Origin of the sequence: Peribacillus sp. RS7, assembly GCF_041956845.1 — a bacterium.
Taxonomy (GTDB): domain Bacteria; phylum Bacillota; class Bacilli; order Bacillales; family DSM-1321; genus Peribacillus.
On the sequence record NZ_CP168135.1, the window covers coordinates 576,715 to 692,057 of the forward strand.

Here is a 115,343-nt window from a genome sequence, read left to right on the forward strand (position 1 = left end):
GTTAAAAAAACGCCAGCCGGGGGCTGACGTTAATGCGTTCATTTAATTGTTAAAGAGTGCTTCTTCCCTTTTCCGTAAATCGACCCGTTTGATTTTACCCGATGTCGTTTTGGGCAGCTCTTCTAAAAATTCGATTTTCCTTGGATATTTATATGGAGCAGTCAATTCTTTCACATGCGATTGGAGCGTCTTGATCAAGTCTTGGCTGTTCGGATCGATATCCTCCATCAAGACGACATACGCCTTGACCACATTTCCCCTTATTTCATCAGGACTTGCTATAACGGCACACTCTTTCACATATGGATGCTTAACGAGTGCATCTTCCACTTCAAACGGTCCAATGGTATATCCCGAGCTGATGATGATATCATCAGAACGACCCTCAAACCAGAAATAACCATCTTCGTCCTTTTTCGCTTGATCGCCGGTGATATAATAGTCCCCACGGAATTGCTTCGATGTCCGCTCGGGATCTTTAAAATACTCTTTAAAGAGAGCAGGTGTATCGACATGTACGGCAATATCCCCCACTACGCCAGGAGCACAGGGTTTACCAAAATCATCAATGATTTCCACATGGTTCCCCGGAGTCGGTTTGCCCATGGAGCCCAATTTAATTTCCATGCCTTTTATTACACCTACCAACAGGGTATTTTCGGTCTGTCCATATCCATCGCGCACTTCAATATGGAAATGGTTTTTAAAGACCTCGTACACTTTTTGATTTAAAGGTTCCCCCGCTGATACAGCACTATGAAGATGGGATAAATCATAGTCATCAAGATTATTCACCTTTGCCATCAATCGATACTCGGTTGGTGTGCAGCATAACGCATTCACTTTATAGTCCTGTAGCAACTGAAGATATTTTTTCGCCTCGAACTTCCCATGATAGGCAAGACCGGTCGCTCCCGTTCCCAGAACAGCCAGGAAAGGACTCCAGATCCACTTTTGCCACCCTGGGCCTGCCGTTGCCCAAACCACATCCCCTTCGCTGATGCCCAGCCAGTTTGCAGCAGACGTTTTCAAATGAGCATATGCCCATCCGTGTGTATGGACGACCCCTTTTGGATTGCCTGTCGTGCCGGAAGTATACGATAAGAACGCCATATCCTCACTCTTCGTGTCGGCCATCGGCAGCTGATCGGATTCATCATCGGCAAGCTCATTCAAATCCAGCCAATTTTCCATCCGTTTTCCGATCGAAAATTTCAGGAGGCTTTCCGCTCCCTCTATTTCATTCAATTCTCGGGTATATTCATGATAACTGATAATTCCTTTTACATCACCGTGGTTGACCCGATACTGCAGGTCCTTCGCACGAAGCATTTCAGAACAAGGTATGACAATCATGCCAATTTTCAATGCGGCTAAATACACTTGATAAGCTTCCACCAAACGAGGGATTATGATAAGGACCGTATCGCCTTTACCCAGTCCTTTTTTCTTGAAGGCATTTCCAATTTTATTTGCACTCTTTAATAAATTCTCATATGTAAGTTGTTTTTTATCTCCGGTTTCGTTCTCCCAAAGTACAGCAACTTTTTCTGGATTTTTTGCATAACGTTCCATTTCACTCACTAAGTTGTAATGTTCCGGAGCTAATAAATCTTCACGCTTCATTTTCTTCCCCTCCAATTATGAACTCTTAGTACCTACTCATTATACAAGATACTTCTCTGATATATCCATTTATTTTTACAAATAAATAAAGAGAGCGGGTGTAAGAACCCGCTCTCTGTAGCCATATTTATTAAATTATCTTTTGAATCCTCCGCCTAATTGTTGTTCAGCCATTTGAACAAGGCGTTTTGTGATTTCTCCACCAACTGATCCGTTAGCGCGAGATGTTGTGTCGGCACCAAGTTGTACGCCGAATTCAGAAGCGATTTCATATTTCATTTGCTCTAGAGCTTGTTCCACTCCAGGTACCAATAATTCGTTTGAGCTGTTGTTGTTTGCCATGTGTTTTTCACCTCCTTGTGATTATAGAGTGTGTTAAAACACATGGCTTCATTCGCACTATTTTATTGGTAATTACAGGATATTAAAATAAGTCTTCCATCGCTTCTTCCTCATCGAATGTCTGACCCGGTTTAACCGTCAATATTTCTGTTTCGGAGACCGCTTTTTCAATCAAGGATTCAAAGTCGACGAAGCTCTCATAGTAATTGACTTTTTCACGTTTGGGTTTCGTTTTTGGGCTTGCCGGCGTAAAGACCGTGCAACAATCTTCGTACGGCAGATTGGATATTTCAAAAGTATCAAGCTCTCTTGCAATTTTGATGATTTCCGTTTTATCCATGGTAATCAGCGGGCGCAGGATCGGTGTATTCGTCACCTCATTGATGGCAAACATGCTGCTCATGGTCTGGCTCGCAACCTGTCCAAGGCTTTCACCTGTTATCAGTGCCATAGCTTCTTCTTTTTCACGGATTTGATCGGCGACCCGCATCATTAAACGACGAGTTGTAGTCATTGAGTAATTTTCCGGGATCTGTTTTTGAATCAATAATTGAATTTCCGTAAATGGAACGATATGCACTTTCATGCTTCCATTTATTTCTGCAAGCTTGCCCGCCAGATCAATGACCTTTTGACGTGAACGCTCACTTGTGAAAGGTGGGCTATAAAAATGGATCGCTTCTACGTCCAATCCGCGTTTCATCGAAAGGAATCCCGCAACAGGGCTATCAATCCCGCCTGAGAGCATCAGCATTGCCTTTCCGCTTGAACCAAATGGAAGTCCGCCTGCCCCCTGGATGATTTCACCCGTCAAATACACGGCTTCGCGTCTCACTTCCACTAGCAAGTTCAAATCAGGGTTCTTTACATCCACTTTTAAATCTTCTGTATTCCGAAGCAAATGCCCGCCAAGTGCCCTGTTAATTTCATCTGTATTATATGGAAAATCCTTATCTGCGCGTTTTGTCGTGATTTTGAACGTGTTTACATCTTCCAGAGTATGATTAAGGTAATATAATGCTGCCGTTTTCATCACTTCCAGATCACGCTCTATTTTTATCGCAGGGCTTAAAGACTGGATTCCAAAAATGCCTTTCAATCGGTCAATGACAGGCTTATGGTCCACACCGTTCAGGAGAACGTACATCCGCTCCCGGTTGGCTGTAAGCACTACGCCTTCAATATCCTTTAAACTCCAGCGGATATGTGCCTTCATTTTGTCTACAAAGCCTTTACGGTTTCTTTTTTTCGTGGAGATTTCTCCATAACGGATAATTATATGATCAAATTTCATTTTGCAACCCTCATTATTTTTTCTAAATTAGCGACTATTTTCTGTATCGCCGCCAGAACTTTCTTCGCTTCTTCCATCTCATTGCCATAGGTAGTACTGATTCGGATGACACTTTCGGAGCGAGCTTGATTATGGAACATCGCATCCACCGTTTTGCTTACCGTCCTTTTTTTCGAGGAACAGGCACTAGTCGTCGAAACATATATTCCTTCCGATTCAAGTGCATGAAGCAATACCTCTGATTTAAGTCCCGGAACGGAAAAATTCACAATATGGGGTGCGCCCGCTTCAGGACTGTTAACCAGCACCCCGTCCATTTCCTTCAAACCTTTATATAAATAACTTTTGATTTGCTGCAGCTTATCATGATACAGCAATTGATTGTTCATACTAATGCGTAAAGCCTTGGAAAGAGCGACGATTCCCGCAACATTTTCGGTGCCGCTCCTAATTTTCGTTTCTTGATTGCCACCGTGAAAAAGCGGATCGACCCGAACGCCTTCACGAACATAAAGGATGCCCGTCCCCTTCAAGCCATGAACCTTGTGTCCCGAAATTGTACATAAATCCACATTGGCATCACGTAAGGATAAAGGAACTTTGCCTGCTCCCTGCACATTATCGACATGAAAGAGTACGTGTGGGTATTGCTTTAACAATTTTCCAATATCAGCAATCGGCTGTATCGAACCAACTTCATTATTTACATGCATGACGGAAACCAAAATGGTATCTTCCCTCAATGCATGCTTAAGATCAGTTAGATCAATTTGCCCAAATTCGTTAACGGGGAGATATGTGATCTCATAACCCATTTTCGTCAATGATTGGCATGCATCTTCTACAGAAGGATGTTCGATCGCTGTCGTGATTATGTGTTTGCCCCGATTTCCCTGGGAGTGGGCGGCTCCTTTAATGGCGAGATTATTCCCTTCCGTCCCCCCGGAAGTGAAATATATTTCCGAACTCTTCACCTTTAATAAATCAGCGATCTGCTTTCTTGCAGCAGAAAGCAGTTTTTCGGATTGGACCCCAAGCCCATGCAGCGAAGAGGGGTTCCCAAAATAGTCCGAAGTAACCTTCATGAACGATTCGATCACTTCGGGATATGGTTTAGTTGTTGCACTATTGTCAAAATAAATCATGGGTTCACCTTCCATGTTTTTGTATCTATATGGTCACACTTCTTAAATGTCTTTTCAAATGTTGCTGTTGCAACTTCTAATATTAACATAATTGAAATTGAAAGAGAATGTAAAACACTGGTCCAAGAATGAAAGGAGACCTGCCTCCTTTGGATTCTTGCAGAATATTCAACTTCCCACGCTATCGGAAGTAAACTAATTCAGGATCCGGTAAAAGAAAAAACCCGCCATGGCGGGTTTTCAGGATAGGACTTCTTCTATGTTCGCTCCAATTTTACTTAAACTTCCCGGGTCGACCTTTTCAATGGCCGTGGCGGCCGTTTCCAATGCAGCTTGATATTCATAGCTTCGAAATTTCGCTTCCGCTTCCCTGAGACTCTCGGCAACTATATCGTGACTGCTGCGATAACGATTTCCGAATTGGATCACTTTTTCGGCCAAATACATATGCTCGATCAATACATGGGCTTTTTCGTGGACCTTATTCACCTGTTGGACCGCTTTTTCTAAATAAATATAAACAGCGGCCATATCAAGCGGTTTTTCTTCAAGTTTCCCCTGAACGTCATCCATGCTTTCTTTGGCATCCTGAAGCACCACTTTATAGTCTTCGGGAAGACCTGGAATATTGCTTTTTGCAATTAATCGGCCAGTATCGACCATTTTGCGTTTCAATTCGGCCAGTGAATCCCTGGCATCCATTTCATCTTTTCGTAAAGCCTGTAATTTAACGGTAAAGTCTTTCTGATTTTCCTGTAATTCTTTCAACTGCACAGCCAGTCCCTGCATCTCTTCGCTGATAAGCGAGCTTGCCATCACATTATCCTCCATCTTCAAGACGAGCAATTGATGGCGTTTCGAAATCTGGGCAATCTGCTTTTCCATTTTCCGTTGTGCATCGAGCTCATTTTCCGTTAGATGATACGTATGTTGAACATGGATGGTTTCTACTTTAAGTTTATCGTTTTCATATTCTAGGTCACTTATCGTTTTCCTGAGGACTTCATCATTTTTCAAGACATACTGTTTTGAAAGCACTTCTTTCTCCAAAAGGTCATAAAGCACCTCAATGCTTTCGCGCATATCTTTAATACCTTTATCCACAGCTTCCGTTTCGGCATTTTCCAACTGTGTTTTATATAGGTCAAGTTCTTCTTCAAGCCGTGATATTTCCTGCTCGAATTGGATATGGCTCAGCATATACCCCTGACCTGACATCTCCTCATATCCATCCTTCAATTCATGAAGCTGGGAATGAAGCTCGGATTGACTGTCAACCAATAATTTTGGGAGCATTTCCATTTTAACGGACAAGACCGCCAATTTTTCCTTAATGGAAAGGACAAGCTCCCTCGCATTCAAATAATTCCCGTTCACAGTCTCTTCTTCATACTTCTGAAGGATCAGCAATACTTCATCCAAGGAATTTTCCAGCTTATCAGCCGCTTTCCCGTAATTATGCCTGTGCGCAAGCAGGGATTTCTTCAATTGTCGGTAGGATTCCTTAATATCCTCAATTTCCAATCGATTCTTTTCCTCACTGCCTACGAGTTCATTCAATTCATAAAGGATCTTTTTGATCATTTCCTCGACTTCATTCAGCTTGACTGTAATTTTGCGCTGTACCTCTTTTGATCGGCTGAAACGGTACTTATCGACGAATTCCTCGGCATCGAATAAAAGCACTTCGACTTCCGGCATATGGTCCGTAATGATAGCGTCCCATTCAATACGCCAGTTTTCGAACATTTCTTCTGTTTCACCTGTCATGTTCAATTGTTTGACTTTAGAAAGCTCTTCCAGCACGGGGCGGTGCATGATGCTTATTTTCCAGGATTCCAGTTTATCGATTTCTTTAAAATATCTCTTTTTGAAAAAATAACCCCAAATGATGAAAATCAAAATTAATACAATTACCCCAAGTATGTACTCCATGGTAAGCCCCCTGTTCTAGTCCTTACAGTCTTGCTCGTTTATATATCAATTATAAAAATGTTAAATTTAATGCTTTTATGATACCATGTTAGCAATAATTTTTGACGACAAAAATGATTTTTTTGTAGAAAATTGCTACAAATACCTGTTTTTTGGGAGGGAAGGACCATGAAAGTTGACGGTCATGTGCATACTCCGTTTTGCCCTCACGGCTCTACGGATAGATTCGATGAATATATTACGCGGGGAATCGAGCTAGGATTAAAGGAAATCACATTTACGGAACATGCTCCCTTGCCACGAGATTTTCAAGATCCTACGCCTGAAAAAGACAGCGGTATGGACGCTGCCCTGCTCCTGGATTACTTTCAGGAGCTCCGCGTACTGAAAGAACGCTATAAAGACAAAATCCTGATCAAAAGTGGTCTAGAGGTTGACTTTATAGAGGGTTATGAAAAAGAAACAAAAGAATTCCTGGACGAAATCGGAGAATTCCTTGATGATAGTATACTTTCCGTCCACTTCATTAAGCATCAAAGCAGTTGGCATTGCCTCGATTTCAGCGAAAATGGGTTTGGTGAGATCGTAAATGAACTAGGTTCAGTCGAATCGGTGTATGCCAAATATTTCGATACACTGGAAAAATCGATAAAAGCTGATTTAGGCACTTATAAACCTAAACGGATCGGGCATATTACGCTTGTCCATAAATTCCAGCATCGATATCCACCAGCATTAAGTTTTGACGACCGCGTTTACAAGGTGCTGGACATGATCAAGGAACAAAAGTATGAACTTGATTATAATGGAGCCGGGCTTGTAAAGCCGCTTTGCGGTGAGCCCTATCCTCCAGAACGGTTTGCTAAGCGTGCATTCGATCTCGGCATTCCGCTCATTTACGGTTCCGATGCCCATCAGGCTAAAGATTTGGGTCAGGGCTATCAGGCACTGATTGCAGCTTTCAATGGATAGCTCATGTATACACAGGCCGGCCCGCTAACAGTGGCTGCAGGTCTTCTGCAATGAAAAGGGTATCTTGCAGGAAACGCCCGACTTCATTGGCATAAATATTCGTGTAATAGGCTTCCTGCGGGAACACATGCAGCACATCCATCGCATAATGGGTATGCAGGACAGGAGCTGTCAGCAGGCCCTTCAACTGCAGCATATACATGGGAATGGAGACCTGCTGGAAACTCCTGCTCTTAATCCCTTGTTCCAAAACATATTGAAAATAAGATTTTTCCTTTGTAAAATAAGTCGAATGAATTTCCCGGTTTAAATTGGAATCGAGTGAAGATTCCCCATATATGAACCGTGCAGCCAGGAAGTTTTCCCTCTGGAAAGTGAGAATATCCTTTACTAGATTCATCAAGCAATGCTGCGGGCCTTTAAGCTCCAGCAGTGTCATGTTCGTCTCAAGGACCAGGATATACTCTTCTAAATAGGAAGTGAAACAGAATTCAAGCAATCCTTGCTTATTCTTGAAATAGTAGGCAATATTGGCAGCGTTCACTTTCGCTTTATTCGCTATATCCCGTATGGATGTCGCATGATAGCCCTTTAAATGAAATAAATGCAGTGCAGCCTCCACAATGGCTTGTTTCGTTGGCGTCTGGCGATTCATTTAGGCAATCCCTCGCTTTCTTTGAGACAAGTCTTGTGGACTATTTCTGCAAGGAAGAGCCTGAATCCTTTAGTAAGTTCTCGACAATTTCCCAACAATGAAGCAACATGATTAGAAAGTGCTGTAAAAAAATGCGGAAGACAGGTGAACGCTTTTGTTTAATGTCGAAATGTATCAAGGAAAAAAAGAAAAAAATTATGAACTGGTCCAAAAACAACTTTCAGCCTTAATCGAGGATGAAACCAACCGGATAGCCAATTTAAGCAATGCGGCAGCTTTACTTAATCAGTTTCTCGATGAGATTAATTGGGTTGGCTTTTATTTATACGAAGAAGGCCAATTAATACTGGGACCCTTCCAGGGACTTCCAGCCTGTGTCCGCATCCCAATGGGTAAGGGTGTATGCGGGACTTCAGCGGCAACTGAAAAAACCTTGCGCATCGAGGATGTCCACCAATTCCCTGGACATATCGCCTGCGATGCGGCATCAAGATCTGAAATTGTCATACCGCTCATGAAGGATGGCAAATTGTTCGGAGTACTCGATATCGACAGCCCGGTCACGGACCGATTTGACGAAATCGATCAGCAAGGACTGGAGAAGTTCGCTGAAATCCTTTCCAGACATTTATAAAGTTCAAGGGAGCGGCAATCCTCGCCTGCTCCCTTTTGAACATTACAGGACCCCATGTACATGTCCCTCTGTTTCATGGCAATATAAATATATTGTATTTTCCCATCTACTATTCTCTTTCACCTTTTCCGTTAATTAATCGTAACTGTCCTTGACTCAATGAGCAGAATATTATACAATACTCCTTGTGTAAAATATTGCAGCCTATGTGACAGCCTTTATGTTCTCATTTTGTTCCTCAATACAGAGGTGTATCTCGTAACTCTCTGCTGCTAGGGCGAAGGTACATGAAAACAAAATGGTCATGATCGTACATTCACACGGTTTTTATTTTACCAAAATAAAAACATTTAAAGGAGGAGTCATCCTATGGCTCGTTATACTGGCCCAAGCTGGAAACTATCCCGTCGTTTAGGAATTTCCCTAACAGGTACTGGTAAAGAATTAGAAAAACGCCCTTATGCTCCAGGACAACATGGTCCTAACCAACGTAGAAAAATTTCTGAATACGGAATGCAACTACAAGAGAAACAAAAACTTCGTCACATGTACGGAATCACTGAACGTCAATTCCGTTCAATGTTCGACCGTGCTGGCAAACTTAAAGGTGTACATGGTGAAAACTTCATGGTTCTTCTTGAATCACGTCTTGACAACCTAGTTTACCGTCTTGGTTTAGCTCGTACACGTCGTCAAGCACGTCAACTTGTTAACCACGGTCACATCACTGTAGACGGAAGCCGCGTAGACATTCCATCTTACAAAGTGTCTCTTGGACAAACTATCTCAGTTCGTGAAAAATCACGCAACTTCTCAATCATTAAAGAATCAGTTGAAGCAACTAACTTCGTTCCTGATTTCCTTACTTTCGATGCTGAGAAATTAGAAGGTACTTTCACTCGTTTACCAGAACGTTCTGAATTGCCTGCTGAAATTAACGAAGCTCTTATCGTTGAGTTCTACTCTCGTTAATAACTTCAAAAACCCCATCCTTGGATGGGGTTTTTTTTTGCACCTAAACACCTTAGCAGAACAAAGCCCGGCTGAATCCCAGCCGGGCTTTGGACAATCATTTCACTAATGTGTATTTCTTCTTGCCGCGACGAACGAGGATGAACTCCCCTTCAATCTTGGCAGCTTCCGTCACTACATATTGCAGATCGGTCACTTTCTCCCCATTTATGGAGATTGCCCCGTTCTGAATATCTTCACGGGCTTGACGCTTTGATGGCGAAATTTTCGCTTCAACGATTAAATCGACCAAACCGATATCTTCCTTGCTTTCACGTTCGAAGCTAGGGACATCTTTAAAGCCCAATTTGATTTCCGCTGCACTTAAATTCTTCACCTCACCGCTGAATAGGGCGGCAGAGATTTTGATTGCTTGGTCAAGAGCTTCCTGACCATGAATCAAACGGGTCATTTCTTCCCCTAAAGCTTTTTGCGCTTTACGCAAATGCGGTTCGTTTTGTACGGATTGCTCTAACTCCTCAATCGCCTCACGTGATAGGAATGTGAAGAATTTCAAGTATTTTACGACATCAGCATCCGCTGTGTTAATCCAGAATTGGTAAAATTCGTAAGGAGTCGTTTTTTCCGGATCAAGCCAGATAGCCCCGCCTTCCGTTTTACCGAATTTCGTTCCGTCCGCTTTCGTTACGAGCGGAATCGTCATGCCGAACGCTTTTGCATCCTCATCATTGGATTTCCGGATCATTTCAAGGCCGGTCGTAATGTTGCCCCATTGATCACTGCCGCCAATTTGCAATTTACAGTCGTAATTGCTGTATAAATGACTGAAATCAATTCCTTGTAAGATCGTGTACGCAAATTCAGTAAAGGAAATTCCCGTATCCAAGCGGGAAGCAACCGTATCTTTTGCCAGCATGTAGTTAATGCCGATGTATTTCCCGTAATCTCGCAAGAACGTAACCATATCGATTTTACCTATCCAGTCATAGTTATTGACCATGACCGCACCATTTTCACCATCGAATTCAAAGATGTGGGATAGCTGCCCTTTTAGGCAGTCGGCATTATAGAGCACTTTTTCCAGCGTTTGCAGCTGACGTTCCTCTTTTTTACCGCTAGGATCACCGATGAGTCCTGTCGCACCGCCTACCAGCACAAGGGGACGATGACCGTGCTGCTGGAAACGGCGCAATGTCAAGAATGGCAATAGATGACCGATGTGCATGCTATCCGCAGTTGGATCGACACCACAGTATAAAGAAATTTTCTCTTTTTCCAAAAGGTTCTTAAAACCTTCTTCATCCGTTTGTTGATAAATAATTCCTCTCCACTCGAGGTCTTTAAGCAATTCCATTAAATATTCCTCCTCCATCTTAGAAAAAACCCGCAAAAAGCACACAAAAACGCCCCTTCATAAATATGAAGGGACGAATAAATTCGCGGTACCACCCAACTTGAGGACATAATATGCCCTCCGCTCAAGACGAATAACGGTCGTCAGCCGTTTCCTGCTACTAATCATTTCACAGCAAATGCTCCAGGAAGTAATTCATCATACCATTTGTACCGATTTCCACTAACCACCGGCTCTCTGAAACAGGGATAGTCTGACTACTGGGTCCTATCATCGCGATCATTTAATCATTTTATTGTTGTTAATAAACTTTTATCATACATAAGAATCCTTGTCAACATCACCCTTACAGATTATAGAAAAATAAGAAAGATGCCCTTTCCCCTACCTGTTGTATGCTATAATATATGTGATTTCAGGGGGTATGATACGATGAATAATAATCAAAAAGATAGATTTCAAACAGTCTGGAAGCAGCTGACCCGTTTTTTCCAAAGTGAAAAAACACATAAGAACGCGCGGGTTACATACCAAGTCATTTGGAATTTAACACTGATCCTCATTATTGTCGGGATCCTAGGATTCTCATTCGCCGGCGGCGTCGGAGCCGGCTATTTCGCTGCCCTCGTCAATGATGAGCCAGTACGCTCAAAAGAAGATTTAAAAAAAGACATTTACAATTATGAAGAGACCTCTGAAGTATACTTTGCAGATGAAGTATACTTGGGCAAGCTTAAGAGTGACCTTGAGCGTGAGGAAGTGTCCATCGATAAAGTTTCCGAGCATCTTAAAAATGCCGTCATCGCTACAGAAGATGAGTATTTTTATGAGCATGACGGGGTTGTCCCGAAAGCCATCCTGCGTGCGATTTACCAGGAATTTTCGAATGCAACCGTCCAATCGGGAGGAAGTACATTAACACAGCAGCTCATTAAAAACCAGGTCCTGACCAACGAAGTTTCGTTTGACCGGAAAGCCAAAGAAATTCTTCTTGCGCTCCGGGTCGAAAAGTTCTTTGAAAAAGAAGAGATTTTGGAAACGTACTTAAACGTCTCCACTTTGGGACGAAACTCTTCAGGCCGTAACATCGCCGGGGTCGAGTCCGCCGCTGAAGGTATTTTTGGCGTGGAGGCCAAAGATCTGACACTGCCCCAATCAGCCTTTATCGCGGGATTGCCGCAAAGCCCTTTCGGATATACACCATATACCCAGAAAGGAAAATTGAAGGAAAATCAAGAGCCCGGCATCAACCGGATGAAAACCGTTTTAAAGCGGATGTATAGTAACGGGTACATAACAAAAGCAGAATATGATAAAGCAAACGCATACGACATTACAAAAGACTTTATCGGCAAAACGGAGATGCCATCCGAGAAATATCCATGGCTCACCTATGAAATCGAAAAACGCTCCATCGAAATCCTATCTGTCAGTCTGGCAAAAGAAGATGGATATGAAGAGAAAGATTTAAAGAATGATGATTTAAAAGCTCAATATCTAGCACTTGCCGACCGTAAGCTGCGCCAAAATGGCTATAAGGTTTATACGACCGTCAACAAAAAGATTTATGACAAGATGCAGGAAGTAACGAAAAACTATCCGAATTTCGGGTACGATAAACTGGCGCAAGTCCCCGACCCGGATACGAAGGAAATGAAGACCGTGAGCCAGCCCGTAGAGGCCGGAGCGATTCTTATCGAGAATAAAACAGGGAAAATCATCAGTTTCGTAGGCGGGCGTGATTTCAAGCGGGAACAGACGAACCACGCCACCGCATCATTGCGCTCGAACGGATCAACGATGAAGCCGCTGGTGATATATGGTCCAGGCATCGAGCTAGGCAAGATCTCGCCTGGCAGCGTATCGGCCAACGTGCCGATCTCCATTCCAACAGGCGGCAAACCGTGGAGTCCAGGAAACTATGGCGGCGGCAGCTATACGGGAGTATCGACTGCCCGCGAGGCCCTGAAGAATTCCTATAACATCCCGGCAGCGCTCTTTTACAAGAAAATCATCAACCTGAGCCCGGCTTCGTATTTGGAAAAAATGGGCTTCTCCACCGTGACGAAAGGGGATTACTCCAATCTTGCCATGTCATTAGGTGCGATGGAAAAAGGTGTAACCGTTGAAGAAAACGTCAATGCATATGGCACTTTTGCCAATTCAGGAGAATTCATCGATGCTTATATGATCGATAAAATCGTTTCGAAAGATGGCAAAGTCATCTATCAGCATAAAGTGAAACCAGTGGATGTTTTCTCTCCGCAAGCCGCTTACCTGACGCTTGATATGATGCGTGATGTCATAAACAGCGGGACGGCGGCCTCAGTCAGGAACCGCCTTGCCTTCTCAAGCGATTGGGCAGGTAAAACCGGTACTTCACAAAACTATTGGGATGCCTGGTTTGTAGCCAGCAACCCGAATGTATCGTTCGGGACATGGCTCGGTTATGACAAGCCGAAATCCTTGCAAGGGACCTATAATGGTCTTGAATATAATAAACGTAATATGTATTATTGGGCAGATCTGATCAATGCCGCATATAAAGTCGATCCTAAACTAATCGACCCCGATAAGCGCTTTGAAATGCCGGGCGGAATTGTCAGCCGTTCCTTCTGTGGCGTTTCAGGACTGCTGCCTTCAAGTTCATGCCAAAAGGCCGGGCTTGTAAAATCAGATTTATTCATCGCGAAATATGCTCCATCCAAGGCAGATGATAGTTTCATAAATGGACAATATGTATCAGTCGGCAGCAAACGCTACGCAGCCCTTCCGCAAACGCCAGGCGAATTCACAAGCGGCGGGTTCATGTTGAATCCCGATGCCTTTGGAGATATCGGATTGAAATATGTCGATGACCCGGGATCCGTGATTCCTGGAGGCGAAAAATCAGGAAATGTCGTCGGGGCGACAGCGAAATTGAATGATAATGGCAAAGCACCAGATCCCCTATCCATAACAAAAAGTAACGATAGGATTACTTGGGGCTTGCATCATGAAGGAGATGTCGTCGGTTATCGTGTCTATAAAGACGGCAAAAAAGTGGCAAGCATCAATGCTGGGGAGAATCTTGTTTACAAAGTCGGCTCTGGCGGATCTTATTACGTAACGGCCGTCGACATTGTCGGTAAAGAATCAGCCCCTTCCCAACATGTTGAAAACGGCGCTAAAAAGACAAGTTCCAAAGAAGATTCCACGAAAAATAAAGATGATCGCGGAAAAGATAAAATAGTTAACGAAGTTAAAAAAACAGACTCAAAAGAAGTGAACGTTACACCAGAAAAGGAAAAAGTAATAGAAAAAGAGCAAGATAAAGTAATAGAAAAAGAGCAAGATAAAGAGCTAGATCAAGATAAAGAGCAAAACAAAGACAATACAGATAAAGAAGATCCGGAAACCGACAAAGATCAAAACACAGTCAACGATAAAGAACAGGACACGGATAAAGCTGAAGAAGAGGAAAAATGACACTCTTTCGAAGTAAAACAGGCTGTCGGGGATGACCCGGCAGCCTGTTTCATTTAATCTCCCACACTGGTTTGGCGAATGACCCAAACTCCCAAAAAGGCATCCATGCAATGACATGGATGCCTTTTTACCTTCTCAATAATCAGTATGACTCAGCTTTTCAATCCTCCATCGAGGATAAATCACCAGTTGGCAGATCAAGTTCCCAAGCTTTCAAGACACGGCGCATGATTTTTCCGCTCCTTGTTTTAGGAAGCTTATCCCTGAATTCAATTTCACGCGGCGCCGCATGTGCTGCGAGACCATTCTTTACAAATTGACGAATTTCTTCAATCAGCTCATCGTTTGCATCGTATCCGTCACGGAGGGCGATAAACGCTTTGATTATTTCTCCCCGAACTGGGTCCGGCTTACCGATGACCCCTGCTTCAGCTACGGCCGGATGCTCGACCAACTTGCTTTCCACTTCGAAAGGTCCGACTCTTTCCCCTGCCGTCATGATGACATCATCAACCCGGCCTTGGAACCAGAAATACCCCTCTTCATCCATATAAGCGGAATCTCCAGAAACATACCAATCACCCGGCATAAAATAAGATTCATATTTTGATTCATTCTTCCAGATGGTCTTCATCATCGAAGGCCATCCTTTCTTGATGGCAAGGTTCCCCATTCTATGCGGAGGAAGCTCGTTGCCCTGATCATCCACTATTGCCGCTTTCACACCCGGAATCGGTTTACCCATCGAGCCCGGTTTGATTTCCAGGCAAGGATAATTGCAGATTACCTGAGCCCCGGTCTCCGTCATCCACCATGTATCATGGATACGGTGATTGAATACCTTCATTCCCCAGCGCACCACTTCCGGGTTCAACGGTTCACCGACACTTAAAACATGGCGGAGAGAACTCAAATCGAACCGTTTAACGATTTCGTCACCTGCGCCCATCAGCATCCTGAAGGCAGTCGGGGCACTATACCATACAGTGACTCCGAAGTCTTCCAGGGTCTTGTACCAGGATTCAGGCTTGAATCGCCCGCCTACAATGACATTCGAGGTGCCTGTCAGCCACGGTCCAAAGATACCGTAAGACGTCCCTGTCACCCATCCAGGATCCGCTGTGCACCAATACACGTCCTCTTCCTGTAAATCAAGGACCCATCTTGCCGTTTGATAATGCTGGATCATCGCATTATGAACGTGAAGTACGCCTTTTGGTTTTCCCGTGGAACCGGAAGTATAGTGAAGAATCAGTCCGTCATTCCGATCCACCCATTCAATTTCGAATTTTTTGTCCGCTTCTTTTAATTTTTTGTTGAAGTGATGATACTTTCCTTCTTCTTTTACATTTTCCCCCACTAAGAAAATATGTTTTAAATGGGGTAATTCCTCTACTGGGACCCGCGGCAAAAGCTCCGGGGTCGTCACTATCACACTTGCCTCACTATCTTCAAGGCGATCCCTTATCGCGCCTTCCATGAAGGCTTCGAACAACGGACCTACGACCGCCCCCGTTTTAATCGCACCCAACAATGCAAAATAAAGCTCCGGGGAGCGTGGCATGAAGATGAAAACACGATCACCTTTTTCCACATTGGCAATGTTCTTGAACACATTGGCCGCTTGGTTCGTATAATCTTTCATTTCCTTGAATGTATACTTTTCATTTCTTTTATCGTCTTTGTAATAAAGGGCGACTTTGTTCTTTTTGTATGTTTCGACATGGCGGTCAATGGCTTCATACGCAAGATTCACTTTACCGGTTTCAGACCAGGAGAATTCCTTTTCCGTCTCAGACCAGTCAAACTTATTGTATTTCTCATCGTAATTCTTTAAATTAAAATTACCTTCCACTACTGGCAGCGCTTTCACATTCATACGACAAACTCCCCCTTTATTCGGCTCTATATTTTCATTATAGTATAAGAAACAAATTATCTCAATTTTTAAAATATTGAAACCTTCCATATTAGGGAAATTCCTTCTTGGCCTAATTTTGAAAAACACAGGTATATTGGTATAGTTAAGATGACTTCATAGCGATGGCGGGTATATGAGAAGTACTGTAACAAAAGATTCATATATGCCTTGAACTTTCTGAATTATGCCACTTGTTTTTAAGTATAATTAATGTAGGCTTTCGATTCGTTCAGTTTTAATAGCAATGCTCCTTATGCTTCGGAATGCGAGAGTGTAAGATTACTATATAATGAGGGTGGTGATAGAATGGAATATAATAAGACCTTTTATACCAAGGAACTGCAGACATTAAGCGGAACGCTCATCATCGAGGGGCCGTTAAACGGCGAAAAGATGTCCGCTTATGAGTTTCACGAAGACTTGGTCGCCTTTCGCCAGCCTGCTTTGCAGCATAAAGCGTTAATAGAGATTGCAGACTTGCCCGAGGGCAGGATCTTCATCGCCCGTGAAAATGAAACGATCGTGGGTTATGTAACTTATTTATATCCCGATCCCTTGGAGCGCTGGTCGGAAATCGAGATGGAGGATCTGATTGAGCTTGGTGCAATCGAGGTCATCCCTAAATACCGGGGTGCCTCCGTCGGGAAGAATTTAATCCGCCTTTCCATGGAAGACGATTCGGTTGAAGACTTCATCATCATCACCACTGAATACTATTGGCATTGGGACTTGAAAGGGACAGGGCTGAATATTTGGGACTATCGCAAGGTCATGGAAAAAATGATGAGTGCCGGCGGCTTGGTCTACTTTGCAACGGATGATCCTGAAATCAGTTCCCACCCGGCCAACTGCCTGATGGCCCGTATTGGCAAAAGAGTGCCGTCCGAATCCATCCAGAAATTCGACCAATTGCGTTTCATGAATCGGTATATGTATTAAAGAGGTGAAAAAGAGGAGGAAGGAAAATGATTGTTGAAACAATAATGAATGAGGATATCATCACCCTCACTCCAACGGATACAATCCATAGCGCTGTCATGATCATCAAGGAGAAGCGAATTCGCCATATCCCCATTGTCGATGACAGCTTTCAACTTGTGGGATTAGTCAGCGACCGTGATATACGGGATGCTGCCCCTTCTATATTCCGCACCGCAGAATACAAAAGTGATTTACAAAAACCACTATCGAGCATCATGAGAACGGATATAATCACAGGTCACCCGTTAGATTTCGTGGAAGAAATCGGGGCTGTTTTTTGTGATAACAATATCAGCTGCCTTCCAATTTTAAAAGGAAGGAAGTTAGTCGGCATCATAACCGGTTCTGATTTACTTCATTCATACGTTGAGTTGACAGGAGTCAATCAGCCCGGTTCCCAAATCGAGATTAAAATCCCGGATAAGGCAGGTACCCTTCATGATATTGCCCATATTTTCAAAAGGCGCAATTCGAATATCCTGAGCACTCTCGTTTACCCGGATAAAGAAGGGACCGATTATAAGATTCTTGTAATTCGTGTGCAGACGATGAATCCATTTATGGTGGTGGAGGATTTGAAGAAAGAAGGCTATACCGTTTTATGGCCTAGTCTGCCGGGGATTTCCCATGAATGATGCATCCCTTTTTATCTATTCGGATGAACTCCTCACCTATAAATTCAACGATGAGCATCCGTTCAATCAAAAACGTCTTAAACTCACGCTGGATTTGCTAAAAAAACACCATGCCATCAGTGATGATCAAATTATCAAGCCCAGAATGGCCACCGATGAAGAATTGGAACTGATCCATGATCAGCATTATGTAAACGCTGTCAGATTAGCAGGCCAGGGAAAGCTCCCCCCTGAAAAAGCCGGAAATTATGGGCTCGGAACAGAAGATACCCCAATCTTCCCGGGAATGCATGAAGCAAGCGCCTTGCTTGTAGGCGGTACCTTGACGGCAGTGGATGCCGTCATGACCGGTCAGTCCCTGCACGCACTTAATCTGGGAGGTGGCCTGCATCACGGTTTCCGCGGAAAAGCCTCGGGCTTTTGCATTTATAACGATAGTTCGGTCGCGATTAAATACCTGCAAAAAAAATATGGAGCACGAGTCTTGTATGTCGATACCGATGCACATCATGGTGACGGAGTCCAATGGTCATTTTATGATGATCCGGATGTATGCACCCTATCCATTCATGAAACGGGACGCTACTTATTTCCCGGCACCGGCAATATTAACGAACGGGGTCAAGGAAAAGGCTACGGCTATTCATTCAACATCCCGGTCGATGCGTTCACTGAAGATGAGTCCTGGCTCGAATGCTACAGCGCTTCCTTTAAAGAGGTCATTGAATTCTTCAAACCGGATGTCCTTTTAACGCAAAACGGAGCCGATTCCCATTATTACGATCCGCTCACCCATTTATCTGCCACCATGAAGATTTATAGGGAAATACCAAAGTTGGCCCACGAAATGGCCCATAAGTATTGTGAGGGCCGGTGGATTGCAGTAGGCGGCGGGGGATATGATATATGGCGCGTCGTCCCGAGGGCTTGGTCGAGGGTCTGGCTTGAAATGACGAATAACGATATTTCAGGGCCCCTAGCAAAGGAATGGCTTGAATGCTGGCAGCCTGAGTCCCCTGTTCTGCTACCAAACGAGTGGGATGACATGGAGGATATATATGAACCCATTCCGAGAAAGCCTGAAATTACCGAGAAGAATGCCCTGACGCTTGAAAAGGCCCTTTATCCCATCAGGTCTTCCAGGAAAACATCGACAAGCAATGACCAAAGTTAACCAAAAGATCGTTGAAAAACGATCTTTTTTGGTTGTGAATATATTTGAAAAACAAAAGAGAGTGCCCTCGGGACACTCTCTAAACCAGCTTATTTCGTGGATTGACGGTTTTCAATCCGATGTGGCAGGATCACTTCATGCCCTTCCTCCACTTGTTCTTTATTCATCAACTTTGTCAGAAGCCTCATAGCAACCGCACCAATATCATATAATGGTTGAACGATCGTCGTGATTTGCGGACGCACCATCAATGTCAATCTCGTGTTATCGAAGCTGATCACTTCAAAGTCTTCCGGTACATTATACCCTTTGTCCTGTGCGGCATGGACAATTCCAAGCGCCATTTCATCAGCACCGGCGATGAATGCCGTCGGTTTCTCTTCAGTTTCCAGGGACTTTTCAAAAGACTCAATTCCTGAATCATATGTATAATCGCCTTCAATAATATACCTTTCATCAAATGAAAGCCCAGCTTCTTTTAATCCTCTTTTATAACCAGCCAATTTCTTTTCATTAATCAGCGCGGAAGGGTTTCCGCTTACAAAAGCGATATGCTTGTGGCCATTTTTAGCGAAGAAGGTCACTGCGTCGAATGCCGCCGCCTCATAATCAATATTAACCGATGGAACTTGCCCGCTTTCATCCACCGAGCCTGCCAGAACGATTGGAACCGGTGAATTCGTAAACTCTTTGACATGCTCATCAGAAATGTTACCGCCCATGAATACGATACCATCCACTTGTTTTCCAAGCATCGTATTCAACAAATGGAATTCCTTATCTATATTCTCATCAGAACTGCTTAGAATGATATTGTATTTATACATTGTGGCTATATCTTCTATGCCCCGTGCCAATTCGGCAAAAAAGATGCTCGAGATATCCGGAATAATGACCCCGACTGTAGTCGTTTTCTTGCTTGCAAGACCCCTTGCCACTGCATTGGGACGGTACCCTAACTTCTCAATCACATCCGAAACTTTCTTTCTTGTTGCAGGCTTTACATTTGGATTCCCGTTAACTACGCGGGAAACAGTGGCCATGGAAACATTCGCCTCACGCGCCACATCATAAATGGTTATATTATTCATTCATCCATTCCTCCATTTCTTTCATTTTTCCCATAAAAGACCCGAATTATTTCGAAAAATATTCTTTTATGCGTTTTCCTCTATAAGGAAGATTATTTCAGGAACGATCTGCCTAACAAAAAATGCAGTCCTCTCTCTTCTCAGTCAAAGATTCAATACCCTATTCAAGTATAAAATTCACATAGATATCTCTTTATGTATGACTCAATCTTCCGAACAGTTCTCATTCTTGTTATTTATCATACGATAGTCGAATCTTTCCTGCAATCCAATAGTGCTTATTTCGATGCTTTTTCTGCAAAAACAAGTATTTTACCATTAAAAATAGCCCTTGCCAATATGGTAAGGGCCGTAAGTAGATATTTTAAAGACTTTCCAGCTTAAACAGTTACCCAGTTCAAACGTTTAATTTCATCATAGAATTCATCAAATTGTTTGAAGTCCATTTGCTGTGCAGAATCCGATAAAGCAACGGAAGGATCCGGATGCACTTCTGCCATTACACCGTCAGCACCGATTGCAAGAGCCGCTTTAGCCGTCGGAAGTAAGAGGTCGCGACGTCCAGTGGAATGCGTTACATCAACCATGACCGGTAAATGAGTTTCTTGTTTTAAGATCGGTACAGCGGAGATATCCAGTGTATTTCTTGTTGCTTTTTCGTAAGTACGGATACCGCGTTCACAAAGGATTATGTTGCCATTTCCCTGTGACATGATGTATTCCGCTGCATGAATGAACTCTTCAATCGTTGCAGCAAGTCCACGTTTTAAAAGAACTGGTTTATTTACGGCACCTGCCGCTTTTAGCAAGTCAAAGTTTTGCATGTTGCGTGCTCCGATTTGGATGACATCGATATGATCGATCGCCGCTTCGATATCGTTAGCACTCACGATTTCACTGATGACAGCCAAGCCGTATTCATCAGCAACACGTTTAAGTATTTGTAAGCCTTCCAAACCAAGTCCTTGGAAGTCATATGGAGATGTACGTGGCTTAAATGCACCGCCGCGCATCAATTTCAAACCTTTAGCTTTAATGACTTCCGCCACCGCAGCTGTCTGTTCATAAGATTCAACGGCACATGGTCCGAACACGAAGCTAGGGATCCCGTTACCGACTAATTCACCTTTAATGTCGATGATAGTGTCTTCAGCCTTTTGTTTTCTTGATACCAGAAGCGTTTTCTTCTGATCATCTTTTTGAAGCTCCAAGCCCAATTTGAAGATTTCTTTGAAAATATGTTTAATCGAACCAAGATCAAGAGGTCCTTGATGATTGGCTTCGATAAGATCCAGCATTGTTCTTTCACGGACCGGATCGTAACGGTTAACACCTTGTTTTTCTTTAACGCGACCAATTTCCTGTACAAGTTCAGCACGTTGATTAATAAGATGTAATAACTGAATGTTCACATCATCCAGTTGATTACGAAGTCCATCAAGCTCTTTGTTGCTCATTACAAATCCATCCCTTCGTTTTTTAAAATAGAAATCGGTACAGCGGAAATCTAACCCGAAAATCCCATCTGGATCCTCGATCATCCACCCCAATTATTTTATCAATGAAAAATTTAGAATATTTCATGTATGATTAAATCAATTATAAATGAAGTGTCCTTAAATGTCACTATATTTTTCTTTAATAATTAAACGCTTTTAAGCATTAAAGTTATAAATGCATAAAAGTAGGTGTTACCCATGTAAGAAAAACGATTTGCACTAGCTATTGGAACACGATCCGTTGTAGGAATTATATTGGAAATAGAACAGGAAAGCTATAATATAATTGATATTTTATCTAAGAGCATTCTGAGAGATCTCCAGAAACGGTATAGCGGTATTCGGCGAAAAATTTTGAGTTACAGGTTCCTCAACTCCCAGCGTTGTTAACATCCTTTCAAGAAAAGGTTTCCCCTGGAGATCGATAAAAAATCCCCTGACCCATGAATGATGGAATAATAAAAGGCCGGATCCCCTACCTAAGGGATCCGGCCTTAATCAATCATTCAGTAATGGCCTTGCTCAATGAATCATATGTAATCCGCCAATGAGATTCATTCCAGGCCGGTTTTCCACTTTTAAAAAGGATGGCCTGAGGTGATTGATGTTTGATATCAAATGTTTCTGCCACATAATTGGATAATGGACGAGCTTCCTGAACGGCTAAATAGGCCGTTTTAAGTTGTTCGTTTTCCAAGATGTACTTCTCATATTGTTCATATGCTTCAGCACTGACCGGGCATGTTACGCTATGCTTGAAAAGTAGGAATGTATCCTCTTTTAAAAGCTCATTGAATTGTTCTTCTGCTTCAATCTTGGTAATCGTCATAATACATCTCCTTTTCTTGTACATATAAATTTTACCATCAAAAAGGCGATGAAGCCATCGAAGCACTTCACCGCCTTATTCTTCGTACCTTCATGCCTCTTCATCCCCATCAAAGGAATGTAAGAGTTTATTTTTTAAGGTTATTCTCTGTTTCATCAAATGCCTTTTTCGTTTCATCGAGTTTTAATTTTGCCGTATTCTTGTTACCGCTTGTTGGATCGGCAGGGTTATTTTCCAGGTCGTTGCCGTTAGCAAAATTCGTTTCAACGGATACGATAGGAGAATCGGAAGTTCCCGTTACATCTATATCTTTATTGCTCGAATTTGTCGTATCATCAGCCGCGTTGCCGTTTTCTTTTCCCGTTTTCAAGCTTTTCACTTTATTGACGATATCTGAAGATTTAGTTGAAACGATTTCCGTGACGGAGCTTGTTTTTTCTTTTGCAGTATCAGCAAGCACTGTTCCTTTTTCCATCGCGGTTTGTCTTAATTTTTCTGTTTTCTCTGAAATATTTTTAGCTTGTTCATTGAAATCATTCCTTAATTCCTTGCCTGTTTTCGGAGCCATGAACAAAGCTGTAGCCGCTCCGATCATCCCGCCGATTAAGGCGCCAATCATAAAGTCCTTAGAATTGATCGAGTCGCGTTCGTCCTCATATGATTTCTGATAGTCCTTTGCCGGAAATTCTTTTTGAGTCATAATACATTCCCCTTTCAATTTTCAGTTCATTTTTATTTAACTAGATTTTAAGATCTAGAACGTAAAAACCTTTTTTTAGGTAGGTTATCTGTTTCCAGTGCTTCCCTTTCTAACTCCGCCCTTTCAGTTGGGGTCGGGGCAGCCTGTTTGCTTCTGGTTTTCCATTTGTCCCTAATCTCCATGGCTACATTACTCCATTGTACAATTTGTGAGATTCGTTCTTGATTATTATCAATCTCAGCCTGTACTTTATGAGAAACCTTTTGGATGGAAGAATTGAAGCTAGAGATGGATGTACCTACATCCTTCACGGCATCCACCACTGTGTTCAGGTTTTCTGACTTTTGCTGCAAGTCTTCAGCCAACGTATTCGTTTTATGTAATAGCTGGGTAGTTTCGAGCGTTATGCCCTGCATTTGGCTCTCTAGTCCTGTCAGCGTCCGGGCCACACTGTCCAGGGTTGTTTGAAGTGATGTCAGTACCTTTGTCAGGAAAATAACAAGGACCAGGAAAGCTATCGCTGCAACAGCAGCACTTACGTATAAAATAATCTCCATTGGAACACCTCCGAAAAATCGACTTATTTAGTAGCTGTTAGTTATTAATTACCCCTTCCTTATTATTATAAACGTATTTATTTTTTCAATATACCCTATCAAACCCTAATCTGGAAATATTGTTGTCTGTATCCAGTTCCTCCATGAAATTCATGGGTGACACTTATGGCAGGAAATCGGGTATGATAGAAACATAAGTCGAATTTAAACAATGGAGGTAATTTTATGAAAGATCCCAGAATTGAAACATTGGCCAAAAACTTAATCAATTACTCAGTAAAACTTCAAAAAGGTGAAAGAATCTTGATCGAAAACTTTGGATTGCAGCGTGAACTTGTTAACGCGCTTGTGAATGAAGCCTATGCAGCAGGTGGTTACCCATTCGTCCTTTTAAAGGATCACCAAGTGGATCGTGCCTTGTTGATGGGTGCCAAAGAAGAACAGTACAAGATGATGGGTGAGTTTGAAGCAAACGTAATGAACCAGATGGATGCCTATATCGGGCTTCGTGCCGGGGATAATATCAATGAACAATCCGATGTCCCTTCAGAAAAGATGGCGATTCATGGACAGACAGTCGGTAAAGTACATAGAAATATCCGCGTTCCAAAAACAAAATGGGTCGTTCTTCGCTACCCGACAAATTCGATGGCCCAATTAGCCAAAATGAGCACAGAAGCATTCGAAGACTTTTATTTCGAAGTCTGCAACCTCGACTATGGCAAAATGAGCGCAGCAATGGACAACCTTGTTGAATTGATGGATAAAACGGATAAGGTCCGCTTAACTGGGCCCGGTACGGACTTAACCTTCTCCATCAAAGACATTAAAGCCATCAAATGTGCAGGTGAGCTGAACATTCCTGACGGTGAAGTATATACGGCTCCAGTTAAAGATTCCATCAATGGAGTGATTTCGTATAATACTCCGTCCCCTTATCAGGGTTTTACTTTTGAAAACGTGAAGTTAACATTCAAGGATGGAAAAATCGTTGAAGCGGTCGCGAATGATACGGAACGCATCAACAAAATTTTTGATACTGACGAAGGCGCACGATATGTCGGTGAATTTGCAATTGGTGTAAATCCTTATATTCTACATCCGATGCAAGATATCCTCTTTGATGAAAAAATTGATGGAAGTTTTCATTTCACTCCCGGACAATGTTATGATGATGCCTTTAACGGAAATCATTCAGACATTCACTGGGACCTGGTCAATATTCAACGCCCTGAATATGGCGGCGGGGAAATCCATTTTGATGACGTCTTGATACGTAAGGACGGACGCTTCGTTTTACCGGAATTGGAAAATTTAAATCCAGAAAATTTAAAATAAAAAAATACCAATAAAAAAACGACCGACCCGCACTAACTAACGGATCGGTCGTTTTTTTATTTTACCTGCAGTGAATGCTCGTAGGCTGCTTGGAATTTTTGAATGTCCCCCGCACCCATGAATAACACGACACTGTTTTCATGTTTTTGCAATATTGATGTTGTGTTCTCCGTAATCAGCTCGGCACCGGGAATTTTATCTTGAAGATCCTCAATCGATAATTTCCCTTGATTTTCACGAGCAGATCCAAAAATTTCACATAAGTATACTTTGTCGGCCAAATTCAAACTGTCGGCGAATTCATCCAGGAATGCTTGCGTTCTCGAGAAAGTATGCGGCTGGAATACCGCTACAACTTCACGCTCTGGATACTTTTGACGAGCAGAGTCAACAGTTGCCGAAATTTCAGTCGGATGATGCGCATAATCATCAATGATGATCTGACTTCCGATTTCCTTTTCGGAGAACCGGCGTTTAACTCCGCCAAAAGTCCGCAATTGGGCTTTCACAGCTTCCGTATCCAAGTTTTCATATTTACAAAGTGCAATGACACCAAGTGCATTCAACACATTATGCTTTCCAAAAGTAGGAATAGTGAATGTATCATAGTAATTGTTCCTTACGTGCACATCAAAAGTGGTGCCATCCGGAGTGACGGAAACATTTTTCGCTTGAAAATCATTTCCTTCTGCAAATCCGTAAAAAATAACCGGTACTTTCGCCTGAATATGTGGTAAATGCTCATCATCCCCGCACGCAATAATGCCTTTGTTGACTTGAAGGGCCATCGTTTGGAAAGCCTCGAACACGTCTTCGACATTGGCGTAGTAATCAGGATGATCAAAATCGATATTCGTCATGATTGCATAATCCGGATAATATGAAAGGAAATGACGGCGATATTCACATGCTTCGAATACGAAGTAATCAGAATTCACGATTCCCTTACCCGTTCCATCCCCAATCAAGAAGGATGTCGGTTTAGCGCCCCCCATTACATGGGCCAATAAACCGGTTGTCGATGTTTTACCATGCGCTCCCGTAACGGCCACGCTGATAAAGTTTTTCATGAAATCACCTAGGAAACGGTGATAACGGATGATCGGCAAACCAAGTTCCTTTGCCTTCACGATTTCCGGATGACTATCCGGAAACGCATTTCCTGCAATGATGGTCATTCCAGTTTGAATATTTTCCTCGTTAAAAGGAAGGATTTTAATCCCGGCTTTTTCTAATGCCAATTGTGTAAAAAATTCTTTTTCGTAATCGGAACCCTGCACTTCAATATTCATATCATGCAGTATTTGTGCAAGAGCACTCATACCCGACCCTTTAATTCCCACAAAATGGTAAGCAGTCATAAAGCGAACCTCCACCAATCGTCTACCTGTATGACAGTATATGACGTCATCTTTTATTTGTTTTTTCATTACGAGACTTGTTAGAAACGCAATTTCTTCTTTGGTTTTTCATGCATATATTTTCAATCATTCATAACAAAAAACTATTATATCACTTTTTTATCCATTCATCCATGTCAGGCAGATGCCAATTTATCAAATCATTGGTTTTTTCCTCAATTAAGGTGATAATAACGGGTTTTCACCCTTTCACATTATATACAATTTCCTTTTAATAGGTTCTCTTAATTAACATGTAAAAATTCAAGTTCTTCTTCCGTAATCAAAACATCCCTTGGCCTTGAGCCCCTGGATTCGGAAACGACTCCCTGCTGCTCCATCATTTCTATTAAACGCGCTGCACGGTTATAACCGACACGGAAGCGCCTTTGTACACTCGATGCAGAAGCAGCCTGTTGGCTCACGACGAATTCGCATGCCTCGAAAAACAGTTCATCCGCTTCTTCCGTGACCTGTGCCCTGTTCAACAAGTCTTCCTGTTCAAACAGATAGTTCGGTTGCTGCTCCAATTTGACATGGTTTACGACTTGATCGATTTCTTCATCACTAACAAAAGTCCCTTGCAGGCGCACCGTTTTTGAAGAGCCGTTTTCAGCAAATAACATATCTCCTCTTCCCAACAGTTTTTCTGCACCACCGCTATCGATGATTGTACGGGAGTCGACTTGTGAAGAAACCGAAAAAGCGATCCTTGTCGGGATATTCGCCTTGATCAATCCAGTTATGACATCGACAGAAGGTCTCTGAGTGGCTACAATCAAATGAATGCCACAGGCACGGGCCTTTTGGGCAATCCGGCAAATCGCTTCCTCTACATCAGCAGGCGACATCATCATTAGATCCGCAAGCTCATCGATGATCACCAGGATATAAGGCAGCTTGCTTGAATATTGACCTGCTTTTTCCGCTTGGTCATTAAAGCGGGTGATATCACGTACACCTGCATGTACAAACAATTCATAACGCCGTTCCATTTCCTCAACCGCCCATTTCAACGCAGCCGTAGCGGCTTTTACATCGGTTATGACTGGACTGACCAAATGCGGGATTCGATTATATGGGGCAAGCTCGACCATTTTCGGATCGATCAACAGTAATTTCAACTCCTGCGGCGTCGCTTTATAAAGCAAGCTGACCAACATCGTGTTGATACAGACGCTTTTCCCCGATCCCGTTTGCCCGGCTATCAATCCATGCGGCATCTTTCTCAAATCCGTGATAATAGGCTGACCGGATATATCGAGGCCTAAAGCCACGGCAAGCGGTGATTCATGCTCTTGAAACTCAGTACTTTCCAAAACCTCGCGCAAAAATACCGGCTTGCTCTTCCTATTTGGAATTTCGATGCCAATTGTATGTTTACCCGGGATAGGCGCTTCCATCCTCATATCCTGAGCGGCAAGGCTCAATTTGATGTCATCCATCAGGTTCGTCACCTTATTCACCTTCACTCCGGGTTCCGGATGCACCTCGAAACGAGTTACTGCCGGTCCTTGCGTGACATTGACGACCTTTGCACGGACATTGAAATTTTTCAACGTCTCATCAAGTAATAAAGTCTGTTCCTCGAGCCATTCATCATCATGTACAGCATAGGTGGGAGGCGTCAGCAACTCGATATCCGGAAACACATAGTATGGATTATCATTGGCTTCCACGGAGCAAAACACTTCGGGGGTTTCGCTCTGCTTAGCTTCTGCTGCCGCCTCTATATAAGCCGGTTCTTGATTTACATTTTCAGAAATGGGAGATCCCTGTTCGAAAGACTTTGCAGGGACCGGGTTCGAACCGATATTGGATTCAACTGTATTTTCAGGCACGGCAACCGTCTCGGTTCCATGCTTAGTGTCCACTAAAGTTGGCTGAATGACCGGAGTCTCCTCCTCTTTAAACATCACTTTGCCTTCCTCCGATTTCCATTCAGGGATGGAGGATGGTTTCGCTTGTCCCGCTTCCGTTTCAGCAGCGTTAATCAGAGATCGTTTATCAGATGATGCTACTCCAATTTCGACATCAGGGCTTTTTTTTTCCGGCATCATTTTATTGATGAACCCATTTTTTTCCCTATCTTGCTTAAGCATCATCACGTTAAATGGGATATGTTTTTTCGGACGTTTAGGCTGTTCTTCCGGCATTGCCTCTGATGGATCACTTTCCGGTTGTGCCCCTTGACTGACGGATGGCTGAGGTGATTTTACAGTGACCTCCCCAGGAACCGAAATAGCTTCAGGCGTTGTTTCGTCCACCTGTTCCATGATGGAAACAGCGACTTCGCATCCAAAATCAACTTGGTCCTGTTCATAAGCCTCTTTTTCTACTGCTGGCTCATCTATACCAGGCTCGCTTACTGCTTCTTCAGGCGGTGACTCAATGGAATTCTTACGAAAGAAAGCGGGTATCTCCGAACCTTCCCTTTTTTCTTCCGTTTGTTCTGGTACAAGGACGGATGGCTCTATCGTCAATTCCTCATTGGCTTTTGGGATTTCAGGGATGGATATCGGAATCTCAATATCGGGTTCTTCTTTTTTACGGACCGGCATTTTACTTTCCAATTCATATTCGACAATTTCTTCAGTAGGGACTATTTTTTTTTCCGGGCGACGGAATCCATAAATGGGTGAAGGGATTTCCGTTGGGCGGAATGGAGTATTCGACGGGACTATTTTAGGGATTTGCTCCCGATCGAAGTTTCTCCGTTTAGGTTCAGGATCCCTCACAGGCCTTTTCGTTTCTTTGGCCGCGTTCCCCTGTTTGGGTTCGTGATCTTCCCTGTTTCTTTCCCTAGGCTTTCTTTTATTCTGCTCCCGGTCAGGGATGAGCGGAAACTTGAACTGTCCTTTTGGATATTGAAACAGGATTTTCGTATCCGGATCTGGCGTCTGTGACATTTTTTCCACTGTTTGATTGTAAACTTTTATTTCTTCTTTCTTTGACTTTGCGAGCTTCGAAAAATCCATATTCCTTAATGTCTCTTCATCAAGCGGTTCATCTATAATAATTTCTTCGATTTCAATAATTTCCTCTGCTTGGAACCATTTTTTCATCTTATTTAGCCATTTCAAACCTATCACTCTTTCTACATCTGTAGTTATGTAACTAATTCTACCAGTTATTTTTAAAATATCGAGAAAATTTGGGATTTGTATCTACTTTTTTAATCGTATTCTTTACCAACTCTACGTATTTCGCAGAACTCCTACCCTACTAAACCCCTTCTGGAATGAGTTTAAACCTATCCATCGCGAAATAACATTAGCCCCTAGTCTACTATTTAAATAAAACACCGCTGTTAAATCGCGTTTACAAAGAGATTAAGTTTTCATGCAGCCCAGGATGAAAGCTGGTCATTTCATTGCATCATCCTTCACGAAACCTCCTGTGGCATCCAAATAACGGCTGAAACCTATAAAACACCGTTCGTTAATACTGAACGGTGTTTGTGGGTTCAAGCGTTTTTTTTTGCAAACCAAGACCAATGGCACTAAGCCCAATCATAAAAACTGCATACAACCTGCGCCACTGATTTGGAAGCAATCAAAATGGCATCTTCATCAATGTCGAATTTAGGATGGTGATTGAAATATGGCTTTTCCACCCCTTTCGGTTTACAGCCAATGTAAAAGAAGCAGCCAGGAATCTTTTCCGCATAATACGAAAAATCTTCTGAACCTGAGAATACCGGAAATTCCACGACCTTCTTAATTTCTTTATCATGCATGCTTTCCAGGCTATTTTTCACGAATCCAGTCAGTTCAGGGTCATTATATAACGGAGGATAATCAGGCACATAGGTAAGTTCGCACTGAACATCAAATTCCGTTTCCACCCCTTTGACGATCCGATGGATTTCCTTATCTATCAGCTGTTGGGTCTCTGCTGTCATATAACGGACATCCCCTTCAATTTCTATACGATCCTTTATGACATTAAAGCTTCCTTTTCCATCGAAGGAGCCGATTGTGACTACCCCCATATCAAAAGGGTTCAAGCGACGGCTGATTACGGTTTGTACGGCTGTCACGAAATGGGCGCCTGCCACAATGGCGTCATTAGCCATATGCGGGGAGGAACCATGACCGCCTACACCCTTTATCGCTAACTTGAAATAGGTCCGTCCAGCCATCGAATAGCCGCCGCGATACCCGACGACCCCCGCTGGATGCGACGGAAATAAATGGATTCCAAAAACAGCATCCAGTTCATCCAAAAAACCTGATTCCATAATGCTTTTTGCTCCTCCTGGGGGTGTTTCTTCTGCATGTTGATGGATTATTTTGATAGTGCCTGATAGGGAATCTTTCAACTCGTTGATGCAGTCGGCCAGTACCAATAAATAAGCGGTATGCCCATCGTGTCCGCAGGCGTGCATGACACCTTCATTTTTTGAACGGAATGGGACCTCCGCTTCTTCTGTAATCGGCAATGCATCGAAATCCGCACGGAGACCTATCGTTTTCCCTGGTTTTCCGCCTTCGATCGTTACGATGATCCCTAATCCATTTCCTACATTCGTTTGAATCGACACATCTTTCCCTTTATAAAAATCAATGATATATTGTGCCGTTTTCTCTTCTTTGAAAGATAGCTCCGGATTCTCATGTAAATGACGGCGGATTTGAACCATTTCCTCTTTACGGGCTTCCAGCATGTTCATTAATTCACTTTTCACATTCACGATAATCGTCCCCCTTAATGTTTATTCATAAGGCTTAAAATTTTCTTTCGGTCTGGTAAATTAACTCTATTAAACTTGTATATACTTCTCGATAATAAAACAGGACCGCTGCCAAGATGGAGTTTCCCCAATGCTGACACGGTCCTTATGTTTTGCGATGATTTATTGTTCTCGCTTTTTGTTTTTACCCATAATGAAAATGGGCTCCAACTCATTATCTTCGTAAAGGAATGATAGAGCCGTTATCGGTACATGACCGCTGGCAAAGAAGCTCATGGCCATTTGCGCAAGAATATCATAACCCGTATCATTCTTCACATCGGCAATGATGATGACATCCTGATGCGGAATGGCCACAGCCATGGTCCCCTCAATCTTTTCCTTCATTTCCCGAAGCCAGGATTCATTCAGGATTCTGCTGGCATCATATCCATCATTCGTGTTCAAAAAATAAAATGCATTATCCGCGACGATATCCGACTTCATTTCAGTGGAGAGGGAACGGGCATTGAAAAGGGCAATTTCACGGATTCTGTCACCCTGCCAATTTTCCCGTTGAATCATCTTTTCATCTATAAGACGGTAGGTTTTTCCTAAATCAAGGGCATAAAAAACCCGGGTTTCAGCCGTATGCTCATCGAATAAAAATGGATTTCCTTCTTCCGATTCCATTGGAAAGGAGGTAGAGCGGATGACTGGGAAAATGAATTTCTCCTTGCCTTCCATGCTGTGTTCTTCCCCCATCACATTCAGGGCCTCTTCCACGTAATAGGTGATTTCATCGATGGCTTTTTCCTGTACGTTTTCATAGTTAGCAAGTACAGGAGGCAGCTCGATGGTGATCCCCTTCCCGGTCTTCACATTTTCCACGCGTAACGTATCTTGCTTGCTATCGAATTTGAAAGTCCGATTATCATCTTTTAACCGTTCCTTCAAGATATTTTTCAGCTTTGTGCTGTCCATTTTCATGGTTGACCCTCCTCTTCATTGAAAAATCCCCAGCGAGAAGGGGAAATTGATTATAGTGATTGTATGAATTCCTCAATTTGTTCTTGTGTTTTGCGATCCTTGCTCACGAATCTACCTAGCTCTTTGCCATTATCATAAGCGATGAAACTTGGTATTCCGAATACATCATTAGCTGCACAGACATCGATGAATTCATCACGGTCCACATAAATGAATGTGAAGTCAGGAAATTTCGTTTCAATCTCCGGCATAATCGGTTCGATTACACGGCAATCTCCACACCATGTCGCCGAAAAAAGAAAAATATGTTTGCCTTCATTTTTTAATGCATCATATTGCTCAATGGTTTGTAACTTTTCCATTTGAATATTCCTCCTGCTCTATATGTCACCTTAGTTTTTATAATCCCATCATACCAGACTCTCCGCGAATCAACCATTAATACGGATCGGTTGAATGACCGGGAAATTGGGGAGTTATCTTATTTCTGGGGCACGGATGATACGATTTCCATCATCTGTTTCGCATCGGTTTTTAAATGGTCTTTATCCGTTTCGGTTGTCAGCTTGACCCCACCGATCCCCACTGCAAGCTCATACTTTTCTTTCGGTATCTCTTTAATCGAGATAAAGCCGAATTTATCATCAGTTTGAAAGGAATGCAGCACCAAATATTGATCTCCTTGTTCCTTTATCGCCAAATATAAAACGGAGCTGTCTTCTTTTTCATTCGGATTGACAAATAATATATAAGCCTTATCACCTTTTTGTAAAATCAAATTATTATCATGTTCTTCCACTACCCTATATTCCTTTGGCAGATGGACTTGAATAAGCCCTGCCTCGAGATTGGGCTGTTTTTCATCGTCACGAAAAGCCACTTCAGCAGCCTTCATTGCCTTTTCGGTTTGTCTCTCGATACCTGAGCAGCCAACAAGCAAACTGCTTATTAACAGGAAAACAAGAAATTTCTTATTCGATAAAGCCATCTTCATTCCTCCAGCCGTCTCTTTTATTCACTTATGGATACTATTATCCTTATTTATGGAATTCATCCATTTTCTAAAAAACATGATACAATGAAAACAATTTAAATACCGAGGAGGAAAACAATGAAATTAACCGTGTATCTTGCTGGGGAGATCCATTCAAGTTGGAGAAGTGAGTTGAGAGATAAGGCTTCTGCACTGAAGCTTCCTTTAGAATTCGTCGGTCCGATGGAGAACCATGAACGCTCCGATAATATCGGTGAAGATATTCTCGGAGAACAGCCGAACCCTATTCTGAAGGATGCGGCCGCTTCCCAAATCAATAATTTGCGGACAGGTCTTTTGATGAAAAAAGCTGATCTTGTCGTCGCCCTGTTTGGAGAGAAATATAAACAGTGGAATACTGCCATGGACGCAAGCACCGCCCTTTCCCTGGGTAAACCGCTTATTTTGATTCGCCCGGAATCCCATCACCATGCCTTAAAGGAATTATCGGAAAAGGCGAGTGTAACGGTCGAATCCGTGAACCAAGCCATGAAGGTGCTTTCTTATATTTTTGAAGAAGGGTTATAAATCTCCCGCCGAAGGAGTATCCCCTTATATCAATAACGAGAAACGGTCTTTACCCCAATAAAAAGCTTGTAGGGATAATTACCCTACAAGCTAAAAGCCAATATTTATGGGTTGAAACTTATCCCTTTTTAATGGGAATCCAAATTTCCGAGTAATAGTCAGGGTTTGAAGCGTCATCATTCGCGTATACTTCCATTTCGGGAGTTCCGGCATGTTCATAACCGCTGGTAGGAAACCATTCGGAGAAGACTTGCTTCCAAGCCTTTTGAATGGCATCCGGCATAGGTCCGTGAACTTCAAATACGACCCACTTGGAAGCCGGTATCGTAAGGGTTGAAAACTCTTCAGGCACTTTCCCGGCATACTCTGCACCTATCCAATAATCCATCGTTTCATTTTTTTCCACTGCCCGCTTATCGACACATACACCAATCAAGCCATCTATTTGGCCATTGTTCAACTTTCCTAACCTATCGCTGGTTCCATCCGTATTCACTTTATCCCACAACATCGGGATCCCAACCAAATTCTCTTCATTGACCAAGGAAAACTCTTGCTTGATCCCGATCAATTGAAAGGAATCCCTTTCGAGGATATTGTATTTCATCGGTTTTGCCCCTTTCAAAATCACCTGTATCACCAGGCGTTCATAGAATTTCAGCTTCCCCATACACTTTCGTGCTTCGCTTGGAGATACTCCATGCTGCCTTCGGAAAGCTTTTGAGAATGCCTCGGGAGTGTCATAGCCATACTTGTAGGCTAAATCAATGACCTTGCCATTTGTGGATGAAATTTCTTGGGCCGCTAAGGTCAGTCTTCGACGCCTGATATATTCACCAATGGAAATATCCGTTAAAATGGTGAATGTCCGTTGAAAATGAAAAGCTGAGGCATTCGCCTGCCTGGAAATACTCTCGATTGTCAGGTCCTCCAATAAGTGCTCCTCGATATACTCGATTGCCTTTTGGATTGATTCAACCCACCCCATTCCGCTCACCCCTTGTCATCTATACTAGCAACCCCACTCATTAAAATCCTGTCAGATTCTGCTCTGTTTTGGCAGTGTTCTTTTTCCTGATTCGAACCGACATATGTACTCTTCTATCATCATTCCATGGCTATTTCAGTCATGACATGATTCAAAAATCCTACTTTTTCATTTTCAGCTTATACTCGTGTTGACCCGTAAGCATCCTCATGATATGAAGGAACATTTCCCCCCTGGTGATTCGCTCATTTGTAAACACGCCGATCGCTCCTTCCTTTTTGCTGATATTCTCCTGCATTGTGTAAGCGTCCATCACCGGACCCAACTCTTCACCGTGCAGTAGCTTCCCGGCAACAATTCCGGGCAGCGGGATTCTTGCTCCGCCAGCTACAAAGACCTCACCGTCCCTCGTGGCCATCGCACCCCAATTGCATAGAAACAGGCCTTGCTCCATTTTCACGACACCGCCTTCAAGTCCGATACCGATTTCGGCATCACTATGAATTAAGCAATTCCGGGCACGCGTCATTGCCCCATCCATCGTTTCCTCATCTGAAAATGGCTGTTCCGAGACACCGCTTTCCACTTGAAGCGATATGATTTCAGCTTCTTCATATACGTCAAGCACTGCCTTTACTTTCGCCGGATTCTTACTGCCTACTGCTATTTTCAATATGGTTACCTTCCTTCCATGTAAAAAAAAGCTGATGGAAAAGGATTCATGACAGCTCCCTTTCCATTTCAGCTTCCTCTATCAACCGTTATTTATCAATGTCTCGAATGTCGTTTTATCACAGGAACGAACCAATTTCCCGATTAGTTCACGTGCAGCGGCATAATCATCAATATGAATCATGGATGCATGTGTATGAATATAGCGGGAACAGATGCCAATCACCCCGCTTGGAATGCCTTCGTTTGCAACATGGACCTTCCCTGCATCCGTGCCGCCTTGGGAAACGAAATATTGATACGGAATGTCATTCGACTCGGCCGTATCAAGGATGAACTCCCTCATGCCGCGATGCGTAACCATCGAACGATCCAAAATACGGAGAAGCGCCCCTTTCCCCAGCTGCCCAAATTCACTTTTACTGCCGGACATGTCGTTCGCAGGACTTGCATCCAAGGCGAAGAAAAGATCCGGTTTGATCATATGAGCTGCTGTTTGCGCACCCCGTAATCCCACTTCCTCCTGCACGGTTGCTCCGGAATAGAGGATATTCGGTAATGTTTCATCTTTTAAATCTTTTAACAATTCAATCGCAAGTCCGCAACCGTAACGGTTATCCCATGCTTTTGCCAGGATTTTTTTCTCATTGGCCATCGGCGTGAACGGACAAATCGGTACAATCTGCTGACCGGGCTTAATACCGATTCTCTTCACATCTTCCTTATCATCCGCCCCGATATCAATCAGCATATTTTTGATATCCATTGGTTTTGAGCGTTGCGATTCATCAAGCAAATGAGGAGGAATCGAACCGATGACACCAATGACCGGCCCTTTATCGGTAATGATTTCGACTCTTTGGGCCAAAAGCACTTGACTCCACCAGCCTCCAAGGGTCTGAAAACGAATCATTCCATTATCCGTTACGGAAGTGACCATGAATCCCACTTCATCCATATGCCCGGCAACCAGTACAGTCGGCCCTTCTTGATTACCTCTTTTTACGCCAAATATTCCGCCAAGGCGGTCTTGGACGATTTCATCCGAATATTTTTCCAGCTCACTCCTCATGAAACTCCGAACTGCATGTTCATTTCCCGAGGCTCCCGGTAATTCCGTCAATGTTTTAAAAAGTTCTAAAGTCTCATGATTCATTTTTCTACCCCTAACCTATGTATTGTTTTATACTATTTTACAGAACTTAGCATCATGTTACACTAGAAAGTTCTAATTTATCAGTTAATGGTTAAAATTTCAAATTATTAGTCAAATAAAGCGTTCTTCTGTATACTAGAAAGAGTGATTGAAAAAATGCAATGGAGGAGAAATCAATGAATTGGAAAACGTTTTTACTAGGTACTGTAGCCGGGTTTGCTGCTGGCTATGCGACAAAACAAATATTGGATCAATCAATTAAACCTTCTCCGGATAAAGTCTTGGCCCAAGTGAAGGAAACAGTCAAAAAGGACGGAAATATATATGGCTCATGGATCTTGATGAAGCCGGAAAACTATACAAAAAATGATTTGGACTATGAAGTGTACAAAGGCGGGATCACTAGAAACACAGAGGGAAAACGCGAGCAATTCGAATTTGTTGCAGATGCCTCTACAGGAACAATATTGGAGCTTAATGCGCAAAATGATTGAAACAAAAAGGAGGGCCGTCAAAATGACGTCCTCCTTTTGCTTCCCTGCTTACCGATTCCGTTTCAATTCGGCTATTATCTCTTTACCCGTTACATCCCATTTGATGGCACAGTAGTGGGCATCATGGTAAAAGCTGTACCAGGACCCATTTTCCAGTCCGGATTTCATCCACTTTTCCTTCGCTTCGATGGAAGTCATGGGATAGTCGTCATAAGCAAGGACCCAGAGGACATTCGCATGCGCGTGCGTCGGCATGATATCTGCCATGTGAATCAATCTTTCCCCACCATCTTCAATGATGATGATTGCATGTCCATCACTATGCCCCCCTGTATGGATCATTTTAATGCCTTTCGTAATTTCTTGTTCACCTTCAAAAGGACGTACCTGCGAAGCGACAGCCTCCCAGTTTTCTGCCCAATATGTACTTTTTGAACGAATATTCGGGTTTTTCATTTCATTCCATTCAGTTTGAGTCGTAATGATTTCGGCACGCCCGAATACAGGCACCCAAGTTTCACCTTCACGTTTCGTCAAACCGCAGGCATGGTCGAAATGTAGATGGGTCATTAAAATGTAATCGATATCATTTGGTTGAATCCCAAGTCTGCCAAGATCTTCGACAAGACTGGATTCCTCCGTCACCCCAAAATTCCGTCTTTGCTTCTCATTCATCTTTCCATTACCAATACCGGAATCTATAAGCATGTTCAATCCATTTGCCTGCACTAAAATCGGATCAGTGCGTAACTCGATTTGGTTATTTTCGTTAACAGGATACTTCTTGGACCAAAGCGGTTTCGGTACAACACCGAACATCGCACCCCCATCCAAGTGAGTCACACCGCCGTTCAACCATGTTAATTTCATTTCCCCTATTTGCATCGTTTCCATTTTACCCCTCCTCTCCTATAGTTTAACACCCACTTCCATATATTGAAATTGATAACAATCATCTCATCCTCGTGAATGCTCCCCTCCCATATCAGACCTTTACGATTTCCCCCAAACGAAAGAGCCATCACAAAGGCAAACATGGTTCATGGTAGACGAAATGGTGGATATATTTCTATCTAAACCTCCGTTGAGTTTCCTTGACATCCTTGCTTATTAACTTTGTTGGACATGTATATGGCAGCATTTAATTGGTGTGAACTTATGAAATTTTATTCGGCTTAAACAAAAAAAAAACCAGATGCTGTGCACCTGGTTTCTGATCGATGATTATTGGAACATTGCTTCCAAGCGGTATATCCGGTTGCCTTTACTCGAGAACTTTTCTTCATATTCTGTCATGATATTACCTTCAAAACTGCTGTTATGCAGATCAAGGCTTACATATTTCAAGAGCATGCCGTATTCGGAAATACTCTTCAAGGAAGATTCGAATAACCCTTGGTTATCCGTCTTGAAGTGAATCTCGCCTTTGTCTGGCAGGATGCCTTCATATACTTCGAGGAATGTCTTATAGGTTAACCGACGTTTTGCATGACGCGATTTCGGCCACGGATCAGAGAAATTCAAGTAGACGCGATCCACGTCACCTTTTGCAAAATATTCCCCTAAGTTCGCTGCGTCAACATTCAACAGCTTTAAATTTGGAACATCCGCTTCAATCAGCAAGTCCAATGCAGCTACAATGACACTTCTATATACTTCAATTCCAATGAAATTCACATCAGGATGGGCTTTTGCCATTTCTGTAATGAAACGGCCTTTCCCCGTACCCACTTCAATATATAACGGATTATCGTTACCGAAAACTTCATGCCATTTACCTTTATGGCTCACTGGCTGCTGAATTACATATTGTGGAAAATCATTCAAACGGTCTTCAGCCCAAGGTTTATTTCTTAAACGCATGATGACACCCCTATTTATAATATAATCGTTCAAACCATAACACGAGTGGATGGATTCCTGCAAGATGATTTTTTCAGGAAAAGCCTGCAGGCACCCACTGACAAATAAAAAAACTGCCGGCCATCCAGGCGACAGTCTCTTTAGTTTTCATGTATAAAACTTTCCGCAAAACACACCATAAATAAGTGAAGGGCAGGCGAGAACCACCTGGGAACCCCTTGAATCCATATTTAAGATAGGAGAGGTATTATATGCCGCTTTCCCATGAACATCAAATGTCACTATTAAAAGATATATTAACCAATCATCAAACAGATTGCTGTGGATCCGTTTCTGAATGTGAACAGGTTGAAAGGCTCGTCAAATCCTTAATGGTCAATATGGATATTGACAGCAATGTAAAAACGATACTGACGGAGATTTACGAATATAGCCAGACAGGCATCGGTACCGCCGATTTAGAAGCACATATTTCAACCCACCAGAACGACTTGTCCCAGTGGGTGGATGATATAGATCAATTCTGATCAGCCAACCATCAATAATGCTTCAAGTTTTTGCAGTAATTCATTTCTTTCCTCGTACCGCTTTCTACGATGATGCCATTGGATGGAAAGCACTAGTTGTGAAACCGTGTGCCATTTCATCCTCATCTCCAGGCCTGCGTCAAGCTTCTTGCCGTAACGGGCAAGCCATTGATTCCATTCTTCCCTTGGGACATATGAATACAGGAGTACGCCGAGGTCAATGGCCGGATCGCCAATGACCGCTCCGTCCCAATCAATTAGGAACAATCCGTCGGTTTCGGTCATGAGCCAATTATTATGGTTCACATCACAATGACAGACGACTTTTTCGTCGCATTCAATCAACAGGAGATTATTCTGTAAAAAATGGATGGCCTGCTTGATAATCGGAATATCCGTAACATCCGAAGATAACCCGGTTTCTATGTCTGTAAGTATACTTTCAGGTCGTAAAGGGGATTTCCCAAGCCTTTTGAGCATGCTTAACAAAGGATCGGATTGATGAATTTTTTGAAGCAGCTTTGCGACTCTTATATTGTTCATTTCCTGCTGAGATAGCTCCCTGCCTTCCATCCAATGCTGGGCCGTAATTACATCCCCATTTTCCAGGCGTTTTGTCCACATTAACTTTGGAACAATGCCCTCAGCTGAAAGAACAGCTAAAAATGGCGATGAATTTCGTTTAAGGAAGAGCTTCTGCCCCTCTTTCTCGGCAATAAAGGCTTCTCCCGTAGCTCCTCCAGCAGGGGATATATCCCACTCCTGACCTAATAAATGTTCCAACTGGTTCACCTTCGATTTCCTCGCTTAATCATACAAATGTGGGTACGTTCACCTAGTGTATGTATTACCACTACTTTGAGTCCATGTTTAATAAAAAATCCGCCTGCCGGCGAAGCTGCATTTATACTTGCATCGGGATGATACCCGCAATTAAAAACATCCTCATTTTAGAGAAATAAAAAAATAGCTATTGAGCAATTAAACAATAGCCATAAATTAAATTTTAGTTGAAAAACGGTTTCTTCGTCAAGTACTATAAAACGATTATACGCATAAAACAAAAACAAATAAATCATTTCATATTTTTGTTTGGAATATCATCCTTGAACATGACGCGAATTTTCTCTTTTAGAACCACTGCAGCTACTTCACCCATTCCAACAATTTCCCCATCATACTGGATTTTCACTGACCCGTGGTTCTTCATTTTTATCCTTTCACCAGAAAAAGAATCAACATTTTTAATGTTTAGGTGACCGCCCCATAAAACGGTGATGAATACGGTCAATAATTTCAACATTGTAATATCATGGACCACAATCACATTCAACCTGCCATCATCCAGCTTTGACATCGGTGAAATTTTCATGCCACCGCCAAAGTAGGGCTGGTTCGCAATGACGATGAACCATACCTTTTTCAAAAGATGCCGATTTCCATCAATGATCAATTCCATACAGCTGGGCTGGTAAGAAAATATTTTTTTTATAAAAATGAACAGATAAATTAATTTACCCGCTTTGACAAAATTAAACCATTTTTTCAGAGGCGAACGGTCTGCTTCAGCTGAAATTTCAGCATCAATGCCCATTCCCAGGCTGTTAATAAAATAACCAACCTTACCATCCGTCTCGAACTGTCCAATATCAACGGCACTAAAGGCGTTATCCTGAAATAGAGAAAGCGCTTCTTCCACACTCTCAGTTTTTTGAATGCCCCTTACATAATCATTGCCAGATCCAGCCGCAAGGGAGCCGATGATTGCATGAGGAAAACCAATCGCGCCATTTATCATTTCATTGACCGTTCCATCTCCCCCGACAGCGATCATCCGGGTTTCCAGATTCGTCCCTGATAGAATTTCCTTCGTCAATCTTAGCGCATGACCCTTTTCCTCCGTAAAAAACACCTCATGGGGAACAGCTTTTGAATTCAGTATTTCCTCGGCTTTTTTCCAAATCTTCAAACTCTCTTCATTTCGAGCCATTGGATTGACAATGAAATACAGCGTATCATTAAGGTTCTGCATGCTCATTTTCCTCTGTTTGGTTATATTCAGCATCCCATTCAGGTCGCATGCTCGATGTAGTTTGACAATATTCAAGCAATGCCTGCGCCCCTTTTAGCTGCTGTGCCTTAAGAGGAGATGAAATTGCCCGCATCCTTTCAAACCATTCCGGGAAGGTCTTTTTATCCAATATCGTAATTTCATAAGGAGCTTCGGGATAATCCACATAACCATTCCGGGATAGAATCACCTTTTTAATCGGTACGTTCACTTCATAAAGCTCAAATACCCGGGAAACGATGTTCGCCATCCGATTTGCGCCCAGCATGGGGTTGAGCACTTTTTTATCAGGATGCTTATGATGCATGCGGACCCAGAACCGGTCACCCGAACCGATGAAAGCAGCGTTTTCTTCCGCTTCCAGAAAAGTGATGCACCAAGCATCAACAGGGGTCAATAAAATGACATCGACTTCAACTGGTGCATTTTTCAATAGAAAGATAGGTTTATATAATACGAGAAACGTATCCGGAAAACGTTGCAGAAAAAAACGGAGCCTTTCATCCAAAAAGAATGATTGGTCCACAAATGACTTTTCATGAAGCGTAGAACTTCCCCATTTCATTTGAAAGCGGAGCAATTGATTTAAATAATTTTGCTTTAATTCATCCAGACTGGCCGGACGGAACGGAAATCTTAATGAAAAAACATTAGTATCTTCAATCTGGCCCGGTATTGGCAGTTCTTCTGCTTCTCCCTCTGCGTCCTGTTTTCCTGTCCGGGGGAATATGCCTTTCACCTTTTTAAACAGGCCCTTTGACTCTTCCCGAGGCGTATCAAATTTGACCTGTGTTTCACTTTCAGCATGTTCACTATAGAGCCGATCTAGCTCGCCCGCTTCATAAGCAGCCTTCAATTTATCCCATTGCTGTTTTTTCAACCGGGCAAATTGTGTTGGATATCGATAAATATCCTGCTCATACCGGGAAATATAATCCTGCATCTTTATGAGCTGTGCCATTCGACCACCACCATCTCTCTCTATTTTTGGAGGTTTATCGCGAAAATCTTCTCATATGAAGGAGAAGCTCCAAGATGTGTTTGATATAACGCAACCTGGTCTGCTTCAAAATGCTTATCCTCCAAATCCGCTATCTGCCGGACGCTCTCCAACGAAAAGGGACTTACCCCCTCGAATTTCCTTGCTAGCGTTATATGAGGCTTAAACGGCTTTTTATCAAGTTCAAAACCTGCCCCTACACAGGAATTATAGATTTTCCTTTGAATGGTAAAAAGCCTTTCTTGCTGCTTGACACCTGCCCATAGAATCCTTGGACTATCACTCTTGCCGAAACCGCCGATATCGCCGAGTTCCAAACCGAATGAGGCCTCATTGGCAAGCTCGCTTTCCACACGCCCCAAAGCATCCTTTTTCAATGTATCGGGAGCATTGCCCAAAAAAGCCATTGTAATATGATAATCGGCTGGATGCAGCCATTTCTTAAATGGAAAGTCTAACTTAAGTTGTTCCGTAACAGCATTTAAATAGGACTTGATATCATCAGGTAATACTAAAGCAAAGAAAAAATGAGTATTCATGGTCAAATACATTCCTTCCTATTTTCCCTTTAATTTTACCATATTTCCAATGTATATACCTTTTCATGGACATCCTTATAAATATTCCCTCCATCAAAAAAACTGGTATATTCCCAGTCTTCCATCCTGTGAACGAAGCTATGGCGGATTATTGATACATGCGCAAGGACGGATGATCACGCGTTAGGACGGATTTAAAAACTGCACCCCGATTGTTAGATGTTTTCTAACGATTGGGATGCAGTTCAATATTGGTCTTTTTGTGCCGTTTAGCTGAACAGCGTTTCGTAAAGCAGGAACAAGTTCAGTCCGATGATAAGTACGGCAATAAGCCAAGCAATGCTTGAGGTGATTTTATGATTGACCAGGTTCCCCATGATTTTCTTATTGCTTGTAAACATGATCAATGGCACTAAGGCAAATGCGATGCCAAACGAGAGTACTACTTGGCTCATCACAAGTGCTTTAGATGGATTCACTCCCCATAATATTATCAGCAGAGGCGGAACGGTCGTAATGATCCTTCTCAAATAAATCGGTATATGTCTCTTAATGAATCCCTGCATGACCACATCTCCTGTCATTACACCGACTGATGAGCTGGATAAACCGGCAATTAATAATCCTATTCCAAAGAACATCGCGACTGATGGTCCAAGCATGGCACCGAATTGTTGATAGGCAACATCCAAATCCTCTACAAGCATTCCATTCTTATGAAATAGGGCAGCTGAAACAATGACCATGGCGGCATTGATTCCGCCTGCGATCAACATGGCGATGACAATATCAATTAGTTCAAAACGAAAAATCCTTTTTCTTTCCAAATCGTTTTTACCGACAATTCGCTTTTGAGTTAAAGAGGAATGAAGGTAAATCGCATGTGGCATAACGGTAGCTCCAAGCATACCCGCCGATAGTAATATACTGTCCACTCCCTCGAATTTTGGAGTGAAGAGTCCTAAAACAATGGCTGAAGTGTCAGGTTTTGCATAAAAAACTTGAGCACCAAAGGCAATCACCACAACAAATATCATGACCGTGATCAAGGCTTCGAATGTTCGAAAACCTCTGCGCTGGATTTCCAAAATGGCAAAAGAACCAATCGCTGCAATGATGGCCGATGTAATAAGCGGTAAGTCAAATAACAAATAAATTCCTAGTGCCGCTCCTATGAATTCAGCTAAGTCGGTTGCCATTATAACGGCTTCGGCCTGAATCCATAATAAGAAAGATGTCTTTTTCGAAAATCTCTCCCTGCATAACTCAGGAAGGTTCTTTCCCGTGGCTATCCCCAATTTAGCTGATAGTGATTGAATTAGCACAGCCATTAAATTGGATGCGAAGATAACCCATAATAACGTATAGCCATATTTAGATCCGGCTGTGATATTGGTAGCATAATTCCCTGGATCAATATAGGCAACAGCTGCTATGAAGGCCGGCCCTAGATAGGGAAGCAGTTTTTTGATTCCTCTCGAAGAAGAATGATGCAACACATCGGACATATCTATCTCTACTCCTTTTACACGCAACTCAAATTGTTGCAACAGGTAAACTTTTTAAGTTAATACCAAGTATATTCCTGGATCTTGAAAATGTCAAAAAGGAAAATCGGGAAGTTCAAACTGAATTAAACTGCATAAGGAGGGGGTGAACGGAGGCATGTAAAAAGGGATCCGGACATGATTTATTTCACTTCAGACTTGAAGTCAGGCAATGAAAATGTCTGGACATGCAAGATTCATTCCGAGTAATTGCTGAATAATAAAAACCCCTTGCCGATTGCGGCAAAGGGGACTTTGATCTATTTAAGGGTACCGCATTGCTTCTCGATTTCCTCGGAAAACAGTTTTTGCAGTCTTTGGGTTATCGGACCGGGTTCCCCGGCTGCAATCGATTGGCCATCAATATTAATAATTGGAGTCACTTCGACGCTTGTGCTCGTATAAAGGACTTCATCTGCTGCCATCATGTCCTCGACCGTAAAGGCTTCTTCGACATAGGGAATTCCATGATCTGTGCAAAGTTTCAGCATTACCTGACGGGTGATTCCATTCAGGATCAAGTTGGTGGCCGGATGTGTTTTAATTAGCCCATCCACCACGATTGAAACATTGGACGAACTTCCCTCCGTCACCGTACCATCACGATGCTGGATCGCTTCATCACAACCAGCTTCGACCGCTTGCTGTTTAGCCATTATATTACCCAGTAGATTTAAACTTTTGATATTACAGCGAAGCCAGCGTATATCGTCGGTCGTAACAGCCTTGACCCCTGGCTTCATTTTTCCTGTATAAGGAATTTCCTTGGTATAGGCAACAAAGACCGGTTCCACCTCTGTAGTTGGAAAAGAGTGTGTACGCGGCGATGCTCCCCTTGTCAGCTGCATATAGACGATGCCGTCCTTCAGTTGATCTTCAGTGATCAGCTCTTTCATGCGGGCTTTGATTTCCGCTACAGTAAAGGGAACTTTCATCTGAATCAACTTCGCACTGTCCATCAGCCGGTTCAGATGCATGTCCCCCGCAAATAATTCGCCATTATAAACCCGGATGACTTCATAGACGCCATCGCCGAATTGATATCCCCGGTCTTCAATATCTACCTTTACTTCGGACCTGCTTTTAAGGTCGCCGTTGAAAATGATTTTTCCCATGTCTTTCTCCCTCTTTGCCTCTTATTTAGCCAATTCATGAATGGCACGTGCATAAATGGACGTAGCCTTAAGCATATCTTCAATATCAATATATTCATCTTTCTGATGCGCAATATCTTCGCTGCCAGGGAAAAGCGGACCGAATGCAACGCCTTCCTTCAATGAACGGGCGTAGGTGCCGCCACCAATGGAAAGGAGTTCAGCTTTCTCACCTGTTTCCGCTTCATAAACTTGCTGCAAAGTCTTAATCAAGAAGCTTTCACTGTCCACATAATGCGGAGTGGAATGCGAATTGGTCTTCACTTTCAAAGTATATGCCGCTAACCTATCTTCCAATGCCGCCTTTTCCGCTTCCCACTCAAACGTCACCGGATAACGCATACTGAAACCAATCGAGCTGTCCCCTTGTTTTGAATAATTGAAAACGCCGGCATTGATTGTCAATTCACCTGTTTGCTCATCCGAATATGCAAGGCCTAAATTATTTCCACGGGAATCTTCAAACAAGCGATCCTTGATGAAAGTGAAGTAAGCTTTAGCATGGGGATCAAGAGTAAGATCAGCTAGAAATACGGCTAAATGCAGACCTGCATTAATGCCATTTTTCGGTTCCATCGCGTGTGCCGAAACACCATTCATTTCAAGAAGCACTTGATTTTTTTGTGGAACGGCTTGGCCCTTCAATGAGTATTTTTGCAAATAATCCTGATAGTTTGCCACCACTTCAGCAGGGTTAGCCGCTTCCACAATCGCCGTAGCAAAATCCGGTACCATATTCGTCCTTCTACCTGAAGAAAATTCCATGACATTCACGTTTGAGTTCGTACCATTTCCTGCATCGGCAGGGTGTATAACCGAGAAATCCCAGATTCCCTTTTCCGCACTGATGATCGGGAAGTCAGCATCCGGCGCGAAGCCCATCGAAGGCATTTCCTCCACTTCAAAGTACCGGTCAACGCAGCGCCAGTTCGATTCTTCATCCGTTCCAATGATCATCCTCACACGTTTGTTCAAAGGTTTCCCTAGCTCCCGGACCAGCTTCATTGCATGATAGGCTGCCATCGTCGGCCCTTTATCATCGATTGCCCCACGAGCATATATGCGGCCATTACGGATTTCAGCACCAAACGGATCCGAACTCCATCCATCTCCTTCGGGTACCACGTCGACATGGCATAATATCCCGATTAACTCCTCGCCTTCACCCATTTCAATATGGCCAGCGACATTATCGACATTTTTCACAGTAAAACCGTCTTTTTCGGCTAATTGAAGCATGTAATCAAGGGCTTCCTTCACCCCTTTACCGAATGGGGCCTCCTCTGTCGGATGTTCTTCATCCAGTACACTTTTTATTTTCAGTAAGTTTTGTGTGTCCAGTAATAAGTCCATTTTCCGTTTTTCAACTTCTTCTCGCCAATTCAATTCACTCACAATACGACAACTCCTCTTGTATATATATTTTTCATTTTATCACTTTTACTATCTGATTCGCCAAGCGTAGCTACCTTTTTCTTCGTATTCCCGTATTATTGCTAAGGTCAAACTACCGATAAAATTCCTTATATAAATAAAAAAACACCCTCTTTAATTAAAAGAGGGTGTTTTCAATAGGCTATCTTCATCCATCAACTCTGTTACTTTTCGGTTCAGTCTTGGGATGTATAACGCTAAAAACAAGGAACGTCCTAAACTGAACGCCAGGAATGCAAGCCATAATCCATGATTACCATGGTGAGGGACTGCCATGAATTGGACACATAGAAAGGCCAATAGTGCAAGGAGCATCGAGTTCCTTACAGGAACGGCTTCAGTCGCACCTGTAAACACTCCATAGAAAATGAGTCCGATAAAGGCAGTGAAAGGGAATAGGACAATCCAAAGTCCGTATTCATGGGCCAGGTCGATGACGCCTGGAATATTCGTGAAAAGGAGAATGACCTTATCGCTAAATAAATAGTATGATCCGGCAAGTATGAACGAAGCATACAAGCCCCACCGCGCCGAAAGTAAGAGCGTTTTTTTATAAAGGTGTATATCTCTCGAACCAATGGCCCTCCCAATCAGGAGACTCGACGCGTTCGCGAAGCCATCAAAGCAATAGGCCATCAGGTAATGGATCTGAATGAGTACGGCATTGGCCGCCAGTGTCTCTGTCCCGAAAGTGGCTCCTTTGGCCGTAAAAAGATTGAAAACCGTAATCAGGCAAATGGTCCTGATGAATAAATCCCTGTTGACCACCATCATTTTTTTCAGGGAAGCATGATCGAACGCCTCCCGGAACGAAAAAGCATCCGGTATGATGACCGCTTTCCGAATCACCCACAAGCCCAGGAAAAAAGCGGCAATCTCTGATATCAATGAAGCGGCAGCAACCCCTGATACAGACCATGAAAAGCCATTTACAAAAACGAGGCACAAAATAATATTGATCACGTTCATGAAAACTTGTATGAACAATGATGTTTTTATCCTGGATTTCCCAATTAACCAGCCTAAGATGACATAGTTCAATAATGCAAAAGGTGCCCCCCATATCCGGATGCTGAAGTAATCGGCGGCAAAGGAGGAAACGTCCGATTCCGGACCGATTGCACCTAGGGAAACATTCAATATGGGTTTTTGGATCACGATAAAAAGAAGACCGATGATTGCTGCTATGAAAAAAGGACGAATCAAGGCCATCAGGCTCTGCTTGTCATCCCTTGCCCCCTCAGCTTGTGCAGCGAAGGCAGATGTACTGACCCGAAGAAATCCAAAAAGCCAATACATCGTATTAAAGATAATGGTTCCGACAGCTACCCCACCTATATAAGCGGGATCACTCAACTTTCCAACCACAGCCGTATCAACCGCACCGAGCAATGGTGTACTCATCGTCGAAATCGTAAGCGGAATGGCCAAGGAAAGATACATTCTGTTATTCATAAATGGATGACCCCCTTTTTCATGTCTGAAAAGTTCACAAAACTTTGCATTAAAAGTACAACTTGTTAGGCTATTTTTGATATTGACAATCTACGGAATCAAAATTTGAATATTTGTAGATTGATAGTGACTTCAAATTGAAGCGGTTATTTAAATATATCAACTTTCCGGCAAAATTTCAGATATACCTCTACTTTTCATCCAGCCAGAAAAAAACATTCGCAAGCGGGAAAACAAAATGCTTGACGGATTGATGACGGAGGAATAGTATTGCTCGTTGATAAAATAACTTTTGAACTATGCCTGACATATATTCATCGTTATATCAACTAAACAGGAGTGATCATGATGGGAAGATTGACTAATAAAGTAGCCATTATCACTGGCGGAGCATCCGGTATGGGAAGAGAAATGGTCGACCTATTCACAAAAGAAGGAGCACAAGTCATTGCTGCTGATATCAATGAAAAAGCTGTAGCAGCTGTGAACGAATTGGATAACGTCCATGGTACTTTCCTTGATGTATCTTCAGATGAAAGCTGGAAAAAGGTGACGGATGAAGTCATCGCTAAATTTGGCAAAATCGACATTTTGGTTAACAATGCCGGTATCTCGACAGAAAAAGGAATTAACGATACGACATTGGCCGATTGGCAGCTAATGTTAAGCATTAATGGATTTGGACCATTCCTTGGAATGAAACATGTTGTTCCTTACATGGTTAAAGAAGGTAAAGGCGCTGTTGTGAACATTTCTTCCTTTACTGCACAAATCGGAATGGGCTTAAACTCTTATTCAGCTTCTAAAGGTGCCGTTCGTGCTATTTCCAAGGCTGCCGCAACTCAATATGGCCGCATGGGCGTCCGTGTTAATGCCGTATTCCCTGGTATCATCGAAACACCAATGACACAGAAATTAGAAGAGTCAAAAGAGTTAGTGAACCAAATGATCAAGGCAACTCCATTACAGCGTTTGGGGCAGCCGGCGGATATTGCAAATGCCGTGCTTTATCTAGCATCCGATGACGCTTCATACGTTACTGGTGCCGAGCTCGTCATCGACGGCGGATACTCTGCTCAATAATAAAAGGTGGAAATGGAAAATCCCGTTTCTGAAATCCAGAAACGGGATTTTCTGATAACATGGAAATTTGGCGGTTACGTTAACACACCAATGAAATAGCCAAAAGTCGTAAATACCAAGCACCAGCTGAAAGCCCCTGCACCTGCAAATATAAAGTACTTTCGTTTCCCCATTCCGTTCATTCCGGATATGTAACTGGCGAAGTGGCGAACTCCTGGGATGAAATAGGCAATGATAATGGTCCATGGACCGTATTTATTGAACCATTTCTCCAGTTTTTCCAACCTCGCGGGTGTCATTCTGATCCATTTACCATGCTTTCTCAAAAAAGGCTTACCCACCTTTTTCCCGATGAAATAACTGACAAGCATCCCGGATATCGATCCAAGGAAACTGACTAGGAATGCCCCCTGGACATTCAAAACGGAAATGGATGACAAATAGCCGACAAAAGTCAACATGAACTCATCAGGTACCGGCAAGCCAATAATTCCAATGGCCAACAGTCCATATATCGCAAAATAACCATAGTTTGAAATTAAATCTTTTACTATATCCATCTATAGTACTCCATCTCAGCACCCTTTTTTAAAGTAATCCAATTTCTATGCGGGCCTGGGTAACGTGATTACTTCTTTTTAATAGGATAACCTAAATTAACCCAAATGAGTGGATTTTCATAAAAAAAGAAAAAAAAAGAAGAATGAACACGTTTTTTGTTGAAAGATTTATATCGCAATGGCAGTCAACGTTTCCCCCTTTCCGCGATGAATGACGGCAACAAAAGCGGACCCGATGACCGAGTCCGCTTCCTCTTATTTCACAATTTTTATTTCCTTGATCGGCCAATACACTAGATTCGCCTTGCCGACAATTTCATCGACGGAAATCGTGCCGATTTCACGGCTATCCAAACTATTTTGGCGATTATCCCCCATAAGGAACAGCTGGTCATCCGGAACTGTCATGCTGCCTGTAATATCTTCGAGCTTGAAGGATTCAGTCAGCGGCACTCCTGCCATCTGGTTCTTATATTTGTCCAAGTATGGTTCTTCATAAGCTTTCCCATTAATATAAAGCATATCATCTTTATATTCAATATGGTCACCTGGTAGACCGATAACCCTTTTTATATAATCTTTATCTGCCGTTGCATGAAAAACGACAATATCAAACCGGTCGATACTATCAATATTCGTTCCAAACTTGGTAAGAACAATCCTTTCGTGGTCTTGCAGGGTCGGCATCATTGACTCACCGTCCACGACAATCGGTGCAAAAATATACGTTCGAATTAAAAAAGCTAGAATGACTGCAATCAATATCGCTTTTATCCATGAAAAAACTTCTTTTCTATTTTCCAATCGAAGTCCCTCTCTCTGTTTTTTATTCATGCAATTATATCATAATCCCTTCATGATCACGTCATACAAATACCCACATTTTGCACATTATCAATTACTTCCATTTTTCATACTGGATCTCGATGCTTTCCAACTCTATTTCCCTGCGCTGCATCTTTGGAGGACAAATCGCATTATATGTACGGACTTTCTCATTTATATCGTCAATTCGTTTGATTAATTCCGATTCAGTTCCATTCATTTTTTTCAATCGAACCACTTCGGATAGCTCTTCCCGAATTTCTTTTTGCCATTTTATCCAAAGCGGAAGGTAACCGGCATCCTTGGCCTTCGTCAAGAAGTTGTCATAGATATTTCCCGATAGCACCGACTCCGGAAGCGGTTTTCCAAAGCCAGGATTATTCTTCAGTCCGCCGTCCTTTTCATAATCCTTAAAAATCTGATCCATCAGTTTACATGCCCCTGTTCTTTGCCCATAAACAATCTCCCTTCAGATCACTTATCATTACATATATTTACAATTATAACATTTTTATCTATATCCACTCCACCCTTGAAGATCATTCAATGAACACTTTCTACTATTATATATGCATGGCTTTCGGCCAAAAACATTCATGCATCAAAAAAGGGATTCCATTATTAACGGAATCCCTTTTTGCCATCTATTTAACCGTGATTTTCCTTTTTACCTCTGCCTTGTTCTGCGATTTATCCGTAACTGCGTAAGTCAATGTATAGGAACCCTTTTTCTTTGTATTCACAGTCCCTGTTATTTTGATCTTACTTGTTAAACTTCCATCCAGGTTATCTTTCGCAGATACACCTGATTTAGGATTGAATCCAGAGTTTATGGCAATGGTTTTACTTTTGGCTCCGGAAATGACCGGCTTGGTGCTGTCGATTGTGATCTTCCTGGTCACTGTAGCAGTATTTTTCGATGAATCAGTGATTGTATACTTTAATGTGTACATTCCCTTTTTCTTCGTATTCACCGTACCCGTCACCTTGATTTTACTGGTCAAGCTGCCATCCAGGTTATCTTTGCACGACACTCGATAGCCTATTGGAGATGTAAGCTGATGAAACATACCCCTTAATCTTCCCGTCTTCCGTTTGTACGGGGTAAAAGACAAATTTATTTCCCTTAGATTCGTGATAGTCAAAATTCCCTTTGATGATCAAGCTTGTATTTGGAGGCACAAGCACTGCACCTACCGTAGTGTTTATTTCTTTCCTAATATTCGCGTTGGATGTCGTCACCACTTTGTCTTCTGGCATGAACCAATAAACAGAGTCATGTGTTTGGTCGGTCAGTGTGTATTCCAACTTTTTAAAGATGATATTTTCAGTGCTTTCACGATCATATTGAAAGTCCAATGTACTGAATGGATAGATTGCCAGTTTAGTGCTTTTCAAAAAACTTTGGTTTTCCAATTCGGCAAAAACTTCCTCTTGGTAAGCATTCACATTTCTTTTCCCGCTTTCCTGGTAAAGAGGACTGTTAACCGGCTTTGTCCCATTGTATGCCATGACAGGGAAATACCAATTTTCGATGACCCTGCGTCCTGCACCTTCGATCTTGGGCAAATCCCTTCTAGAATACATGCCGCCCAGCACCTCGACACCAGCCTCGATATTGTAGACTATATCATTTTCCAGCCTTTTCTGGTCATACCCACTTTTATTGGTAAGCTGCATTAGACCGATACCGCCATCGCCGGATATAATCGGTTTGCCCGCATCATTAAATTGCCTCCAATCCCCGTTTTCCTGCGTAGCCACCGCTTTTACCACTTCAGGAGGGATTTCAGTCTCTATTGCCGCATTCGTCAGTAGGCAGTTAATCTGCTTATGGGAAGGATTTACATTCGGTTGGATTTCACCAAATGATGAACACGCATTGGTTATTCCGGACTCTGCAAAAGCAGCCTGTCCATTGAACAAACCGAGTGTCAAACAGGTCATTATCCCAATCTTCATTAAAGGTATCTTCATCGATCGAACTCCAGTCTATTTATATTTAAATCTATAATAATAGTACCATGATAGACTGGTTAATGCAGGTATAAATAGGTATATTCCCCTAAAATATCCTTGCATCACAAAAGGAGCTTACCCGCATTTTCGGATCAGCTCCTTTGTTTTTGAATCACAAACTATGTATGGTGTTGGATCATACGATCACTTCCACCGTTTCCCTCGTCTTCCTTACAAGGCACATGATTCCCGGCACGATGAAGAAGATAAGCGGCCAAACATGAAAGATCGTCAGAATGCCCGTAATGATCAATAAGATTCCGGCTGCCTTCGCTTTGCCGCCTTTTAATAGAAAGATAGCAATCAAGCCGCCTGCCAAGGCAATGAACAGCGATATGATTCCCGCCCATAGTAAGCCCATGAAAAACTTGATTGACATATCGACCTCAGACGTCGAAAACTCGGAGTCTGACATTAATGAGTAGTCCATCATTTCTGTCATATCGATACTGTTGAGATAAACTGCCGTTATAATCGTCACGATTAAAGAAATCGCAGCGATACTCACGCCTATGATACTTAATACGAATTCCCATGTGCGTTTCATTTACTTCGCCTCCCTAGAAAAGTCACTTATATATATACCCAATCTGGGAAGGAATAAAAGACTTTTATTCCTTCCTTTCAAAATCTGTGAGCGTCCATTTGGTATTTTCATTTTCCTTACTTGGATCGATAAGGCATGATGAATGGAAAAATCAATCCGAAGAAAGTACCCGTAGAGCTTGGCTCTTCTGAAAAAAGAACAGGGAAAATGAGCCGGATATATGGCCGTCAATCATCCTTCTTTTTCAATCGTTCATTTACTTCATCCGCTTTATTTTCCAGGTTATGCATTTTTGTCATATGTTTTATAAAGAAACGGACAACCTTAACAACCATTACGATTAACAAAACGAGTAGAGCAAGATAGAATAATTGCCATAAAATATCGCCAATATTAAACATGAAAACACTCCCTTCCAAAGGAAAATCATATCATTTAACACCGGTCTTTTGGGTAAAAAAAGGAAAAAGACTCTGTTTTTTTCAGAGCCTAAAAACCATTCCTATTCACGATCAAAGCCACCAATTGTTCAACAGACGGTTCCTCGGGCATCATATCCACTTTAAATCCATAGTCTTTAAGTCTTTTGCCAGTACTTTCCCCAATTACCCCGATGGAGGCATGATTTAGCAACCCTTCAATATCCACGTCTGCCTGTTTCCCATATTCCAACAGCATATCAACTGAATGCTGATTCGAAAAAAGTACCGATCCGATAGCTTTCCCGTCTAGCATTCTCGGAAGGATTTCAAGGAATCTTCCATCAACAAATTTAGTGCTGGTTTGAAAATAGTCTCCTTCCCCATGAGCCGGATCTCTTTGATCCTTGTTTCGATCTCCAATGACCAACAGTCTTCCGGCTTCCGGCATCTCGGATTTGAGCTCGGCCATTAGTCCACGTTGCTGTAAAGCTTTCTTCGATTTCCGCGATATCACATAAAGTTTTGAAGAAATCCGGCGGAAATCAATAGCGTGTTCAGTAAGTGAATCCAAGAATCCATGGACGCTTTCGGGTGAAGTGAAGAGGATTCGATCATACGAAAGAAAAGAGATCAGCTGACTTTCTTCTATTTCAACTTTTGCCGCATTCCATTTAGGAAACTCGATGACATCGCCGCCAAGTTCATGCAGCGTTTCTGCCAAGGAACTCTTTGCCGTCCCGGTCCGGGCCACTAAAAACCGTTGACCATATAGTGGCTTCTTTTCGAACCATTGCAGTTTTCCCCTTAGTGAAATGATATCCCCGACCAGGGTGATCGCCGGATTGCTAAGCGACCTTCCACTTACCTTTTCGACGATATCATCCAAGGTCCCCTCGACCGTTTCCTGTCTTCCATAAGTGCCCCATTGAATGACGAGTGCCGGCGTGTTCCCCGGCTTTCCATGATTGATCAAATTTTCGCGGATATACGGAAGGTTTGCTACACCCATATAAAATGCAACCGTATCTATACTATTCACAAGCCCATTCCAATCTATATCCTTCTTCATTTGGTCATGGCCCGTCACCATCGCAAATGAACGTCCATAATCCCGATGCGTGACGGGGACTCCTGCGTACATGGATGCAGCAATGCTGGACGTAACCCCCGGAATGACTTCGAATGGGATACCCTGAGCTTTCAACGATTCCGCTTCCTCCCCGACTCTTCCAAAAACGGCGGGATCACCGCCTTTCAAACGGACGACCCGATGCCCCGCCAGTGCTTTGGACACAAGCAGCTCATTGATGTTCCCTTGACTGATACCATCCGCATAAGGTGTCTTACCACAATATATCAATTCACAATCGAGGGTTGCAGCCTCCAATAGTTTGGGATTCAGCAATCTGTCATATAAAATGACATCCGCTTTTTCAATCTCTTTTTGACCTTTTACGGTAATCAGGCCCACATCACCCGGACCTGCACCAACAAAATAGACCTTACCCTTGGTCATACCACACTCACCCCTATCTGCTTGCAATTCCCTGATAGTATTTCACCAGCTCCACCATTGCACTGCCCATCCGTTGATCTTCAGGATATATGACCCGCTCTATCCCTTCATCGATTACCACCTGCGCCGTTACCTTTCCGACTGCAAGAGCAATTACATCCGATGCAAACAGGTCGATTATCTTATCCTCCACACCTTGTTCTCGGACAAATCTCATTAAATTTCGTGGCTGCGGTGCACTCGTGAACACAACGGAATCAATTTTGCCCTCAAGGATTTCTTGGATCAGCTGCTGCATCATTTCTTTTTCGGGCGGTATATGCTCGTATGGAAGAATTTCTTTATGTTTCAGCTTTTGTTCATCCAACCAGTTCATCAAAAGCAGCGCCGGATCGCCGTGAAGCTGCAAAGCGACCTTTACATCTCCGGAAAGATGGCCTTCCAGATTACGAACGAGCCCTGCCGTACTGCCATCATCATCACGGATTAATGGCTGCAGGCCAAGTTTTTTCAGCATATTCACCGTTTTATAACCCCTAGCTGCAATTTTCATGGACCGCAAAGCTTCTATGAAACGATCTCCCGCTTCCATTTTCACTGCCGTATTATATAATAGTTCCGTCCCCACTCCCGTCGTGAGGATGATCCAATCGAACTCCCCTGCCATCAAACGGGTGACATCCTCTTCCAAATGAGAATCATCAAGGAATACCGTCCCCTGTGCTGGACGAACCAGCGGAACTCCCCCAAGATTATGAACGATTTTACTAAGTTCTTCCGTTTTCCTCGCTCCCAATAAAGCAACGGTCCTGCCATTAAGCTTACTCATCCATGCCCCTCCTATATGTACATTCATTTTTAAAACCTCTTATCCATCTCAACCATTATACAAATTTTCAGTCTTTGAAACTATAAAAAACGAATTCCATATCAAAATCAAAGCTTTTTCTTTCTAATACCCTATATGAATTCAAAGGAAAGATAGTTTAGCAGCACTTTGCTTTTTATAAGTCCCACCCTCGTGAGTTTGGAGCAAATACTCGTGAGTTTCCAAGAAAGTAAAACTTGACCTGGAGTTCACTCCAGTTTGTCAAGGAGAGGCATTTCTTGCAAACCTTAACCGTATTGACCAATTTAAGTATTCGCACAAAAGAAAGAAGCACAACCTGCCCAAATTGCACTTCCAGTCACTAAAAAAAGCTGCCTCCAGGACAGCCAATTTCAATGATCTAACATTTATTAATTGTTGTGAAGGGTCCTTTGGGCAATTTGCTCTTGTTCTTTTTTTACAAAAATATCATATTGACTAGTTTTATGGCGATTTTGAAAGTTTTCGGAACCTAAATTCATAGGCGTCTTCGTTTTGAATTGTATCCCTTCACTTTCCAATTTCGCAATCGCCTTAAAATAATTTTCATTCCCGAATGCCGTATAAATGCATGTCCAATATTTATAGGAAATGATTTTGGCAGTTAATATACATGCAAGCACGAAAACTAGTATTCCAATTATTATATACACCCTTTAGCTTCCTTTCATTTCGGACTTTTTCGAAAAGACATCCTGTACACTATATTCTTTGCCATACATAACATTTCCTTTTTAAGTAAAAAAAGGAGACCCCAGTTTCGGGTCTCCTTCTTCATATCTTCATTATTTTTCCGGCACGTTACAAGAACCGTCCGTACAAGCTTCGCCCGTTGCTGGATCATTCACCATTTGAAGCGGATTCTCCTCAGCCCACACTTTTTTCAGCGTATCAAGGAACGCTTCTGTTGGCTGAGCGCCGGAGATTCCATACTTGCGGTTAATGACGAAGAATGGCACACCTGTAATTCCAAGCAGGCTTCCTTCTTGCTCATTTCCTCTAACCTCCGCCGTGAATGCCGTTCCTGCCAGCATCGCTTCCGCTTCAGACTTTTCAAGGCCGGCCTCCTCAGCCAAACTAGCCAATGTAGCATGATCGCCAATATGTTTGCCTTCCGTAAAGTATGCTTTAAATAGGCGTTCATTCATTTCGTTCTCTTTGCCTTTCGATTCAGCAAAGTGCATCAAGCGATGAGCATCGAACGAATTTGTTAAGACCACTTTGTCCAAATGATAATCGAGTCCCAATTCTTTTGCCTGTTGAGTCAAGTTTTGGCTGTTCGCTTCCACTTCCGCCTGAGACATGCCGTATTTCTTGGCCAGCATTTCATTTTGCGTCATATTGATATCCCGCTCAGCCTCTGGGTTCAACTCAAAACTGCGAAATGAAACCTCTACCTGATCTTTATTTTCAAACTGCTTCAAAGCCTCTTCGAATCGACGCTTCCCTATATAACAAAACGGACATTGATAATCCGACCAAATTTCCACCTTCATGTAAAATACCCCCTCATTTTAAATGCAATCGCATTAAGCACATTATATAATCTAGGGTATCCTCTTGCAAGGAAATTACCCTAGACACTCATTTTCAAAATTGGTGAAGTCGACTTTTTTCATGAATTCTTCTAATGTATAGCCCTTTAATAGGCGCAATGTTTCCTTTTCGGCTTCGTTCATGATTTCCTCCAATGCCGAATCCAACTGCTTCCCGACTTCACCGCATTCGCTCGTTTCCATACAAACAAGGCATTCCGGCCGTACCGCTTGATACACATCGGCCAAAGTAAGCTGTGAGGCTGGTACCTTCAAGCTATATCCGCCTTCCCGCCCTTCCTTTGTTTCGACGATTCCCTCAGCTGCAAGCTGAGCCATCACCCTTCTTAAAAAAGTGGCATGTGAATTCACCTTCAAGGCGATTGCCGAACTTGTCAGGAGCTTTTCGCTTTGTGCGAGCCAAACCAGAGAGTGAATGGCAATTGCAAACCGCGGCGGTCCAATTTGATTGTTACGATTACCTGAAGACATGCTTATCCCCCTTACACCACTATCCATAGTAAGCCCATTATACTATGTTACGTTCTCCCGAACAAATGGACGCTTTGACTTAATTGACACAATCATATATTCTGAATAGTAAATCTTTATTACAGGAGAACTTCCATGAAGGAAAAATACCCCTATTTACTCGTCATACTTGGTGCCATGCTGTGGGGAACGACCGGAACTGCCCAGTCATTCGCCCCCGATGGAGCCCATCCCATAGCAATAGGTGCCGTCCGCTTGGCAGTCGGCGGTTCCGCATTATTGCTCATTGCAATCTGGCAAAAAAAATTAACGCGATATAATTGGCCACTAAAGGAGACCATCTTAGCCACGTTAGGCATGGCCTGTTACCAGCCGCTATTTTTCATGGCTGTCAGCATGACCGGAATTGCCATTGGCACCATCATCTCTTTAAGCAGTGCCCCCATCATCGCCGGATTCCTTGAATGGCTGTTCAGTAAAAAACGGCCATCAACAAGCTGGTGGACCGCCACGGGTTTATCGATTGCCGGGTGTCTACTGCTTTTTTCAAATAAAGGATCCGTTACCATCGATCCTGTAGGTGCGCTGCTTGCGCTTGGGGCTGGATTTTCCTTTACGGTATTCACATTGGTTAGTAAAAGGATTTTGGATAAACAACCTCCAGAAGCAACTGCCGCTATCATCTTTAGTTTTAGCGCCCTGCTATTGGCACCCGCTTTATTCATACTGGATATCAGCTGGATCGGCACAGCGAACGGGATGGCCGTCAGCCTTCACCTTGGACTTCTTGCTACAGCAGCAGCCTACTTATTTTTTAATAAAGGGCTTTTATCCGTTCCTTCATCAACAGCCGTTTCCTTATCACTCGCCGAGCCGCTGACAGCCGCTCTTCTCGGTGTCTTCCTTGTCGGCGAGAGCTTGTCCCCCATGTCATGGATCGGGGTCGGATTACTCTTATGCGGAATCATCTCATTGACGATTTCACCAGGGGTACGAAAAAAAACTACATTGATGAACCAGGAGCTTTCCGCCAAAAAGTGAAAAAAATAAAGCCAGGATAATTCCTGGCTTATTTTCGTTATTGGATTAACTGGTTTCCGGGCTTTTCCGGGAGATTCAGGTGCCCAACAGATCATTGTATACCTTCAATATATGAACGGAAGAGACGTCTCATCCCCGGTTTTCATATCTTTGATTTTTATGAGATTTGCTTTCACTTCATTTTCCCCTATGATCATGACAGTTTGAATTCCTTCTTTGTCTGCCCTTTCCAATGCTTTGTTCACCTTTTTACCTGATAATTCGACTTCCACTTTACAACCTTTTTGGCGGTATTTTTTTGCCACGGACAACGCTTCTTTTTCCATACCCATCGGGATGATGTAATAGTCAGGAGCAGAAACGATCTTTGTTTTTTTACCTTTCAATGCAGTTAAAATCACATCCAGACCAAAAGATATGCCCACTGTCGAAACTTTATCATTTGTACCAGCAAGCCCGCCGATTGCATTGTCATATCTTCCTCCACTTCCAATGCTCGATTTTATTTCGCCGTCTGCAAGAAAGATTTCATAAACCGTTCCCGTGTAAATCTCAAGGCCCCGGGCTAAAAACGGATTAAAGATGCAGATGTCACCCAGTTGCAGATAATCCACTAACCCTTTTAACTCCGATAATTCCTCCACTCCTTTTTGAAGGGTGATATTGGTGACTGCAATTCTTTTGAAGTAATTCAAATCGATTGTCTCCGCTTCAGTCAGCCAACTCTCGATGGCTTGGATCGTCGCTTCATCGACTCCTTTCCCCGCTAGCTCTAGTGAGACACCCTTTATCGATATTTTTTCAAGTTTATCCAAAGTCAATGTCACATCAGCTATTTCCGCCTTGGGGACACCTAGCCCTTCAAGCATCCCCGCTAATAGTTTCCGGTTGTTATATTGGATACGTACGTCCAATTTCAGCTTCCGGAAGACCTCTGCCGCCATCATCAGCAGTTCCGCCTCCGCTGCCTGTGATTCGACTCCGACTACATCCACATCACACTGGGTGAACTCACGGAACCGCCCGGTTTTAATCGGTCCATCACGAAACACTTTGCCGATTTCATACCGTTTAAAAGGCTTTTTTATTCCTGGATTCATCGCGATGACCTTTGCAAATGGAATGGTTAAGTCATAACGGAGCGCTAGTTCCCGCTTTCCTTGATCGGTCAATGTGTACATTTCCTTTAAGATTTCCGCTCCTCCTCCATATTTCGAGGCGAGTAAGCCGGCATGATTCAAGATCGGTGTTTCAATCGGCTTACAGCCATAAAGCAGAAACACTTCTTCTAACGTCCTTTTCACTTCATTCCGGATTTCTTCCTCTTGGGGTAAATAATCCTGTGTCCCTTTTACATTTTGATAAGCCATCTTTTTCATGAAAGCCCCTCCCATTCGTTGGATAAAATAAAAAACCGCATCTGATTAACTTACTAATCAAATACGGTTCATGATAAATAGCTTTCCTATCCACGATTTTTTAACGATCGGATAGCAAAGCTATTTTGTATGATGATGAAGTTGTGAATTCATGAAGGTTTTTCGTTCTTTCATTTTCATCCACTCCTAATTGTCATGTATTGTAGCACACATCTTAAAAAGGAACAATATTCCAAATCGATATTAATCGTTTAAAGCAGGTTGATCTTATATTTCATAAAATCTGAATGAATTCCTTTGCCAGAAATCTTGGTGTGCATTCCTTTCCTCCTTGGAGCCTATACAAGATAAGACCCTCTATAACTGAAAACCCGTCCTTTTGCCGGGTTTTCCAATCCTATTGAATGATTTGCACATTTTCATATAAATAAGCTTCTTCCGGTGCCTTTATTTTTTTCGACTCTTTTAAATCGATCACAGGTACGGCTTCACCTTTATAGCTTCCTTTTTTTAATGTACCCGTTATGGTGTACCAATCATTCGTCTTCATGCCCTCCACATTCCCGTTGACCATATATCCGTATAATGTCGCATCGACTACACAGCAGGACATGGAGAGGCGGGAGATGGCCATTTGTTTGTCCGTAAAAGTATCTTCACGATATATAAATCCCGAAAGCTCTATTTCTTTCCCCTCAATCGCATCGAGGTTGTTCAGCAAATCATCCAGTACCTCAAAGTAATTATCATCCGTAACGGTGATTTTATCCCCATTCACATGTTTCCCAGTATCATACGAACTTACCTTCTGTGGCTGCTGATTCGCCATCCCTCTTTTTGCCAGCACTTCACCGCTTAATGTAAAATCGGTCAAGGTGAAGCCGAGAAGGATCGGAATGAAAAACAAACTATATTTCAGGACCAACGCGGACGAGGAAGACTCTCCATTCGATTCGCAATTACAATGATGTGTACCCTGTTTTTGTTTTTTTAGACGGAGAAGACTGATCACTAAAAAAGCAAAAAGAGCCGCCAATGCATATGGAACCATTTTGGGTGCAATCAATTTCGTTAAATGTCCCGAAACATACAATTTAAAAATCATGAGGCCCAGTCCAAGCAGCAGTAATCCCTCTAGTCTTTGGATAAAAAAACATTTCATCAGAAGCCCCCCTTACTGATCAATCCGCCTGCAATCAGGCATAGGCTGAAGACGACTGCGAAAACAAGCAAGACATATGTGACGACAAAGCTCCGTTTAAAACAGGACATCATGATCAGGACATTTTTCAAATCCAGCATTGGCCCAAATACTAGGAAACCCAGAATCGAACCTGGTAAAAAACTATGGGAAAAGGAGGCGGCAACGAATGCATCAGCTGACGAACAGAGTGAAAGCACAAACGCAATCCCCATCATCAACGCCGTGCCTTTTATCGGCGCCTGACCAATATCGGCCAGTACGGTCCGATCCATAATCACTTGAAATATACTGGCAAACAAAGCCCCGATGATAAAGTATCTGCCGACCATAAAAAATTCCTGTGAAGTATGATCAATGAAGCTTGTCCATTTAGTTGACCGAAAATCATGTTCATGCCCATGAACCAGTTCCACCTTCTCCTCTTTCACCACATCTTTAGTACTGAATATATAAACGAATAAACCTACGATCACGGCGGTCAAGACACAAAGAATGATTCTTCCATATAGAATGGACGGATTATTTTGGAACGCATAATAAGTTGAGCCGAACACGATGACATTCAATATTGGAGCAGTTACAAGCAAGACAACACCTGCATGGACCGGGACACCCTTTTGAATCAATCTCCGTACGACCGGTATGATCGCACATTCGCAGACCGGAATGATCAGTGCTGCCCCTATCGCAGCAAAAATAGCCGTCAGGGGTCGTTTTGGTATCATTCGCTGAATGATTTCTTCACTGATGAACAACTGAATGAATGAAGATGCAATGGCACCCAGGAACAAGAAAGGAATCGATTCTAAAAACAAACCCAAAAACACGACGAGCACAGAGTGAAGCATCGGATAGCCCGAGAAATCAATCGCTTTTGGAATGAACACATCGCCTAGAAAAAAGAACGCTAGCAGCAAAAACAATAGAATCAATAACAGCAAATTGCCCGTGTATCGTTTCAAAAGCATGTTCAACCACCCTCACAAATCATAATTATTACGATTTAAGTTTTGATTCGGTCTAGTATATGCTTTTGATAGGATGAACATGACAAGAAACAAAAAGAGAAAGGAAGACATTCCTCCACCCTCATTTCTTTCTTCGATATAAATCCCTGCTCTTGTATCCCTCTCCTAGAATCAATTTCATTTCCTGGCGCCGTTTCACTTGGGTCGCCTCTTGTTTCGCACTATACACGTAGCGGGCCCAATCTTTACGGTACCCTGGGGTAAGTGCTTGATAGAACGCAAGCAATTCAGGGGATTCCTGCAAATCTTTCTCAATTTCCTGAATCATTTCGATATAATCATCTACTGATTGGCTTGCTTTGGTAGATGGACGGTTTCTATTTTCCGAATCTTCTTTCAGTCCGACTACCGTAAAGACATCATCCAATCCCACCATACGTGCAAACTTCATGTCACTCGATCCAACATAACCGCTTTCATCCGTACCCAGGCCTTGCATCAAATCATCACGATGAATAAATGTGGCATATTCTTTATTCCCCTTCTTGGGATATGCCAAATAGATATAGCCGTTTTTACTCAAATGATTTTTCTCGATCACCTTATCCACGATTCCTTTTAAGGAATCCATATCCAATACAAAGGCAAATATAAGATCATACGCTCTTTCAGTAAGCTCTGTATCGTAATCCGGAAGCTCCGCTAAATAATCCGCCCCGGCTGGCAAATCCAAGACTGCCACCCGTTCATATTTATGTAAATTCAGTTTTTCAACTATTGTTTTAGCCATCGGCATTCACCCATCCCATTTCATTTTGGCTATCTACAGTTTAAAAGTTCCCCATTCGGTTCGCAACTTTTGATAATCGTTTCCATCTAAAAAGCAAAATGACGATGAGTAAACCTTCCGTCTTTTTTCATATAATCATTTCTAGGAAAATATTAACTGTGCTATACTTCAGATATAATCAATTCCAATGCTTAGCTTCTAATAGTTTCTTTTTCCCTTTTGAATGCCAACTTACATTTCTGGATTTACCAGAGAAAGCCCTAGAGTCGCATTCTAGTTTTTGAAGCTCAACATTCAGATTGCAGGCATAAATTTAACTTTTATGCATAGGCATGATAGGGTATCAACGCTCCAGAAAAGATATAGTCCCTGTAAGTACTGATCTGACCTCAGCTCTGCATTTCTTCCTCAAGACAACATTAAAGCCGATTATTAAACAATGTCCTTACCCATGAAATATGCCTTTTCTTCACTCTTACTCAAATCGAAGCCATCTTAGATGCATAGTGTCACTTCTGCAAAAGCACCCATAACCCAACATTGAAAACAAATCATGAATCCACTTAAATCAGTGTATTATTTAATTAGTTCCCTCATCGTATGTCCTAGTTTTTATGCAGTCGATATCCCTTTGTTTTTTCTATATAAAAAAATCAGTGATGCTTTCAAATGGGGGTGTCACAAAAGGGGAGTTCCCATGAATTTTATCGAGTATGATTTACTATTCGAATCAAGAAACCAGTTAATAGAGGAAGTTACGCAATTGGATGAAAAAATGCTCCACCATAGGCCAGCACCTGAAGTATGGACCATCGCCCAAATTTGCCATCATTTATATCTTACTGAACAGGTATTTACAGAAGCTATAGCAAATGGCATTCAGGAAAGGGACTTTAATAATATCATCCAAAAAAACATTTACTTGGTTACTAATAGAACAAAGAAATTCGCAACCCCTGATATCATTTCACCCTCAAAAGCCCCATTTCAATTATCGAGCCTTATGGATTTACTGGCAGAATCAAGGGATCGGTTATTACAGGTTCTTTACGATATGGATTCAGATATCATCTTGAATAGAAAGAAAGCCAAGCATCCCCTGTTCGGGGACCTCTCTTTGGATCAATGGATTGAATTATTATCCTTACATGAACAAAGGCATATCAAGCAGATACAAGAAATAAAATCATCGGTATTATAATCCCTTCCACCTGAGCTGAATAGACTAAAAAGCTAGACACTCATTTCTAAAGTGTCTAGCTTTTACTATTTTGAGAACTCGTTACTATCCAGTTAGAAATAACAGACATGTTTTTCTGGCATTTTTGTAAAATCCAATTTTCCACTGAGCGTTTCATACAGCCAAATATCGGTTTCCTCTATCATTATTTATACGATGGCATACGTTCGATTTACCCTTCTCTTTATCAATTTGTCATAACTTTTCTGAAGTGACACAAAATAAAACCATTAAAAATTTTGACTTACTGATAAAAATGATGTACATTACCTAATGGGGCGAACAATTTTTATATAAAATGACAAAAATATTCGTATATAGAGGTGCATAGTATGGAAAACGTGTTTGATTATGAAGATATTCAATTAATTCCTGCAAAATGTGTAGTAAATAGCCGTTCGGAATGTGATACATCCGTTACTTTGGGTAAACATACTTTCAAGTTACCTGTTGTACCTGCCAATATGCAAACGATCATTGATGAAAAGATTGCGATTTACTTGGCTGAAAACGGTTACTTCTATGTAATGCATCGTTTTGAACCAGAAAAACGACTGACTTTCATTAAAGATATGCATGCACGTGAGTTAATCGCGTCCATCAGTGTCGGCGTTAAAGAAGAAGAATACGGATTCATTCAACAATTATCAGAAGACAATATTGTGCCTGAATTCATTACGATAGATATTGCACACGGTCATTCCAATGCCGTGATAAAGATGATACAGCATATTAAAAAACATTTACCTGAAAGTTTTGTCATTGCAGGAAATGTGGGAACTCCGGAAGCGGTACGGGAATTAGAACATGCCGGTGCCGATGCAACAAAGGTAGGCATTGGACCAGGGAAAGTATGCATCACTAAAATCAAGACTGGATTTGGAACGGGCGGCTGGCAATTAGCTGCACTTCGCTGGTGTGCAAAAGCGGCTAGCAAGCCAATCATAGCTGACGGCGGCATTCGCACAAACGGTGATATAGCTAAATCAGTTAGATTCGGAGCTTCCATGGTCATGATCGGTTCATTATTTGCTGGACATGAAGAATCTCCAGGTCAAACGATCGAGAAAGATGGAAAGGCCTTTAAAGAATACTTTGGTTCAGCTTCTGAATTCCAAAAAGGTGAAAAGAAAAACGTTGAAGGCAAAAAGATGTTTGTCGAGCACAAAGGATCTTTGGAAGATACGTTGAAAGAAATGGAACAAGATCTTCAGTCTTCCATTTCTTATGCCGGAGGAACCAAGTTGGAAGCCATCCGGAACGTGGATTATGTGGTCGTTAAGAATTCAATCTTTAACGGTGACAAAGTTTATTAATTGAGTATCCAATCTCATAAAAAAGAACGGTCTAATCAATAGATTAGACCGTTCTTTCATTCGTTATATAAGTTCACTATACCTTTTTAACAAATTGGGATTTTAATTTCATTGCACCAAAACCATCGATCTTGCAATCAATATCATGATCTCCATCAACTAAACGGATACTTTTGACTTTTGTGCCCATTTTTAAAACGGATGAGCTCCCTTTCACTTTAAGATCTTTGATTACCGTCACGGTATCACCATCATTCAAAGCATTTCCATTTGCATCTTTAATAGTCTTTTGATCATTATTTTCAGTTTCCAATTCCATCGTCCACTCATGGGCGCACTCTGGGCAAACAAAAAGACTTCCGTCTTCGTATGTATATTCTGAATTACATGCAGGGCAATTAGGAATAGCAGACATAAATTCACTTCCTTCATTCGTTATTGTCAATTCTAATATAATAATGGTTTACATACAACAAGTAATATTTTAGAGTTGATGCGTTCTTTGTAACGATGGACAGGCTATTTCAGCTCCCGTTTCCTCCCTCCTATAGAACCTAAAAAGGTTTTACTATATACTTTTAAGAAAAAGCTGGAAAGTGCGGTGAAACCTTTGTTTAAACTACTATTGATAGAAGATGATACGACGTTATTCAATGAAATTAAAGATAGATTGGCGCAATGGTCTTATGATATTTACGGTATTGGGGATTTTAGTAAAGTGGTTCAGGAATTCACGGACATAAAGCCTGATTTGGTCATCATTGATATACAGTTGCCGAAGTTTGATGGGTTTCATTGGTGCAGAATGATCCGGGCCCATTCCAATGTTCCCATCATCTTTTTATCATCACGGGATCATCCGACCGATATGGTGATGTCCATGCAGCTTGGAGCCGATGATTTTATCCAGAAGCCTTTTCATTTCGATGTACTCATCGCAAAAATACAGGCCACCCTCCGCCGGGTATATAATTACAATACCGAAAAGATCGAATTGAAAACCTGGTGCGGTGCAACAGTGGATTACGAGAAGAACACGGTATCGGCCGAGACTGGCTCAATCGAATTGACGAAAAATGAAATTTTCATCTTGAAAAAGCTTATTGAACAGAAAAACAAGATTGTAAGCCGGGAGGAATTGATCAATAGCTTATGGGATGACAAACGTTTCATAAGCGATAACACCCTTACAGTGAATGTGAACCGTTTACGGAAGAGGTTGGATGAACTGGGTTTAGGGCATTTTATCGAAACGAAGGTCGGACAGGGCTATATCGCCGTGGAAGAGGCAAACGCATGATCAGAAAATATCTCGTGGAAAGGTTCAGCTGGATCACATTCTACATACTGCTTCATCTATTCATCATCTTTGTCGCTTATCTTGATTCGGCCATTCCGTTAAAACCCATACTGTATATTGTTTTTTTATCGTTGCTCATATTCAGTATGTTTTTGATATTCCGCTATAAAAAAGAAACATTTTTCTATAAAAGTTTAGAAGCGCGGGAAGACAACCTGGATATTACGAATATAGCCGAACCGGAAAGCCCTTTCGAAAAAATCATAGAAAACAGCATCATTAACCAAACCGAAATATTGAAGCAATCCGCATCAATTGGCCGAATGACTTTAGAGCAGGAGAAGGATGAATTATTATCTTGGATTCATGAAGTGAAAACACCATTGACGGCGATGCATTTAATGATTGACCGCTTGGATGATGAATTGCTGAAATCCCATTTGACTTATGAGTGGCTACGCATTCACCTCCTACTTGATCAGCAGCTCCATCAAAGGCGCATGCCTTTCATTGAAAATGATTTGTATATTGAAAATACAGATTTGGAAACAATAATCTTTGATGAGATTAAAACGTTGCAATCATGGTGCATTCAAAAAGGCATCGGCTTCGATATACAATTGGATGTTACCGAAGTGCTAAGTGATGCCAAATGGCTGGCCTTCATTATGAGGCAGCTCTTGACTAACTCCATTAAATACAGTGAAAACTCCGATATCACGATATATAGCCATGAACAAGCTGAACAAACGGTTCTTGAAGTGAAAGATTCTGGACGGGGCATCGACCCAAAGGATTTATCCCGCATATTTGATAAAGGATTTACATCCACGACGAATCATCGTGACACGGCTGCAACTGGCATGGGTTTATATTTAACCAAGAATGCAGCAGAGTCCCTATTCATCTCCATTGACGTAAAATCAGAGCTTGGAATGGGAACGACCGTTACCTTGACCTTCCCAAAAAGAAATGAATTCGTGAATATCACAAGCATGTGACAAAAATGTCACATGCTTTTATTCTTTGTTCGTCCAAACGAAGGAAAAGAAATACATGGCCTTTTATAATGAGGATATAGAAAAAAAGGAGTGTATCCAAATGAATATATTAGAAGCGAAAAAAATCCATAAAAGCTATGGTAATAAATTCAATAAACAAGAAGTATTAAAGGGTCTCGATATAAGCATACAAGAAGGTGAATTCGTAAGTATCATGGGTGCATCCGGTTCAGGAAAAACGACTTTGCTGAATGTCCTTTCCTCGATCGATAAAATCAGCAACGGCACCATTACGATCGATGGAAAAGAGATTTCAGGTATGAAAGAAAAGAACTTGGCCGAATTCCGGAAGAACCATCTAGGCTTCATCTTCCAGGAATATAACTTATTGGACACACTGACTGTCAAAGAAAATATCCTTCTGCCTTTATCCATTACAAAAACACCCAAAAATGAAGCGGCACAAAAGTTTGAAAACGTAGCGAAAGAACTGGGCATATATGAAGTGAAGGATAAATACCCAAATGAAATTTCCGGTGGCCAAAAACAGCGTACGTCTGCAGCACGGGCTTTCATCCATGATCCAAGCATCATATTTGCGGATGAACCGACTGGGGCGCTTGACTCCAAATCAGCATCCGATTTACTGAACAAACTGAGCGAAATGAATCGAAAGCGCAAAGCGACCATCATCATGGTAACCCATGATCCAGTGGCCGCCAGTTATTGCAGCCGAGTCATTTTCATTAAAGATGGACAAATCTATACACAATTGAATAAAGGTGAGGAATCCAGGCAAACCTTCTTCAAGGACATCATGAAAACACAAGGTGTATTGGGAGGGGTTCAAAATGAGCATTAATCAACTCATCTTTCGAAATCTGAAGAAGAATCTGAAGAACTATTATCTGTATGTGTTTGCCCTGGTCTTCAGCGCTTCCCTTTACTTTGCTTTTGTCACCTTGCAATATGACCCATCGCTGGATGAAGCGGAGGGTACGGTGAAAGGGGCCGCCTCCATCAAGGCTGCATCGATCCTGCTTGTTGCGATTGTTTCCATATTCCTTTTATATGCCAATAGCATTTTCATAAAAAGACGCAGTAAAGAAATTGGCTTATTCCAATTGATCGGCATGACCAAGAACAGGATATTCCGTATCCTAAGTGTGGAAAACCTGATCCTGTATTTCTGTTCCGTATTCCTGGGAATCTTTGTAGGGTTTGCCGCTTCAAAATTGATCATCATGATATTATTTAAAATAATGGGTGTCCAGGCGATCGCGACCCTTAAATTTTCTTTTCAGCCGCTTGTTCAAACCATTCTCGTTTTTAGCGCCATCTATCTTTTCATCATGTTGATGAATTATGCCTTCATTAAAAGGCAGACCATCCTATCATTATTTAGGGTGACTTCAATGACGGAAGGAAAAGTGAAAAAGGTTTCGATGCTCGAAATGATCATCGGGATATTCGGAATTATCCTGATCATTGCCGGCTATGTCGTTTCATCCAAGTTATTCGATGGAGCCTTTTCAGAGATGACCGAGCTTTTTATGGCCATGATCTTCATTTTGGCATCCGTCATCATCGGTACTTACCTATTCTATAAAGGATCCGTAAGCTTCATCTTTAATATCGTCCGTAAAAAGAAAAATGGCTATTTGAACATCAATGAAGTATTGTCCCTTTCATCCATCATGTTCCGGATGAAATCGAATGCGATATTATTGACGATCATCACGACCGTTTCGGCTTTGGCGATTGGGTTATTATCATTAAGCTATATCTCCTACTACTCAGCGGAGAAAATGGCACAAAGCAGTATCCCCACCGATTTTTCCATGACGGATAAGGGAGATGCGGATGCATTCAAAGAAGCTTTATCAGACAGTAAAATTGATTACGACGAAAAGATGATTGATGTCATTCAAGTGGATGTCAATGTAAAGGAAATAATGGAGACTAGCTTGGAAGGTGTGAACTTTGATCCGGACATCATGACCGTTCCTGTCATCAGTGATGAATCCGTTAAAGGAATCAACCTCGCTGAAGATGAGACCCTTTTCAGCGGATACAGTAATATGATGGAGAAGGTCATGTCCTTGAAGGATTCCGGAAAGATTGAACTGAAGGGCAAACACGAAGTGATTCCGCAAACATATATGGGATTGAATGATGATACCTTCGTGTCCTATTACTTCACGAACGGCGGATTACCCGTTGCCATTGTAGACCAAACGATATTCGACCGTTTGAAGAAGGATGTCGACCCGAAAATCCAAAAAGTATCATCTGTAAATATCGGCATTGATGTGAAGGATGAAGCTGAAGTTGAAAAAGCGAATGATCTATTCAATAAAATGAGTTTTAAAGAAGAACATGTGAATGATTCCCAATTTGAAATGTTCAACACCCAGAAGAAGAACATGGGTCTTATCATGTTCATCGTCGGCTTCTTGGGGTTAACCTTCCTCATCACATCCGGCTGTATCCTATATTTCAAACAAATGGATGAAAGTGAAGGTGAAAAATCCAATTATACCATCTTAAGAAAACTGGGATTCACGCGAGGTGACTTACTAAGGGGAATCCAAGCAAAACAAATTTTCAATTTCGGCATTCCTTTAGTCGTCGGACTGCTTCACAGTTATTTCGCAGTCCAATCAGGATGGTTCTTATTCGGTACCGAAGTTTGGACACCGATGATCATCGTAATGGCATTATACACGGCATTGTACTCGATTTTCGCAATCCTATCCGTATTCCATTACAAGAAGGTCATCAAAGAATCTTTATAATGTGGAAGATGCTAAAAGCTCCAGGGCCCATGAGGCCCTGGAGCTTTTAGACTTAGAAAAATCCGAAGAAGTTCCAGCTGTTTTCAGAAATCCAATGGGATTCCATCCATAAAAAAGTAAACCATGAAGGATAAACAAGTCTTGTTTTATCATCATGGTTCGGGGGTGAGACATTTCGAACCAGATTTCAGTTTTCGTTTCCCTTTAAAGGACCCCAGCCGGTTTCTTCATCATTTCTTTGATCAATTCCCTATTGCGCTTTTTAAAGACTTCATTATGTGAAGAGACCATGCCCACTCCGTTAGCGTCAGGCTGGATATATTGCTTTGCCTTGTTTACGGCGTTTGCTGCATCTTGGAAGGTACCTGCTATTAAGTTCAATTTACCTTCGTGCTTTAGGATATCACCGGCAGCGTATATTCCATCCATCGAGGATTCACTGGCGGAAGTACCTTCAATATAATAATTGTCGACTATGGCAATATCCACTTTACTATTTCGAAGCAGCGATGTATCACGCTCATAACCATGATTGATGATGACTTCATCGATTGGCAAGTAAGATACCTCGCCCGTTTCATGATTCGTCAGTTCAACATGTTCAATTGATTCATGATCAGCGCAAGCGATCAATTTTGTGATCGTGGTATTCAAGAAACAAACCGCAGAGCTTTCCATCAATTGTTTCGCTTGTGATTCATGACCTGCTAAACTATCTTTCCTATATGTCAGATACACCTTTTTGGCGATGGGCTCCAATTCATTTGCCCAGTCTATTGCAGAATTCCCGCCGCCTGAAATGATCACCGTTTTATCCTTGAAACGATTGAAAGACTTCACGGTATAGTTTAAATTGGAGACTTCAAACCTTTCTGCACCGTCTATTTCCAACTTTTGCGGATTCAGGATTCCACCGCCGACTGCGACAATGATCGTTTTGGAAAAGTGCTTTTGACCTGATGCTGTATGTAAAACGAATATACCTTCCTCATTACGTGTGATCGATTCCACTTTTTCATTCAACACGACCGTTGGATTGAATGTTAACCCCTGCTCCACGAGCTGTTCAATTAATTTTTCCCCCGTAGTGGGCGTCAGCCCTCCTACATCCCAAATCATTTTCTCTGGATAAACATGAATTTTCCCGCCTAGCTGTGGCTGGTATTCAATCAGTTTAACTTTCATTTCTCTAAGTCCGCTATAAAAAGTGGAGTAAAGGCCTGCTGGCCCGCCTCCAATAACCGTTACATCAAATAAATCTTGCTGATCCATTTACGTCCACTCCTCGGTAATCAAGTGTGATTGATTATCATTCTCATTTAATCGTACACTCTTTTCTCACTTTTTACAATATGGATTTATTAAAAAACTCTGTTCATTTTAAAAATCAACAGAGTTGTTTATTTCCAATCACTAAAACTTACCATTCATTAAGAACGTATGAATGATAAATGGAGTATTACCATTAGAATGAAAAATTAGGTTGAAAATGGAGTAAGGGTATTGGTGTAATGTTAAAAATTAACCTGCTTTATTCATAGATAAAGTAGTTTAACAGGATAGCTCTCTTATCATATGCCCGTTTTTACTATATTAGAAAAGTTGACTCGTTTTAATAAAGTGTTCAATATATCTGTTCGTTGCATTCTGATTAAATCCAATCCAAGATTTGTTCTCCTCAGAGGGCACATCCAGTGAAATAGCTACAACCGTATAGAGAGTTTTTTCTTTTCGTATAATTAATCTTAGAAAGTAGACAAGAGATATTGTGGAACACGTTGCTATGCACCCCGTGATTGTGGCGGTTGATAACTACTTCGTAAGTACTCCCCCTTGTTGTATAAGTTGATATGCTTTCAAAGCCATTTCAACGTTTAATCTGTTCTCAGGCATATCAAAATCAAAATCAAGAATCTTTTTTATTTTTTCCATCCGATGATAGAGTGTTTGTCTTACAATATGCAATTTTTGAGCCGTAAGCTTCTTTGAGCGATCAAACTCAAAGTATTTCGTTAAAGTCAGAAGCAATTCAGTTCCATATTCCTTATCATAGGATATTAAAGGAGAGAGATAGTCTTCAATAAAATGGGCTGTATCTTGATCATGCTGAATTAATTGAATCAGCCGAAAGATTCCAAGGTCTTCGTAAAAGGCACTTGTTGAAAACGTACGATAATTTAAAGCTAACTGCGCTTCTCGATAACCATTATGAGCATCCAAAAGTAACTGGTATTGTCGCCCAACGCCTATACGGATTTGACTAGATTCACCTTCTCTAACATATAGCAAGGTTTCGATCACTTTCAAGATGCGCGCCTTAGAGGAATCGGCAGTTCCAAGATCAATAGCTAATACAATAATCTGATTTCTTATTGATGTGATATAGGGTGTAAAAGAATATTTTGCGAACCCAGATCGAATTTTTAAAGAATAATGATAAATAGCAGATTCATTTTCTTCATCCGATAAACTTAATGAAGTCGGATGAAAAACATCTTCGATATCAATGATTGCAATTCGATAACGTATAGAAGCGTGCTTAGATTTTAACGAAATAAATCCCCTTGCTTGTTCCTCATTATTGATGCGTCTATAAAGTAAATCATTTAGCCATGTAGATTCTAAACGTAATCGTTTTTCATCCAAATAATGTTTACGCAATAAGTCTTGTGAGATTGCTAGAGAAGCACGATCAAGGATTAGGAAATCAAATTCATCCGATTCACGATCTAAAACCATAACAAGGTACGCCCAGATTTGATCCATTGCTCCGATCGGTTGGAGAAGAATAGTATGGTTTAATGCCTTCCATTCAACGGGCGAATCATTTGTAATTCGGTCGTGCCAGTGTTCTTTATCTTCATAAATGGTTTGAAGTAGCTGTTCCATAAATTCATTTTTCAATCCTGGAATCGAAAAAGGTGTTCCTTCTATAGGAAGATAGATAATTGGTGCTTCTGTCTTCTGTTGCAACAACTTTAAAATATTGGATAACCCATGAGTAGTGAGTGACAATGAATGGAATTCTCTTGAAATTGAATTTAATGTAATCAACTTCTCATGATGAGCATTAATGAAAAACGAATGTAGATCCTGCGCTATTTCGACGAAATTTATGAATTCTTTGAAAATTATAATCGGAAAGTTATACTCATTTGCCATCTCGATCATTTCTTTAGGGACCTTTTCGAAGTAGTGTCCAAGTTCTATACATAAACATGAGGCGTTGCGTTCGATAAGATTTAACAAAAATGAAGTATTAGAGGAGTCTCTCCATTCAAAGCCAAATCCGGTGGAGAGTATCAGTTCCCCTCCCTGAAAGATGGTATCATCAAAAAACGGAATTTCAAGGACATGTGTCCATTTGACTTGACGGTGCAACCCGTTTGCCCCCGCAACTACCTCCGTCTTTGAAAAGAGTGGGCGCTTAAGAACATCTTGTACTGTAAGCATATGTACCTCCTCATTTAATAATTGTTAGCTGTATCATCTTATTATAACTATACTAGAATGTCTAAGCCCATAAAATATGGATCCCTTTCTCTGTTTACCCCCAAGTAATACGGCCGGTGTCTATAAGTACGTTCTTTTACCTGCTTTGATGAAATACCTTAATCAACCTGAGAATCTTTCATAATGGTATCCATTTACACCGTATTTCATCAGTTATATGTGCGAATGAACGGTGGATTACTGAAACTTAAAACGACCAAAATATTAGATAAACAATGAAAAATTTTCACTTTTTCACCAATGCTGTATTCATAAAAGTTCAAGATGACCGAAAGTGCTTGGTTAAAAAAAAACTAATATAAATTTAACCTCGTGTCTAATGAAAGGGTTATCATTTCCCTGTAAGATTTTAGAATGTTCAATAAATTAAATGCAATTAAAAAGGAGAATGAACAATGATAGTAGGAGTTCCTAAAGAATTAAAAACTGCAGAGACTAGAGTGGGATTAAATCCAACATGGGTAAAAAAATTAACAGCTTTCGGTCATGAAGTACTAATACAAAGCATGGCAGGTGAAGCTAGTGGTTTTTGTGACGAAAAATATGTTTTGGCTGGAGCAAAAATAGTAAACACGATTGACGAAATTTATGAGAAGGCAGAATTTGTTGTTAAAGTAAAGGAACTTCAACCCTATGAATACGGCCTTCTTAGAGAAAATCAAATGATAATGGCATGGTTTCATTTGGCGGAAGATGTAAATCATGAAATGACACAGGCATTACTAGATAAAAAAGCAATTTCATTATCAATGGAGTTAATCGTTTTACCTGATGGGACTAGACCTACGATCAAACCAATGAGTGAAATTGCAGGAACATTAGCAATGCTTGAAGCAGTCAAATATGCTCAATATGGTTATGGTGGAAAAGGAATACTTCTCCGGAAACTGGCCGGTTTACCGTCGAGCAAAGTATTCATACTTGGTGGTGGCAATGCTGGACTCAATACTGCGCAAGTTGCTGTGGGTCTTGGATTGAATGTAACAATCATGGAAGCATCAATGAAACGCATTGATTATTTGAACGATCAGTTGCCACAGGTGGACATTTTGTGTTGGGATAAAGATATGATGTTCGAAGAACTTATTCAAAGTGATGTTTTAATTAATACAATTTATCCGATGCCAGGGGTAACCGAATCTCTCATAACACGAGAGATGGTCAGTAAGATGAAACCTAATTCTATTATTATTGATATTGCAGGAACGGGTATAATTGAAACCTCACGTTATACGACTTTAGAGGATCCAGTTTACTACGAACAAGAAGTCCTACATTACTGTGTCCCGAATATGCCTGCTCTATGTCCACAAACCTCGACAAACATGATGTTGATGACAACCGGCCCATATATTATGAACATTGCGAATAATGGTTTGAAAGAGGTTGTAGTAAATGATGCAATAGTAAGAAATTGTATCAGCACTTTGAACGGTGAAATTGTTCATCACGAAGTTGGGATCAATCATAACATGCCTTATACAGATATAAAAACGGAGTTACTATTGTCCAAATAATAAAGCGTCCTTAGGTCATCTCATATTCTACGTTTCATTTCTATTGATTAGAAATCAGTATACAAGTTATTGAACAAATCGCTACTAAAGAATTTCCAGGAGTCAGGAAAGATGCCAGCGAGAAAACTTTTGCAGGAATTATATAAGATATAATATACATTCCAATGAATTATCTTTGTCATTCTGCAGACGGAATTCTCTACGAGGAATGGGGAGATAAGTTCTACACAACAAATTCATGGATAATTCAAAGCAGGCTCCCTAGCATCTTTCTGACTCTTTTATGATTACTAGAAAACCACGTATTAAAAAAGCTATGGACGTAATAATATAGATCCCACTTCTTGTAAAAGGTTAAATCAGGTAAAAGAGGAGAGTATTTTACATGTCAAATTTAAGGAAAACAGATCGAACACTGACACTCATTCCAGTTGTGTTGTTTGGTTTTTCATTTATGGGGTTAACCACAGCTTTTACTACGTATGGTATTGCGGCTAATATTTCCCACGGTATGGTTCCGGGGGCAATGATTGTTGCTCTAGTGGTAATGATGTTTACTGCTTACAGTTATGGGAAAATGGCAATTGCGTTTCCATCTTCCGGTTCTGCTTATGTTTATACGCAAAAATCGATCAATCCCTCTGTTGGATTTCTTGTCGGATGGGTAATCTTAATGGATTATTTATTTATGCCAATGGTAAATTACTTAGTATTTGGTATATTTTTCTCAGCAGCCTTTCCTACAATTCCAAGTTACATCTGGATTGCAGGTATGCTGGTGCTCGTCACTTTTATTAATATTAAAGGATTGAAGTTTGCTACAAATGTAAACGCATTCATAACGATTTTCGCTTTACTTTTTATCCTTATCTTTATAGGTTTTTCCATTAAGGAAATTTTTATGGGCGAAGGCACGGCAACTCTTTTATCTCTTGAGCCATTCTATAATTCGAAAGAACCCTTTTCTTATACAATAGCTGGAGCAGCTTTATTATGCTTTTGTTTCCTTGGATTTGAATCAGTTACAGCGTTTGCTGAAGAGACAGTGAACCCTAAGAAAACGATTCCCCGAGCTGTTATTTTAATTACTCTTGGTGGTGGTTTAATCTTTACAAGTGTTGCATATTTCTCATATCTTGTATGGCCAGAATATAACACATTTAATAATCCTGATTCGGCTGCCTACGAAATTATTAAACTTGTTGGTGGAAAGGCGATGTACTCAATATATCTTGCGCTTTACGCATTAGCTGTATTGGGTAGTGCCATGTCGTCCCAGGCAAGTGCATCACGAGTCCTCTATACGATGGGGCGAGATGGACAGTTTCCTAAAAAGTTCTTTGGCACCCTGCATCCGAGATATAGAACACCCGTAAATAATATCCTGATCATTAGTTCTGTCTCTTTGCTTGCTTTATTTTTAAGTTTAGATCTTGTAGCATCATTCATTAATTTCGGGGCGTTTCTTGCGTATACTTGTGTTAATATTGCCGTAATTGCTCATTATTATATTAGAAATAGAGAACGTTCGGTAAAAGGAACTATCTTATATTTATTTGTTCCTCTTATTGGAGCTGCTCTTGATATTTTACTACTTGTGAATCTTGATGTGCACTCAAAAATACTTGGAGTAAGTTGGTTAATAATAGGCTTCATTTATTTACTTGTATTGACAAAGGGACTTAAAAAACAGCCACCACAATTGAAAATCGAAGAAAATTATGATGTAGATTTAAAAAGCCAGGATGCTTGAAAATAAGATAAAAATGCAGCTTAGACACGACTATTGTCGGTATGAGACATACAGGTCATTACTGGATTAATCTATCGAATGGTTATCTAACGAAAAGATTGATGTAGTAAGTCAATCCTCACCCTTGTGAAAAGAAATAAAGAGAATCGAGATAGAACCCAGTCCAAAAGTGAAAAAGTGCAGCATCCCTCATCCCCACTCATGGGTGAAAGAGATGCTGCACTTTTTTTTGGCACTGGGAGTTAGCTTGAACGAGGTCTCTTCCCTTCTGATATAAGAAGGTTGATGGTATCTATGAGTTCAGGTAATTCCTCGATCGTTTTGACGGTAAAGTCGGCACCGTTTTTCATAAAGGTGTCTGCCGTTTTAGAGATGAGATTTTGTTTATCAAGTTCTGGTAAACTTGTATACTCATTCAAACTCAATCCCATCTCGGAGCTTCCGACAATGACTCCGACCGTCCATACCCCAGCATTCACTCCTTCTTTCATATCGGAAATGGTATCCCCTACCTTCACTACCTTCCTTGATGCCGTTAACTTCAATTCTTCCATATTCCGATATATCATGTAAGGATAAGGCCTTCCAATTGAATGGGTTGCATCCGGGGTTACATGGAAATCCGGCCGGTACCCTTTTTTCAAAGCATTTGCTACGACAACCTCCATCATTGTATCCGTATATCCCGTTGTCGACCCAATCTTCAGGCCGCGATTTCTTAATGCTTGCACCGTCTCGATAACCCCTGGAATGGGATCTGTATAATCCGCCAATGACATCATCAGTGCCGGTTCGAATTCAGCATATAGTTTTTCAACATCTTCCTCATTGAATGGCCTTCCATATTGTTCTTCCCATAACGAAGATATCCTTGGCATGGTCAGCATCGCACGAATATGGTCGATTTTCAGCATGCCCATCGGAGCTCTTGCTTCTTCCATCGTCACGTCCAGTCCAGCATTCTTAAAAATATCCACAAAAACATTCACTGGCGCAAAACATCCAAAATCCACAGCAGTTCCAGCCCAATCCAAAATGATTCCCTCTACCTTATTCATCCTGTCACCACTTTCATATATTTTTCTACGATTTTGCCAAGTTCCTCGATATCTTCTTCATGGATTTCGCCAATATTGCCGATTCGGAATGTATCTATGTCAGTCAGCTTTCCGGGGTAAATTACGTAACCCCTCTCTTTGATAAAGTAGTAAAAGTCCTCAAAATCAAAGGTTTCACTAGGAAAAAGGAATGTTGTAATGATGGGCGATTGTTTATCAGGTGAGATATATGTACGAATGCCCAATTTACCCATCAGCTCCCTCAGCCTATCATTATTATTTTTATAGCGGGCGAATCTAGCTGGAATGCCCCCTTCTTCCGTCAATTCTTCCAACGCTTTAGCGAACGCAGCCACTACATGTGTCGGAGATGTGAAACGCCATTTCCCATCCTTGTCCATTTCTTTCCACTGATCATATAAATCAAGGGACAAACTGCGGGCATTGTCTTCACAAGCCAACAATTTATCAAGCTTTGCGATGACAAAACCAAAACCTGGGATACCTTGAATGCATTTATTTGCACTGCTGATCAAATAATCAATTCCGAGTTCAGGCACATTCATCTCAACTCCGCCAAAGCTGCTCATCGCATCAATGATCAAGGTTTTCCCTTGTTCCTTTGATATCTTCGAAACCATTTCTATCGGATTCAAAATCCCTGTCGTCGTTTCACAATGAACCATGGCAATATGTGTGATGTCACTATCATCCAGTAACATGTTCCGAATTTCAGCTTCTTTTGGAAATTCATTATACTCAACGCCATATTCCGCATGATTCAATCCGATGCACTCTGCCATTTTCACAATCCGTTTTCCATATGCGCCATTCGTTATGATCAGCACTTTATCGGTTTTTGAAAGTGCGGTCGTCAGCACAGATTCTACAACGAACGAACCGCTTCCTTGCATAAGTACAGCCGTATACTCTCCGTTTGCAGCATTTGCCAATTCAAGAAGCTGGGATCTGATTTTTTGGGTGATTTCTTTATAATCATTTTCCCACGTACAGCGGTCAACAAGCATTTCCTGTTTCACCGTACTTGTAGTGGTCAGCGGTCCAGGTGTTAATAGTTTATAGGTATTCATTATCTTTCACTCCTCACTGTATTTATCATTGTGCTGATTTAAAGAACTCTTGATGCTGTTTTAATAATTCGACCGTTAGAGGCTGCTTGAATTTCATCGGGTGAGCCGGTTTGTTCTTTTCCGTTACCTTTTCACCTTCATAAAGTGCGACCGGGTAATGTTCCAACAGTTCTTTTCTGGCATCTTTACTGATGGTTTCTGCCATTTTCATCGCTAAACTTGTTTTCGCTTCATTATCTTTATGGACGACAGCCACAGATTCGGTGTAGGAGAAATTCCCCTCAGCCGGATCGACGAACTTGATCGGTAAGCCTGACTCTTTAGCCATCACGGCTTGATAGCGTAAACCAAAACCGGCAGCCACTTCCCCTGCTTGCACTTTATTGATTGGACCAGAACCTGAGCTCTCAAGATGCGGACCGCTATTTGCTATTAAATCATGGAGAACCTTTTTCCCTTCTGCGTCACCGTATTGACTGATAATTGCTTGAACTAACAGCCACCCTGTTGAAGAGTCCAGGATATTAGGAATTGAAACGAACCCTTTATATCCCGGCTTTGTTAAGTCCTTAATCGAAATCGGCATCGGCAGGCCTTTTTGTTTGAGTACTTCCGTATTCACAAAAATGGAACCGGTATTGGCCAAAATCGGCGTATAATAGGCTGGATTTTGTTCCAATGCTTTTGTACTGAATGACAGGTCCTTGAACATGGAGTGCTGATCCTGTGCACTTTCGATGAAATAGGAACTCATCGTTACAACATCAGCCTCGATTTCATCACCTTCCGCCAGTAGTTTCCCTCCTAATTCAGATGTGCCTAACGATTGAAGGACATATTTCCCTTCGAAGCCGGCATCTTTCAGGGAAGTCTCCATTGCTGCAGTGGCTTCTTCATCGCCATTCGTGTAAATGACCACCTTTTCTTCATCCGCTTTGCCACTGTTACGGCCCACCAATACAAATACCAAACTTAAAGCAACTAAAGAAAGTAAGGCGATCTTGATCGTTTTAAACATAATATCCCCCTCATTAATGTTTGAATTGTCTTTTTTGATAATAATCACAAAGCAGCTTCACGATTAAATTTGTAAAAAAGATAAGTAAAGACAGGATGAATATTTCATTGAATTTGGCAAAATGCTGAAGCTCTTTAATTTTACTGGCCACTAATGTGGTTTGGGCCGTGACCAAAAAGATGATGCCGCTGATCGTCACCATACTATTGATGAAATAGTAGCTGAACATCTCGATCACCGTAGATGCCGAGTTTGGCAGAATGACACGATAGATTGTCCTGATCCAGCTATCCCCCAATAGATTCCCGGTGGTTTCCCAAGCAGGGTTCATTTTGGATAAAGAGTTTTTCGCCATTAAATAGGGTGTCGTAAAGAAGTGGACCATGTTACATAGAATGATGATGGCAAAGGTCCCCTTCCAGCTGCTGCCGTTGAACAGCAGCAAATACGATAAACCCAACACCATTCCTGGTACTGTATTCGTCAGCATTGAAATGACATCCATTGTCGATTTCCCCTTAAGGGGCGTTCGGACATTCAAAACTGCCGAGCTAAAGGCGATGAACGTTCCCAGTACGGCCGTCATCAAGGAAACAAATAAGGAGTTTTTATAGACTGCCGTTAAATCGCTCGATTGGAATGTGTCGATAAAGTGCTTTAAGGTGAACGAGAGATCGTAAGGGAAACTAGTTAAAAATGGTGCAATGAACATGACCGCAAATACAGAAAACATCCCTATTAAGACCAGCAGCGAGATACCCCCAAAACATATATCCCTCCCTTTGTGCTGCCTCATTTCGATATCGCTGAACTTGTCGTAATGAAAATTAAGTTTCTCCAGATAGTTTAATAGGAAAACGCTGAATACTACCGGAATGAGCATGAGAATGGCAATCACTGCACCATTATTGAAATCAGGGATTGAACCTAGCATGACTTGATACAGTTGCGTCGCAACAACGGAGTAGGTCCCGCCGACTGAAGCCGGTATCCCAAAATCGGTGAAGCTCAAGATGAAGGAAAGGACAAAGGCTCCACCCAAAGTTCCCGACAATGGCCGTATGATCGTATTCATGAAACTTCTTATCGTTCCGTCACCCATTAATTTCGAAACGATCATGAACTTTTTATCCATGTACTTGAAGGAATTATTAATGAGCAGAAAAGCTGATGGCAATGTATAAATCACATAACCTATCAATAATCCATTAAAGCCGTATATATCGAATAGATTCCTTCCAAAGATCTTCGTTATGATTCCTTGATTGCCGAAAGAGTAGATGATCGCAAACCCGAATGTGATCGTCGGAAGCAGCATCGGAATGAGAATCCCTGTTTTAATTACACTTTTTAATGGCCTATATAATCGGGTGCAATGGATGGAATATGCCAGGAAAAAGGCTAAAACGGTCGTAATGACGGCTGTGAGCCCTGAGATTTTCACGCTGTTTCCAAATGACTTCATCAGCTCTGCATTTGAGAGGACCGTTAGATAATTCGAGAGATTGATTCCATCTGCCGTTTCAAAAGAACGGACGAACAATATGCCAAGCGGCAAAAAAAGAAAAGCGGCAAATAGCAGTAAGATAGGTATATAAATGACTCTCATTGCCGGTTTTACATCAGGCATACTTTTCACCGAATAAGTTATAAATATTTTCTCTCTTGATCTCCAGTTGTTTTAGAATGAATTCCTTAACAAAATCATTGGCTGGCTGATTGATGATTTCTTGGGGTGATCCAAATTGAGAAATATTCCCTTGATTAATAATCAAAATTTTATCGGACATCGTCAAAGCCTCTTCCGGGTCATGTGTCACTATGATCGTCGTCAGCTTATATTCTCGGGCAATGGATTTGATGCGTTCCTTTATCGATTCCTTGATGACACCATCCAAAGCACTCAGTGGCTCATCTAGTAAAAGGATCTTCGGTTTCATTACAAGAGTCCTTGCGATCGATACCCTTTGTTTCTGACCTCCTGATAATTCGCTGATCCTCTTTTTCAAATGCGGTGTTAGTTCCAGGAAATCGATGTATTCCTGAAGCTCTTCCTTGGAAACCGATCCCTTCCTGTTCCTCAATCCATAAACGATATTTTCATAGGCATTTAAATGAGGGAAAAGAGCGTAATCCTGGAAAACGATATTAAATCCCCGGTCTTTCATGGTCACGTTACTCAAATCGATATCATTGAAAATGATTTTTCCATGATTGATACCCGTCAAGCCCAATATAATATGTAATAAAGTAGTTTTACCGCTTCCACTTGGTCCTAATAGTGAAACGATCTCCCCCGTTTTAATTTCAAGATTTATATTATCCAAAACTGATTTTCCATCGAATTGCTTGCTAATATTTTGTAATTTTAGCAAACCGTTCACCTCCTTCAATACACCCTCAGTATAAAAGCCATTTGTAATACGAATTTGAGATTTTTGTAAATACTCTGTAAATATTGAACACTTCATTACCAACTTCATACTAACTTTTGACCAATTAATGATAATTTTATCATCTACTTGTTGAATATGTTCGCGGTAAACAGTACACTTAAATGAATATCAGGAAGATAGATATGAAGAATAGGCGGGTGAAACTTATGCTTCCTCTTGAAAGGCAAAAGAAGATCATCGAGTTATTAACGATTAGAAAAGTCATGAAGATTGCAGAGCTTACTGAAGAAATGCAAGTTTCCATCGAAACCATCAGAAGGGATATAAACCTTCTTACAAGGCAAGGAAAAATAGAAAAGATCTATGGCGGGGTTAAGCTGGTTCTATCGAAGTTTGGAGAATCGACAATAGATGAACGGATGTTCAGTCAATTAGAAGAAAAAGAAAGCATCGCCCAAAAATGCAGTGAGTATATCAACGATGGTGATTGCATTTATATCGATAGTGGTTCGACAACCTATCAAATCGCTAAATATATAAAACAGAAAAAGAAACTGACCGTGATAACCAGTTCGATCCCTGTTGTAAATGAGCTCATTCATAGCGATATCGAGATATTGATCATAGGGGGGAAAGTAAGGCAAAATGAACAATCCATTGTTGCATTTGACTACTTATTCAACTTTAGTGAATTGAATATTTCAAAAGCATTCATTTGTGCGAGTGGCATAACCGTTGAAAAAGGCATATCCGACTATAATTTAGAAGAAGCGAACACACGAAAAAAAATCATTGATTTATCTCAAGAAGTCTATGTTGCCGCTGACAGCACCAAGTTCGGGAAAGACGTGACCATCGGGATTTCGTCACTGGATAAAATCGATTACATCATTACCGACGATCATTTACATAAAGATTTCATCTCTTCGTTTAAAGAGACCGACACACATTTGATTCTTTCTTAATAGTCGAAAAAACGGGAACTATACAGTAGTATAGTTCCCGTTCAGTTTGTAGACAAAAGGAGTTCGGCGAATGTCAAATACAGTTGGAATGAAGGACGTTTAACAAGTCTAATTGTGGCGATCACCTTCGGGAAATCAATAACTGCCAGACTAAATGATGTTCAGGGACGAATTGGCCCAAAGGCACACCCTTAACACAACGTTGATTTCCCCTCCAGGCACTCGCTTTCCGTGGGCGGTCCGGGAAGCCTCCTCGGCGCTTTTCCCACAGGAGTCTCGTACCTTCCGTTCCAATCAACTGGAATGTTTTAAAAAAAAAACTGCAGGTAAACTCGCTTTTCTTTGAGTTTGTCGACCTAATGGGAATGGTCTCATCCCGAATCCCTTTCATGATTACCGAGGGGATTTTTACTACATTTTTAAAACAAAACTTGGTTATCCTTTATGTATTTTTAATGTTTTATATGATGAAAACCCTCTGAATTAAAGAAATTTGCGACACTCCTGCCGAATTACTGGCTAGCCGAGACGCAGGCGCTTGCGTCAAGAAGGCTTGGAAGACAGTCGGCAGAAAGGGAGCGCATTTCTGAAATCAACTGGAACGTTTTTATAGATAAAAACTGCAGGCAAACTCGCTTTTCTTAGAATTTGTCTACAATCGGAGGTTCGGAATGCTCTCATCCGGAACCCTGATTTTAAAACAGAACTAGATTATCCTTAATGTTTTTTTACTATAATCCTTATTTTTGGATTGAAGAAATTTGCGACACTCCTGCCGAATACCTGGCTAGCCGAGACCCCGCAGGCGCTTGCTTTGATGTGGCTTGGCAGACAGTCGGCGGAAAGGGAGCGGATTTCTGAAATCAACTGGAACGTTTTCTTGAGGGTTTGTAATATCCAATCATTGTTTTAAATTTTGATAGAAATCACCTAAGCAAATAACATATCCTATTTAAAGTTCCTTTCATGCAAAAGGAGCCATTCCTTTCTCCATAAGCCACCCGTCCGCCTATACTGCTGCAGAAAGACCACACATATGCTTACGTTTATATCAAGATGAATTTCTACTGGATCTCTGGTTTTAATGGAATGGTTGTGCTGGATTCTCGTTTAATGGTTCCGGACAAATAAAAAAATGCCCTTTCATACCGAGGGCATTTTCATCATCCAATTTATTAATTTACGAAAAGATATAACCTTCTATGATATTCCACAAATGCCTGCTGGTCCTTTTCCGTGTAGTCCATCCACTTCACTTTCTTGCATCTTTCCTCTAATCTCTCATTCAACTCATCTTCTATTTCATTCATGAAACGAATGATTTCCCCATAAGGCATATTGAAATGACGGGCTGCGAGCCTGGGCGGAGAATGCTTTACCAGCAATCTCATGAATTGATCGACCGTGTCCGCCTTCGAGGCAAGATAATCTTCCTCATTCACGATGAATTCATACACTTGTTTTTTCACGCCAGAAAGTCTGGTCACTTCGTCGCGCAATAAAAACTCCATTAATCTTTCGTTCATATGGCTCTACCTCGAATTTGTTTATATTTACATTCTTTTTAGATCATGTATGAAAAGGTTATACTGCCCTTCACACCTCATTATGACATCGTAACCCCAAGCCATCAAGCAATTCCTGTATCCTCACACAAACCGTAACCGTTACGATTTGTGAACCTTTTTAAGTAAAATAACATGTATATGCCTCATAGTCAACGTTCGAGCTGTGTGCATCCCTTTATGCATATTTAGAATCGTTTATTGGCAAAATATGAGTATGAACAAATGGCACAACACAATCTTATTAATTTTTATATATGTAAAGAGAATAATTTTGTTAAAATTTGATATAATAAATGTAATATTTAGTCAATTAGCATCTTTTTATAGAATTTGCTTTTGTAAAGGAGTAAAATGATGCTAATGACATCTTATTTTTTCCGATGTTTCCGAGGAGTTATAGGGTGGGTATAGCAAGTACATAGTGACAGCTGAAATGCTGTCCGACATATCGGTTGTTTTCATTTGTTCAGAATAACAATGAAAAGAATAAGGAGTGATTTTTTGAAACCTTCAACAAATCGCATGTTAACCCGTATTAAATCCGTTTATATGTTCATCAGTAATAACGGTACGGTTTCTACTCAAGAGCTTGTAGAAGAATTTGGCATCACTCCTCGAACTGTGCAGCGCGATTTAAATGTCTTAGCATACAATGACCTTGTTCAAAGCCCAAGCCGTGGCCTTTGGACGACAACAAGTAAAAAGGTGAAGATGTCATCGTAAAAAGAACGACCACCCGAACAAGATCGATATGTAAAATACTTTGAGGCGGACAATATTTGTCCGCCTCATTTTTTATGCCTATATTCATTCAGCAGGCTGCCCCGCCTTTAACTGTTCATGCTCTTCCGCCGTTAGCTCACGGTACTCACCAAGCTCAAGTTCCTCATCAAGCTGTAAACTTCCCATGGAAAGACGCTTTAGGTAGACGACACGTTTGCCGACGGCCTCAAACATCCGCTTCACCTGATGGAACTTTCCTTCCATAATCGTCAGCTCGATATCCGAAGTCAGACCTGATTTTAAAATATTCAATTCACCTGGTTTTGTTTCGTACCCATCATCCAAGGTCACGCCGTTGCGGAATGCCTCAATATCCTCTTCCGTCACTTCGCCATCAATGACCGCAAAATATGTTTTAGGGACATGTTTCTTCGGGGAAAGCAATTGGTGGGCAAGCTTTCCATCATTCGTGATAAGCAATAACCCTTCTGTGTCCTTATCCAGACGGCCTACAGGAAATGGCTCGAATACTGAATCCTCTGGCTCCAAGATGTCGATGACCGTTTCTTGGTGTTTGTCTTCCGTTGCCGACAATACGCCTGGCGGTTTATTCATCATTAAATATATGAACTCCCTATATTCAACCCGTTCATCATGGACGGTCACGATTTCCGTATCAGGGTCCACTTGCTCTTTCGGATCCTTCAGCACCCTTTCATCGACCTTCACGGCGCCGGATTTCAGGAGCTTTTTCACTTCTTTCCTGCTGCCATAACCAATATTGGATAAAATTTTATCAATTCTCATCGTTTCCTCCTAAAGCCTTTTCAGTAAAAAGCCTTGCCCACTTTAATGACAGGCAAGGCCAATATATTTTTAATCTGGGGATTCATTTTATCATACCCTTTTTTTTACACATCAAACTTCTATCTTATAATCCCAATTTAGCTTTTAACCGATCGATCCGGGTACCGAACAAACGATGGGCAAGTTTGCTTTTCAAGGAAAGTGCCGCATAAATGAGCGCTCCAAAGATTGCACAAATGGCCACGATCAAAATCGCTTGAAAGCGCCCTTCCGTTGTAAGCCACAGCGATAATAAACTGTTCATGCCCCATGCAGCCAGTCCCATAATCATTGAAAAAACAGAGATCAAAACAGATCTTCTGATGGTAAGGCTGTAACGATATCCAGTAAAGTAAGTAATGACATACAAATTCAGCAGTACAGCAGCCAAGTAGCCGAATGCCGTGGCATAAACGGATCCTTCCGTTTCAAACAACTTGATCATCGGGATATTCAAGCTCAATTTGATTAAAAAGCCAACAAGCAGGCTGAGCACCGTATATTTCTGCTGATTGATGCCTTGTAAAACGGCCGCCGAAACGGAAAAAAGCGCAAACAAGATGGAAACGGGCGCATATGCCTTCAGGACACTGATTCCTAGTGGATCATGGCTATAAAAGGCACTATAGATTGGATCGGCCAGTACCGACATGCCAACGACCGCAGGGATCGTAATGAACAACAAAATCTGGAAGGCTTGGTTCAGCTGGCGGTTTAACTCTTCCGAATCCTCGCTTACATAAGCCTTCGTCACCGAGGGCAGAAGCGCCATTGAAAACCCGGTTGCAAGCGTCATGGGAATCAAGACAAGCTTCTGGGCATATACATTCAACACCCCAAGGGCATCTTCTGCGACATGCTGCAGCCCGATGGCCGACATCGCCTTATTGAAAGACAGCAAGTCCGCCAACTGAAACATTGGCATCGCGATTCCGACGAATATGAAAGGAATCGACGACAGAAATATTTCTTTATAGATTTCCTTCAGGGAAATGTCCATCGTCCCCCGGTCTTTCTTCATCAAGCTGTCCAAATGGGGTTTTTGTTTTTTCCAATACCAAAATAACACCACTAAACCGCCGACAGCCCCAACCGTCGCCGCGAATGTAGCCATTTGGATGGCCTTCACTAACTCTCCATCCAAGACATTTAAAACAACATACACACCGGCCAGAAGGAACACGATGCGGACAATTTGTTCGACAACCTGAGAGATGGCCGTTGGTTCCATCGCTTCATGACCTTGAAAGAAGCCGCGGATGATACTCATGAACGGTACAAAAATCAAGGCGAAGCTGACTGCCCGTATGATCTCCGTGACATCACTGACATCTTCCTTCTTGACCCCGAAGACTCCAGTAAACATCGGTGCCATCGTATAAAGAACCAAAAAAGCGAGAAAACCGGTGACAACCATTAATTTCAGACTCGATTTAAATAACTTCTCACCGACGGCGTATTCCTCGAGCGCATTATACTTCGAAATGAATTTAGAAACAGCAAGCGGCATGCCTGCCGTTGCAAAGCTAATGAAAATGGTATATGGAACGTACCCATATTGATAGAGGGTAGCCCCTTTATTCCCAACCATATGTTCAAATGGGATGACGTAAAATAAACCAAGTACCTTGGAAATAATCGCTCCCAGCGTTAATATAAAAGCCCCTTTTAAAAACTTAGATGACATCTAATCCCTTCCTGCCTCTGTCAGTTACGTTTCACACGCTCTTTATCTTATCATATTAAAGTATTTTTTCTATAGAAAACTACAATCAAGTTTATCGTTTTCGAAGATAATACACAAACAAATACTTCCTTTTTTTCTACATTCGCAATCTGACGGGCACTTGCTATATAATGAAGGGACTGAAAATGATAAAGTGGTGATCAATTTGAAATATGATGTAGTGGTAATTGGCGGTGGTCCTTCCGGATTGATGGCAGCAATAGCGGCCGGGGAAAAGGGCGCCCATGTATTGTTAGTGGATAAAGGCGAGAAGCTTGGCAGGAAACTTGCAATCTCGGGCGGCGGACGCTGCAACGTGACGAACAGGCTCTCAATCGATGAAATCATTCAGCATATCCCTGGAAACGGGCGATTTCTATACAGTGCTTTCTCAGAGTTCAATAATGAAGACATTATTCAATTCTTTGAAAAATTGGGCGTGGCCCTCAAAGAAGAGGACCATGGGCGGATGTTCCCGGTCAACGATAAAGCGCAAAGTGTCGTGGATGCGCTACTGACGCGCCTGTCGAATTTAAAAGTAACGATCTATAAGAACTCCCCAGTTGCGGAAGTTCTCTATGAACATGGAAAAACAAGCGGTGTCCGGTTAAAAGATGGACAGACCATTGACACGGATGCAGTCGTGATAGCAGTCGGTGGAAAATCAGTTCCTCACACCGGTTCAACCGGCGACGGCTACGCATGGGCTAAGAAGGCGGGGCATACGATTACCGAACTGTTCCCAACTGAAGTTCCCGTACTAAGCCATGAAACATTCATTAAAAATCGAACGCTTCAAGGTCTCGCACTTCGGGATGTTTCATTGAGTGTCCTTAACCCAAAAGGCAAGGCCCTGATTACACACCAAATGGATATGCTCTTCACCCATTTTGGCGTCTCCGGTCCAGCTGTTCTAAGATGCAGCCAATTCGTCGTGAAAGCGATGAAAAAATGGAACCTATCGGAAGTGACAATGAAACTCGATGCCCTTCCGGACAGAAACAAGGAAGAGGTTTTTCAAGACATCATGAAGGAAATCAAAGCCGAACCGAAAAAAGCCATTAAGAACACCTTAAAAGGTTTAGTTCCTGAACGATACCTTCACTTCCTGCTTGAGCGTAGCGGCATCGACCTTCAAGAACAAGGAGCGACGATATCAAATGAAAAAATCCGCCGCTTTGCTGAACTATGCAAGGACTTCCAATTCGGAGTACACGGCACCCAGCCGCTGGAAAAAGCCTTCGTCACGGGCGGCGGCGTATCCGTCAAAGAAATTCACCCAAAAGAAATGGCATCCAAACTAATGGATGGACTGTATTTCTGCGGTGAAATCCTGGATATACACGGATACACAGGCGGCTACAATATCACCTCGGCATTAGTAACCGGAAGACTCGCCGGAATGAATGCTGCCATATATGCCCGTTCATAATTCTAAAAGAGGCTAATCCATTTGGATCAGCCTCTTTTAGATGTGATTTCGCATTTCCGGCGTAGGCGCACTTTTTTCGGCCACCACTTCTTTTATTCCGACATTCCGTTAAAAAGTTCTGGATGATAGCGAAAAGCTTCGAGGTCAATGGTATTCCGTTTCGTGAATATGACGCCTTCACTCTCGAGCATCGCTTTCTGGTGTTCTGCGGCGCCGTCCGCTTTTATACCGATTTCGCCTTTTGCATTGATTACCCGATGCCAGGGAAGGTCATGTTTTTTGCTGCTTGAATGAAGGATCCTTACGACCTGCCTTGCACCGCGCGGACTTCCGGCGAGCTGTCCAATTTGACCATATGTCATCACTTTACCGGAAGGGATATGTTGAATGATTTTAATCACCCGTTCAGTAAAACTTTCCAAAATAACTCTCCCCTTTGTTCTATCCGTTAGCCAAAATCGTAATATTTTCATCGGTTACCAGGACCCCATGATGCTTGATCAAGTTTGCTTTTAGCTCGGAAGGCACTCTGCAGTCATCGTACGCACAAACAGAAATCAATCCTCGTTCATTGATCAATTTATCGATTCCTTTTTCATATTCACCTATTGCTACGCTGACTTGATCGTCATGGCCCCATTCAACATGTCCCCATGTCCGCACGAGTTGATTTCGTTTAGAGTATGTATCGATATTTTCCAAGAAATAATTAACCATCGTCGAAGGATGGAAGTCTCCATGAAAACAATAAAAATCAAAATTATTAATAAGATGCACTTTCTCCAATTGCTCCTCATTTAAATGAAGCTGCAATTTTTTGTACACCAAAGGAAAGATACGGTCATTTTCGACAATCAGGATGTGGTCTCCCTGTTCAACACCCGCAATGATGAATGTTGCTTCATTTTCTATGTAGGCTTCCAATTCATTAAAACAGTATAAGATATGGCCCCCATCCGATTGCTGTATAGTTTCTATTAGTTGTTTCATATTGTTATCCAAAATGAATCTCCCCTTTAAATACACCAGTCCGCACTATGTATTATGTTTAACTTTACCCATTATCTCTGTGTTTGTAAAATTCATAGAAGAATTTCATTGGTTTTTCCTAATTTATGCCTACTATCTTTTTTGATTGGGAAGTCGAACTGAGGCTGCTTCAAGTCCACTCATCAAAAGACCAAGGCAGCCCAATTCAGCAGACTCCGTTCTTAAATGCATTTTCCTTTTTGATGTACGTACTTAGATCACAGGATAATACGGCACAAAACGCGGGTTATAATAAAAGGGCGGTCTTGGTCCTATGAGGGGCAATTCAAAGGTATTTGGGTTGGAATCATATAACAACTCCACTTTTTCATCGGATTGTTCGACCAATAGCAACTTCACTTCTTCACTATAATAATAGGGCATATAGAGGCCTCCAAAAACTTTTTTCTCCCCTTCAGCATATTCGAAACTGCACGGCAACGAGCCCGTACCCAAACATGTTCTTCATGCACGGCACTTACCTGATCGACATAAAGTAATCCGACTAAATTCTTTTAGGAGGACTCCTCATGGCAGAAGATAAGAAAAAGAAATCATCAGAAAAAGGCTATCCCATGCATCCGAATTATGGAAAGATCACTCGTTATCAAGACGTTCCCATTACAGTTCCGGAGCAACGCCAATTCCGCCAACCTGGTGTGGAAAAATTAATGGTGCCCCGGCCCATCATTGAAAATCCCAATTATAGAGGAAGCGGAAAATTGACTGGAAAGGTGGCATTGATAACTGGCGGTGACAGTGGGATTGGTGCGGCGGCTGCCATCGCTTTTGCTAAAGAAGGCGCAGATGTCTCCATCGCTTATCTGGATGAACATGAGGATGCCAATCGGACTAAAACGAGAATTGAAGAGCTTGGACAACGTTGCTTACTGCTGCCTGGTGACTTAAGGGATAAACAGCAATGTATCGATATCGTGGAAGACACCATCGAAACATTCGGGAAGCTCGATATTCTTTGTAACCATGTGGGTATTCAATTTCAGCAATTAAGCTTGCTTGATATTACGGATGAGCAATTCGATGATACCTTTAAAGTGAATATCTATTCCCACTTCTACACGACCCGTGCTGCCCTTCCCCATTTAAAAGCTGGGTCCTCCATCATTAATACATCCTCCGTCGTGACGTTTAATGGGAATAAGCAATTAATTGATTACACGGCGACTAAAGGGGCCAACATTGGTTTTACCCGTGCCTTGGCAAATAGTCTTGTCGATCAAGGCATACGGGTGAACGCCATTGCGCCTGGAAGGTTTTGGACACCCCTCATCCCGGCAAGTTTCTCGGCAGACGAAGTGACACAGGTCGAGAACCCGATGGAGCGTCAAGGCCAGCCATTCGAACTGGCTCCCACCTTTGTCTATCTCGCTTCCGATGATTCCCGTTTTGTGACAGGACAAACACTTCATGTCAACGGCGGGGAAGCTACATCATCCTAACTTTCCACACCGAATAATTCTCCCTTCCCTGAAACGCAAGAGGTTTTGGGAGTCCACTTTCTTGGCATTCACGGAAAAAGACTACCTTGGTTTGCCCGACTTGCAGCAATAGGTAGTCTCATGTGATTATATGTACGAATAAAGGTAGGGCAAAGCCTCCTTTATTTTTTCTTATAGATGATCATCGCACTAAAACAGTAAATCTGTTCCTCTTCCTCTTCACCTGTAGTGGCGACATTGTACTTGATATCGACGATTTGATTATCACGGATGTCTTCCAAGAAAACGTTCATTTCATCCTCTAGATCCTTTTCATGCTCATAATCGAATAATTTAACTTGAATCATCGGCTTTCCCCTGCCCTTTTACTATAATGATAGTTATTGTGCAGGATACCCATTTTTCATGAGGATTATACTCGATTTTTTTGTGAAGTGGATAATAATGCAACCACTTCATCCCCGACTTCTTCTGTAGAGGCTCCCCCGCCCATATCGGGTGTCAGCGACTTTTTATCGACCATCACCCGTTCGATCACGTCCAACACTTTTGCTCCCCAATCCTCATGCCCGAAGAAATCGAGAATCTGACTGGCGGACCATATGGCCGCAAGTGGATTGGCGATGCCTTGATGTGCAATATCCGGGGCTGAGCCATGAATCGGTTCGAACATCGAAGGATAAATCCGTTCCGGGTTTAAATTGGCTCCTGCTGCCAGTCCCATCCCCCCTGCAATGGCCGCACCTAAATCTGTGATGATGTCACCAAACAAATTGGAAGTGACAACGATTTGAAATCGTTCGGGCTGTTTGACAAAAAACATGCTCGCCGCATCGACCAGATAGGAATTCGTTTCTACATCCGGATACTCCTGTCCGACTTCTTCAAAAACCTGATCCCAAAAGACCATTGAATAATTCAATGCGTTTGCCTTGCTTATACTCGTTAGCGTCCTTCCTGTCTTACGCGCCAGTTCATACGCATAACGGATGATTCTCTCCGTTCCTTTTCGTGAAAAGACCCCAGTCTGCAGGACGACTTCTTCTGGCTTGCCTTTAAAAAGCCAATCACCGGCACCGGAATATTCCCCTTCACTGTTTTCACGGATGACAACCATATCGATTTGGTCACGAGTCACGTCTTTTAATGGACAAGGTGCACCTTGAAGCAATTTGACTGGTCGAACATTCACATATTGGTCAAATTGCTTTCTGATTTTCAGCAGGAGTTCACGTAATGAAATATGATCAGGGACACCAGGATAACCGACCGCCCCAAGATACACGGCGTCAAACTTCATCAGTTGTTCCAGTCCGTCGTCGGGCAGCATTTTGCCGTGCTCAAGATAATATTCACAGCCCCATGGAAAATATGTGAACTCAAAAGTAAAATCCCCGGCAATTCCAGCCACTTCTTTAAGGACCTTCACACCTTCATTAATCACCTCAGGACCTATACCGTCACCCGCAATGACCGCTATCTTATGAACATTCATTCTTCAACTCTCCTTTTTCTATATTTTCTGATTTCAACAACCTAATTTTAACATATAACGTTTGCTTCCCAGGCCCTAATGGAACGCGTACAAGTGAACGGCAAAGTTTTATCGAAAATGTCCATAATGAAAAAAAAGCCCTTTCATGATGAAAGGACCTTTTTTTCACGCCTTCAAAAATGCGCGTCTTTCCGCATATTCACGGCATTGTGAACAAACCGCGATCTTTTTTCTTTCTTCATTCAGATATGCCGTAACATTCTTGGATTTCCGCTTACAAAAGTAACAGGTTTTTTTAAAGAACTTCACTTAACGATGACTTCGCCGTCCCACTCAAGCATTCCGCCAACCATGTTTGCCACTTTATATCCTTGTTCCTGAAGATAATGGCATACATTTTCACTGCGGCGTCCAGAACGGCAGATAAAAATATATTCTTTTTCTTTATCAAAATAGTCAAGATTTTCCGGGATATCATTCATGCGAATATGCTTCGCTCCTTCGATCATTCCCTCTTGCACTTCTTCGTCTTCACGAACATCGACAAGTTCCATCGCTTCGCCTGCCTCAAGCTTGGCTTCCACTTCTTCAGTTGTAATGATTTTGATATCTTCCATAATTAGCACCTCGAATTATCGTTTGATTTATCTTCTTCATTATAACAAAATTTCCAGATAAACATCACCTAATGGATCTCCTGATGAAATTTCCCATCAATAATTTGATCCAACTAAATACGCCAGCGAATAAAATTATTCGCTGACGTTTTCAGGATTGAATCTGTATCAATGCTTGAATCCCAGTTGATATTGTTTAGGGATCTCCGTTTCTTTATTCAAAGCTTTAGACGCTTCAAGTGCCCAGTAAGGGTTTCGCAGCATCCCTCTGCCTACGGCTACTAAATCGGCTTCTTCATTACCGATGATTGAATTTGCAAGAATCGGATCATCTAATCGGCCAACAGCAATAACCGGAATATCCAAAGCTTTTTTAATTTCCCTGGCCAACGGCGTTTGATAGCTGGCATGCGTACCCGGTCTTCCGTCTGCCCCAATCGGACCTTCTCCACCAGAGCTTACATGGAAAATATCCACGCCTGCTTCTTTAAAGACTTTTGAAAATGCAATGCTTTCTTTAAGACCATATCCGCCTTCAACGTATTCCTTTGCAGATATGCGCATGATTAAAGGCATGTCGGCAGGCATTTCGCTTTTCACTGCTTTAATGACTTCCACTCCAAATTTAGTCAGGTCTTTTCCGTATTCGTCTTCACGTTTATTCGTAAGCGGTGATGTGAATTGGTGGATTAAATACCCGTGTGCACCATGAAGTTCAATTACGTCAAATCCTGCTTGAACAGCCCTTCTGACGGAAGCACGGAATTTATCGACCATTTCCTTTACTTCTTCCGTTTCTAAAGCTCTTGGTGTTTTAAACGTTTCATCAAATGCTATGGCTGATGGTGCTACCGGAGTTTCGGCATCTTGCGCTTTACGTCCTGCATGGGCAATTTGTATCCCGATTTTTGCTCCGTATTGATGTACTTCCTTAACAATTTTGGAGAAAGCATCAATTTGATCGTCGGACCATAATCCAAGATCGCGATTCGAAATACGTCCATCAGGCTCTACATCGGTCATTTCCACTATAATTAATCCCGTGCCGCCAACTGCCCTGCTTACATAATGCTGCTGATGCCAGTTTGTCGGGATACCATCTTCCGCTTCGACGGAGTATTGGCACATCGGCGGCATGACGATCCTATTTTTAAGTTCAAGTTCATTTATGCGATAAGGTGAAAATAAATCTTTCATAATTTTATCTCCTTTTTTATATAATGCATGCACATGCATTTATATCATCTGGATAATACTGTGTCAACTAATCAGATTCCCTAACACCCGATGCTGTCATTGTAAACGCTATCGTCTGTTGGTACACTTCATTTAATATGTGTTATATTTAATGGAAGTAAGCAGAGGAAGGCGAATATAAATGTCCAGTGAACAGAACCTTATCAATACATGGCTATCGTTTACACGTGTTCATGCCGAGCTCTCCAATGAGCTTGATCGAATGCTACAAGCAAGACACCAAACGACTTTAAACGAATTTTATGTTCTATTATTTTTATCGAAAACACCAGAAAAAAAACTGAGGCTCCTCGAATTGCAGCAACTGGTCGGTTTAAGCCAAAGTGCGATGTCCAGGCTGTCTGTTAGAATGGAAAATAAAAGCTGCGGTGTCATCCAAAGGCTTGGATATGAAGACGACCGTCGCGGAGTGTGTGCAATCATAACGGACCGCGGTAAGGTAAGGCTTCAGGAAATCCTCGATACCGTTAATGAAACATTGGAAAAGTCCTTAAAAAACAGTGATATTGACACAGTACTGAAACTATTCGTGGATGCAAAAAACGGTCTCCAGGAGAATGAATGAATCAATGGCGATGTATGATGTGAAATTTTGTGCCCCATTCAATTTGAGGCCTTTTTTGCATGCCCATCCCCTTCGTTGCCGACATCCAATTAAAAAAGGAGAAAGACGGATAGGCCCGTCTCTCTCCTACTTACATGATTAAAAGTCGAAATTATCAGGATCTGGACCTACACGGTGATTTTGATTCAATCCATCAATTTGGTTCATTTCTTCTTCCGTCAATTCAAAATCGAATACAGATGAGTTTTCTACAATGCGATGTTCTTTAGTGGATTTTGGAATCGTTACAATCCCATTTTGTAAATCCCAGCGTAAAATGACTTGTGCAACAGACTTGCCATGGTTGGTCGCAATTGCTTGTAATACTTCATTATCCAGCAGTTCACCTTGCATCAAAGGAGACCATGCTTCAAGTTGTATTCCTTGTTCCTTACAAAACGCCTGAACTTCTTTTTGAGTTAAACGCGGATGGCATTCTACTTGATTGACCATCGGCTTCACTTCTGCATCTTTCATTAAATCTTCAAGATGGTGAATCTGGAAATTGCTCACACCGATCGCTTTCACTTTTCCTTCTTTATAAAGAGTTTCCAACGCTCTCCAAGCTTCTTTATATTTCCCTTCCACTGGCCAATGGATAAGATATAAATCCAAGTACTCCAAGCCAAGTTTCTTTAAGCTTTTTTCGTAAGCCGCGATTGTTGATTCATATCCCAAATCAGCATTCCAGACTTTTGATGTTACGAATAATTCTTCCCTGGAGATTCCAGCTTCTTTCAATCCCTCACGGATCCCTTGTCCAACCCCTTCTTCATTTTCATAAATCGCAGCCGTATCGATGCTGCGATAACCATGTTTAATGGCCACTTTAACTGCATTTACCAGCTCAGGTCCTTCTTCCACTTTAAATACGCCCAATCCGAACCAAGGCATTTTAACGCCGTTATGCAACGTTGTTGTATCTTGTAAATGTTTCACCATTATCACTCTACCTCCAAATTTTTTCTTCATTGTTTTTATAGATTGTAATGCGCTTAAGTATCAGTATCATTACATCCCTTCAAGGAACCTTCCACATTCGCTGAAGGGATGCAATGATACTAGGGTTTTGATACTCTATAAGCTTTTCAAGAAATGGAACATGCTTTTTCTAACATGCATCACTTCTTCATTCCTATGCTATTTTGTCAGTTCCCTTGGTACGGTCTTTACTTTCCAAGGTCCGGCTCCAGCCTGTTAAAATCACTGCAGCAAACACCATGACTCCACCTATCCACGCTGTATGGATCAGTCCGATCGAATCCGTAATCACCCCTCCTAAATAGGCACCAATGGCGATTCCCGCATTGAAGGCGGCAATATTGATGGCTGACGCCACGTCCACTGCACTCGGCACGAAACGCTCCGCTAACATGACGACATAGACTTGAAGCCCTGGAACATTCATGAATGCAAACAATCCCATTAAAATGATCGTAATTAAACCAGCTATCTTAAACGGTGCCGTGAAGGTCAAGACCACCAGTACAATGGCTTGTATAAGAAACATATAGAATAGGGCATTAATAGGATTGCGATTGGCCAATTTCCCGCCGAGAGTATTCCCTATTGCTATGGCTACTCCATATACTAGCAAAATCAAGGCCACAGTTCCTTCTTTAAACCCTGTTACTTCCTGAAGTAATGGCGACAGGTACGTGAAGACAACGAATGTACCTCCGTATCCTAACGCTGTAATGATGAATACTAAAAGCAATCGGCCATTTGTCACCAATTTGATTTGGTCACGTAACGTGGTCCGTGCAGCTTTTCTTAAATCGGATGGGACAAGGATGCCATTCCCGATGAAGGCTATCAGGCCGATTGCCACAATGATGATGAAAGCGAATCTCCAGCCGAATTGCTGCCCGATGAAGGTTCCAAACGGAACTCCGGTCACCGTTGCCACCGTTAGACCTGTGAACATGATGGCGATGGCACTCGCCCTGCGGTTTTCAGGGACCAAATCAGCCGCAATCGTAGCGCCGATCGACATGAAGATACCATGTGCAAGCGCTGAAATGACACGTGCGATCAATAATACACTGATCGTGGTCGCAGAAGCCGCCAATGCATTTCCGGCAATGAACACGACCATGATCCAAAGCAATAAGGTCTTTCTCGACATATTCGATGTCAGGGATGTAAGGATAGGTGCCCCGAACATGACCCCCAAGGCGTATAGAGATACCGTCAACCCCGCCGTCGTGACTGTAATGTGTAAATCTTTAGAAATGAGCGGTAATAATCCCACGCTGATGAACTCGGTTGTTCCAATCGCAAAGGCGCTGATCGCTAAAGCGAGCAATGCCCATGTACTTCTATTTTTATTTGAAATCATATCCTCTTCTCCTTCTTGTTGTTTTGTACTATCATTGAAATTGCCTAAGCAACTTTTTTTATAAATGGTACAGTGGAATTCGGTGTGCAAATGTTATTATGAGATATAATACAAATAAAAAACAGTACGTACTTTAAAGTAATATAGGTACCTTAAAGTTCCTATAAAATAAGGAGAGTATGCAAATCATGCAAAAAAAGAAGTACAATATATCCGTTGAAGCGACACTGGAAGTACTGGGCGGGAAGTGGAAATGCGTAATCCTCTGCCATTTGACCCACGGAAAAAAGCGGACTAGTGAATTGAAGCGCCTAATGCCAAACATCACCCAAAAAATGTTGACCCAACAATTGCGGGAGTTGGAACAGGACGGTGTCATCAATCGGATCGTTTATAACCAAGTCCCCCCAAAAGTGGAATATGAACTAAGTGAGTATGGACAAAGCCTCGAAAGCATCCTATCCGCACTATGTACGTGGGGAGAAAATCACATTACCAGAGTGTATGGTGATAAGTTTTCCGTTCTCGAGGAAAGTGTATTGAATGATCAATTGAAGTAATTCAAAATAAAAAAACGGCGTCCACAAAGGGACTCCGTTTTTTTTGGATGAACCATCAATCATCTTTTTTGTTTATACTAATTTAACTACGAGAGGTATGAAAATAAGAAGAGTTTTGTTATCCATAAGCATTCCGCCTTAATTTATCATAAATGCAAATATATAATTGGTGTGCATATAAATATAATTTCACTTTAGTAAGAGTCACCCGTTTTATTCCTTTCTTACTTTTTGGTATAATATGTAATACCATTTGATATCCAAACTCTTTTATCTGATCAAGCAGGAAGTGTTGATCACTTAAAGTTTTTATTTTGTAGACGAATGAGTATAATGGTGAAACCAAGGAGTGACATATGAGAGTCATATTAGAATTGATACGCATCGTATTAATATTCGGGATAGCCGGATCGATCATTTCGATCATTGTAAACGGCATATATATAAACATAGGAGTTAATATGAATCAGTATGGCTGGCTAGGCTCGATAGCGATACTCATTTTATTGTTTATCTGGTATAGAAATAAACTTCAGTTCAGTGGCTGGTATTCGGGAAAATGGAAGGAAAAGCTTCCAAAAACGGCATCCCGAATACTCATCATGTGTTCACTCTTCTTTTTATGTGCCCCACCTGTTTTAAGTGTGCTGCAAATGATCTTTCAATAATCGGGATTCTATATCCCAGATAGAGCAGGAGTGAACGATTTGCGGAAATTGTTTAATAGTGTGGTTCTTATACTCCTACTCGGTGGATTTTGGTATGGATATGGTAAAGATATTCAGGAGTCTGGATTCAAGGCGGGGGTTGGTTCCTTTGCATCCGATGTTCGCACCTTTATAAACGGGCCCGAGGTTTCAACTGCCTTGGAAAAACTGAATGCTGGAGTCAGCAACCTGATAAGTTCGCTTAAGGAAACATTGGATACCGCTTCGGAAAAAGAACCGCAGGAATCGGAAAAAGTGAAAAAACCAGCACTGGAAGCACCTGCTGATGCATCCTTTTCAGTCCGGAATATTGAAATAGGCGACACGAAGGATGCCGTAGAAAAACTCGCTGGTGAAGCAAAGCGGAATACGCGGAATGAATATGGCGTGGACTGGTTCGCCTATCACGAAAATTATCAAAACTTTTTCATGGTTGCCTACGATACCAACAATAAAGTTGTTGGTTTATATACGAACCAAGATTTGATTTCCTCAAAAGAAGGGATTAAACGCGGCACCCCTAAAGATAGTGTGACAGGGAAATTGGGGGAGCCTGTTACGAAATTGCTTAAAGGAAACGTCTATTACCAGATTCGAAGCGATGGGGAATACGATATGTTTGAAATGGATAAGAGCTATGTAACCATTTTTTACGACAAACATGAGAAAAATACAGTCACATCGATCCAAATCATCGATGCAAACCTTGAAAAGCAAAAGAGCAGCTATTTTGCAGAAGCCAGCCCCGGGTTAAAGAAAGGCTTTGAATATCAATTATTCGATTTGACCAATGCATCACGGGTCAATCATGATCTCTCCGTGCTTTCATGGGATAAACAAGTGAAGGTCACTGCACAGGATCACAGTAAAGATATGGCCGTGAATCAATACTTCAACCATACAAACCTTGAAGGAGAATCCCCGTTCGACCGGATGGAAGATGACAAAATCAATTTTCGAATGGCTGGGGAAAACCTGGCTGCCGGTCAAAATAGCAGTATCTTTGCCCATGAAGGCCTGATGAATTCCATTGGACACCGGGAAAACAAATTACAGAAGGATTTTCAATCCCTCGGTGTCGGAGTTGCCTTCGATGGTGAAGAAAAACCATATTATACGGAGAACTATTTAAGGAAATAAACAAAAAAAGCTGTGCATGGCGAAATCCTGCACAGCTTTTTTTCTCTTGTTTTTAATAAAATATCACCAAACGAATAATCCAACGACCATGGCACTTAACAAGGAAACAGCCATCCCGCTAACCAACAGTTTCCAAACATTCCTTCCGATAATGTTCGATTTCTCATCATTGAGGATGGAATTGAATGTTCCATAAATCATGCCCACTGTACTGAAGTTGGCAAATGACGTCAGATAAGTGACAGCCACAGCAACTGTATGCGGAGGCAGTGTACTGACTTTATCTTTTAAATCGAGCAAGGCAACGAACTCATTCGTGGCAAGCTTGATTCCCATCAATTGAGCGACGTACATGGCATCATGTCCAGATAGTCCAAGCAGGAATGCAAATGGACTGAAAATGACAGAGAAAATCTTTTGAATGGTCAAGCCATCCACAAAGAAACCGAAAATGCCGTTTACGCTGGCCGTTAACGCCACATAACCGATAACCATGGCCATGATGACAAAGACCATTTTGGCCCCAACCAGCATACTGTTAGAAATGGTGGAAAAGAAATCCTTACGTTCCTCTTTAGAAGGTACATAAACGACGTCTTCTTCTTTACTGACATCGACAGGATTTAGCATGTTAGCAATCAGCAAGGCATTTAAGCAGTTCAAGGGTATGGCTACAAAAACATAGGTTGCCGGTACCATTGATAAGTAGGCTCCAATGATTGAACCACTGATGCTGCTCATGCTCATGATTCCAAATGTCAAAAGTCGCTGATCTTTAATCGCACTAAGTTGAAGGCGCAGAACGGCAAGTGCCTCGGTATTCCCAAGGAACATCATCTGAATCGAAAAGAAACTCTCCAGTTTTGGCAAACCGGATACTTTTGAGATGAGCCATCCCACTTTGTCAATGATCCAGGTAAGTATACCGAAATACGATAAAACATCAAAAAACGTGATAATGAAAATAATTGGCATCAATGCGCTGAAAAAGAAATCCACTTGTTCATTTGCCATTAATGAAGGAAAGACAAAAGAAATCCCTTCATTTGCACATTCAATCAACCAGGTGAAGAAGGAAGCGATCAGATTAATGACCCACGCCCCTATTTTAGTCGATAACATGAACCATGTGATAAGCAATTCAAGAACCAGCAAGGTAAGAATGGCTTTCCACTTAACGTTCCTTTTATTAGGTGAACAAAGGTAAACGATGCCCATTACAACTAAAACACCTAGTATATTCAATAAGAAATACATGCTTTCATCCCCTTTGGTTATATCATTTCCCATTCATTTTCTTTATATAAAAAAGCCCTTACCTTTTTACACTTTCAGCCGCAGGAAGAAAGTGTGAAAAAGTAAGAGCCTTCATTGAAACACTAGATGCTGGATAAAACTTTTTAACTGAACCAACATAAACCTGTTCATCTCTTCTATTTTCATACTTCCTTGTAGTCCGGCATTATTACGGCTGCCAGGTAGAAACTATCAGACCATTGTCACTGATACTATACAAGGATATTTTTTAAAATAAATTTCTCTAGGAAAGATATCATTTTAAAGCAGTTTATTTTCAATTACAATACGTTTTACAATTGTTATATTAATATAAATTTTTTGAAAACAATTAGGAAATGAAAGGGAAAGTCTCAGAGGGCCCAAGTTGGGTAATACTTATGAAGTGGCGTGTCCCACCCATCCACAATAAAAAACACCTGCATGATAGCGATGTTGCTATCCAAGAATAGACCTGTTTTAGCCGAGTTCACTTCAAGATTTAAAGTTTCCTCCATGACATTGTTGTCTAAGGGTCATGCCGCTACACAAATTTGGCAAAGGATAAGCAACAAACACAACTAAACTTCCCAAGTTGTGATAATCCTTGATTCAATGCTTCATACTAAATAATACATCTCATTTATTATAAGGAAATAAGGACGTGAATTTCGGGTGGATTTTTATAATAGCCAGGAAACTCTTACTGCAATTCAATGGATTTTGAGAGCCATTATATCCTTCTTCTTCTTACTTTTTTCGGTTAAATTGATGGGGCAACGGTCCATTTCCCAGTTAAGATTACTTGATTTCATAATGGCATTAATTATTGGAAACATTCTTGCCCACCCTTTGTCTGATGAACAGTTAGGTTTGAAGGGCTCAATGATTACGACCTTTGTTTTAGTGATTTTATATATAATTAGTGTGTTTACGGGTCTTAAGTGGGGCAAACTCCGAAGGTTTTTTGACTCCGCCCCCTTTCCACTTATCGAAAATGGACAAATCATTTACAAAAGCTTAGCAAGGGCCCGAATCTCCATCGATTTTTTATTATCGGAATTAAGAAAAGAAAAAGTCGAAGATATTCAAAAAGTGTCCCTCGCACTATGGGAACCGGGTGGTACCATTTCATTGTTTTTAGATCCACAATATGAAGCGGTAACCCCAGCAGATATGCATCTAGCAACAAATGCCTTCACTTTTCCTAAAACGATCATTAAAGAGGGGAAGATTGATTTTAAAGAATTAAATCGAGGCGGTAAAGACGAAGAATGGCTGAAAAACAAAATCAAAATAACATACCATGCGGATGTAAACGATATTTTATTAGCAACCATCGATAATAACGATAACGTAAAGGTCTTTTTCTACAAATAAATACTTGGAGCTTACAATAATCAGACCCTAATGGCAGCCCGATTTTCCCAAAATAAAATCCCCTCAAGATGGAAGTGTAACACCTACATATAAAATGTCGGCTTTTACACTTTCAAACTTAAAAGGGGATAATATCACATTCATACCTTCAAGAAAATATTACTCCGACCAATTCAGAGTATTTAAGAACTTGTACACATCCTCATAAACCTGCTCACGTTCTTTACCTAATGTGATTATATGACCAGAGTTTTCATACCATATCAAGTGTTTATGCTGCGTATCGACTTCATTGAAAATCGCTGTAGCACTATTCGTATAGTCAGGATCATCCAAGCGCCCTTGTAAAACAAGAGTTGGTGATGTGATCAGATCTAAATTTTCACCCGTCTCATTTATTACATTCACCACATCTTTCAGTGAAGTCATCGGGTCTTCTTCCAACAGCTTCACTTCTGCAGCAATTTGGTCAGCATCTTTGCCTTCAAACTTCTTATAGGCCTGTGCATAATTGAGCAAGCGGTTTTTTTGTCGATCGCTACTCTTTCCTTGTGTCGGGGCACACATTGAAACTACGCCTTTTACAGGAAGTTCAATTCCCACTTTCAATGAGAACAATCCTCCTAAAGAAATTCCAATAACAGCAATTTCCTCGTAACCTTCCTCTTTAAGGAATTTATAGCCATTGACTACATCTTCCCACCATTCCTTTGGACCTGTTTTAGCAAGTTCCTCGGCTGATACTCCGTGTCCTCTATAAAGAGGCCCGTGACAAGTATAGTCGCGATCATGCAGGTATTTCCCTAATTTCTTCATATCTCCTGTACTTCCGGTAAACCCGTGAAGTAAAAGAACAGCTCTATTTCCACCTCTGTATGTGAATGATTCAGGTGCTTTCACTTTCATCTTTCTAGGACCTTCTTTCTGCTCTTGTTGATAAATAGAATCTAAATGATTTTCAAAAAAAAATCAATTAATACCCCTTGAGTGGGATTTCTTCTATCCTATTCCGTATTTTCATTAAAACAATTAAATCATGTATATAATATCCTTACCACACGCTTTACAACTCATCCGTTCCGAAGCACATTTTACTATGATTGATTTTATTTAGCAATCGTCATTTAACCATTTTTTTTAAGAAAAGTAAAATGCACCTTGTGTTACGATGCACAAAGTATTACACTTTTAAAATGAAAAGGAGGCGATTTTATTTGGATAAAGAACTAATGAAGGGAAGCATTGACCTCCTTTTGCTTTCACTTCTTTCACAAAAAAAGCTATATGGCTATGAAATCACAAAGATCTTGAGAGAAATGAGCATGGGCAAATACGAAATCAGTGAAGGCACCCTCTACCCCGCCCTTAAACGGTTGGAAAAAAAGGAATTCATAGAAGGCCATTGGAAAGAGTCCGAATCAAGTCGCAGGAAATATTATCATGTCACGGAAACTGGACAAACCGAACTTGAACGGAAACGGAAATGCTTTTTCACCCTGGAAAAGTTAGTTCGGAAAAGCGCAGAGCAATTCTGATCAAAAACAAGATAAAAAGCTTCCCGCACCCATTATTGGAAATGTGGAAGAAGCTTTTTTTGCTGTTTACTCGCGAGATTCGTGCTGCACTCTTGGGTTTGTGCTGTTTACTCGCGAATTTCGTACGTTTACTCGTGAATTTTGCTGTTTTACTCGTGAGTTTGGAGCATTTACTCGTGAATTCATGCTATTTACTCGTGAGTTCGTGCTGCACTCATGATTTCGCGCTGTTTACTCGCGAATTCGTGCTGCACTCTTGGGTTTGTGCTGTTTACTCGCGAATTTCGCACGTTTACTCGTGAATTTTGCTGTTTTACTCGTGAGTTTGGAGCATTTACTCGTGAATTCATGCTATTTACTCGTGAGTTCGTACTGCACCCATGAGTTCGCGCTGTTTAACTCGTGAATTCGTGCTGCACTCTTGGGTTTGTGCTGTTTACTCGCGAATTTCGCACATTTACTCGTGAATTTTGCCGGTTTACTCGTGAGTTTGGAGCATTTACTCGTGAATTCGTGCTGCACTCATGATTTCGCGCTGGTTTACTCGTGAGTTCGTACTGCACCCATGAGTTCGCGCTGTTTAACTCTTGAATTCGTGCTGCACTCTTGGGTTTGTGCTGTTTACTCGCGAATTTCGCACATTTACTCGTGAATTTTGCCGGTTTACTCGTGAGTTTGGAGCATTTACTCGTGAATTCATGCTATTCACTCGTGAATTCGTGCTGCACTCATGATTTCGCGCTGGTTTACTCGTGAGTTCGTACTGCACCCATGAGTTCGCGCTGGTTTACTCTTGAATTCGTGCTGCACTCTTGGGTTTGTGCTGTTTACTCGCGAATTTCGCACGTTTACTCGTGAATTTTGCTGTTTTACTCGTGAGTTTGGAGCATTTACTCGTGAATTCATGCTATTTACTCGCGTGTTCGTACTGCACCCATGAATTCATGCTGTTTTACTCGTGAACTTTGCACGTTTACTCGTAAGTTACTCCGATGACGCAAAAAAAGGACCTAATTAGGTCCTTTTTTCTATTCCTTTATGCTTCCGATAATTGGCGCAGGAGAGCTTCATACAATCCCCTTGAACATGCGGGCCATATTTTTCACGAAAGGCCTCGAGGCAATAGCATTTGTCTTCTTCCTTTTTGGTTCCATCCATCGAATGCATCCCTCCTAGCATTCAACCGGAGACTACTCGCTTCTCCAGCCTTACGTTGATTCGGCCCAACAATGTGGCACCGATTGACTGAATGACTGTTTTAACGATGATTTGGCCGATAACCGCAGCGGGTACAGCTTCCCATGGCAATATATTGGCACCCAGTGGACTTAGGCCAATCACGACAAATATCACTGAATCGAAAAATCCTCCAACGATCCCGCTGTAAAACACCCTCCAACTCATCGGGAGCTTTAACCGGGTATAAATTTCAGTATCCGCTGTTTCTGCCACCACGAAAGATAATGCGGAAGCAAATACAATCAATAATGTATCTCCTAATAAAAATGATACACATGCAGATAAAATCAGTGCGGTAATGATGCACATATAGGTTTTCGCGCGGCCGAACTTATTTTGGACCAGATCTCGAAAGATGAAGGTTCCCCCGATGAGCAATGTACCCATAGGAATGATGAACATACCAAAGTGCAATGGCTCAAAAGCTGCCGTAACCACATTCGCCGTGACGATGGATACTAAATACAATAGAATTCTTAACATTTCTTACATTCTCCTTATACAGAAAAAACAGCACCCTAAGAAAGAGCACCGTTCCCCTTAGTTTTTTTGAGAGGGTAGCTAGAACCTCTTCCGCCCGAGCGGATTATCATTTTCCTTAATTATCGTAGCTTGAAAACGATTGGAAATCAAGAAGTTTCCATGTTGCTTCGTGATTTCGATTTAGTCGCTGGGAATGGTGCGAAACCAAGGTTTTCATTTGCCGAATCGTTAAGTCAATATCCATTTTTCCAAAGCTTTGTACGTAGTGAAATTAATACGAACATCCCACTTTGATATCACTTTAGGACTTTTGCCGATTCTTGTCGCAGAAAACTGCTTGACCAGCTGTATATGAAAAGCGGACAATCATTGATAGAGTTATGTTACGGTCTTTCCTTGTAAAAGAAGAAACTCATTTGGCCACGGTCTTAAGAGTAATGACAAAAGTATCAACGCGAGGAGGAAAAAGAATAATGAAAAAAACGACGTTTGTCTATCCTATTTATATCGCAACCACGCCAGAGAAGCTTTGGGAAGCCCTGACGAGTGGTGAATTCACGAAAAAGTATCATTTCGGATGCCAAGTCCAGTCTGATTGGCAAGAAGGCTCAACCGTTGAATATTTGCTGCAAGATGGGCGGGTTACTGATCATGGTATTGTACATAAGTGTGAGCCGTTGCACCTGCTCTCGTTTACATGGAACATGGCAGGAGACGAAACCCCTCGCGACCATCCTACACGGGTCACCTTTGAACTACAGCCAATGGATGGTTCAACCGTGAAGTTAACGCTAAAGCATGAGGAGCTATTGGAGACAGATTTCGTATACGATGACAATACCTTTAAAGGCCTAAATAATGGATGGCCTGCCATTCTAAGTAACCTGAAGAGCTTGCTTGAAACCGGACGGACCTTGCCGCCAATTATGTAGATCGGGAAAATCAGTTGTTAGTGGAGAACGATAAAAACACATTGAAAGAGAGTTGATTCAGTATGGATACTCAAATAACTACGAAATTTAAAATAGTCAAGCCAATTAATGAGGTGTTTGAAGCCATAGTGAACCCTGAAAAAATCGGGAATTTTTGGTTCTCATCGAGTTCGGAAAGATGGGAACAAGGCCGGACGCCTACATTGAGATATGACGAATACGATGCTGAAGTGGTAATCCATGTTTTAGAAGTCGAGAAGAATAGGAAAATCGTGTTTACGTGGGGAGGAAATGATCAAGAAACGGTTGTTACCATCACACTTAAAGAGTTGGATAATACGAGTACAATTATTGAAGTAAACGAATCCGGTTTGAATGAAGATGACCCTGAAATAATAAACAAAATGATAGGACAAAAAGAAGGTTGGGTATATACATTAACCTGTTTAAAGGGTTATTTAGAAAATGGCGTTAATAATTTGAGAGCATCAATAGTTTTTTAGTTATTAAAGGGTGCTGGTAAGAATCAATGGCAGTTGGGCGTGCCCAACTAAATAAAGGCTTTTTCTTCGAAGTTCAAAAAAAGAAGGCTTACAAGTCTTGGTTAGACGATATAATTTTCTTGATTTTTCCGTATTAAACGGAGAAAAAACTCAAGGATGGATGTCACCCTTGAGTTTTTCACTTTCCGTATGGTTTGACCGAGATTTAATCGGATATCACTTTTAGATACATTCCCTTCGAAGCTCTTTTATGGGCTTTAACCCCCATGTCCTGGACTTTTTCCGATAAATTGGAAGCTCTTACTAAATGGGTTCCTTGAATAACGGAAGGATCAATGAGCCGCACTTTATTTTTCAGATGAATATCGTAGTCCAATTGATCTTCTTTCAGCTTTACGTTTCCATGGATCCGTTTTATCAGATTTTGCACTTCATGGTCTTCAGTAGAGCTTAATAAGGACATGACTTCTTCATCTGTACCTAGTAAGTCATCAAGGCTGATCAGGTTGTTAGCCAAAGCCAATTTTAAGGTCTTTGCCAAGATATCATAGCCATATATATTAAGAGGGTCCATGAAAAAATCAATAACTTCGCTGTAATACGTTTCTACAAACCATTCTGCCGATTCAATATTATCCAAATACATCCTTCCATTAATTATGGTTACATGGTGTAGAAAGTCATGAACGGATTCCAGTGTGATATGTCCGTATTGATACATATCCCGGAGAGTATAATCTACCCGATCGGCGCATAACTCAGGTGCTGGCTGTTCAAGCAATTCCCATCTTGATTGAAAAATATCTTCACATTCATATCCATACCTCTTCAGTATTGAGGGGATTTCGGATTCCATAATGACATGTTCATATATTTTTTCATGATAATCTTCATCCTTACAATCCAGAACGAAATCAATTACATGTGAGAATGCAGTGTGGGATACGTCATGCAGCAAGCCCGCGATTTGTTCCTCCAATGACCCACCAAGCGATTTTATTAAAAGCATCACACCTATTGAATGGTCAAACCGTGTGGCGTCCCACTTCTCATTAACTAAATAACTTGCCCCTCCTTGATGTATCCCCTTCAATCTTTGGAGCGGTTTGCTTACTATCAGCTCTTCGAGAACTCCCTCTACAATGTGTTTCCCATAGATACTATCCGAAACTATCAATAACTGCCACCTCCCCCATTAGTTTACTCATTACAGGCAGGTGATTTCACTGATTTTCTTCTGTGAAAATTATTTCTCCCTTTTCATTTTGCTCATATTGCTTCCTTGCCAATTTTTCTAACTCCTCTTCATCATTCAAATCGATATTCCCTGGATTGACCTCATCAATACCCTCTATGAATATCATTTCATTTGTTTTTATTACCTGATCTGTCGGATACACTTCAAAAATGTCTTCTACAGGTTTTGTTTTATTTTTATAAGGTTTAGTGAATAAAAAAAAAGCAGTCAAGACTATGATAATTGAAGACAAAATACCGAATTTCTTTTTCATTTATTCATCCCTTCCAAGCTATCTGTATAACCTTATACTACCACAAAAGGATATAACTGGTTAAAAAATAAGACAAGCTCATATATAGCGGGTTCCCTTTTTCAGTTACAAGGACATTCAAATTTCTGGTTAGGGGAACTGGAAATGGATTCTGCATCTTCGCCCACTGCTGCCTTTGCAACTTTATCCTCCCCTTGAACCGTAAGACAGCAAGTGTTCCTTTCGGTCGCTTCCAATGGAAAAGTCCCCACTAGAAAAACATTTATTCAGAAGAATGTCTAATATTTGACATTTGAAAATCAGTACGATATCATCCTAATTAACCAGTGTTCAATAAATAAGGAGGGTGCTATAATGTCGCCAAGGAAATCGGCAGGTAAAGAATTATCCAGGGAAATGGTATTGAATGAAGCTAGACATCTTTTTGCCACCGAAGGGTATTCGAACGTCTCAATGAGACAATTGGCTAAATCATTGGATTGCAGCCATGGAGCCATTTATTATCACTTTAAAAATAAGGCAGAAATATTTTATAGTTTGGTTAAAACGGATTTTTCCGTTTTAAATACTTTAATCGATGATATCATCATGTCGGAAAATGACCCTTCCCGAAAAATGGAGAAGATTTTATTGTGCTTCATAGAGTTCGGTTTAACCCAACAGAATCATTATTCCATCATGTTTTTATCCAAGGAAAAAGAAATTCAGCATTTACTTCAAATCGATTCCAATAAGACCTACGAAAAGCTAATCCAGTCCTTGACAGACCTTACCGACAACAAACTGAATCCTGCATCCATATGGTCCATTTTCCTGTCTCTTCACGGATTCATAACGTTTTATATTAATTCTGATCTATCTTATCCGGATGTAAAAGGTTTAGCTGATTTTCACGTAAAAAATATCATCAAGAACATTATTTAATTTTTCATGAATTTCATTGACCAATGGTTAATTGAATTTCAGGAGGCTTTTAAATGGTAAAGAAATTCCTTCATATCGAAGGACTCATGGTCCTTTTAGCGATGATTTACGTCTATTCGTTATTTGAATTCAGCTGGTGGATTTTCCTTTTATTGATTTTGTCGCCTGATGTTTCCATGTTGGCCTATTCGATCGATGAACGAGTTGGAGCAAAAGTTTATAACTTTTTCCACACTTATACCGTGCCGATTTTCATGATTTTGCTAGCCGTTTTTCTAAAGTCGGATGCATGTATGATGATTGGTTTAATTTGGACCGCACATATTGGAATGGACCGCTTATTTGGATATGGCCTTAAATACACATCATCCTTCAAAGCTACACACCTTCAAAAGGTATAGGAAGCTTTCCACATGTAAAAGGCAGTGTGATTACACATCACACTGCCTCCTGCTCTCTTTTCTTTACACGCCTCGCTTGTTACCCCATATATAGGTATGCAGCTGGGGCAGCACTTTCACATCATTCAAATCATCATCGGCTATCACTTTATCTATTAACTCTTCGTATTTCTTCAAAAGACCGCTGATCAATTGATTATCATCAGCCGTCGTGCTGTCATCATTGCCGACCTGCAGATAAAACGGAATATCCGGGTAACGGCCATGCACACTTTTGGCATACTGGTAATCTTCTTCGTTAAAGACGACTACTTTCAATGAGACATGGTTTTCAGGGTTTCGATTGGCAAGGTTCGATATGATTCGGTCAAGTACCGTAAAGTCCGTGTTCATTCTTGAGCTCGGCGGCTTAGGTGAAATGGTCAGTTCATCAATATCAAGAAACCAATCCTGCCATCGGCTCCCTTGTGTTTCCACACCTATTTTCATTTTATTTTCATGTAAGATTTCTACCAAGCCATTTAGGTTTTTCAGCAGTGCCGGGTTTCCGCCTGATATCGTCACGAACGAAAAGCCGGAACCCCCAATTCGCTTCAGCTCATCCCATATTTCTTCGGCAGTCATTTGGACGGTATCTTCCTTACCGGTGCCATCCCAAGTAAATGCGGAATCACACCAGGCACAGGAATAATCGCAGCCTGCCGTCCGAACGAACATGGTTTTTTGGCCAATGACCATTCCCTCACCTTGGATGGTCGGTCCGAAGATTTCCATAACTGGGAGTTTACTCACTTTCCATCCACTCCCGTCTGGCTTCAGCATAACTTGTCGGCGTTTCGTATAGTCGGACAAATTCGACTCTAGCACCCTCATAATCTTTTAATGAAAGGGCTTCGGCCATTTTTTCATAAATCCAGACAACCATATTTTCAGCCGTTGTATTCATGAGTGGCAAGGTTTCATTCAAATAACGATGATCAAGGTGGACTTCGATTTCATTTTTCCATATATCCTTGATGTCCCCGAAATCTATCATCAAACCACGTGAATCCGTATACCCGCTCAATCCGAAAATGACCTTATACGTGTGGCCATGCAAGTTCTTGCATTTTCCTTCATAGTCATGTAGGTGGTGCGCTGCGTCAAAGGTGAACTCCTTACTGACCAGAACCCTCTTGGTGGTATATTTCAATTGGCTGCGCTGAATATCTTCATCTATTTTTTGGAGTTTATCCACTATAGTAAAACCGTACATCATGAAAGCACCTTCCGTCTGCTTACATAGTCATCCAGTCCTTTTTTCCGCAACTTACATGCGGGGCAATCTCCACAGCCATCGGATATGATTCCGTTATAGCATGTCAGGGTCTTTTCGCGAACAAAGTCGAACGCTCCGAGCTGATCCGCAAGCTCCCATGTTTCCTCTTTATTAAGCCACATAAGCGGCGTATCAATCACGAATGACTGGTCCATCGACAAGTTCAAGGTCACGTTCAACGATTTAATGAATACATCACGGCAGTCCGGATATCCGCTGAAATCCGTTTCACAGACACCGGTGACAATGTGTTTAGCGCCAATCTGACTGGCCAACACTCCGGCAAACGAAAGGAACAGCAAATTCCTCCCTGGCACGAACGTCGACGGCAATTCCCCGTCTTCTCCGTCCTCCACTGCAATATCACTTCTTGTCAACGCATTCGGTGCCAGTTGGTTCAGCAGCGACATGTCAAGAATATGATGGTTCACGCCCAATTCATTGGCAATCTTTTGAGCGCATTCGATTTCCAGGCTGTGCCGCTGATTATAATCAAACGTTACCGCTTCCACTTCCTCATATCTCTCCATCGCCCAGAACAGGCACGTCGTACTATCCTGCCCTCCGCTAAACACAACCACTGCCTTTTCTTTCTTCTTCATTTCTATAAAACTCCTTTTTACGGAAAAAAACAGCACCCTAAGAATAGAGCACTGTTTCTCCTTAGTTTTTTTGAGAGGGTAGCTAGAACCTCTTCCGCCTTAACGCGGAATATAATATTTTTCCAATTCAATAGTAACTTGAAAACAAAAAGAAATCAAGATGTTTATATTTATTGAAAATTAGACCTAATGGAAACCTTGGTCATCTCCTCTTCTGCTTAAATATCCCATTATCCATCCGATAAAAAAGAGTGAATAAAATATCGATAAAGGGGACCATTAATTTGAAAAGCATTAAAGGAAAGATATTGGTGGCATTTTCACTCATCATATCTTTATGTATCATCTTAGGAGCATTCAATATTTATAGCAGCAACAAGTCACTTAAACAGTCTCAGGATATCATTGATGAGGAACTTCCACTTCTTATCCAAGACGAAAAGCTACTTTATAATTTAGCACAAAGAACCGCACTAGCAAGAGCCTATATTTTATATGGCGACGAGAGTTATAAAGAAAGGTTTTTACAATATACAGAGGATAGCAAGGCCATCCAGGAGGATCTTTTGGCCATAAGCGATTCTGATAAAGCGAAGGAATTGATCGAGAAAAGCGTGGATTGGAGGACGATGATTGTAGACCGGGTATTTACTCAATATGATAAAGGAAATGAAGAACGCGCTAAAGAAATACTCAAAAATGAAGTGGCACCGGTCGGCGATGAAGTGACGGAAGGGCTCAAGGAGCTGACTTTGGAACGTGAGGAATTGATTGTCGCTTCAGGGGAAAGCGTGATCGCAAGCGGGAAATCGGTCAAGACGACAAGTATCATCATCTCGATTGCGGCTGTCATTATCGGCCTTCTGCTCGCG

Annotated in this window: 119 protein-coding genes, 2 riboswitches and 1 other annotated feature (1 of these 122 running past the window's edge); of the genes, 41 read left to right on the forward strand and 78 right to left on the reverse strand. The window is 41.6% G+C overall.

What is annotated here, in order from left to right:
* Positions 1-42 precede the first annotated feature (42 nt).
* From mbcS to ezrA, 5 genes are all read right to left on the reverse strand, one after another.
* A complete protein-coding gene (gene mbcS, locus ACDZ29_RS02975; RefSeq protein WP_375089816.1) occupies positions 43-1,626 on the reverse strand; it encodes an acyl-CoA synthetase MbcS in 1,584 nt (527 codons plus the stop codon).
* A gap of 135 nt (positions 1,627-1,761) precedes the next feature.
* Complete coding sequence (locus ACDZ29_RS02980; protein ID WP_289315342.1) at positions 1,762-1,968, reverse strand: alpha/beta-type small acid-soluble spore protein; 207 nt, start codon at positions 1,966-1,968, stop codon at positions 1,762-1,764.
* Positions 1,969-2,050: 82 nt separating this feature from the next.
* Entirely contained in the window at positions 2,051-3,262 is a 1,212-nt protein-coding gene (thiI, locus tag ACDZ29_RS02985; protein WP_289315341.1) for a tRNA uracil 4-sulfurtransferase ThiI, read from the reverse strand.
* Positions 3,259-4,407 (reverse strand): cysteine desulfurase family protein, encoded by a 1,149-nt coding sequence (locus tag ACDZ29_RS02990; protein WP_370017087.1) that lies wholly within the window; start codon positions 4,405-4,407, stop codon positions 3,259-3,261. Before ACDZ29_RS02990 ends, thiI begins: the two co-directional genes overlap by 4 nt.
* A gap of 240 nt (positions 4,408-4,647) precedes the next feature.
* Positions 4,648-6,342: a septation ring formation regulator EzrA gene (gene ezrA, locus ACDZ29_RS02995; RefSeq protein ID WP_375089817.1), complete on the reverse strand. Its 1,695-nt coding sequence runs from the start codon at positions 6,340-6,342 to the stop codon at positions 4,648-4,650.
* Between the two features lie 168 nt (positions 6,343-6,510).
* On the opposite strand from ezrA, the gene hisJ reads away from it, so the two are divergent.
* Entirely contained in the window at positions 6,511-7,314 is an 804-nt protein-coding gene (hisJ, locus tag ACDZ29_RS03000; RefSeq protein ID WP_375089819.1) for a histidinol-phosphatase HisJ, read from the forward strand.
* A 1-nt stretch (position 7,315) separates the two neighbouring features.
* Here hisJ and refZ read toward each other — a convergent pair whose 3' ends face one another.
* Complete coding sequence (gene refZ, locus ACDZ29_RS03005) at positions 7,316-7,969, reverse strand: forespore capture DNA-binding protein RefZ (protein ID WP_289326036.1); 654 nt, start codon at positions 7,967-7,969, stop codon at positions 7,316-7,318.
* 154 nt (positions 7,970-8,123) lie between these two features.
* Here refZ and ACDZ29_RS03010 point away from each other — a divergent pair, with 154 nt between their 5' ends.
* Both ACDZ29_RS03010 and rpsD read left to right on the forward strand, forming a co-directional pair.
* Positions 8,124-8,603: a GAF domain-containing protein gene (locus ACDZ29_RS03010; protein ID WP_375089820.1), complete on the forward strand. Its 480-nt coding sequence runs from the start codon at positions 8,124-8,126 to the stop codon at positions 8,601-8,603.
* A 369-nt stretch (positions 8,604-8,972) separates the two neighbouring features.
* Positions 8,973-9,575 (forward strand): 30S ribosomal protein S4, encoded by a 603-nt coding sequence (gene rpsD, locus ACDZ29_RS03015; RefSeq protein WP_057276730.1) that lies wholly within the window; start codon positions 8,973-8,975, stop codon positions 9,573-9,575.
* Positions 9,576-9,672: 97 nt separating this feature from the next.
* Here the strand turns inward: rpsD and tyrS are convergent, their stop codons facing one another.
* Positions 9,673-10,929, reverse strand: coding sequence for a tyrosine--tRNA ligase (gene tyrS / locus ACDZ29_RS03020; RefSeq protein ID WP_375089821.1), 1,257 nt, complete (start codon positions 10,927-10,929; stop codon positions 9,673-9,675).
* Between the two features lie 66 nt (positions 10,930-10,995).
* Positions 10,996-11,212: a binding site (T-box leader), on the reverse strand.
* Between the two features lie 149 nt (positions 11,213-11,361).
* Here tyrS and ACDZ29_RS03025 point away from each other — a divergent pair.
* Positions 11,362-14,397 carry a transglycosylase domain-containing protein gene (locus ACDZ29_RS03025; RefSeq protein ID WP_375089822.1) on the forward strand — a complete coding sequence of 1,012 codons (3,036 nt, stop codon included), beginning with the start codon at positions 11,362-11,364 and terminating at the stop codon, positions 14,395-14,397.
* 160 nt (positions 14,398-14,557) lie between these two features.
* Here ACDZ29_RS03025 and acsA read toward each other — a convergent pair whose 3' ends face one another.
* Complete coding sequence (gene acsA / locus ACDZ29_RS03030; RefSeq protein ID WP_370016063.1) at positions 14,558-16,276, reverse strand: acetate--CoA ligase; 1,719 nt, start codon at positions 16,274-16,276, stop codon at positions 14,558-14,560.
* Between the two features lie 348 nt (positions 16,277-16,624).
* Here acsA and ACDZ29_RS03035 point away from each other — a divergent pair, with 348 nt between their 5' ends.
* Genes ACDZ29_RS03035 through ACDZ29_RS03045 form a run of 3 tightly spaced genes read left to right on the forward strand, consistent with a single transcriptional unit; the run spans position 16,625 to position 19,108 of the window.
* The gene (locus tag ACDZ29_RS03035) at positions 16,625-17,257 is read left to right on the forward strand and encodes a GNAT family N-acetyltransferase (protein ID WP_375089824.1); all 633 of its coding nucleotides are present in this window, start codon (positions 16,625-16,627) and stop codon (positions 17,255-17,257) included.
* Between the two features lie 26 nt (positions 17,258-17,283).
* Positions 17,284-17,934: an acetoin utilization AcuB family protein gene (locus ACDZ29_RS03040; protein ID WP_375089825.1), complete on the forward strand. Its 651-nt coding sequence runs from the start codon at positions 17,284-17,286 to the stop codon at positions 17,932-17,934.
* Positions 17,927-19,108 carry an acetoin utilization protein AcuC gene (locus tag ACDZ29_RS03045; RefSeq protein ID WP_375089827.1) on the forward strand — a complete coding sequence of 394 codons (1,182 nt, stop codon included), beginning with the start codon at positions 17,927-17,929 and terminating at the stop codon, positions 19,106-19,108. The genes ACDZ29_RS03040 and ACDZ29_RS03045 overlap by 8 nt, the downstream gene beginning before the upstream one ends.
* Before the next feature lie 89 nt (positions 19,109-19,197).
* Here ACDZ29_RS03045 and ccpA read toward each other — a convergent pair whose 3' ends face one another.
* The 5 genes from ccpA to ACDZ29_RS03070 form a co-directional block, all read right to left on the reverse strand.
* Entirely contained in the window at positions 19,198-20,199 is a 1,002-nt protein-coding gene (gene ccpA / locus ACDZ29_RS03050) for a catabolite control protein A (protein WP_289315329.1), read from the reverse strand.
* A gap of 380 nt (positions 20,200-20,579) precedes the next feature.
* A complete protein-coding gene (locus ACDZ29_RS03055; protein WP_289315328.1) occupies positions 20,580-21,656 on the reverse strand; it encodes a bifunctional 3-deoxy-7-phosphoheptulonate synthase/chorismate mutase in 1,077 nt (358 codons plus the stop codon).
* 544 nt (positions 21,657-22,200) lie between these two features.
* Positions 22,201-22,527, reverse strand: coding sequence for a bacillithiol system redox-active protein YtxJ (ytxJ, locus tag ACDZ29_RS03060; protein ID WP_289326043.1), 327 nt, complete (start codon positions 22,525-22,527; stop codon positions 22,201-22,203).
* Positions 22,528-22,654: 127 nt separating this feature from the next.
* Positions 22,655-23,227, reverse strand: a complete 573-nt coding sequence (locus ACDZ29_RS03065; protein WP_289326044.1) for a YtxH domain-containing protein — start codon at positions 23,225-23,227, stop codon at positions 22,655-22,657.
* 47 nt (positions 23,228-23,274) lie between these two features.
* Entirely contained in the window at positions 23,275-23,784 is a 510-nt protein-coding gene (locus tag ACDZ29_RS03070) for a DUF948 domain-containing protein (RefSeq protein ID WP_289326045.1), read from the reverse strand.
* Between the two features lie 225 nt (positions 23,785-24,009).
* Between ACDZ29_RS03070 and ACDZ29_RS03075 the strand changes: the two genes are divergently transcribed.
* On the forward strand, positions 24,010-25,122 hold the full coding sequence (locus ACDZ29_RS03075) for an aminopeptidase (RefSeq protein ID WP_375089829.1): 1,113 nt from the start codon (positions 24,010-24,012) through the stop codon (positions 25,120-25,122).
* 56 nt (positions 25,123-25,178) lie between these two features.
* Here the strand turns inward: ACDZ29_RS03075 and murC are convergent, their stop codons facing one another.
* From murC to ACDZ29_RS03105, 6 genes are all read right to left on the reverse strand, one after another.
* Entirely contained in the window at positions 25,179-26,483 is a 1,305-nt protein-coding gene (gene murC / locus ACDZ29_RS03080; RefSeq protein ID WP_375091088.1) for a UDP-N-acetylmuramate--L-alanine ligase, read from the reverse strand.
* A gap of 284 nt (positions 26,484-26,767) precedes the next feature.
* A complete protein-coding gene (locus tag ACDZ29_RS03085) occupies positions 26,768-29,587 on the reverse strand; it encodes a DNA translocase FtsK (protein WP_375089831.1) in 2,820 nt (939 codons plus the stop codon).
* A 437-nt stretch (positions 29,588-30,024) separates the two neighbouring features.
* On the reverse strand, positions 30,025-31,212 hold the full coding sequence (locus ACDZ29_RS03090) for an amidohydrolase (protein ID WP_375091089.1): 1,188 nt from the start codon (positions 31,210-31,212) through the stop codon (positions 30,025-30,027).
* Between the two features lie 168 nt (positions 31,213-31,380).
* Positions 31,381-32,187, reverse strand: coding sequence for a DUF1444 domain-containing protein (locus tag ACDZ29_RS03095; protein ID WP_289326048.1), 807 nt, complete (start codon positions 32,185-32,187; stop codon positions 31,381-31,383).
* A gap of 50 nt (positions 32,188-32,237) precedes the next feature.
* On the reverse strand, positions 32,238-32,549 hold the full coding sequence (locus tag ACDZ29_RS03100) for a thioredoxin family protein (protein ID WP_134783638.1): 312 nt from the start codon (positions 32,547-32,549) through the stop codon (positions 32,238-32,240).
* Positions 32,550-32,668: 119 nt separating this feature from the next.
* The gene (locus ACDZ29_RS03105) at positions 32,669-33,175 is read right to left on the reverse strand and encodes a hypothetical protein (RefSeq protein WP_370016069.1); all 507 of its coding nucleotides are present in this window, start codon (positions 33,173-33,175) and stop codon (positions 32,669-32,671) included.
* Between the two features lie 123 nt (positions 33,176-33,298).
* Between ACDZ29_RS03105 and ACDZ29_RS03110 the strand changes: the two genes are divergently transcribed.
* Entirely contained in the window at positions 33,299-33,748 is a 450-nt protein-coding gene (locus ACDZ29_RS03110) for a YtoQ family protein (RefSeq protein ID WP_289326051.1), read from the forward strand.
* A gap of 118 nt (positions 33,749-33,866) precedes the next feature.
* On the opposite strand, the gene ACDZ29_RS03115 is transcribed toward ACDZ29_RS03110, so the two are convergent.
* From ACDZ29_RS03115 to ACDZ29_RS03125, 3 genes are all read right to left on the reverse strand, one after another.
* The gene (locus ACDZ29_RS03115; protein ID WP_289326052.1) at positions 33,867-34,736 is read right to left on the reverse strand and encodes an AraC family transcriptional regulator; all 870 of its coding nucleotides are present in this window, start codon (positions 34,734-34,736) and stop codon (positions 33,867-33,869) included.
* Between the two features lie 160 nt (positions 34,737-34,896).
* Positions 34,897-35,409 (reverse strand): DUF84 family protein, encoded by a 513-nt coding sequence (locus tag ACDZ29_RS03120; RefSeq protein WP_375089833.1) that lies wholly within the window; start codon positions 35,407-35,409, stop codon positions 34,897-34,899.
* Positions 35,410-35,490: 81 nt separating this feature from the next.
* Positions 35,491-36,564, reverse strand: coding sequence for a M42 family metallopeptidase (locus ACDZ29_RS03125; RefSeq protein WP_289315318.1), 1,074 nt, complete (start codon positions 36,562-36,564; stop codon positions 35,491-35,493).
* 176 nt (positions 36,565-36,740) lie between these two features.
* On the opposite strand from ACDZ29_RS03125, the gene ACDZ29_RS03130 reads away from it, so the two are divergent.
* Positions 36,741-37,058, forward strand: a complete 318-nt coding sequence (locus ACDZ29_RS03130) for a PepSY domain-containing protein (RefSeq protein WP_289315317.1) — start codon at positions 36,741-36,743, stop codon at positions 37,056-37,058.
* Positions 37,059-37,106: 48 nt separating this feature from the next.
* On the opposite strand, the gene ACDZ29_RS03135 is transcribed toward ACDZ29_RS03130, so the two are convergent.
* The gene (locus ACDZ29_RS03135) at positions 37,107-37,952 is read right to left on the reverse strand and encodes an MBL fold metallo-hydrolase (RefSeq protein ID WP_289315316.1); all 846 of its coding nucleotides are present in this window, start codon (positions 37,950-37,952) and stop codon (positions 37,107-37,109) included.
* A gap of 330 nt (positions 37,953-38,282) precedes the next feature.
* Positions 38,283-38,921, reverse strand: a complete 639-nt coding sequence (gene trmB, locus ACDZ29_RS03140) for a tRNA (guanosine(46)-N7)-methyltransferase TrmB (protein WP_289315315.1) — start codon at positions 38,919-38,921, stop codon at positions 38,283-38,285.
* Positions 38,922-39,172: 251 nt separating this feature from the next.
* Between trmB and ACDZ29_RS03145 the strand changes: the two genes are divergently transcribed.
* Complete coding sequence (locus ACDZ29_RS03145) at positions 39,173-39,448, forward strand: YtzH-like family protein (protein WP_289326054.1); 276 nt, start codon at positions 39,173-39,175, stop codon at positions 39,446-39,448.
* Here the strand turns inward: ACDZ29_RS03145 and ACDZ29_RS03150 are convergent, their stop codons facing one another.
* The 8 genes from ACDZ29_RS03150 to ACDZ29_RS03185 form a co-directional block, all read right to left on the reverse strand.
* The gene (locus ACDZ29_RS03150) at positions 39,449-40,231 is read right to left on the reverse strand and encodes a phosphotransferase (RefSeq protein ID WP_375089834.1); all 783 of its coding nucleotides are present in this window, start codon (positions 40,229-40,231) and stop codon (positions 39,449-39,451) included.
* A 292-nt stretch (positions 40,232-40,523) separates the two neighbouring features.
* Positions 40,524-41,486 carry a diacylglycerol/lipid kinase family protein gene (locus tag ACDZ29_RS03155; protein ID WP_375089836.1) on the reverse strand — a complete coding sequence of 321 codons (963 nt, stop codon included), beginning with the start codon at positions 41,484-41,486 and terminating at the stop codon, positions 40,524-40,526.
* On the reverse strand, positions 41,467-42,480 hold the full coding sequence (locus ACDZ29_RS03160) for an NERD domain-containing protein (RefSeq protein WP_375089837.1): 1,014 nt from the start codon (positions 42,478-42,480) through the stop codon (positions 41,467-41,469). Before ACDZ29_RS03160 ends, ACDZ29_RS03155 begins: the two co-directional genes overlap by 20 nt.
* Positions 42,481-42,500: 20 nt before the next feature.
* A complete protein-coding gene (gene thpR, locus ACDZ29_RS03165; protein WP_370016076.1) occupies positions 42,501-43,058 on the reverse strand; it encodes an RNA 2',3'-cyclic phosphodiesterase in 558 nt (185 codons plus the stop codon).
* 269 nt (positions 43,059-43,327) lie between these two features.
* Positions 43,328-44,566 carry an Nramp family divalent metal transporter gene (locus ACDZ29_RS03170; protein WP_353957920.1) on the reverse strand — a complete coding sequence of 413 codons (1,239 nt, stop codon included), beginning with the start codon at positions 44,564-44,566 and terminating at the stop codon, positions 43,328-43,330.
* Between the two features lie 299 nt (positions 44,567-44,865).
* On the reverse strand, positions 44,866-45,720 hold the full coding sequence (gene dat / locus ACDZ29_RS03175; RefSeq protein WP_370016077.1) for a D-amino-acid transaminase: 855 nt from the start codon (positions 45,718-45,720) through the stop codon (positions 44,866-44,868).
* Between the two features lie 21 nt (positions 45,721-45,741).
* Complete coding sequence (gene pepV, locus ACDZ29_RS03180) at positions 45,742-47,154, reverse strand: dipeptidase PepV (RefSeq protein WP_289326059.1); 1,413 nt, start codon at positions 47,152-47,154, stop codon at positions 45,742-45,744.
* Positions 47,155-47,307: 153 nt separating this feature from the next.
* The gene (locus tag ACDZ29_RS03185) at positions 47,308-48,648 is read right to left on the reverse strand and encodes an MATE family efflux transporter (RefSeq protein ID WP_375089839.1); all 1,341 of its coding nucleotides are present in this window, start codon (positions 48,646-48,648) and stop codon (positions 47,308-47,310) included.
* A gap of 348 nt (positions 48,649-48,996) precedes the next feature.
* Here ACDZ29_RS03185 and ACDZ29_RS03190 point away from each other — a divergent pair, with 348 nt between their 5' ends.
* Complete coding sequence (locus ACDZ29_RS03190) at positions 48,997-49,731, forward strand: SDR family NAD(P)-dependent oxidoreductase (protein ID WP_289326061.1); 735 nt, start codon at positions 48,997-48,999, stop codon at positions 49,729-49,731.
* 74 nt (positions 49,732-49,805) lie between these two features.
* Here ACDZ29_RS03190 and ACDZ29_RS03195 read toward each other — a convergent pair whose 3' ends face one another.
* The 12 genes from ACDZ29_RS03195 to ACDZ29_RS03250 all read right to left on the reverse strand — a co-directional run bounded on the left by ACDZ29_RS03195 (position 49,806) and on the right by ACDZ29_RS03250 (position 58,515).
* Positions 49,806-50,291 (reverse strand): DedA family protein, encoded by a 486-nt coding sequence (locus tag ACDZ29_RS03195; protein ID WP_289326062.1) that lies wholly within the window; start codon positions 50,289-50,291, stop codon positions 49,806-49,808.
* A 255-nt stretch (positions 50,292-50,546) separates the two neighbouring features.
* On the reverse strand, positions 50,547-51,125 hold the full coding sequence (gene lepB, locus ACDZ29_RS03200; RefSeq protein WP_289326063.1) for a signal peptidase I: 579 nt from the start codon (positions 51,123-51,125) through the stop codon (positions 50,547-50,549).
* Between the two features lie 64 nt (positions 51,126-51,189).
* Entirely contained in the window at positions 51,190-51,543 is a 354-nt protein-coding gene (locus ACDZ29_RS03205) for a DUF1992 domain-containing protein (RefSeq protein WP_375089841.1), read from the reverse strand.
* Between the two features lie 217 nt (positions 51,544-51,760).
* The gene (locus ACDZ29_RS03210; protein WP_375089843.1) at positions 51,761-52,150 is read right to left on the reverse strand and encodes an immunoglobulin-like domain-containing protein; all 390 of its coding nucleotides are present in this window, start codon (positions 52,148-52,150) and stop codon (positions 51,761-51,763) included.
* A complete protein-coding gene (locus tag ACDZ29_RS03215) occupies positions 52,134-53,093 on the reverse strand; it encodes a transglycosylase SLT domain-containing protein (protein ID WP_375089845.1) in 960 nt (319 codons plus the stop codon). The genes ACDZ29_RS03210 and ACDZ29_RS03215 overlap by 17 nt, the downstream gene beginning before the upstream one ends.
* A gap of 178 nt (positions 53,094-53,271) precedes the next feature.
* Positions 53,272-53,682: a DUF4064 domain-containing protein gene (locus ACDZ29_RS03220; protein WP_289326066.1), complete on the reverse strand. Its 411-nt coding sequence runs from the start codon at positions 53,680-53,682 to the stop codon at positions 53,272-53,274.
* A gap of 227 nt (positions 53,683-53,909) precedes the next feature.
* Positions 53,910-54,083, reverse strand: a complete 174-nt coding sequence (locus tag ACDZ29_RS03225; protein WP_289315302.1) for a hypothetical protein — start codon at positions 54,081-54,083, stop codon at positions 53,910-53,912.
* Positions 54,084-54,171: 88 nt separating this feature from the next.
* Positions 54,172-55,620 (reverse strand): uroporphyrinogen-III C-methyltransferase, encoded by a 1,449-nt coding sequence (gene cobA, locus ACDZ29_RS03230; protein ID WP_375089848.1) that lies wholly within the window; start codon positions 55,618-55,620, stop codon positions 54,172-54,174.
* Positions 55,621-55,633: 13 nt separating this feature from the next.
* On the reverse strand, positions 55,634-56,449 hold the full coding sequence (locus ACDZ29_RS03235; RefSeq protein WP_375089850.1) for a uroporphyrinogen-III synthase: 816 nt from the start codon (positions 56,447-56,449) through the stop codon (positions 55,634-55,636).
* Between the two features lie 410 nt (positions 56,450-56,859).
* Positions 56,860-57,141: a hypothetical protein gene (locus ACDZ29_RS03240; protein ID WP_375089852.1), complete on the reverse strand. Its 282-nt coding sequence runs from the start codon at positions 57,139-57,141 to the stop codon at positions 56,860-56,862.
* A 132-nt stretch (positions 57,142-57,273) separates the two neighbouring features.
* Positions 57,274-57,984: a DsbA family oxidoreductase gene (locus ACDZ29_RS03245; protein ID WP_289326071.1), complete on the reverse strand. Its 711-nt coding sequence runs from the start codon at positions 57,982-57,984 to the stop codon at positions 57,274-57,276.
* Between the two features lie 75 nt (positions 57,985-58,059).
* Positions 58,060-58,515 carry an Rrf2 family transcriptional regulator gene (locus ACDZ29_RS03250; protein ID WP_289326072.1) on the reverse strand — a complete coding sequence of 152 codons (456 nt, stop codon included), beginning with the start codon at positions 58,513-58,515 and terminating at the stop codon, positions 58,060-58,062.
* A gap of 135 nt (positions 58,516-58,650) precedes the next feature.
* On the opposite strand from ACDZ29_RS03250, the gene ACDZ29_RS03255 reads away from it, so the two are divergent.
* Positions 58,651-59,556 (forward strand): DMT family transporter, encoded by a 906-nt coding sequence (locus tag ACDZ29_RS03255; protein WP_375089854.1) that lies wholly within the window; start codon positions 58,651-58,653, stop codon positions 59,554-59,556.
* Between the two features lie 104 nt (positions 59,557-59,660).
* Here ACDZ29_RS03255 and ACDZ29_RS03260 read toward each other — a convergent pair whose 3' ends face one another.
* The 4 genes from ACDZ29_RS03260 to ACDZ29_RS03275 form a co-directional block, all read right to left on the reverse strand.
* Complete coding sequence (locus ACDZ29_RS03260; protein WP_375089856.1) at positions 59,661-60,935, reverse strand: histidine--tRNA ligase; 1,275 nt, start codon at positions 60,933-60,935, stop codon at positions 59,661-59,663.
* A gap of 397 nt (positions 60,936-61,332) precedes the next feature.
* Positions 61,333-62,097, reverse strand: a complete 765-nt coding sequence (locus tag ACDZ29_RS03265) for a TIGR03943 family protein (RefSeq protein ID WP_375089857.1) — start codon at positions 62,095-62,097, stop codon at positions 61,333-61,335.
* Complete coding sequence (locus ACDZ29_RS03270; RefSeq protein WP_289315292.1) at positions 62,097-63,107, reverse strand: permease; 1,011 nt, start codon at positions 63,105-63,107, stop codon at positions 62,097-62,099. The genes ACDZ29_RS03265 and ACDZ29_RS03270 overlap by 1 nt, the downstream gene beginning before the upstream one ends.
* A 121-nt stretch (positions 63,108-63,228) precedes the next feature.
* A complete protein-coding gene (locus ACDZ29_RS03275) occupies positions 63,229-63,897 on the reverse strand; it encodes a YdeI/OmpD-associated family protein (protein ID WP_375089859.1) in 669 nt (222 codons plus the stop codon).
* 697 nt (positions 63,898-64,594) lie between these two features.
* On the opposite strand from ACDZ29_RS03275, the gene ACDZ29_RS03280 reads away from it, so the two are divergent.
* Positions 64,595-65,098, forward strand: a complete 504-nt coding sequence (locus ACDZ29_RS03280) for a DinB family protein (protein WP_375089860.1) — start codon at positions 64,595-64,597, stop codon at positions 65,096-65,098.
* A gap of 371 nt (positions 65,099-65,469) precedes the next feature.
* On the forward strand, positions 65,470-66,453 hold the full coding sequence (gene guaC / locus ACDZ29_RS03285; protein WP_370016092.1) for a GMP reductase: 984 nt from the start codon (positions 65,470-65,472) through the stop codon (positions 66,451-66,453).
* Between the two features lie 76 nt (positions 66,454-66,529).
* On the opposite strand, the gene ACDZ29_RS03290 is transcribed toward guaC, so the two are convergent.
* Positions 66,530-66,868: a zinc ribbon domain-containing protein YjdM gene (locus ACDZ29_RS03290; protein ID WP_289326079.1), complete on the reverse strand. Its 339-nt coding sequence runs from the start codon at positions 66,866-66,868 to the stop codon at positions 66,530-66,532.
* A gap of 195 nt (positions 66,869-67,063) precedes the next feature.
* On the opposite strand from ACDZ29_RS03290, the gene ACDZ29_RS03295 reads away from it, so the two are divergent.
* The 4 genes from ACDZ29_RS03295 (at position 67,064) to ACDZ29_RS03310 (ending at position 71,552) form a co-directional block, all read left to right on the forward strand.
* Complete coding sequence (locus ACDZ29_RS03295) at positions 67,064-67,753, forward strand: response regulator transcription factor (RefSeq protein WP_289318312.1); 690 nt, start codon at positions 67,064-67,066, stop codon at positions 67,751-67,753.
* Positions 67,750-68,754 carry a sensor histidine kinase gene (locus ACDZ29_RS03300; protein WP_375089861.1) on the forward strand — a complete coding sequence of 335 codons (1,005 nt, stop codon included), beginning with the start codon at positions 67,750-67,752 and terminating at the stop codon, positions 68,752-68,754. Before ACDZ29_RS03295 ends, ACDZ29_RS03300 begins: the two co-directional genes overlap by 4 nt.
* Before the next feature lie 100 nt (positions 68,755-68,854).
* Entirely contained in the window at positions 68,855-69,616 is a 762-nt protein-coding gene (locus ACDZ29_RS03305; RefSeq protein WP_289326081.1) for an ABC transporter ATP-binding protein, read from the forward strand.
* The gene (locus ACDZ29_RS03310; protein ID WP_370016095.1) at positions 69,606-71,552 is read left to right on the forward strand and encodes an FtsX-like permease family protein; all 1,947 of its coding nucleotides are present in this window, start codon (positions 69,606-69,608) and stop codon (positions 71,550-71,552) included. The genes ACDZ29_RS03305 and ACDZ29_RS03310 overlap by 11 nt, the downstream gene beginning before the upstream one ends.
* A gap of 204 nt (positions 71,553-71,756) precedes the next feature.
* Here the strand turns inward: ACDZ29_RS03310 and ACDZ29_RS03315 are convergent, their stop codons facing one another.
* Together ACDZ29_RS03315 and ACDZ29_RS03320 are read right to left on the reverse strand one after the other, a co-directional pair.
* The gene (locus ACDZ29_RS03315) at positions 71,757-72,824 is read right to left on the reverse strand and encodes an NAD(P)/FAD-dependent oxidoreductase (RefSeq protein WP_375089863.1); all 1,068 of its coding nucleotides are present in this window, start codon (positions 72,822-72,824) and stop codon (positions 71,757-71,759) included.
* A gap of 540 nt (positions 72,825-73,364) precedes the next feature.
* A complete protein-coding gene (locus ACDZ29_RS03320; RefSeq protein WP_375089865.1) occupies positions 73,365-75,005 on the reverse strand; it encodes a PucR family transcriptional regulator in 1,641 nt (546 codons plus the stop codon).
* A 455-nt stretch (positions 75,006-75,460) separates the two neighbouring features.
* Here ACDZ29_RS03320 and ACDZ29_RS03325 point away from each other — a divergent pair, with 455 nt between their 5' ends.
* On the forward strand, positions 75,461-76,582 hold the full coding sequence (locus ACDZ29_RS03325; RefSeq protein WP_375089866.1) for an alanine dehydrogenase: 1,122 nt from the start codon (positions 75,461-75,463) through the stop codon (positions 76,580-76,582).
* Positions 76,583-76,967: 385 nt separating this feature from the next.
* A complete protein-coding gene (locus tag ACDZ29_RS03330) occupies positions 76,968-78,335 on the forward strand; it encodes an APC family permease (protein ID WP_289326086.1) in 1,368 nt (455 codons plus the stop codon).
* Between the two features lie 242 nt (positions 78,336-78,577).
* On the opposite strand, the gene phnX is transcribed toward ACDZ29_RS03330, so the two are convergent.
* Genes phnX through ACDZ29_RS03355 form a run of 5 tightly spaced genes read right to left on the reverse strand, consistent with a single transcriptional unit; the run spans position 78,578 to position 83,877 of the window.
* A complete protein-coding gene (phnX, locus tag ACDZ29_RS03335) occupies positions 78,578-79,393 on the reverse strand; it encodes a phosphonoacetaldehyde hydrolase (protein WP_375089868.1) in 816 nt (271 codons plus the stop codon).
* Complete coding sequence (phnW, locus tag ACDZ29_RS03340; RefSeq protein WP_375089870.1) at positions 79,390-80,484, reverse strand: 2-aminoethylphosphonate--pyruvate transaminase; 1,095 nt, start codon at positions 80,482-80,484, stop codon at positions 79,390-79,392. Before phnW ends, phnX begins: the two co-directional genes overlap by 4 nt.
* A gap of 25 nt (positions 80,485-80,509) precedes the next feature.
* Complete coding sequence (locus ACDZ29_RS03345) at positions 80,510-81,502, reverse strand: extracellular solute-binding protein (protein ID WP_375089872.1); 993 nt, start codon at positions 81,500-81,502, stop codon at positions 80,510-80,512.
* 13 nt (positions 81,503-81,515) lie between these two features.
* A complete protein-coding gene (locus ACDZ29_RS03350) occupies positions 81,516-83,132 on the reverse strand; it encodes an ABC transporter permease subunit (RefSeq protein ID WP_375089874.1) in 1,617 nt (538 codons plus the stop codon).
* Complete coding sequence (locus tag ACDZ29_RS03355) at positions 83,125-83,877, reverse strand: ABC transporter ATP-binding protein (RefSeq protein ID WP_375089876.1); 753 nt, start codon at positions 83,875-83,877, stop codon at positions 83,125-83,127. Before ACDZ29_RS03355 ends, ACDZ29_RS03350 begins: the two co-directional genes overlap by 8 nt.
* A 227-nt stretch (positions 83,878-84,104) precedes the next feature.
* Here ACDZ29_RS03355 and ACDZ29_RS03360 point away from each other — a divergent pair, with 227 nt between their 5' ends.
* On the forward strand, positions 84,105-84,863 hold the full coding sequence (locus tag ACDZ29_RS03360; RefSeq protein WP_375091090.1) for a DeoR/GlpR family DNA-binding transcription regulator: 759 nt from the start codon (positions 84,105-84,107) through the stop codon (positions 84,861-84,863).
* Positions 84,864-86,038: 1,175 nt separating this feature from the next.
* On the opposite strand, the gene ACDZ29_RS03365 is transcribed toward ACDZ29_RS03360, so the two are convergent.
* On the reverse strand, positions 86,039-86,389 hold the full coding sequence (locus ACDZ29_RS03365; protein WP_375089877.1) for a hypothetical protein: 351 nt from the start codon (positions 86,387-86,389) through the stop codon (positions 86,039-86,041).
* A 543-nt stretch (positions 86,390-86,932) separates the two neighbouring features.
* On the opposite strand from ACDZ29_RS03365, the gene ACDZ29_RS03370 reads away from it, so the two are divergent.
* Positions 86,933-87,154, forward strand: coding sequence for a DeoR family transcriptional regulator (locus ACDZ29_RS03370; RefSeq protein WP_034309346.1), 222 nt, complete (start codon positions 86,933-86,935; stop codon positions 87,152-87,154).
* Between the two features lie 84 nt (positions 87,155-87,238).
* On the opposite strand, the gene ACDZ29_RS03375 is transcribed toward ACDZ29_RS03370, so the two are convergent.
* Positions 87,239-87,961 (reverse strand): pseudouridine synthase, encoded by a 723-nt coding sequence (locus ACDZ29_RS03375; protein WP_375089879.1) that lies wholly within the window; start codon positions 87,959-87,961, stop codon positions 87,239-87,241.
* Between the two features lie 124 nt (positions 87,962-88,085).
* Positions 88,086-89,687, reverse strand: coding sequence for a polysaccharide biosynthesis protein (locus tag ACDZ29_RS03380; RefSeq protein WP_289315273.1), 1,602 nt, complete (start codon positions 89,685-89,687; stop codon positions 88,086-88,088).
* Between the two features lie 205 nt (positions 89,688-89,892).
* Here ACDZ29_RS03380 and ACDZ29_RS03385 point away from each other — a divergent pair, with 205 nt between their 5' ends.
* Positions 89,893-91,158, forward strand: coding sequence for an NAD(P)/FAD-dependent oxidoreductase (locus ACDZ29_RS03385; RefSeq protein ID WP_370016102.1), 1,266 nt, complete (start codon positions 89,893-89,895; stop codon positions 91,156-91,158).
* Positions 91,159-91,250: 92 nt separating this feature from the next.
* Here the strand turns inward: ACDZ29_RS03385 and ACDZ29_RS03390 are convergent, their stop codons facing one another.
* The 3 genes from ACDZ29_RS03390 to ACDZ29_RS03400 form a co-directional block, all read right to left on the reverse strand.
* Positions 91,251-91,631 carry an MGMT family protein gene (locus ACDZ29_RS03390; RefSeq protein WP_375089881.1) on the reverse strand — a complete coding sequence of 127 codons (381 nt, stop codon included), beginning with the start codon at positions 91,629-91,631 and terminating at the stop codon, positions 91,251-91,253.
* Positions 91,600-92,148, reverse strand: coding sequence for an MEDS domain-containing protein (locus ACDZ29_RS03395; RefSeq protein WP_375089883.1), 549 nt, complete (start codon positions 92,146-92,148; stop codon positions 91,600-91,602). The genes ACDZ29_RS03390 and ACDZ29_RS03395 overlap by 32 nt, the downstream gene beginning before the upstream one ends.
* Before the next feature lie 252 nt (positions 92,149-92,400).
* Entirely contained in the window at positions 92,401-92,571 is a 171-nt protein-coding gene (locus ACDZ29_RS03400) for a hypothetical protein (protein ID WP_375089885.1), read from the reverse strand.
* A gap of 146 nt (positions 92,572-92,717) precedes the next feature.
* Here ACDZ29_RS03400 and ACDZ29_RS03405 point away from each other — a divergent pair, with 146 nt between their 5' ends.
* A complete protein-coding gene (locus tag ACDZ29_RS03405; RefSeq protein WP_289326094.1) occupies positions 92,718-93,647 on the forward strand; it encodes an SDR family oxidoreductase in 930 nt (309 codons plus the stop codon).
* A 161-nt stretch (positions 93,648-93,808) separates the two neighbouring features.
* Here ACDZ29_RS03405 and ACDZ29_RS03410 read toward each other — a convergent pair whose 3' ends face one another.
* The 4 genes from ACDZ29_RS03410 to ACDZ29_RS03425 form a co-directional block, all read right to left on the reverse strand.
* On the reverse strand, positions 93,809-93,994 hold the full coding sequence (locus tag ACDZ29_RS03410; protein ID WP_057913195.1) for a sporulation protein Cse60: 186 nt from the start codon (positions 93,992-93,994) through the stop codon (positions 93,809-93,811).
* A gap of 65 nt (positions 93,995-94,059) precedes the next feature.
* The gene (locus tag ACDZ29_RS03415; protein WP_375089886.1) at positions 94,060-95,142 is read right to left on the reverse strand and encodes a tartrate dehydrogenase; all 1,083 of its coding nucleotides are present in this window, start codon (positions 95,140-95,142) and stop codon (positions 94,060-94,062) included.
* 305 nt (positions 95,143-95,447) lie between these two features.
* A complete protein-coding gene (locus ACDZ29_RS03420) occupies positions 95,448-95,759 on the reverse strand; it encodes a rhodanese-like domain-containing protein (RefSeq protein ID WP_370016106.1) in 312 nt (103 codons plus the stop codon).
* A gap of 168 nt (positions 95,760-95,927) precedes the next feature.
* Complete coding sequence (locus tag ACDZ29_RS03425) at positions 95,928-96,956, reverse strand: NADH:flavin oxidoreductase/NADH oxidase (protein ID WP_375089887.1); 1,029 nt, start codon at positions 96,954-96,956, stop codon at positions 95,928-95,930.
* A gap of 181 nt (positions 96,957-97,137) precedes the next feature.
* Between ACDZ29_RS03425 and ACDZ29_RS03430 the strand changes: the two genes are divergently transcribed.
* Positions 97,138-97,581 carry a MarR family winged helix-turn-helix transcriptional regulator gene (locus tag ACDZ29_RS03430; RefSeq protein ID WP_375089889.1) on the forward strand — a complete coding sequence of 148 codons (444 nt, stop codon included), beginning with the start codon at positions 97,138-97,140 and terminating at the stop codon, positions 97,579-97,581.
* Between the two features lie 138 nt (positions 97,582-97,719).
* Here ACDZ29_RS03430 and ACDZ29_RS03435 read toward each other — a convergent pair whose 3' ends face one another.
* Both ACDZ29_RS03435 and ACDZ29_RS03440 read right to left on the reverse strand, forming a co-directional pair.
* Positions 97,720-98,562: an aldo/keto reductase gene (locus tag ACDZ29_RS03435; protein WP_289315267.1), complete on the reverse strand. Its 843-nt coding sequence runs from the start codon at positions 98,560-98,562 to the stop codon at positions 97,720-97,722.
* A gap of 193 nt (positions 98,563-98,755) precedes the next feature.
* A complete protein-coding gene (locus ACDZ29_RS03440) occupies positions 98,756-99,961 on the reverse strand; it encodes an MFS transporter (RefSeq protein WP_375089891.1) in 1,206 nt (401 codons plus the stop codon).
* Positions 99,962-100,149: 188 nt separating this feature from the next.
* Between ACDZ29_RS03440 and ACDZ29_RS03445 the strand changes: the two genes are divergently transcribed.
* The 3 genes from ACDZ29_RS03445 to ACDZ29_RS03455 all read left to right on the forward strand — a co-directional run bounded on the left by ACDZ29_RS03445 (position 100,150) and on the right by ACDZ29_RS03455 (position 102,368).
* Complete coding sequence (locus tag ACDZ29_RS03445) at positions 100,150-100,521, forward strand: helix-turn-helix domain-containing protein (protein WP_063232600.1); 372 nt, start codon at positions 100,150-100,152, stop codon at positions 100,519-100,521.
* A 356-nt stretch (positions 100,522-100,877) separates the two neighbouring features.
* Entirely contained in the window at positions 100,878-101,189 is a 312-nt protein-coding gene (locus ACDZ29_RS03450) for a hypothetical protein (RefSeq protein WP_375089893.1), read from the forward strand.
* Between the two features lie 30 nt (positions 101,190-101,219).
* Positions 101,220-102,368 carry a CAP domain-containing protein gene (locus ACDZ29_RS03455; protein ID WP_375089895.1) on the forward strand — a complete coding sequence of 383 codons (1,149 nt, stop codon included), beginning with the start codon at positions 101,220-101,222 and terminating at the stop codon, positions 102,366-102,368.
* A 63-nt stretch (positions 102,369-102,431) separates the two neighbouring features.
* On the opposite strand, the gene ACDZ29_RS03460 is transcribed toward ACDZ29_RS03455, so the two are convergent.
* Both ACDZ29_RS03460 and ACDZ29_RS03465 read right to left on the reverse strand, forming a co-directional pair.
* Positions 102,432-103,625 (reverse strand): nucleoside transporter C-terminal domain-containing protein, encoded by a 1,194-nt coding sequence (locus tag ACDZ29_RS03460; protein ID WP_101223498.1) that lies wholly within the window; start codon positions 103,623-103,625, stop codon positions 102,432-102,434.
* A 175-nt stretch (positions 103,626-103,800) separates the two neighbouring features.
* Positions 103,801-103,904: riboswitch (purine riboswitch) on the reverse strand.
* A gap of 113 nt (positions 103,905-104,017) precedes the next feature.
* Positions 104,018-104,161, reverse strand: coding sequence for a hypothetical protein (locus tag ACDZ29_RS03465; protein ID WP_375089896.1), 144 nt, complete (start codon positions 104,159-104,161; stop codon positions 104,018-104,020).
* Between the two features lie 157 nt (positions 104,162-104,318).
* Between ACDZ29_RS03465 and ACDZ29_RS03470 the strand changes: the two genes are divergently transcribed.
* Positions 104,319-105,023, forward strand: coding sequence for a DUF421 domain-containing protein (locus ACDZ29_RS03470; RefSeq protein ID WP_375089897.1), 705 nt, complete (start codon positions 104,319-104,321; stop codon positions 105,021-105,023).
* Between the two features lie 159 nt (positions 105,024-105,182).
* Here ACDZ29_RS03470 and ACDZ29_RS03475 read toward each other — a convergent pair whose 3' ends face one another.
* Positions 105,183-105,929 carry an alpha/beta hydrolase gene (locus tag ACDZ29_RS03475; RefSeq protein ID WP_375089898.1) on the reverse strand — a complete coding sequence of 249 codons (747 nt, stop codon included), beginning with the start codon at positions 105,927-105,929 and terminating at the stop codon, positions 105,183-105,185.
* A gap of 308 nt (positions 105,930-106,237) precedes the next feature.
* Between ACDZ29_RS03475 and ACDZ29_RS03480 the strand changes: the two genes are divergently transcribed.
* From ACDZ29_RS03480 to ACDZ29_RS03500, 5 genes are all read left to right on the forward strand, one after another.
* The gene (locus ACDZ29_RS03480; RefSeq protein WP_289315262.1) at positions 106,238-106,558 is read left to right on the forward strand and encodes a PadR family transcriptional regulator; all 321 of its coding nucleotides are present in this window, start codon (positions 106,238-106,240) and stop codon (positions 106,556-106,558) included.
* Positions 106,559-106,599: 41 nt separating this feature from the next.
* Complete coding sequence (locus ACDZ29_RS03485) at positions 106,600-106,860, forward strand: hypothetical protein (protein WP_375089900.1); 261 nt, start codon at positions 106,600-106,602, stop codon at positions 106,858-106,860.
* A gap of 119 nt (positions 106,861-106,979) precedes the next feature.
* Positions 106,980-107,108, forward strand: coding sequence for a hypothetical protein (locus ACDZ29_RS03490; protein ID WP_375089901.1), 129 nt, complete (start codon positions 106,980-106,982; stop codon positions 107,106-107,108).
* A gap of 56 nt (positions 107,109-107,164) precedes the next feature.
* Positions 107,165-107,314, forward strand: a complete 150-nt coding sequence (locus ACDZ29_RS03495; protein ID WP_375089902.1) for a hypothetical protein — start codon at positions 107,165-107,167, stop codon at positions 107,312-107,314.
* A gap of 56 nt (positions 107,315-107,370) precedes the next feature.
* Entirely contained in the window at positions 107,371-107,520 is a 150-nt protein-coding gene (locus ACDZ29_RS03500) for a hypothetical protein (RefSeq protein ID WP_375089903.1), read from the forward strand.
* Positions 107,521-107,572: 52 nt separating this feature from the next.
* Here ACDZ29_RS03500 and ACDZ29_RS03505 read toward each other — a convergent pair whose 3' ends face one another.
* Together ACDZ29_RS03505 and ACDZ29_RS03510 are read right to left on the reverse strand one after the other, a co-directional pair.
* Positions 107,573-107,716: a hypothetical protein gene (locus tag ACDZ29_RS03505; RefSeq protein WP_375089904.1), complete on the reverse strand. Its 144-nt coding sequence runs from the start codon at positions 107,714-107,716 to the stop codon at positions 107,573-107,575.
* A gap of 21 nt (positions 107,717-107,737) precedes the next feature.
* Positions 107,738-108,280, reverse strand: coding sequence for a VUT family protein (locus ACDZ29_RS03510; RefSeq protein ID WP_370016119.1), 543 nt, complete (start codon positions 108,278-108,280; stop codon positions 107,738-107,740).
* A gap of 129 nt (positions 108,281-108,409) precedes the next feature.
* Here ACDZ29_RS03510 and ACDZ29_RS03515 point away from each other — a divergent pair, with 129 nt between their 5' ends.
* The 3 genes from ACDZ29_RS03515 (at position 108,410) to ACDZ29_RS03525 (ending at position 109,715) form a co-directional block, all read left to right on the forward strand.
* Positions 108,410-108,574: a hypothetical protein gene (locus ACDZ29_RS03515; protein WP_375089905.1), complete on the forward strand. Its 165-nt coding sequence runs from the start codon at positions 108,410-108,412 to the stop codon at positions 108,572-108,574.
* Between the two features lie 86 nt (positions 108,575-108,660).
* Complete coding sequence (locus ACDZ29_RS03520) at positions 108,661-109,212, forward strand: SRPBCC family protein (protein ID WP_375089906.1); 552 nt, start codon at positions 108,661-108,663, stop codon at positions 109,210-109,212.
* Positions 109,213-109,274: 62 nt separating this feature from the next.
* Complete coding sequence (locus ACDZ29_RS03525) at positions 109,275-109,715, forward strand: SRPBCC family protein (RefSeq protein WP_375089907.1); 441 nt, start codon at positions 109,275-109,277, stop codon at positions 109,713-109,715.
* A gap of 205 nt (positions 109,716-109,920) precedes the next feature.
* Here the strand turns inward: ACDZ29_RS03525 and ACDZ29_RS03530 are convergent, their stop codons facing one another.
* Together ACDZ29_RS03530 and ACDZ29_RS03535 are read right to left on the reverse strand one after the other, a co-directional pair.
* Positions 109,921-110,892, reverse strand: a complete 972-nt coding sequence (locus ACDZ29_RS03530; RefSeq protein ID WP_375089909.1) for an HD domain-containing protein — start codon at positions 110,890-110,892, stop codon at positions 109,921-109,923.
* A gap of 46 nt (positions 110,893-110,938) precedes the next feature.
* The gene (locus ACDZ29_RS03535; RefSeq protein ID WP_375089910.1) at positions 110,939-111,226 is read right to left on the reverse strand and encodes a hypothetical protein; all 288 of its coding nucleotides are present in this window, start codon (positions 111,224-111,226) and stop codon (positions 110,939-110,941) included.
* Between the two features lie 354 nt (positions 111,227-111,580).
* Here ACDZ29_RS03535 and ACDZ29_RS03540 point away from each other — a divergent pair, with 354 nt between their 5' ends.
* Positions 111,581-112,150 carry a TetR/AcrR family transcriptional regulator gene (locus ACDZ29_RS03540; RefSeq protein WP_289326118.1) on the forward strand — a complete coding sequence of 190 codons (570 nt, stop codon included), beginning with the start codon at positions 111,581-111,583 and terminating at the stop codon, positions 112,148-112,150.
* A 53-nt stretch (positions 112,151-112,203) separates the two neighbouring features.
* Positions 112,204-112,551 (forward strand): DUF4260 domain-containing protein, encoded by a 348-nt coding sequence (locus ACDZ29_RS03545; protein WP_370016125.1) that lies wholly within the window; start codon positions 112,204-112,206, stop codon positions 112,549-112,551.
* A 63-nt stretch (positions 112,552-112,614) separates the two neighbouring features.
* Here ACDZ29_RS03545 and queE read toward each other — a convergent pair whose 3' ends face one another.
* Genes queE through queC form a run of 3 tightly spaced genes read right to left on the reverse strand, consistent with a single transcriptional unit; the run spans position 112,615 to position 114,471 of the window.
* Entirely contained in the window at positions 112,615-113,343 is a 729-nt protein-coding gene (gene queE, locus ACDZ29_RS03550; protein ID WP_289326119.1) for a 7-carboxy-7-deazaguanine synthase QueE, read from the reverse strand.
* Positions 113,336-113,806 carry a 6-carboxytetrahydropterin synthase QueD gene (gene queD, locus ACDZ29_RS03555; RefSeq protein WP_289326120.1) on the reverse strand — a complete coding sequence of 157 codons (471 nt, stop codon included), beginning with the start codon at positions 113,804-113,806 and terminating at the stop codon, positions 113,336-113,338. The genes queE and queD overlap by 8 nt, the downstream gene beginning before the upstream one ends.
* The gene (gene queC / locus ACDZ29_RS03560; protein WP_289315248.1) at positions 113,806-114,471 is read right to left on the reverse strand and encodes a 7-cyano-7-deazaguanine synthase QueC; all 666 of its coding nucleotides are present in this window, start codon (positions 114,469-114,471) and stop codon (positions 113,806-113,808) included. Before queC ends, queD begins: the two co-directional genes overlap by 1 nt.
* A gap of 55 nt (positions 114,472-114,526) precedes the next feature.
* Positions 114,527-114,569, reverse strand: a riboswitch (PreQ1 riboswitch).
* A 186-nt stretch (positions 114,570-114,755) separates the two neighbouring features.
* Between queC and ACDZ29_RS03565 the strand changes: the two genes are divergently transcribed.
* Positions 114,756-115,343: the 5' end (the start) of a methyl-accepting chemotaxis protein gene (locus ACDZ29_RS03565; RefSeq protein ID WP_375089911.1), read on the forward strand. The gene runs 1,092 nt beyond the window's last position; 588 of the gene's 1,680 nt are visible here — the first part of the coding sequence; it begins with the start codon at positions 114,756-114,758; its stop codon lies beyond the right edge, outside the window.

Bases quoted from the DNA above. Each gene is read 5' to 3' on its own strand.
- mbcS (WP_375089816.1), bottom strand. From the start codon at position 1,626: ATGAAGCGTGAAGATTTATTAGCTCCGGAACATTACAACTTAGTGAGT.
- ACDZ29_RS02980 (WP_289315342.1), bottom strand. From the start codon at position 1,968: ATGGCAAACAACAACAGCTCAAACGAATTATTGGTACCTGGAGTGGAA.
- thiI (WP_289315341.1), bottom strand. From the start codon at position 3,262: ATGAAATTTGATCATATAATTATCCGTTATGGAGAAATCTCCACGAAA.
- ACDZ29_RS02990 (WP_370017087.1), bottom strand. From the start codon at position 4,407: ATGATTTATTTTGACAATAGTGCAACAACTAAACCATATCCCGAAGTG.
- ezrA (WP_375089817.1), bottom strand. From the start codon at position 6,342: ATGGAGTACATACTTGGGGTAATTGTATTAATTTTGATTTTCATCATT.
- hisJ (WP_375089819.1), top strand. From the start codon at position 6,511: ATGAAAGTTGACGGTCATGTGCATACTCCGTTTTGCCCTCACGGCTCT.
- refZ (WP_289326036.1), bottom strand. From the start codon at position 7,969: ATGAATCGCCAGACGCCAACGAAACAAGCCATTGTGGAGGCTGCACTG.
- rpsD (WP_057276730.1), top strand. From the start codon at position 8,973: ATGGCTCGTTATACTGGCCCAAGCTGGAAACTATCCCGTCGTTTAGGA.
- tyrS (WP_375089821.1), bottom strand. From the start codon at position 10,929: ATGGAATTGCTTAAAGACCTCGAGTGGAGAGGAATTATTTATCAACAA.
- ACDZ29_RS03025 (WP_375089822.1), top strand. From the start codon at position 11,362: ATGAATAATAATCAAAAAGATAGATTTCAAACAGTCTGGAAGCAGCTG.
- acsA (WP_370016063.1), bottom strand. From the start codon at position 16,276: ATGAATGTGAAAGCGCTGCCAGTAGTGGAAGGTAATTTTAATTTAAAG.
- ACDZ29_RS03035 (WP_375089824.1), top strand. From the start codon at position 16,625: ATGGAATATAATAAGACCTTTTATACCAAGGAACTGCAGACATTAAGC.
- ACDZ29_RS03040 (WP_375089825.1), top strand. From the start codon at position 17,284: ATGATTGTTGAAACAATAATGAATGAGGATATCATCACCCTCACTCCA.
- ACDZ29_RS03045 (WP_375089827.1), top strand. From the start codon at position 17,927: ATGAATGATGCATCCCTTTTTATCTATTCGGATGAACTCCTCACCTAT.
- ccpA (WP_289315329.1), bottom strand. From the start codon at position 20,199: ATGAATAATATAACCATTTATGATGTGGCGCGTGAGGCGAATGTTTCC.
- ACDZ29_RS03055 (WP_289315328.1), bottom strand. From the start codon at position 21,656: ATGAGCAACAAAGAGCTTGATGGACTTCGTAATCAACTGGATGATGTG.
- ytxJ (WP_289326043.1), bottom strand. From the start codon at position 22,527: ATGACGATTACCAAGATTGAAGCAGAAGAACAATTCAATGAGCTTTTA.
- ACDZ29_RS03065 (WP_289326044.1), bottom strand. From the start codon at position 23,227: ATGACTCAAAAAGAATTTCCGGCAAAGGACTATCAGAAATCATATGAG.
- ACDZ29_RS03070 (WP_289326045.1), bottom strand. From the start codon at position 23,784: ATGGAGATTATTTTATACGTAAGTGCTGCTGTTGCAGCGATAGCTTTC.
- ACDZ29_RS03075 (WP_375089829.1), top strand. From the start codon at position 24,010: ATGAAAGATCCCAGAATTGAAACATTGGCCAAAAACTTAATCAATTAC.
- murC (WP_375091088.1), bottom strand. From the start codon at position 26,483: ATGACTGCTTACCATTTTGTGGGAATTAAAGGGTCGGGTATGAGTGCT.
- ACDZ29_RS03085 (WP_375089831.1), bottom strand. From the start codon at position 29,587: ATGAAAAAATGGTTCCAAGCAGAGGAAATTATTGAAATCGAAGAAATT.
- ACDZ29_RS03095 (WP_289326048.1), bottom strand. From the start codon at position 32,187: ATGAAAATGGACAGCACAAAGCTGAAAAATATCTTGAAGGAACGGTTA.
- ACDZ29_RS03100 (WP_134783638.1), bottom strand. From the start codon at position 32,549: ATGGAAAAGTTACAAACCATTGAGCAATATGATGCATTAAAAAATGAA.
- ACDZ29_RS03105 (WP_370016069.1), bottom strand. From the start codon at position 33,175: ATGGCTTTATCGAATAAGAAATTTCTTGTTTTCCTGTTAATAAGCAGT.
- ACDZ29_RS03110 (WP_289326051.1), top strand. From the start codon at position 33,299: ATGAAATTAACCGTGTATCTTGCTGGGGAGATCCATTCAAGTTGGAGA.
- ACDZ29_RS03115 (WP_289326052.1), bottom strand. From the start codon at position 34,736: ATGGGGTGGGTTGAATCAATCCAAAAGGCAATCGAGTATATCGAGGAG.
- ACDZ29_RS03125 (WP_289315318.1), bottom strand. From the start codon at position 36,564: ATGAATCATGAGACTTTAGAACTTTTTAAAACATTGACGGAATTACCG.
- ACDZ29_RS03130 (WP_289315317.1), top strand. From the start codon at position 36,741: ATGAATTGGAAAACGTTTTTACTAGGTACTGTAGCCGGGTTTGCTGCT.
- ACDZ29_RS03135 (WP_289315316.1), bottom strand. From the start codon at position 37,952: ATGGAAACGATGCAAATAGGGGAAATGAAATTAACATGGTTGAACGGC.
- trmB (WP_289315315.1), bottom strand. From the start codon at position 38,921: ATGCGTTTAAGAAATAAACCTTGGGCTGAAGACCGTTTGAATGATTTT.
- ACDZ29_RS03145 (WP_289326054.1), top strand. From the start codon at position 39,173: ATGCCGCTTTCCCATGAACATCAAATGTCACTATTAAAAGATATATTA.
- ACDZ29_RS03155 (WP_375089836.1), bottom strand. From the start codon at position 41,486: ATGAGCATGCAGAACCTTAATGATACGCTGTATTTCATTGTCAATCCA.
- ACDZ29_RS03160 (WP_375089837.1), bottom strand. From the start codon at position 42,480: ATGGCACAGCTCATAAAGATGCAGGATTATATTTCCCGGTATGAGCAG.
- thpR (WP_370016076.1), bottom strand. From the start codon at position 43,058: ATGAATACTCATTTTTTCTTTGCTTTAGTATTACCTGATGATATCAAG.
- ACDZ29_RS03170 (WP_353957920.1), bottom strand. From the start codon at position 44,566: ATGTCCGATGTGTTGCATCATTCTTCTTCGAGAGGAATCAAAAAACTG.
- dat (WP_370016077.1), bottom strand. From the start codon at position 45,720: ATGGGAAAAATCATTTTCAACGGCGACCTTAAAAGCAGGTCCGAAGTA.
- ACDZ29_RS03185 (WP_375089839.1), bottom strand. From the start codon at position 48,648: ATGAATAACAGAATGTATCTTTCCTTGGCCATTCCGCTTACGATTTCG.
- ACDZ29_RS03190 (WP_289326061.1), top strand. From the start codon at position 48,997: ATGGGAAGATTGACTAATAAAGTAGCCATTATCACTGGCGGAGCATCC.
- ACDZ29_RS03195 (WP_289326062.1), bottom strand. From the start codon at position 50,291: ATGGATATAGTAAAAGATTTAATTTCAAACTATGGTTATTTTGCGATA.
- lepB (WP_289326063.1), bottom strand. From the start codon at position 51,125: ATGAATAAAAAACAGAGAGAGGGACTTCGATTGGAAAATAGAAAAGAA.
- ACDZ29_RS03205 (WP_375089841.1), bottom strand. From the start codon at position 51,543: ATGGATCAGATTTTTAAGGATTATGAAAAGGACGGCGGACTGAAGAAT.
- ACDZ29_RS03215 (WP_375089845.1), bottom strand. From the start codon at position 53,093: ATGAAGATACCTTTAATGAAGATTGGGATAATGACCTGTTTGACACTC.
- ACDZ29_RS03220 (WP_289326066.1), bottom strand. From the start codon at position 53,682: ATGAAACGCACATGGGAATTCGTATTAAGTATCATAGGCGTGAGTATC.
- ACDZ29_RS03225 (WP_289315302.1), bottom strand. From the start codon at position 54,083: ATGTTTAATATTGGCGATATTTTATGGCAATTATTCTATCTTGCTCTA.
- cobA (WP_375089848.1), bottom strand. From the start codon at position 55,620: ATGACCAAGGGTAAGGTCTATTTTGTTGGTGCAGGTCCGGGTGATGTG.
- ACDZ29_RS03235 (WP_375089850.1), bottom strand. From the start codon at position 56,449: ATGAGTAAGCTTAATGGCAGGACCGTTGCTTTATTGGGAGCGAGGAAA.
- ACDZ29_RS03245 (WP_289326071.1), bottom strand. From the start codon at position 57,984: ATGAAGGTGGAAATTTGGTCGGATTATCAATGTCCGTTTTGTTATATA.
- ACDZ29_RS03250 (WP_289326072.1), bottom strand. From the start codon at position 58,515: ATGTCTTCAGGTAATCGTAACAATCAAATTGGACCGCCGCGGTTTGCA.
- ACDZ29_RS03255 (WP_375089854.1), top strand. From the start codon at position 58,651: ATGAAGGAAAAATACCCCTATTTACTCGTCATACTTGGTGCCATGCTG.
- ACDZ29_RS03260 (WP_375089856.1), bottom strand. From the start codon at position 60,935: ATGAAAAAGATGGCTTATCAAAATGTAAAAGGGACACAGGATTATTTA.
- ACDZ29_RS03265 (WP_375089857.1), bottom strand. From the start codon at position 62,097: ATGAAATGTTTTTTTATCCAAAGACTAGAGGGATTACTGCTGCTTGGA.
- ACDZ29_RS03270 (WP_289315292.1), bottom strand. From the start codon at position 63,107: ATGCTTTTGAAACGATACACGGGCAATTTGCTGTTATTGATTCTATTG.
- ACDZ29_RS03275 (WP_375089859.1), bottom strand. From the start codon at position 63,897: ATGGCTAAAACAATAGTTGAAAAACTGAATTTACATAAATATGAACGG.
- ACDZ29_RS03280 (WP_375089860.1), top strand. From the start codon at position 64,595: ATGAATTTTATCGAGTATGATTTACTATTCGAATCAAGAAACCAGTTA.
- guaC (WP_370016092.1), top strand. From the start codon at position 65,470: ATGGAAAACGTGTTTGATTATGAAGATATTCAATTAATTCCTGCAAAA.
- ACDZ29_RS03290 (WP_289326079.1), bottom strand. From the start codon at position 66,868: ATGTCTGCTATTCCTAATTGCCCTGCATGTAATTCAGAATATACATAC.
- ACDZ29_RS03300 (WP_375089861.1), top strand. From the start codon at position 67,750: ATGATCAGAAAATATCTCGTGGAAAGGTTCAGCTGGATCACATTCTAC.
- ACDZ29_RS03305 (WP_289326081.1), top strand. From the start codon at position 68,855: ATGAATATATTAGAAGCGAAAAAAATCCATAAAAGCTATGGTAATAAA.
- ACDZ29_RS03310 (WP_370016095.1), top strand. From the start codon at position 69,606: ATGAGCATTAATCAACTCATCTTTCGAAATCTGAAGAAGAATCTGAAG.
- ACDZ29_RS03315 (WP_375089863.1), bottom strand. From the start codon at position 72,824: ATGGATCAGCAAGATTTATTTGATGTAACGGTTATTGGAGGCGGGCCA.
- ACDZ29_RS03320 (WP_375089865.1), bottom strand. From the start codon at position 75,005: ATGCTTACAGTACAAGATGTTCTTAAGCGCCCACTCTTTTCAAAGACG.
- ACDZ29_RS03325 (WP_375089866.1), top strand. From the start codon at position 75,461: ATGATAGTAGGAGTTCCTAAAGAATTAAAAACTGCAGAGACTAGAGTG.
- ACDZ29_RS03330 (WP_289326086.1), top strand. From the start codon at position 76,968: ATGTCAAATTTAAGGAAAACAGATCGAACACTGACACTCATTCCAGTT.
- phnX (WP_375089868.1), bottom strand. From the start codon at position 79,393: ATGAATAAGGTAGAGGGAATCATTTTGGATTGGGCTGGAACTGCTGTG.
- phnW (WP_375089870.1), bottom strand. From the start codon at position 80,484: ATGAATACCTATAAACTATTAACACCTGGACCGCTGACCACTACAAGT.
- ACDZ29_RS03345 (WP_375089872.1), bottom strand. From the start codon at position 81,502: ATGTTTAAAACGATCAAGATCGCCTTACTTTCTTTAGTTGCTTTAAGT.
- ACDZ29_RS03350 (WP_375089874.1), bottom strand. From the start codon at position 83,132: ATGCCTGATGTAAAACCGGCAATGAGAGTCATTTATATACCTATCTTA.
- ACDZ29_RS03360 (WP_375091090.1), top strand. From the start codon at position 84,105: ATGCTTCCTCTTGAAAGGCAAAAGAAGATCATCGAGTTATTAACGATT.
- ACDZ29_RS03365 (WP_375089877.1), bottom strand. From the start codon at position 86,389: ATGAACGAAAGATTAATGGAGTTTTTATTGCGCGACGAAGTGACCAGA.
- ACDZ29_RS03375 (WP_375089879.1), bottom strand. From the start codon at position 87,961: ATGAGAATTGATAAAATTTTATCCAATATTGGTTATGGCAGCAGGAAA.
- ACDZ29_RS03380 (WP_289315273.1), bottom strand. From the start codon at position 89,687: ATGTCATCTAAGTTTTTAAAAGGGGCTTTTATATTAACGCTGGGAGCG.
- ACDZ29_RS03390 (WP_375089881.1), bottom strand. From the start codon at position 91,631: ATGAAAATATTACGATTTTGGCTAACGGATAGAACAAAGGGGAGAGTT.
- ACDZ29_RS03395 (WP_375089883.1), bottom strand. From the start codon at position 92,148: ATGAAACAACTAATAGAAACTATACAGCAATCGGATGGGGGCCATATC.
- ACDZ29_RS03400 (WP_375089885.1), bottom strand. From the start codon at position 92,571: ATGCCCTATTATTATAGTGAAGAAGTGAAGTTGCTATTGGTCGAACAA.
- ACDZ29_RS03405 (WP_289326094.1), top strand. From the start codon at position 92,718: ATGGCAGAAGATAAGAAAAAGAAATCATCAGAAAAAGGCTATCCCATG.
- ACDZ29_RS03410 (WP_057913195.1), bottom strand. From the start codon at position 93,994: ATGATTCAAGTTAAATTATTCGATTATGAGCATGAAAAGGATCTAGAG.
- ACDZ29_RS03415 (WP_375089886.1), bottom strand. From the start codon at position 95,142: ATGAATGTTCATAAGATAGCGGTCATTGCGGGTGACGGTATAGGTCCT.
- ACDZ29_RS03420 (WP_370016106.1), bottom strand. From the start codon at position 95,759: ATGGAAGATATCAAAATCATTACAACTGAAGAAGTGGAAGCCAAGCTT.
- ACDZ29_RS03425 (WP_375089887.1), bottom strand. From the start codon at position 96,956: ATGAAAGATTTATTTTCACCTTATCGCATAAATGAACTTGAACTTAAA.
- ACDZ29_RS03430 (WP_375089889.1), top strand. From the start codon at position 97,138: ATGTCCAGTGAACAGAACCTTATCAATACATGGCTATCGTTTACACGT.
- ACDZ29_RS03435 (WP_289315267.1), bottom strand. From the start codon at position 98,562: ATGGTGAAACATTTACAAGATACAACAACGTTGCATAACGGCGTTAAA.
- ACDZ29_RS03440 (WP_375089891.1), bottom strand. From the start codon at position 99,961: ATGATTTCAAATAAAAATAGAAGTACATGGGCATTGCTCGCTTTAGCG.
- ACDZ29_RS03445 (WP_063232600.1), top strand. From the start codon at position 100,150: ATGCAAAAAAAGAAGTACAATATATCCGTTGAAGCGACACTGGAAGTA.
- ACDZ29_RS03450 (WP_375089893.1), top strand. From the start codon at position 100,878: ATGAGAGTCATATTAGAATTGATACGCATCGTATTAATATTCGGGATA.
- ACDZ29_RS03460 (WP_101223498.1), bottom strand. From the start codon at position 103,625: ATGTATTTCTTATTGAATATACTAGGTGTTTTAGTTGTAATGGGCATC.
- ACDZ29_RS03465 (WP_375089896.1), bottom strand. From the start codon at position 104,161: ATGGAGGAAACTTTAAATCTTGAAGTGAACTCGGCTAAAACAGGTCTA.
- ACDZ29_RS03475 (WP_375089898.1), bottom strand. From the start codon at position 105,929: ATGAAAGTGAAAGCACCTGAATCATTCACATACAGAGGTGGAAATAGA.
- ACDZ29_RS03485 (WP_375089900.1), top strand. From the start codon at position 106,600: ATGTGGAAGAAGCTTTTTTTGCTGTTTACTCGCGAGATTCGTGCTGCA.
- ACDZ29_RS03505 (WP_375089904.1), bottom strand. From the start codon at position 107,716: ATGGATGGAACCAAAAAGGAAGAAGACAAATGCTATTGCCTCGAGGCC.
- ACDZ29_RS03510 (WP_370016119.1), bottom strand. From the start codon at position 108,280: ATGTTAAGAATTCTATTGTATTTAGTATCCATCGTCACGGCGAATGTG.
- ACDZ29_RS03520 (WP_375089906.1), top strand. From the start codon at position 108,661: ATGTTACGGTCTTTCCTTGTAAAAGAAGAAACTCATTTGGCCACGGTC.
- ACDZ29_RS03525 (WP_375089907.1), top strand. From the start codon at position 109,275: ATGGATACTCAAATAACTACGAAATTTAAAATAGTCAAGCCAATTAAT.
- ACDZ29_RS03535 (WP_375089910.1), bottom strand. From the start codon at position 111,226: ATGAAAAAGAAATTCGGTATTTTGTCTTCAATTATCATAGTCTTGACT.
- ACDZ29_RS03540 (WP_289326118.1), top strand. From the start codon at position 111,581: ATGTCGCCAAGGAAATCGGCAGGTAAAGAATTATCCAGGGAAATGGTA.
- ACDZ29_RS03545 (WP_370016125.1), top strand. From the start codon at position 112,204: ATGGTAAAGAAATTCCTTCATATCGAAGGACTCATGGTCCTTTTAGCG.
- queD (WP_289326120.1), bottom strand. From the start codon at position 113,806: ATGTACGGTTTTACTATAGTGGATAAACTCCAAAAAATAGATGAAGAT.
- queC (WP_289315248.1), bottom strand. From the start codon at position 114,471: ATGAAGAAGAAAGAAAAGGCAGTGGTTGTGTTTAGCGGAGGGCAGGAT.